The following is a 113,694-nucleotide window of genomic DNA, read 5'->3' as shown; positions in this document are numbered from 1 at the left end:
GTGCCAGGGCCGGTGAGGGTGCCGGTGAGGGGTGCCGGAGCTTGTGAGGCGGCGGTGGGCGTCCGTGGCCGGCAGAGCGCCGGCGGGATGTTCCACGTGAAACACATTCGCGGTGGAAGGGGATGTTCCACGTGAAACCGGTCGATCCGCGACTTCTGCGGTATGCGCGCACCACCCGGGTCTTCCTCGCCGGGACGGTCGTGCTGGGGCTGGTGGGCGCCGGGCTGATCGTGGCGCAGGCGACGCTGATCGCCGACCTGGTCGTGGGCGGCTTCCAGCACGGCCGGGGCGCCGGGCAACTGCGTGGTGACCTGCTGGGGCTGGTGGCGGTGTCGGTGGGCCGGGCGCTGGTGGCCTGGCTGACCGAGCTGTGCGCGCACCGCGCCGGCGCCGCCGTCACCTCACAGCTGCGCAACAAGCTGCTGGCCAAGGCGACGGAGCTGGGGCCGGCCTGGCTGACCGGGCGGCGCAGTGGTGAGCTGACCACGCTGGCGACCCGCGGTGTCGACGCGCTGGACGACTACTTCGCGCGCTACCTGCCGCAGCTGGGGCTCGCCGCGGTCGTGCCCGCGGTGGTGCTGGCCCGCATCCTGTTCGCGGACTGGATCTCGGCGGTCACCATCGTGGTGACGCTGCCGCTGATCCCGCTGTTCATGGTGCTGGTCGGCTGGGCCACCCGGGACCGGATGGACCGGCAGTGGCGGCTGCTCGGCCGGCTGTCCGGGCACTTCCTGGATGTCGTCGCCGGGCTGCCCACGCTCAAGGTCTTCGGGCGGGCCAAGGCGCAGGCCGAGAACATCCGGGCCATCACCGGCGACTACCGCCGGGCGACGCTGCGGACGCTGCGGATCGCCTTCCTGTCGTCCTTCGTGCTGGAGCTGCTGGCGACCATCTCGGTCGCGCTGGTGGCCGTCGACATCGGCATGCGGCTCGTGCACGGTGAGCTGTCGCTGCGCACCGGGCTGCTGGTGCTGATCCTGGCGCCCGAGGCGTATCTGCCGCTGCGGCAGGTCGGGGCGCAGTACCACGCGGCGGCGGAGGGGCTGGCGGCGGCGGAGCAGGTCTTCGAGGTCCTTGAGGCCCGCCCCGCCGTCGAGCCCGGCACCGCTGCGGCGCCCGACCTGCGGGGGGCGACCCTGCGGGTCGAGGGCCTGGCGGTACGTGAGGAGGGCGCGCTGGCGGCGACGTCGTTCACGCTCGCGCCGGGCGAGACGCTGGCGGTGACCGGGCCGAGCGGCGTCGGCAAGTCCACGCTGCTCAGCGCGCTGCTGGGGTTCGCCCCTGCGGCGCAGGGCCGTATCACCGTCGAGGCCGCGGACGGGCGGGTCGCGGACCTGCGTACGGTCGAGCCGGCGTCCTGGCACCGGCAGATCGCCTGGGTGCCGCAGCGCCCGCACCTGTTCGCCGGCACGGTCGCGGAGAACGTCCGGCTGGTCCGGCCCGACGCCACCGCCGCCGAGGTGGAGGCCGCGCTCGCCGCGGCGGGCGTGCTCGGCTTCGCCGCCCCGGGCGACCGCGTCGGCGAGGACGGCGCCGGCCTCTCGGCCGGCCAGCGCCAGCGCATCGCCCTGGCCCGCGCCTTCCTCGCCGACCGCCCCCTGCTCCTCCTCGACGAGCCCACCGCCAACCTGGACGGCGACACGGAGGACTCCCTCATCGCCACCCTGCGCACCCTGACCCGCGCCCGCACAACCCTCCTCATCGCCCACCGCCCGGCCCTCCTCCCCTTGGCCGACCGCGTCCTGCACCTGACCCCTCCGGCGGGTGAGCAGGCCGCTGCCGCGGGGGCGATGAGCGGAGCCGCGCCGGCAGCGAAGCCCGCGGGGCTCGCCGAAGACGCGGGCCGGCGCGGTGCCGGGGCTCTTGCGGCGGGGCGGGAGGTGCTGACCGTTTCCGTACGGGCTGCCGCCGGCGGCGATGCGGAGGCGAATACGAGCGACGGTGCCGGGGCTGTCCCGGCGGGACGGGGGGCGCCGGGTGCTCGGGGGCGGGCGGTTGCGAACGCCGTGGTGCGTGCCGGGGCCGGTGGCCGTGAGCATGGCGAGGGCCTGGTGTCCCGCGGCGGGCTGCTGCCCATGGCGCGGGCGCGGGGGTTTCGGGGGCGGTTTGCCGGGGCCTGTGGGCTCGGGGCGCTTGCGTTGCTTTCGGCTGTGGGGCTGATGGGGACCTCGGGGTGGCTGATCAGCCGGGCGGCGCAGCAGCCGCCGGTGCTGTATCTGATGGTGGCGGTCACCGCGACGCGGGCCTTCGGGATCGGCCGGGCGGCGTTCCGTTACGGGGAGCGGCTGGTGGCGCACGACGCCGTCTTCCGGGCGCTCGCCGGGGTGCGGGTCGCCGTCTTCCGGCGGCTGGAGCGGCTGGCGCCCGCGGGGCTGCGGGAGCGGCAGCGCGGGGACCTGCTGTCGCGGCTGGTCGCCGACGTCGACGCCGTCCAGGACCATTACCTGCGCTGGTTGCAGCCCGCGATCACCGCCGGGCTCGTCGTCGTGACGTCCGCGGCCTTCGCCGGCTGGCTGCTGCCCGCCGCCGGCGTCGCGCTCGCGGCCGGGCTGCTGGTCGCCGGTGTCGCGGTGCCGGCGCTCGCCGCGGCGGTGGCCGGGCGTACCGAGGCGCGGCTCGCCCCCGCCCGCGGGGAGCTGTCGGCCCGGGTGCTGGCGCTGTTCACCGGCACCGCCGAGCTGACGGTCGCCGGCGCGCTGGACCGGCGGCGGGCCCGGGCCGCGGACGCCGACCGTACGCTCACCTCGGTCGCCGCCGGGTCCGCCGCGGTCACCGCGCTCGGGGCCGGGCTGACGACGCTGGTCAGCGGGCTGACGGTGACCGCGTGCGGCTGGCTCGGGGTGCGGGCGGTGGCCGCGCACGAACTGCCCGGCGTGACGCTCGCCGTCCTGCTGCTGGCGCCGCTCGCCGCGTTCGAGGCCGTCACCGGCCTGCCGCTCGCCGCCCAGCAGCGGCAACGCAGCCGCCGTGCCGCCGAACGGGTGAGGGAGGTGCTGGACGCCCCGCTCCCGGTACGCGAGCCCGCGCACCCCGCGGCGCCGCCCGCCTCGCCCTTCCCGCTGGTGCTGGACGGCGTGACCGCGCGGCACCCGGGACGTACGACCGCCGCCCTGGACAGCGTTGGCGTGACCCTCACCGAGGGTCGCCGGGTCGCGGTGGTCGGGCCGTCGGGCGCCGGCAAGACGACGCTCGCGCACGTCCTGCTGCGGTTCCTGGACGCCGAGGCCGGCACGTACACCCTCGGCGGGGTGCCCGCCGGCAGCCTCGACGGCGACGACGTCCGGCGGCTCGTCGGGCTGTGCGCGCAGGACGCCCATGTCTTCGACAGCACCGTCCGGGAGAACCTGCGGCTGGCCAGGCCCGGCGCCGATGACGACGCGCTGCGCGCCGCGCTCGCCGCCGCCCGGCTCGACCTGGACCTGGACACCGCGGTCGGCGAGCACGGCGCCCGGCTCTCGGGCGGTATGCGCCAGCGGCTCGCGCTGGCCCGCGCGCTGCTCGCCGGCTTCCCGGTGCTGCTGCTCGACGAGCCCGCCGAGCACCTGGACACCGAGACCGCCGACGCCCTCACCGCCGACCTGCTCGCCGCGACCCGCGCCCATGCCCGTACGACGCTGCTGATCACGCACCGGCTGGCCGGGCTCGCGGGGGACGCCGTCGACGAGATCGTGGTGCTGGACGCGGGGCGGGTCGTGCAGCGCGGCACGTACCGCGAACTCGCCGCGGTGGACGGGCCCTTCTGCCGCACCCTGGAGCGCGAGCGGCTCGCCGACGCGCTCGCCGCGACCGGCGCCGCCGCCCCGCTGCCGGTCGCGGCCTGACCGCGCGGCCGGGCCGCCGGGTCGCCCCCGCCGCGGGCGGCCCGGCGGCGCCGCCCGGTACGCGGTTGCGGGCGGCACCGGCCCGGAGGACGCTGAAAAAGGAGGGCGCGACCGGGGTTTTCGGTGCGCGCAAATCGCGCAGCTCGCCGGCCGCACGCTGCCGAAAGGGTGACACCCCATGCGGATGCTGCTGACCGCGACCATGGACACCGAGGCCGCGAACCAAGCGGTCGACGACGGCACGATGTCCAAGATGATGCAGGAAATGGCGGAGACCCTGCGCCCGGAGTCCGCCTACTTCACCGCCACCGGGGGCGCCCGGTGCTGCTACATGGTCTTCGACATGCGGGACAGCGCCCAGATGCCCCCCATGCTCGAACCCTTCTTCCACGCCGGCGCCAAGGTCGATCTGCGGCCGGTGATGTCCATGGACGACCTGCAGACGGGCCTCGCGAGCCTCGGCCGCTGACCGAAAAACGCGCGAATTACGCCAGGCAGGTGGCGTTGGTCTGAATATCGGCGAACTCGACGTGCGGATCCGGCAAAACCGTGCTCGTTTCCCCATCATCGGATTAGTCAGCTCGATGGATAAGAAACGAGAGAGGCCATGGCTGCCGTCACTTCCCGCGTCAGCGCCTTCTGGGGCGCATTCCTGAACCTGCTCCTCGCGTGCATCGCCGGACTCGGCTTCACCGCCCCCGCCCGGCTCCGCGCCGCCGCCGCGACCGCGGCGTCCGCCACCGTTGCCCCCGCCGCCGTGACCCCCGCCGCCGCGCCGGCCGCCCGCACCAGGGCGCTCCCACCGCCGCACGCCGCCGTACCGGCGCAAGGCGCCGCCGCACCCGCGCGGACCGCGGCCGTACCGCAGCAGGCAGCGGCATCGGCGGCAGCGGCAGCCGTGCCGGAGCCGCGCTCGGCCCGGCCCACCGCCAGGCCCGCCGCCAGGTCCGCCGCCCGCGAGGAGAAGAAGCGGCGTCCGGCCGCGCCGCCGGCCCCCTCGTACGGCAGCGCCTTCGTGCCCTCGCCCCGGTCGTCGCGCCGTGACCGCTCGCTGCCGCCGACGATGAAGCAGCGCATCAGCGCGGAAGCGCACGGCGCCTCCCCCAGCGCCCGCAGCGTGGCCGTGCCGGCCGACGGCTGCGTCGGCGCCCTCGCCGTCCCGACCGCCGCGACCACCTCGGGCCGCGGCGAGGTCCGCATCCCCGCCGCGCGCCGCCGCGACCGCGCCCTGCTGTGCGGCTGAGCCGCCGCGCTCGCCGCATCCCCGCGGCACGCCGCTTCGCGTGACCCCGGTCCGCATCCGGCTCTGCTGAGCAGCCGTCCGCACCTTTGTGCGGGGCTCGCACGGCGGATACGGGAGGATGGGGTGTGTGACCCAAGCCATCGGTGCCCCGGGAGAGAAGTCCGCCGGTTCCCCCGAACCCTCGGACGCTCCTGAAGCGCACTCCCAGCCACACCAGCACGACGACGTCGCCACAGCCTCACCGCGGCTGATCGCCACCGACCTGGACGGAACGTTGCTGCGCAACGACCGGACCGTGTCGCCGCGTACGATCGCCGCGCTCGCCGCCGCGGAAGCGGCCGGTGTCGAGGTCTTCTTCGTCACCGGGCGGCCCGCCCGGTGGATGGGCGTCGTCGCCGAACACCTCGCAGGTCACGGGATAGCGATCCTGGCCAACGGGGCGGCGGTCTACGACCTGCGCGCCCACCGGCTGATCGAGGCCTTCCCGCTGCCCGAGGACAACGCACTCGCCGTCGTGCACGCGCTGCGTACCGCGCTGCCCGGCACCACCTTCGCGGTCGAGCGCGCCGAGATCTTCCGGCGCGAACCCGCGTACGCCGCCGTCGAGCCCGATGGTGCTCCGGCGGCCCCGGTCGAGGCGCTGCTCGCGCAGGACCGCGGCTTTCCGCTGCTCAAGCTGCTGGCCAAGCACCCCTCCATGGACCCGGACGCCTTCCTCGCGACCGCGCTGCGCGTCGCCGGCGGCTACGGCGAGATCACCCGGTCGAGCGATTACGCGCTGCTGGAGGTCAGCGGCGCGGGCGTGAGCAAGGCCAGCACGCTGGCCCGCTGCTGCGCCGAACGGGGGGTGAGCGCGGCGGAGGTCGTCGCTTTCGGCGACATGCCCAACGACCTGGCGATGCTCGGCTGGGCCGGTACGTCCTACGCGGTGGCCAACGCGCACCCCGCCGTCCTGGCCGCCACCACCCACCGCACGGCGGCGAACGAGGACGACGGCGTGGCGCGCGTCATCGAGCGGATCGTGGCGGCCCGCAGCAACTGATCCGCCCTGCCCGCCGTACCGCCGTATGCCGTGCCGCCCTACCGCCGTACGGGTGAGCGGCGTGGGCCGGCGGGCGTCACGGCCGGGGCGCGACGACGGAGAAGACCGCGCCCTGCGGGTCCTGCACCAGGGCCATCCGCCCGACCTTGTCCATGTCGAACGGCGGCACGAGCACGCTGCCGTCCTTGCGTACGAGCGCGTCGACGACGCTGTCGACGTCGTCGACGGCGAAGCTCACCACCCAGTGCGACGGCTCGTCGAGGTCCTCCAGGGCCTGGACCCCGCCGACCGTGCGGCCCTTGACCTGGATGCCGGTGAGCTCGGGCATGTCCGGCATCGGGCCCACCGTCACCCCGAGCACCGCCGAGTAGAAGCCGCCGGCCGCGGCCGGGTCGGGGGTGCGCAGCTGGTTCCAGACCAGGGCGCCGTGCTCGTTGACGATCTCCGCGCCCTTGAAGTCCTTCGGCTGCCACACGCCGAAGACCGCGCCGAACGGGTCGGCCGCGACGAACATCCGGCCCAGCGACATGACGTCGGTCGCCGGCATGATGACCGTACCGCCGTTGTTGACCACCGCGGACTCGGTCGCGTCGGCGTCGGTGACGGAGAAGTAGGTCGTCCAGGCGGTCGGCGGGGTCGGCTGGCCCTCGGTGACCATGGTCTTCATCAGGCCCGCGACCGGCTTGCCCTTCTGCCGGCAGACCGAGTAGCCGCCGTACTCCTCCGGCCCGATCTCGCCCTGCCAGCCGAACAGGTCACGGTAGAAGTCGAGCCCCGCCTGCTGGTCGGGCAGCATGATGTCGATCCAGCACGGCGTGCCGGGCTCGTAGGGGCCGGTGACTTCGGGCATCTGGCGCCTCCTTGGCTGCTCCGGGTGCCGTGCGCGGCCCCGGTGGACGTGCCGCCGCCCCGACCGGTCGGCCGGACGGCTGCCCCCTCCGCTGAACCACTCCCCTCCCACCCTCGGCGACGCCCGGCGCTCGCGCTACCGGAACGCCGCCACGTGCCGGGCGGCCCAGTCCGCGAACGTGCCGGCCGGGCGGCGGAGCAGCCGCGCGACGTCGGGGGACACCGCCTGCTCCTCGGGCCGCGGGTCGCCGAGGATGCCGAGGGTCGCGTCGGCGACCTGCTCCGGCATGAAGGCCACCATCCGCTCCCTGGCCTCGGCCCGGCTCAGCTCCATGAAGGCCACGTCCTCGCCGAGCGCCGCCCCGATCGCCCGCACCTGCTCGCGCGGCGATATCGCGGCGGGCCCGGTCAGTACGTACGTCCGCCCGGCGTGGCCGTCCCCGCGCAGCACCGCGACGGCCGCGGCGGCGATGTCCGCGGGGTCGACGACGGGCATGGCGACGTCGCCGAAGGGCGCGAAGGCGGTGCGCCGGGTGCGTACGGGCTCGGCCCAGGCGAAGGCGTTGGAGGCGAACCCGCCCGGGCGCAGCACCGTCCACTCCAGGCCCGAGCCGCGCACCGCCGCCTCGAAGCCGGCCGGGTGCGGATACGCGGCGGGGCGGGTGCCGGCGCCCTGCGACGACAGCAGCACCACCCGGCGCACGCCGGCGGACTTCGCGACGTCCAGCACGGCGTGCGGGGCGTCCCCCGCGACGAGCAGGAAGAGCGCGTCGGCCCCTTCGAAGGCCCCCCGCAGCCCGTCGGGCTCGGCGAGGTCCCCGCGCACATGACGCACGAGCGCCTGCCCGCCTGCGACGGCCTGCGCGTTGCGGGAGACGCCGACCACCTCCTCGCCGGCCGCGACCAGCCCTTCCACCACCTGGCGGCCGACGTTTCCGGTGGCTCCGGTCACCACGATCATGCTTACTCCCGGGTCGTTCGTTCGCTGACCCGGCGAAGCTAGCATCGGCTGGATAGTAGGTACCTAGGGGAAAGTATTGGGGGCCCGCGGCGGTGAGGTGCGCACGCCGGGCGCGGGGGCGGCCGGCCGCGCCCGCCCGTCACCCGCCGAGCTGCGCCAGCCCCTCCGTGGCGATGCGCTCGTAGACGCCCAGGTCGGCGGCGAAGTCGGAGTCCGGGATGGGGCGGTGGAGCACGATCTCGGTGATGCCCAGCTCCGCGTGCCGGCCGGCGAAGTCGACGAAGGCGTCCACCGATTCCAGCGGCGTGTTCCGGTCGGGCGTGAAGCCGGTGAGGAGGATCCGCTCCAGCTCGCCGGGATCGCGCCCGGCGGCCTCGCACGCCGCGCCGAGCCGCTCGACCTGCCCGCGGATCGCGGCGCGCGACTGCTCGGGCGTGCCCTCGGCGTAGAGCGAGTCGTCCCCGGTGGTCACCCACGCCTGCCCGTACCGCGCGGCGAGCGCGAGCCCGCGCGGCCCGGTCGCCGCGATCGCGAACGGCAGCCGGGGCCGCTGCACGCACCCGGGGATGTTCCGCGCCTCCTCGGCGGCGTAGTAGGTGCCCCGCTCGGTGACCGAGCCCTGCGTGAGCAGCCGGTCCAGCAGCCCCACGAACTCCCCGAACCGCGAGGCCCGCTCCCGCGGCGTCCACGCCTCCTGCCCCAGCACCGTCGCGTCGAACCCCGTCCCCCCGGCCCCGACCCCCATCACGACCCGCCCCCCGGAGACGTCGTCCAACGTCATGAGGTCCTTCGCGAGCGTGACCGGATGCCTGAAGTTCGGCGACGTCACGAGCGTCCCCAGCCTGATCCGCTCGGTGACGGCGGCAGCGGCGGTCAACGTCGGCACCGCCCCGAACCACGGCCCGTCCCGGAAAGTCCGCCACGACAGATGGTCGTACGTATAGGCCGCGTGGAATCCCAGCTCCTCCGCCCGCCGCCACACCTCCCGCCCATGCTCGTGCCAGCGGTAGATCGGCAGGATCACGGTGCTCAGTCGCATAGGGACGACCATACGGCCCAGCGCCTGGACGTCCCTCGCACCCGGGAGCCGAGGAGTAGACCAGTGCGTGCATACTGCAGTATGCTCGCCCCTATGGCTGACACGACCCGGATCACGGTCACGCTGCCGACCGAGCAGGTGGCGGAGCTGAAGAAACTCACGGACAACGTCTCCGGCTACGTGGCCGAGGCGGTCGCCCGTCAGATCAGACACCAACTGCTCGGGGCCGACCTGCGGAGCTACGAGGACGAGCACGGCTCCTTCAGCGAAGAGGAGCTGGCCGAGGCCCGGGCGCGTATCGCGGGGGCGACGGAAACCACGGGCGGCGCGAGCGCCGCGTGAGGCAGCACATCGAATCCGTGGTCCTGGACAGCGAGGGCCTGTCCGCCTGGGTCGCCCAGGACCGGAAGGTCCTCGGCCTGCTGAAGGTGTTCCACGAGATGGGCGCGGACTTGATCATCAGCGCGAACACCATCGTGGAGGTCAGCCATTCGCGCGTGAACATGCCGCGACTCCAGTGGACGCTGTCCCGGGTCAAGGTGGAGCCGGTCACCGAGCAAACCGCCAAGGACGCGGCGCGGCTGCTCAAGACGGCCGGCCTGCACGGTCACAAGTACGCCATCGACGCGACCGTCGCGGAGGTGGCGCTGCGGCAGCCCGGTCCCGTGGTCCTCCTGACGTCGGACATCGACGACATGGCCCGCCTGTGCGACAAGCGGATCGGGCTCATCGGCCTCTGAGTGGCAGAAGCGTCCGCCGCGGCCTGCAATCGGCACGGCAACCCACCTTCAGGGCCGACTATATGAAATTACGTCAGCTCTATCCGTCGTCCCGTTCGGTTCCTTAAACTGCGGCTGCTCACCGGTCGGATGGCCGGGGGAGCCGATCAAAGGCGGCGTGCGGCCTGATGTGCCGGCGTCGCAGGAGGGAGGTTCGACCATGGTCAAGCACTACCTCAAGTACGCCCTGAGCACGTTGACCGCCGCCATGTTCGTCCACGTTTCCTGACCAGGTGCGGTCCCGGCCTGGGCCGGGGGAGCATCTTCGGCCCAGGCTCCAGGAGGCCTCGTGTTCGGCACAGCCGTGAGCCAGCTCCGCTACGGTGCCGCGATCCTGCTCAACCGCAGGATCAGGCCGCAGGACCTCGAACGGATCGCGCGCGACATGGTCGCCACCCTCGCCGAGTTCGGCGAGCCGGGCGCCGACTCGTCCCTGCTCCCCGGCCAGGCCGGACAGGTCGATCCCGAGGTGCGGCGCACCATCACCCGCAGGAGCCTACGGGCCACCGCACGGGCCGCCGCCCGGCACACCGCCTACTACCGGCGGGTCTTCCGCGGCCTGGACATCGACCCCGCCGGACTCGACGTCGACACCTGGGCGCAGGTGCCCATCACTGAGAAGAAGGCCCTGCGCGGCATGCCCGCGGCTTTCGTCTCGGCAGCCGCCTCGCCCGCCCTCATGGCGCTGACCACCGGGACCAGCGGCACGCCCACCACGGTCTGGTTCTCGCGTGCCGAGTTGGAGATGACGATCGCCCTGAGCACCATCTCCGCGGCCCTGACCCTGGGCCTGCGCCCGCGGCACACCGTGGCCTACGCGGGCTGCTCGCGGGCCACTCTCCCGCTCCTGAACACCGAGGAGTCGATCACGCGGGTCGGCGCCTCGTTCGTCCAGTTCGGGACGATCGACGCCTCGCTCGCGCTGGACCGGCTGGCCGCCCCGCTGGGACTGCCCGGCAAGGCGCCGCAGATCACCCATGTCAGCTCGTCCGCGTCCTACCTCTCGGCACTGGTCGAGGCGGCCGAGCAGGGCGGATGGCGACCCGCCGACTTCGGTCTTGAGAGCATCGCCGTGGGCGGCGAGGTGCTGTCGGACCCGCTGCGCCGGCGGGCCGAGGCCGTGCTCGGCGCCCCGGTGACCACCTCCTACCTGATGACGGAGACGCTGCCGTCCGGCGGCACCCCCTGCTCGCAGGGGCATCTGCACCACACCACCGAGTTCGGGCACCTGGAGGTGCTCGACCCCCAGACCTGGGAGCCGACGCAGCCGGGAGACGTCGGCACCATGGTGCACACCCCCTACGTGCCGTATCGGGAGTGCACCCTCCTGCTGCGGTACGCCACGGGCGACCTGGTCCGGCTGCCGTCCGAGGATCCGACCTGCGAGTGGGCGCACCTGCCGGCCACCTCCCCCGTCCTGGGCCGCTGGTCGGGCCCGCTCAGCGCCATCGTGCCGACCGCGAGCGTCCTCGATCTGATCGAGGCGGAGCCGGAGGTGCCGCTGCCCGCGCGGTACACGCTGACCGAGGAACCGGACGGAACGGTCCTGCTGCACGTCCTGGTCCGCTCCTTGCCCGCGCCCGGTCTGCAGGGTGCCCTGGAACAGCGGGCCGCGGAAGCGGGACTGCCCCTGGCGGGCATCGTCCTGCACGACGACCGTTCGCTCATGCCGCCGACCGGGCCGCTGCGCGCGGACCTCCACGAACGGAGTTTCGAGTCCGTCCGCGTGCCCGCCGCCGCACGGGCGGGCAGCGGCGCATGAGCGGAATCGCGCTGGTCGCGCTGAGTTGCTGCGTGGCGCTGCTCGTGGCCGGAGCCGGGGTGTACCTGGCCCGGGTGCGTATGCCCAGGCCACCGGTGGGCGTCTACGTACCCGCCGACATCGCGGTGCTGTGCGTGGGCGTCGTGCTGGCTCCGCTGATCTACGCCCACCTGCCGGGCGCCGCCGACTCCGCCCTTTTCGGCCTGGTGCTCTGCCTGGCCGTGCAGTTCACCCTGGCGCCCGTCCTCCCGAACCTGTGGGCGTGGTGCCTGGCCCTCGCGGCGACGGGCGTCACCGTCGCCTTCACCCTCAGCGGCAGCGATGCCGGCGTACGTGCCTGCACCGATGTACTGCTCGCCGTCGCTGTGGTGGGCGTGACCAATCTCTGGGTGCAGAGCGGTATGCGTTCGGCCCATGTGGCTGCGCTCGCCGGGGTGCTGACCTGCTACGACCTGGTGGCGACCACGCTGACGCAGGTCACCGAGCACTTCGTCACCCAGGTGCGGGGGCGACCGTTCGCCCCGCTTCTCGCGCTGACCGGCGGCCACGCACCGGTGGCGGTCGGCCTCGGGGACCTGCTGCTGCTCGTCCTGTTCCCCCTCGTGGCTGCGAAGGCGTACGGGCGGACGGCCGCGATCCTGGCGGGCGTGGTCGCCGTGGTGGTGACCAGCGCGATCAGCGCGCTGTTCGCCGCCGGTGCGCTGTCGTCCGGTTTCCCGCTGCTGACCGCTCTCGGCCCGCTGATCGTGGCGCAGCACATCGTGTGGTCGCGGCGCACGGGTGGCGAGCGGACCGTCGTCGCCTGGCGCGACGGCGCCGCTCCACCGGCCTCCCGCCGCGAATCCCCGGAGCCGGAGAGCCAGGCCGGGGCGGCGCTGGCCCTCGCCGTTCCCGAAGGGCTGCCGGCGGGCACCTGGCTCGCGGTGCGCGACGGCCGCGTCGTCGGCACCGGCGACTCCCCGGGCCTCGCCCGCCGGAACGCCGGTACGCGGACCACGGCCGTTCCGTACGTGGTCCGCCAGGTGTGAGGCCCGCTGGGCCGTGTGTCCGTCCCGCGCGAGCTTCCCCCTGCGGCACCTGGACCCCCGCCTGATCCGCTCCGTGCCGGCGACGGCAGCGGTCACCGTCGGCACCGCCCTGAACCAGGGCCCGTCCCGGAAGCGTCTCGCTGCGCGCCGAGACCCTGGAGGCGATTCGCTCGCGCGCCGGCAGGCAGGGCGTTTCGTCGTACATCGAGTAAGCCGTGCGGCGTCAGCTCCAGCGTGAGGCCGTCGACGACCACATCGCGGAGTACGCGGCTGAGCACGGGCCCATCGACCAGGCCGAGGTGGCGGCCCGGGCTGAAAGAATCCGCGCACACCATGCCGCGCACCGGGGTGACGCCTCCCCGGCGGGCGCTGCGTGAGCGGCACTCTTGTGCTGGACAGCGAGGCCCTGTCCAAGTTGTCGAGGCGGCACCGCGACACGTGCACGGACCGTACATCGAACGACCGTCCGGTCGCAGCTCACATGCGCCGGCGCGGGCCAACCAGCCTGCGCGAAACAGTCCGGATCCACGGTGTCCGGGACGCCCAGGTGTCAGCCTCAAGGCTCGACATGCAAACCGCGTGGAACGGGTACGGGACGGACCGCGTGTTCCTGGGCTATCGCTGCCGTGCGGCATTCGCCATCGAGTGCCGCGACCTCGATGCCCTTGAGCCGTTTCTGGTCGCCGCGGTCGAGGCGGGGGCGAACCAGGTGGAGGGTGTCGACTTCGACGTCCGCAGCAAACCGGAACTGCGGTCGCAGGCCCGGGAGAAGGCCGTTCGCGTCGCAAGGGCGAAGGCCGAGCTCTACGCCGCGGCAGCCGGGGTCGGGCTGGGCCAGGTCGTCCACGTCGAGGATGTCGATCCCGAGAGCGTCGGGGCGGGCCGCTACCGCAGCCACAGCGACGCCGGCAGCGTCACCGAGGCGGACCTTGCTCCTGGTTCCGTGGTGGTCTCGGCCGCCGTGGTGCTGGGGTTCGCGATCGCGGCCTCGTAGGGCCTTGCCCGCCCTGCGGGGCCGCGGATGGCCGAAGCCCCGTCCCGGAACTGGCCGGGCGGGGCTTCGGCGGGTGGGACGGGGGGCGGGTCAGAAGGCGGAGGGGGTGTAGAAGCCCTCGATGTCGGCGATGAGGTCGAGGGTTCCGGCGTGGTTGTAGAGGGTGATGTAGCCGGCCTGGCTGACCCGTACCAGCGTCAGGTTCGGCACGGTCGCTCCCGGCGTCACGTTGAGGCTGGAGGCGACGGGCCGGTCCGAGCCGGGCATGTACGCCGTCACGTAGGTGTTGGCGCTCGCGCCGGTGCCGGTGAGGTTGACCAGCACGGCGGCGGCGCCGGCCGGCACCCCGCCCTGCCCGGTGACCTTGACCGTGAGCGTGCCGCCCGGACCGGCCTTCGCGGCCGGCGCGCCCGTCCCGTAGCGGGTGTCGAGCACCCGGTGGGGCGCGAGCGCGACGTACGAGGCGTCACCGGCGACGTCGGCGCCGAACACGCCCACCAGGTCCACCACCAGGTCGGTGCTGCCGGCGTGGTTGAAGAAGGTCACCCGGTGGTGGCTGTCCGGCCGGACGGCCACCAGGTTGGAGACGGTCTCACCGGCGCCGACGTTGAGGTCGGAGACGTCCGGCCGTGCGCTGCCGGTGGTGTACGTGCTGACGTACGTGTTGCCGGTCGCGCCGGTCGCCGTGACGTGCAGCAGCACGGCGGACTCGGCGCTGACGTTCTTCGACAGGTCGAGGGTGAGCGTCTTGCCCGGGCCCACCGTGGCCTTGGCCGCGCCGGAGCGGGTGTCGAGGACCCGGACCGGGGTGAGGACGTCGAGGTAGCCCGCGCCGGGCGTGGTGCCGTCGGTGGTGTAGTAGCCCTGGACGTCGGCGAGCAGGTCGGCCGAGCCCGCCGAGTCGACCAGGTTCACCGTTCCGTCCGGGCCGAGCGGGACGGTGACCAGGTTCTGGGTCGTCTGCCCGGCCTTGTAGTTGAGGTTGGAGGTGGCCGGAGCCGTGCCCGCCCCTCCGGGGTAGACGATGACGTTCCCGGCGTTCGTGGCAGCGGTCTCGGTGACGTTGAGGACCACGGCCGTGGTCCCGTCGCGGGGGACACCGCCCCTGCCGGTGACCTGCAGCGCCAGGACGTGCCCGGCGGACAGCGCGGCCTTGGGCGCGCCGGTACCGGACCGGGTGTCCAGGATCCGGGTCTTCGTGACCGGAACGAACTGCCCGCCGACGCTGACCTGCTTGCTGACCGTGGCCGTCCGGCCGCCGGCGTCGCTCAGCGTGCCGACGACGGTGTACGTACCGGGCTTGTCGTAGTCGTGCTGGAGGACGCCGGAGCCTGCGGTCGGCGCGGTTCCGTCACCGAAGTCGAGCGTCCCCGCCGTGACCGGCCAGGGGTCGGTGCGGCCGTCGAAGGTCGCCCGGACGTGCAGCGGCTCGCCCGTGATGCCGGACTCCACCCCGAGGTAGGGGGTCAACGGCCCGGGCGGGTTGACGGTGACCTGCGTCGTCGCGGAGCGGCTGACACCGGACGTCGTCGTGGCCGTCACCGTCACCGTGTACGTCCCGGTCGCCTGGTAGGCGTGCTGCGCGGTGGGGGTGGCGGCGGGCTGCGCGGCGCTGCCGTCACCGAAGTCGAAGCGGTAGGAGACGGTGTCGTTCCAGGGGTTGTTCACCTGCGCCGTGAAGGTGAACGCCGCCAGGGTGGGCGCGGCCCTGACGTCGCCGGCCAGGCTGACATTGAACGGGTCCTGGACCTCGTAGGCGCCCCGGTCGGCATAGCCGCCGTCGCCCGTGCCGCTGTTGCCGACCAACGGATCGTCGACCCGGGGGCGGCCCTGGAAGTCGGTGCTCAGCTCGCCGATCGCGCCGGCGTCCGCCGAGTCGATCGCCGGGGACTGATCGGCGGGGGGCAGCAGCCTGGTGCCGGGATCGGTGTTCAGCTCGTGCCCGCCCTGGCCCGTGCGGGCGAGCAGGCTCGCGGCGTCGGCGTACGGCGTGCCCGCCCAGGAGTACGGCTGCGCCGTCCCGCGCGGGTGGACGATGTTGTAGCCGAGGGTCGATCCGGCGGCCGACCCGGCGGAGACGGAGACTTCCGGCTGGTCCTGGTCGGTGCAGGCCGGTGCGGTCGCGCTGCCGGCTTTGAGCAGGTCGTCGCCGGCGACGATGTTGTTCTCGACGGCCGCGTGCGACGAGGACCCGTCGAGTACGAGCCCGCTCCCGCAGTTGAGGCTCACGGTGTTGCCGGTCACCGCGGTGTCCGGTGCGTCGGTGGCGACGATCCCGTGGCCGCCGTTGTCCTCGACGACGTTCGTGGTGACGATCGTTCCGGTCACGCCCGGGCCCACGGAGATGCCCGCCGCGGGGTGGAAGCGGACCAGGTTACGGGAGAGGGTGACGTCCGCCGAGGCGCCTTCGAGCGTGATGCCGCTGTCCGTCGGCGTGTACCCGCTCGTCGCCGTCGTCGTCGCGTCGAACATGTTGTTGTCGAGGGTGACCGCGCTGGAGTCGGTCAGTACCGCGCCCTGGCGGTATCCCCTGAAGGCCAGCCCTCGGACGACCACGTCGTGCACATGATCGGCCGTCAGCCCGGTCGCGGTGGTGCTCTCCACCACCGGGTAGGCACCGGTGACGGCGCGGCTGACGTTGCCTTCGAGGGTGATCGGCTGACCCGGCTCTCCCGACCGGTGCAGCACGATCGGGCCTTTGTAGCTGACGCCCGGGGCGACTTCGACGGTCTGCCCGGGCTGCGCCGCGTCCACGGCGGGCTGGATCGAGCAGAACGGGCGGGCCTGCGTGCCGCGGTTCTCGGCGGTGTCGGAGCAGGTGAGCAGCCGGTCGTTCACATACAGCGTGCCGGCGTCGGCCGACGCGTCGGTGGGCGGGGCCAGGCAGAAGGTGCCTGCGACCAGCGCCAGGGGTACGAGCGATATCGGAAGGCGCCTGGAGCGCACGTGGTCTTCCTCGGTTGTGTATGGGTGGTGCGGAGGTGCGGCGTAGTTCAGGCGATGTTAACGTCCGCCGCCGCGGGCGGCGGCTCCGGGTTCTCGGTGGTCAGGAGGTCGCGCATGGTCTGGGCGGCGTGGACGGAGGCGGTGGCGCAGCAGTTGTTGAACAGGACGTGGACCTGCGCCGCCTGGTGGGAGAGGGCGCGGATGCGCGGGGTCCACTCGGCGAGCTCCTGGCGGGTGTAGGTGTGGCGGAAGCGGTCCTTCTTGCTGCCGGTGCCCCAGTGCGCGCTGCGGCCGTGGAAGCGGACGACCGCGAGGCGCGGGGACGTGACCCGTACGGTCGGGGGGATGGACGCGGGGAGGTCCTGCGCCATGTCGACGGCGACGGCGGTGGCGTCAAGGTCCGTCAGCAGGGCGGCCGTCGTGGCGGCGTGGTCCGGGCGCCACCAGCCCGGGTGCCGGAACTCCACGGCCACCGGCCAGCCGACGGCCCGCTCACGGCTTCGGCGCAGGAACGCCTCGGCGGGCCTGCCCGGCGCGAGCCGCCGCGGGAACTGGAAAAGCACCGCGCCGAGGCGGCCGGCCTCGCGCAGCGGTGCGAGCGCGCCGCTGAACCGCGCCCACACCTCGTCGAGCAGGCCGGGATCGGTGCCGCCGTCCGGGCTCCGGCCGGCGAGGGCCGGGCGCAGGTCGGGCGGCAGCGCGGCCGGCCGCGTCGGATGGCCGGTCAGCAGCGAGAACGCCTTGACGTCAAAGCGGAAGCCGTCCGGCGTGCGGTCCCGCCACAGCTCGCTGTTGCGGGCGCTGGGCAACCCGTAGTAGGTGGAGTCCACTTCGGCGACCGGGAACCGCGTGGCGTAATACCGCAGCCTGCCCTCGGCATCCCGCCTCCCCGCCGGATACCACCCGCTGGACACCAGCGCCTTGTCCGTCCACGAGCACGTCCCGACCCGTATCTCTCCCATCCCGCCCGCTTTCCCCGCCCGGGACGCCCGACGCCGGCCGCGGATCGGCGGCCCCGCGCTCAGTCCGGCTGCCGGTCCGGCGGACGGGCGAGGGCGTCCATGCGGCGGGCGGCTATCTCGCGGTCGGTGGCCGCGGCCACGAAAGCGGCGACGTGGGCCGGGCCGACCAGGGCGCGGACGGCGGCGAGGGTGGTCGCCGGCAGGGGGAGGGGGACGGTGTCCGGGGCGGGCGGCTCGGCGGCGGGGCGCGGGGGGAGGACGGAGTCGCCGAGGTGGCGGCGGATGTGGGCGGTGGCGCGCAGCCGCATCGCCCGGGCCAGCTCCGCGTCGACGGTCTGCTGGGCGAGGGGGCGCAGCCGGCGGACGAGGGCGGCGGCCTCGGCGGCCTCCGTGTCGGTCGGCGGGTGGTGCAGGAAGCGCTGGAAGACGTACTCCGTGGTGAACTCCAGGAAGCGCTCCGAGATGTGCTCCACCTGGCCGCGCAGCTCCCGCAGATGGCCGGTGATCGCGCTCAACGGCACGCCCGCCGCGTGCAGTTCCACCGCGACGGCCAGCTCCTGCGGGCTCGGCACGGTGAACTCGTCGTCCCGGCCCGGCACCGGCTCCAGCACCCCCAGCCGCAGCGCCTCCTGCACCGCCGACGGGTCGTCGACCCCGCCGAACGCCGCCATGAGCTCGGGCAGCCCGATCCGCACCGGCTCCTCGTCCGACCACGGCCGGTCCACCTCGCCGACCAGGCCCAGCACACCGCCGAGCCCGGTGCCCGCGTCCCACGCGGCCAGCAGCTCCTTGATGCTGGCCAGCGTGTAGCCGCGCTCCAGCAGATCGGCGATCTGCCGCAGCCGCTCCAGATGCGTGTCGCCGTAGACGTTGGCCCGCCCGCGCCGCTCCGGCTTCGGCAGCAGCCCGCGGTCGGTGTACGCACGGATCGTGCGGACCGTCGTCCCGGTGAGCCGGGACAGGTCCTCGATCCGGTACGCACCCTGGCTTGCGTCGGTGTCGGTGCTCACCTGCCGGCCCTCACTCGCTCGTCGCTCTCACCCGCGCGCACGCCTCCGCCGCGCCGTCAGGAGGCCGCCGCCGCGCCGCCGGCGGCCCTGGCCGCGGGGGAGACGGCCAGATAGTCCGCCGCCTTGCGCAGCGAGCCCTCCTGCGACGGATGGTACGACCCGCGCAGATAGCGCGGCATCGCGGCGTTCAGCGACGCCCACGACGGCAGCAGCCCGCGGCGGGCCGCTGCCCGGTGGTCCCGGAAGCGGTACCGGCCCCCGGGCAGCGCCGGATCGTGCCGCAGCAGATAGCGCGCCCCGGCCGTCCACAGGTAGAACAGCGTCGGCCAGGCCAGCGCCATCCCCTCCACCCGCCGCAGGTAGCGCACCGCGCCCCGCCCGCCGGTGTGCTGGTACATGTCGAACGCGACCGCCCGGTGCTCGACCTCCTCCGCCCCGTGCCAGCGCAGCAGGTCCAGCATGACCTCGTCGGCCGCCGCGCCGTCCAGCGCGTCGGCGTCCAGGACCCAGTCGCCCAGCACCGCCGTGAAGTGCTCGATCGCCGCGATCAGCGACAGCCGGAAGCGCAGCCACTCGCGCCGCGGTATCGGTATCCCCCACGGCGGCCGTTCACCGAGCAGTACGTCGAACATCCACTCCACGTGCCGGGTGTACGCGGCCGTGTCGAGATCCTGCTCCGCCAGATGCTCCAGGACGTACGCGTGCTGCACACTGTGCGTGGCCTCCTGGCCCATGAAGCCCTTGACGTCCCTGAGCAGCTGCTCGTCGGTCACCAGCGGCAGCGCCTCCTTGAACACCTTGACGAACCACCGCTCGCCGGCCGGCAGCAGCAGATGCAGCACGTTGATGACATGCGTCGCAGTCGGCTCGCCCGGAATCCAGTGCAGCGGCGTCCGCTTCCAGTCGAACGCGACCCGCCGCGGTCTGATCGGCCGACCGGAGTGACCGGGCTGACCGGGCTGACCGGGCTGACCGGGCTGACCGGGTCGGCTGGGCCGACCGGGCTGACCCGGGTGCTGACGTGGCTGACTCACGAGACGGCCTCCTTGCCGGTGGCCGCCGGTGCTCCCGGCGGCGGGTCGTGCGGGCGGTCGGTGCCGCGCGGGCGGCACGGCGTCGGTACGCCGTCGGTACGGGGACGGCGCCGCGGGCGGTTCACAGCGGCGGGTCGATACGCGCGAGGGTCCGCGTCACGCCCGGCGCCAGCCGGGTCAGCAGCCGGACGGCACGGACCTCCGGCATGACCGGCACGACCGCGGTGTCCCGCAGCACCGCCGTGACGACCGCACGGGCGACCTTCTGCGGCGGGTAGTTGCGCATCCGGTAGAACCTCGCCGTCCTGGCGCGGCGGCGCTCCTGCTCCTGCGACGTCACGCCGAGATGCCGGGCGCTGCCGGTGATCGGGGTGTTCACCGGGCCGGGGCAGATCGCGCTCACCCCGATGCCGAGCGGGGCCAGCTCCGCCCTGAGGCATTCGCTCAGCATCAGCACCGCGGCCTTCGACGTGCTGTACGCGGGCAGGGTGCGGGACGGCAGGAACGCCGCCGCCGACGCGGTGTTGACGATGTGCCCGCCCTCGCCGCGCTCGGCCATCTGGCGCCCGAAGAGCCGGCAACCGTGGATGACCCCCCACACATTGACGTCCAGCACCTGCTTCCAGTCCTCCGGCGAGGTGTCCAGGAAGCGGCCGGCCAGGCCGATACCGGCGTTGTTGACCACGACGTCCGGCACGCCGTACCGCTCCCGGACACCGGCCGCCAGCTCCTCCATCGCCGCCGCGTCCGACACGTCGACGACCTCCGCCCAGGCACCGGCCGCCCCCGCCGCACGGGCCAGCTCTGCGGTGCGGGCCGCACCCGGCGCGTCTCGGTCCACGGCCACCACCCGCGCCCCGGCCTCGGCGAAGGCCAGCGCCGTCGCCCGGCCGATCCCGCTCGCCGCGCCCGTGACCACCACCACCTGGCCGGCGAACCGCTCCCGCGCGGCCGGCAGCCGCCTGCCCAGCGCGGACCGCGCCGGCTCCCCGGAACCCGGCCCCCGTCCGGCCTTCGCCTGCCCGCCCGCCGTCACCTCGCCCGCGCCGCCGGCCTCCACCGCGGTGACGAACTCCGTGATCCAGTCGGCCATGTGCTGCGGCCGGGAGCGCGGCACCCAGTGCTTGGCGGGCACCGTGCGCCGGGTCAGCCGGGGCGCCCAGTGCTCCAGGTCGTCGTAGAGCCGCTCGGACAGAAAAGCGTCCTCGGTCGGGGTGACGAGCTGTACGGGCACGTGCGCGTACGCGTCCTCACGCGGGTGGCCGAGGCGCTGCCGCACGTTGTCGCGGTAGAGCCAGGCGCCGTGCGCGGCGTCCCGCGGCAGCGACGGCGTCGGGTAGCCGTCGAAGGGCAGCTTCTCCGCGCGCGCGAGGAGTTTCGGCCACTGCCGGCCCAGCGGACCGCGCCAGGCCAGCTCGGGCAGCACCGGGGTGTGCAGCGCGTAGACGTACCAGGACTTCACGCCCTGGCCGAGCACCTGCGCGGCCCGGCGCGGGGTGGGGCGGCGCACCCGGCGTCTGATCCAGTGGCCGAAGTGGTCCAGGCAGGGGCCGGACACGGATGTGAAGGAGGCGATCCTGCCCTCCGTCGCGGGCACGGTGGCGAACTCCCAGCCCTGCACCGACCCCCAGTCGTGGCCGACCAGGTGCACCGGCCGGTCCGGGCTCACCGCGTCGGCGACCGCCAGGAAATCCCGGGTCAGCTTCTCCAGCGTGAAGCCGCCGCGCAGCCGCGCGGGAGCCGAGGAGCGCCCGTGCCCGCGTACGTCATAGAGGACGACATGGAAGCGGTCGGCCAGCAGCGCCGCGACCGGCCCCCACACCTCCTTGCTGTCCGGATAGCCGTGCAGCAGCACGACCGTCGGCCGCCCGGCGTCGCCGGACTCGGCCACGCACAGCCGCACCCCGTCCGCGCCCGTCACGAACCTCTCGTCCGCGCCCGTCCCGCCCGTCGCGCCCGCCCCGCCCGTACCGCTCATCGCGCTCACCCGCCCCCTCGCCGGAACCGCCCACAGCCGACCTCCGACCGCCGCTCGCGGTCGCTGACATCAATCAATGTGACATCGACGGATGGGATGGTCAAGGCCCACCTCCAGCCTGTGGATAACCGCGGTAACCCCCGGAAAATCGGGGGAAAGCCCGCTGTCCCCCACATGGCGGCAGCCCGAGGTTGGCGACCCCTACGGGAGAGTCAGCCCACAGGACTACCGGATTCCGGCCGCTGGGGGGACGCGGGGCTGTGGCGCGGGCCACTACGGTCGTTTCCGTGACTGTGATCGCCACCGAAAGCCTGAGCAAGCGGTATCCGAGCGTGACCGCTCTCGACCGGCTGTCCGTGGCCGTCGCCCCCGGTGTGACCGGGCTGGTGGGGGCCAACGGAGCCGGGAAATCGACCCTGATCAAGATCCTGCTGGGCCTGTCCCCGGCGACGGAGGGTCGTGCCGCCGTGCTCGGACTCGACGTGGCCACCGAGGGCCCGCGTATCCGCGGCCTGGTCGGCTACATGCCCGAGCACGACTGCCTGCCGCCGGACGTCTCGGCGACCGAGTTCGTCGTGCACATGGCCAGGATGTCGGGCCTGCCGCCGTCCGCCGCGCGCGAGCGCACCGCCGACACGCTCCGGCACGTCGGGCTCTACGAAGAGCGGTACCGCCCGATGGGCGGCTACTCGACGGGCATGAAACAGCGCGTCAAGCTCGCCCAGGCGCTCGTGCACGACCCGAAGCTGGTGCTGCTCGACGAGCCGACCAACGGGCTCGACCCGGCCGGCCGGGACGAGATGCTCGGCCTGATCCGCCGCGTGCACACCGACTTCGGCATCTCGGTCCTCGTCACCTCCCACCTGCTCGGCGAGCTGGAGCGCACCAGCGACCACATCGTCGTCATCGACGGCGGCAAGCTGCTGCGCGCCTCCTCCACCAGCGACTTCACGCAGACCACCGCCTCCCTCGCCGTCGAGGTCACCGACCGGGAAGGCGAGCTGCTCGCGCTGCTGACCGGCGCCGGCCTGACGGCGCAGGCCAACGGGCACCTGCTGCTGGTCGACATCGCCGGCGACGAGACGTACGACACCGTGCGCGACGCGGTGGCCGGCCTCGGCGTCGGCCTGGTGCGCATGGAGCAGCGCCGGCACCGCATAGCCGAACTGTTCATCGACGACGCGTCAGCCCCCGCGGGGGAAACCGCCCACGCAACGGAAGGAGACGGCCGTGACGCAGCCTGACACCGCCACGCCCCACGCCACGCCCGGCGCCCCGGCCGCCGCCGCGGGCACCCGCGCCGGTTCACCGCCCGACGTCATCCACAACATCGGGTACCGCAGCTACGAAGGACCCCGCCTCGGTCGCGCCTACGCCCGCAAGTCGCTGTTCGCGCAGAGCCTGCGCGGCGCCTACGGCCTCGGCCGCAGCGCCAAGTCCAAGGTGCTGCCGATGATCCTGCTCGGCGTGATGTGCCTGCCCGCGCTGATCATCGTCGCGGTCACCGTCTTCGCCGACCGCTCCGACCTCCCGGTGCAGTACACGCGGTACGCCGTGATCCTCCAGGCGGTCATCACGCTCTTCGTCGCCTCCCAGGCGCCCCAGTCGGTCAGCCGCGACCTGCGCTTCAAGACGACCCCGCTGTATTTCTCCCGCCCCATCGAGCGGGTCGACTACGTGGCCGCCAAATACGCCGCGCTCGCCAGCGCGCTGTTCCTGCTGACCGCGCTCCCCCTGCTCATCCTCTACATCGGCGCACTGCTGGCGAAGCTCAGCTTCGGCCACCAGACCGCCGGGTTTGCGAAGGGCCTGGTGTCCGTCCTGCTGCTCTCCCTGCTCTTCGCGGGGATCGGCCTGGTCATCTCCGCGGTCACCCCGCGCCGCGGCTTCGGCGTGGCGGCGGTCATCGCGCTGTTCGTCATCACCTACGCGGCGGTCTCCAGCGTCCAGGGCGTGGCCGCCGCGCAGGAGCGCTACGACGTCATCGGCTGGATCGGGCTGTTCTCCCCGATCACCTTGATCGACGGCTTCCAGACCTGGTTCCTCGGCGCGCACTCCGCCTTCCCGCACGCCTCCGGGCCGCCGAACGCGGCGGCGGGCATCGCGTATCTGCTGGTCCTGCTCGGCATCGTCGCCGGCACGTTCGCGCTGCTGATGCGCCGCTACGAGAAGGTGGGCATGGCATGACGACCCTCACCATCGACAACGTCTCGCGCTGGTTCGGCAACGTGGTGGCGGTCAACGACGTCACGATGACCATCGGCCCCGGCGTGACGGGACTGCTCGGCCCGAACGGCGCCGGCAAGTCCACCCTCATCAACATGATGGCGGGCTTCCTCGCGCCCTCCAACGGCACCGTCACCCTCGACGGAGCGGTCATCTGGCGCAACGAGCAGGCGTACCGGGAGATCGGCATCGTGCCCGAGCGCGAGTCGATGTACGACTTCCTGACCGCGCGCGAGTTCGTCGTCGCCAACGCCGAACTGCACGGCCTGCCCGACCCGGACGCCGCCGCGCAGCGGGCGCTGGCCGTCGTCGAGATGGAGTACGCGCAGGACCGCCGCATCGAGACATACAGCAAGGGCATGCGCCAGCGCGCGAAGATGGCCTCCGCGCTGGTCCACGAGCCGTCCGTGCTGCTGCTGGACGAGCCCTTCAACGGCATGGACCCGCGGCAGCGGCTGCAGCTGATGGAGCTGCTGCGGCGAATGGGAGCCGACGGCCGCACGGTGCTGTTCTCCTCGCACATCCTGGAGGAGGTCGAGCAGCTCGCCCACCACATCGAGGTCGTGGTGGCCGGCCGGCACGCCGCCTCCGGCGACTTCCGCAAGATCCGCCGGCTGATGACCGACCGCCCGCACCGCTACCTCGTACGGTCCAGCGACGACCGGCAGCTGGCGTCCGCGCTCATCGGCCACGCCTCCACCGCCGCGATCGAGCTCGACATGCGGGACGGCGCGCTGCACGTCCAGGCGGTCGACTTCGCCGGCTTCACCGAGTTCCTGCCCCGGATCGCCCGCGACCACGGCATCCGGCTCTTCACCGTCTCGCCGTCCGACGAGTCCCTGGAGAGCGTCTTCTCCTACCTGGTCACGGCGTAAGGAGCCCATCGACATGTCCGCCACCACCACCGGGCCCGGCCGCACCGCGCAGCCGCAGCCGCCGTCGACGGGGCCCGCGATCTACCATCCGACGGTCGCCCGGCTGACGTACGGCGCGCTGCTCGGCCGGCGCCGCGCCCTGCTGCTGTTCGCGCTGCCGCTGCTGCTCCTGGTCATCGTCGCCGCGGTCCGCCTGCTCGCCGGCGCCGACGACTCCACCACCGACGACCTGCTCCAGGGCTTCGCGCTCAGCGCCATGGTGCCGCTGGTCGGCGTCATCGCCGGCACCGGCGCGATCGGCCCGGAGATCGACGACGGCGCGATCGTCTACCTGCTGGCCAAGCCGATCAGACGCCGCACGATCATCCTGACCAAGCTGCTGGTCGCGATAGGCGTCACCGTCGCCTTCTCCGCCGTCCCGACGCTCATCGCCGGCTATGTCCTCAACGCCAACGGCCAGAATCTCGCCGTCGCCTACGCGATAGCCGCCGCCGTCGCGTGCATCGCCTACGCCGCGATCTTCCTGCTGCTGGGCGTCGTGACACGGCACGCGGTGGTGGTCGGCCTGGTCTACGCGCTGGTGTGGGAGGGCGTCGTCGGCAATGTGGTGCCCGGCGCCCGTACGCTCAGCGTCCAGCAGTGGTCGCTCGCGGTGGCGCAGAAGATCGCGCACGGCGACCTGGTCGACTCCGCCGTGAGCCTGAACGTGGGCGTGGTCGCGCTGGTCCTGGTGACGGTGGCGGCCACCTGGTTCGCCGCCCGCAAGCTGAGCACGCTCAAGCTCGCCGTCGACGAGTGAGTTCCCGCCCCTGACCCCCTGCACTGATCCCCTGCCCCTGACGCCCTGCCTCGCGGGCGGTCCCGCGGGGCAGGGGCAGGGTGTCGGCGGGCGGCGTGGGGTGCGGCGGTGAAGACTGGGGGGCGATGGCCCAGCAGACCACGCCGGCGGCGCCGACCGTACCCACCCGGATCCGCGTCGCGGCGCACCGGCTCCGCCGCGTCACCCCGCGCGACGCGTGCCGATGCGCCGCGGGGTGGGTCCGCTCGTCGCCCGGCACGCACGTCTGGCTGGCGATACTGGCCGTGACCAGCACGGTCGTGGCGGTCGCCGCACCGCACACCCGCGAGATGCTGCTGCACCACTACAGCACCAACCTCGTCGAGCTGCACCGTCACCCGATCCGCGTACTGATCGGCAGCGCGTTCTGGATCCAGACGCCCTCCGCCTTCGCCTTCTACACCGTGCTCTTCGAGCTGGTGCACGCCCCCGCCGAGCGCTGGCTCGGCACATGGCACTGGCTCTTCACCGCGGCGACCGCGCACATCGGCGCCACCCTGATCAGCCAGAAGGCGGTCTTCTTCGGCATTCGGGACGACCGGCTGCCGCACTCGCTCGCGCACACCGTGGACATCGGCGTCAGCTACGGGCTGGCCGGTGTGGTCGGGGTGCTGGCCTACCGGGTGCCGGTGCGCTGGCGGTGGGCCTATCTGGCGGCGGTGCTGTGCTTCTTCGGGTATCCGGTGCTGCGCGGGGGCACGTACACCGACCTCGGGCATCTGACGGCGTTCCTGCTGGGCCTGTGCTGCCACGCCGCCACCCCGCTGCCGCGGCCCGCGCCGCGCGGGGCGGGGCGGAGGTGAAGGTGGAGGCGGGGGCAGAGGTCAGAACGGGCCGAAGAGGCGGGTGAGGACGAGGGCGATGCCGTCCTCGTCGTGGGAGGCGGTGACCTCGTCGGCGACCGCCTTCAGCTCCGGGTGGCCGTTGGCCATGGCCACGCCGTAGCCGGCCCAGCCGAACATCGGGATGTCGTTGGGCATGTCGCCGAAGGCGATGGTCTTGGCGGCCGGCACCCCGAGCCGCCGGGCGGCCAGCGACAGGCCGGTCGCCTTCGTCAGCCCCAGCGGCAGCAGCTCCACGATGCCCGCGCCCGCCATGGTGGCGCTCACCAGGTCACCGGCGACATCGGTGGCCACCTGCGTCAGCTCGTCGTCGCTCAGACCCGGGTGCTGTATGTAGATCTTGTTGATCGGCTCGGCCCACAGGTCGTCGCTGCCGGTGATGTGCAGCACCGGCAGCTCGGGGTTGTAGACGTAACCCGGGCCGATCAGTACCTCGCCGCCCAGCCCGTCACGGCTCGCGGCCAGCGCCAGCGGCCCGACCTCGGCCTCGATCTTCGCCAGCGCCATGGCGGCGAGCTGCCGGTCCAGGGTGACGGAGGTCAGCAGGCGGCCCGCGCCCGCGTCGTAAACCTGCGCGCCCTGCCCGCACACGGCCAGGCCCTGGTAGCCGAGGTCGTCCAGTACATGCCGCGTCCACGGCACCGCGCGGCCGGTCACGACGATGTGCGCCGCCCCCTGCGCCGAGACCGCCGCGAGCGCGTCCCGCGAGGCCGGTGAGACGGTGCCGTCACTGCGCAGCAGCGTGCCGTCGAGGTCGGTGGCGACCAGGCGGAACGGCAGCGCGGCGGGCGGGCGGCCCGCCGCGGCCTGCGTACCGCTCACTTGGCCGCGGCCGGCGCGGTGGCGGCGGGCTCCAGCAGCTCCCGGCCGCCCAGGTACGGGCGCAGGATCTCCGGGACGCGCACCGAGCCGTCCGGCTGCTGGTGGTTCTCCAGGATCGCCACGATCGTCCGGGTGACCGCGCACAGCGTGCCGTTGAGCGTGGCCAGCGGACGCGTGGCGCCCTCCTCGCGCATGCGTACGCTCAGCCGCCGCGCCTGGAACTCGTTGGTGTTGGACGTCGACGTCAGCTCGCGGTACTTGCCCTGCGTCGGGATCCACGCCTCGCAGTCGAACTTGCGCGACGCCGACAGGCCGAGGTCGCCCGAGGCGAGCTCGACGACCTGGAAGGGCAGCTCCAGCGACGTCAGCCACTGCTTCTCCCACTCCAGCAGCCGCCGGTGCTCGGCGTGCGACTCCTCCGGGGTGGTGAAGACGAACATCTCGACCTTGTCGAACTGGTGCACCCGGAAGATGCCGCGGGTGTCCTTGCCGTACGAGCCGGCCTCGCGCCGGTAGCAGGACGAGAAGCCCGCGTAGCGCAGCGGCAGCCGGGCCGCGTCGATGATCTCGTCCATGTGGTAGGCGGCGAGCGGCACCTCGGACGTGCCGACGAGGTAGAGGTCGTCGTTGTCGAGGTGGTAGACGTCGTCCTCGGCCTGGCCGAGGTAGCCGGTGCCGGCCATGGCGGCGGGCTTGACCAGGTTCGGCGTCAGCATCGGGGTGAAGCCGGCCGCGGTGGCCTGCGCCATGGCGGCGTTGACCAGGGCCAGCTCCAGCAGGGCGCCGATGCCGGTGAGGTAGTAGAAGCGCGAGCCGGAGACCTTGGCGCCGCGCTCGGTGTCGATGGCGCCCAGCAGCTCGCCGAGCTCCAGGTGGTCGCGCGGCGTGAAGCCCTCGGCGGCGAAGTCGCGCGGGGTGCCGTGCTGCTCGACGACGACGAAATCCTCCTCGCCGCCCACGGGGGCGTCGGGGTGGACGATGTTGCCGATCTGCAGCAGCAGCCGCTGCGCCTCCTCGGCCGCCTCGTGCTGCTCGGCGTCGGCGGCCTTGACCGCGGCCGACAGCTCGCCGGCCCGGCGCAGCAGCTCGGCCTTCTCGTCGCCCTGCGCCTTGGGGATCAGCTTGCCCAGCTGCTTCTGCTCGGCGCGCAGCTCGTCGAAGCGGGTGCCGGAGGACCGGCGGCGCTCGTCGGCGGACAGCAGGGAGTCGACGAGCGCGACGTCCTCTCCACGGGCGCGCTGCGAGGCGCGCACACGGTCGGGGTCCTCACGAAGCAGGCGAAGGTCGATCACGGCTACAGGCTACCGGGGAGGGGCCGTCGCCCGCGACAACTTAGCGGCTTTATGCCCGATATGAGAGCTTCAGTGCAAAAGCGAGGAAAATCCACAGAGGGGGCGAAAAAATGGGTCGTCAACCCTATTGCGGGCGTCCCTCCGCAGGGGCATCCGGCTTGTGGAGAAGTGGAGTTGATCATCGGCGTCGGGGGCTGGTTATCCACAGGGGCGGGGAAGATCTCCACCACTTGTCCACAGGGTGTGGGGAAGATCTGTGGAAGAGGACCGAGATCATTTCGGGCGCCGGATGTTCGGCTATGGATTCCCCGTTCAAACTCGCTCCACACTCACTTTCGGGTGAGAAATACTCCCTCGGACGAGTGGGCCGGAGGAATTGGGATGACGCGGAGTGTCCTGCGTCACTCTGAGGGGTGCGGGCGGCTGTGTACCGATTTGTCGACTAGGTCGGGCTCTCTCCACAGCTCCTGTCGACTTGTCCCCACGTTACCCACAGGCGGGTGACCACCCCTGTGGATAACTCATCGGTAGCTGTGCAGAACCCAGCAGAGCAGTTCAGCCGCGGCCGTCGAGCGCCCGGTTCAGCCAGTCCGCGGCCTCGGTGAACTCCGCGTCGCCCGTTCCCCGCACGACCGTCCCCGCCACCTCGTCGGCACGCGGGTACGACCCGAGGAAGCGCACGCCCAGGCAGCGCCGCCGCAGGCCCATCAGCGCCTCGCCCACCCGCCGGTCGGTCAGGTGCCCCTCGGCGTCCACGGAGAAGCAGTACTTGCCCAGGCCCTCCCCCGTCGGCCGGGACTCGATCCGCATCAGGTTCACTCCGCGGATCGCGAATTCCTGCAGCAGCTCCAGCAGCGCACCGGGGTGGTCGTCGCGCAGCCAGAAGACCGCCGACGTCTTGTCCGCGCCGGTCGGCGCCGCGAGCCGTGCCGGGCGGCCGACCAGCACGAAGCGCGTCGTCGCGTTCGCCGCGTCGTGGATCTCAGTGGCCAGCGGCTCCAGACCGTACGTCGGCGCGGCGAATTCCCCCGCGAAAGCCCCGTCGAAACGGCCTTCCTGCACCAGCCGCGCACCGTCCGCGTTGGACGCCGCCGACTCCCACACCGCGTCGGGCAGATGCTCCGACAGCCACTGCCGCACCTGGATCTGCGCCGCCGGGTGCCCGGTGACCGTCTTCACCGACGCCAGCTCCGTGCCCGGCCGCACCAGCAGCGCGAAGGCGATCGGCAGCAGCACCTCGCGGTAGATCATCAGCGGCTCGCCGAACGCCAGCTCGTCCAGGGTGGCGGTGATACCGCCCTCCACCGAGTTCTCGATCGGCACCAGCGCGCCGCCCGCGCTGCCGGAGCGCACCGCGTCCAGCGCCGCCGGCACGGACACCATCGGCACGAGCTCCCGCGTCGCCGCCTCGGGCAGCGACCGCAGCGCGGCCTCCGTGAACGTGCCCTCGGGGCCCAGATACGTGTAGCGGCTCGCTGACAACATGCAAGCAGCCTAGCCGCCCGCGCGCCCTGCTCCGTACGGGTCACGGTCGCGCGCACCGGCTGCGGGCGACGGCCGCCCCGCCCACGTCAGCCCTCCAGCAGCCGCTGCCCCACGTACTCCCCGGGCCCCGCGCCCCCCGGCACCGCGAACAGGCCGCTCGCCTCGTGCCGCAGGAAGCGGGACAGGCCGTCCGCGCCGTCCAGCTTGCGCTGCACGGGCACGAAGCCGCGCATCGGGTCCGCCTGCCACGCCACGAACAGCAGCCCGGCGTCCGGCACCCCGTCCGCACCGATGCCGTCGTGGTACGAGAACGAGCGCCGCAGCATGGCCGCGCCGCTGTTGGAGGCGGGGGCGGCGACGCGGATGTGCGCGTCCCCGGCGATGGCGAGCGAGCCGTCCGGCCGGAATTTCGCCAGGTCGACCGGCGTCGTCTCGGTGCCGCCCGACAGCGGCGCCCCGTCGGACTTGCGCCGCCCGATCACCTGCTCCTGCCGGGCGACCGGCAGGTGGTCCCAGTCGTCGAGCAGCATCCTGATCCGCCGCACCACCGCGTACGACCCGCCCGCCATCCACGCCGGCGAGCCGTGCGCCGGCACGAACACCCGGGACTCGAAATCCGGGTCCGTGGGCTTGGGGTTGTTGGTGCCGTCGATCTGCCCCATCAGATTGCGGCCGGTCATGGGGTGCGCGGTGGCGCCGGGCGTCCGGGAGAAGCCGTTCATCTGCCAGCGCACCGCCGCGGTGTCCCGGGCCGCCTTCTGCAGCACCCGCAGCGCGTGAAAAGCCACGAGCGCGTCGTCCGCGCCGATCTGCACCCACAGGTCGCCGTCGCTGCGCGTACGGTCGAGGTGGTCGCCGGGGAAGTCCGGCAGCGGCGCCAGCGCCTCGGGCAGCGCCGAGCCGAGGCCGGTGCGCCCGAAGAAGCTGCGGCCGAAGCCGAAGGTGACGGTGAGCGAGGCGGGACCCGCGTCGTACGCCACCTGGTCGTCGTACGCGGCGGGCGCCGCCGGGCGGTCCGCCCTGGTCATCGACCGCACCGCGTCCGACCAGCGGCGCAGCAGCGCCGCCGCGGCCCTGCGGTCGGCGCCCGGCGCCAGGTCGAAGGCGACGAGGTGACCGCGGGCCTGCGCCGGCTGCACGATGCCGGCCTGCCGTGCGCCCTCGAAGGGGATGTGCGCGGAGCCGACCGTCGTGAGCGCCACCGGATCGTGGTGCCCGGCGGCTGTCGCCGCCGCTCCCGCGGCACCGCCGCCGACGAGCCCCACCGCCCCGGCGGCCCCCGCGACGCCGAACAGCCGCCGCCGGCTCACACCGCCCGCGGGGCCGGACGGGGCGGCTTTCCGGTCGCCAATTGCCGAGTCGTGCGCCACGGCTTCGCCTATTGCCGAGCCTTCCGCCGTGGCTTGGCCCATTGCCGGGCCGTCCGTCGCGGCTTTGCCTCTTGCCGAGCCTTTGCGCCCTGCGGCGGACCGCGCCGCCGGTGCCTTGCGGTTGCCTTGTGCCGAGCCGCCGGTTCCGGCGCCGCCCTGTGCGGGGGCGCCGGAGCCGGCCTTTTCCGACGTGCTCATACGTTCTCGCTCACGATGGTGCTTGCGGTACGGCCATGGCTCATGACGCGATCTGCACGTTCTGCGTCACCGTCACCTCGTCGATGTCGGAGGTGCGGATCGTCAGCGACACCTGCCAGGTGCCCGGCAGCGGCAGCTGGACGTTGTCGGCAATCCAGTGCCCGGCGCCGAAGGTGGTGACCTTCTCCTGCAGCGGCCCGAGGTGCTGCGCCGGCAGGGTGAAGGCGAGCCGCACCTCGACGGCATTGACCGGCTTGCCCGCAGGGTCGGTCAGCTCCAGGTGCACCGCCGCGGGCAGGACGGCCCGCGCCGGCGACATGGTCAGGCCCGCGGTGCCCTTGCCGCCCGCGCCGCCGGTGTCGAACGGGATGCGCAGGTTCACGTCCTTCGGAGCGGCGGTCGCCGGGGCGCTCGCGCCCGGGGCGGCCGGCGCCTTGGCGAACTGCTTCTGCTCCTCCGCGGCGCGGCCGGGCTGGCTGCCGCTGAGGATCGTGGTGACGGTCAGCAGCACCACCGCGATCCCCGCCTCGGCCAGCACCGAGCGGCGCAGCGACACCCGGGCCGGGTCGGCGTCGCGCGTCTTCCGCTCGCGGGCCGCGGTCCGCGCGGCCTGCTGCCTGCGCAGCTGCGCCGCCCGCTTCGGGTCCGCCGCGGGGGAGCCGTCCGGGCCGGCCGCCCCCGAGGCCGAGGCGCCGGCGGACTCCGCGCCCGTACCGGCCGGGGAGTCCCCGCCCGGTGCGTCCGCCTCGTCCCGCCGGGCGCCCTGCGCGGCCTCCTGATCGCCTTCCACGGTCGCGCCGGGCTCCTGTGCCCCGGCCGCCGCCCGTACGGCCTGACGGGGCGTCTGGGCAGCGGCCAGCCGCTCCTTCTGCCGGCCGACCCGCCCCACCCGCGAGGTGCCCGCGCTCGCGGCGGCCGGCTCGCCGAGGGCCTGCGTCCAGCGGCGGGAGAACCACGCGACGCCCACCAGGCAGCACACCAGGCCGATCTTGATCAGCAGCAGCCGCCCGTAGGAGGTGTCGGTGAAGGCCCGCCAGGTGCCGATCTGCCGCCACGCCTGGTACGTGCCGGTGCCGACCAGCGCGGTGACCGCGGTCAGCGCGATCGCGGAGAAGCGGCGGACCGCGGCGCGTTCCAGCGTGCCCGCGGCGGACGGCAGGAACAGCGCGGTCAGCAGCGTGATCAGGCCGCCGAGCCACACCGCCATCGACAGCAGGTGGACGACGTCGACCGGCATCGCCACCTGGTGCTGGATGCCGACCGAGGCGTGCTCGGCCATCGCCCACGTCGCGGCGATGCCCACCGCCACGACGCTGCCGCCGATGCCGAGGCCCCACGCGAGGTCGGCGCGCTCCTCGGGGTCCTCCCGCTGGGTGAAGCTGCCGAAGAGCACGGCGAGGAAGACCGCCGCCGCCGCGAGCAGCAGCAGCCGGGAGACCAGCGCGGCACCCGGCCGGGTCTCCAACTGCGTGCGGATCACGTCCAGGTCGAAGGCGTCGCCGAGCCCGCTGCCGTTGACGTACGGGCCGCGCAGCATGATCAGCGCGATGGTCGACGCGACGAGCGCGACCCAGCCGCCGGCGGCCAGCCGCCGCATGGGGCGCAGCCGGGCGCCGCGCGGCCAGCACACCGACAGGAAGACGCTGCCGCCGACCAGCAGCGCGAAGCCGCCGTAGGCGAAGTAGCGCGCCACCCCGTAGAGCGTGCCCGCCGCCCCGCCGCCGAGCGCGGCCTGCGCCGACAGGTCCACCGTCGTCTTCGACGGCGCGCCCACCGAGAAGGTGAAGGCGCCCGCCACGGGGTGGCTGTCCTGCGAGACGGCCTTCCACGCGACGGTGTACGTGCCGTTGCCCAGGCCCGGCCGCAGCGCGACCGTCGCGGTCGACCCGGAGTCCTTGCCGGCCGCGTGCCCGGGCGTGCCCACGGCGACGTTGGTGCCGGCCGGGTCCAGGACCCGCAGTGAATCGGCCGACAGCAGCACGCCTTCGGAGAAGGTCAGCACCACTTGCTGCGGCGCGGTCTGCACCACGGCGCCGTCCGCGGGATCGGTGTGCAGCAGCGCCGCGTGCGCGGACGCCGGTGTCGCGCTGCCCAGCAGCACCGCGACGAGCGCGCAGAACGTGGCCACTGCCGTGGCCAGGGCGCGCCGGGGTACGTACAACCGTCTGTTCATCCGTCGATCAGCCCCTCGGGTCGTACGTCGTCGGGCGCACGGGCACGGTGACCGTGACCGTGGCGGGCGACGCATGGGTGAAGTGGAGTAGCAGGGTGATCTGCTCGCCCACCGAGGGCTTGTGGGTGAGGTTCTCCAGCATCATGTGGTCGCCGCCGGTCCCGAGGACGAGTTTTCCGCCCGCGGGCACGGTCAGTGCGCCCACCTGGCGCATCGTGGTGCCGGTTGTCGTGTGCAGGGTGACGGACGCGGCGAGCGGGGTGCTCACCGACGTCAGTTGCGCGTCCGTGCCGCCGGTGTTGGTCACCGTCACATAGGCGGCGGCCTCGTCCGTCAGCAGCGGCTGGGGAATGTACCCGGTGCTGACCGCCAGCTTCGCCGGGCCGGAGGAGCCCGACGTGTGTCCGGTCAGTCCCGCCGCGGCGCCGCTCGCCGCGGCCACGGCCACGACTCCGCCTAGGGCACCGAGCAGTGCCCGCCGCCGCCTCACGGCGTTCCGCCGCTGATGATCTTCGGCAGGTCGTGGCTGTACTGGTCGGCGGTGGTGCCCGACATGTACAGCACGTGGGCCTTGTCGTCCTTGGGCGAGAAGGCCAGCACCTCCGCGCCATGGGTGACGGTGATGCTGCCGTCCTTCTCCTTGACCGGCGGGGAGATGCCGACGCCCACCGAGCGGGCCGCCGTCTGGATGGTGGCGAAGTCGCCGGTCAGGCCGATGAAGCTCTTGTCCATCGCGCCCAGCCACTGGCTCAGCCGCGCGGGGGTGTCGCGCTCGGGGTCGGTGCTGACGAACACCACCTTGAGCTTGGCCTGGTCGGCCGCGGACAGCTTGGACTTGGCCAGGGCGAGGTCGCTCATGGTGGTCGGGCACACGTCGGGGCAATGGGTGTAGCCGAAGAAGAGCAGCGTGGGATGACCCGCCGTCTGCTTGACCAGGTCGAACGGCTTGCCCTGGTTGTCGGTCAGATGCAGCTGCGGCTTGGCGAAGGGGGTGTCGAGCACGGTGCCGGGCTGGTTCGCGGCGGTGCTCACCACAGCTGCGGCGGCGGAGTCGGAGTCGGTGTCGCCGCCGCCGGAGGAGCCCCCGCAGCCGGTGAGCAGGAGGGCGCAGGCGGCGGCGAGGACGGCGGCGGCGGTCTTGGCGGTGGTACGCATGGAAGTGGTCCTCAAAGTGCGGTGGTGAAGGGGCCGGGCGGCTGCGGAGCCCCGGTGCGGGGACGTGGCCGCCCGGCGGTGCCGTCAGCCGGCGGCCGACGAGCCGTCCTGCGCGGGCGTACGGCGCCGGCCCGCGAAGACGCCGAAGCCGACGCCCGCAGCGCCGACGACGATGCCGGCGATGCCCAGGCCGCGGGCGGTGTCGTCGCTGCCGCTGCCCGAGGCGGCTGCCTGCGGTGTCGCCTTGCCGGCGCCGCTGTCGGCCGCGGGCGCCGGGGCGGGCGTGCCGGTGGCGGCGGACGCGGCGCCGTCGTCGGCGGCTGCCGTCAGTTTCAGGGTCGGCGCCGGGTTCTGCGGCTCGGCCTGGCCGGCCTGCGGGATCTCGATCCAGCGGACGACGTCGCCGTTGTCGTAGGTCTGCAGCGCCTTGAAGGCCAGCGAGTCGGTGTCGGAGGGCAGCGGCCCGAAGGACACCGGGAACTGCTGGAACTGCCCCGGCGCGATCTTCCCGCCGCTCCAGGTGATCTTGGTGACGGCCTGGTCGATGGTGCCGTCGTCGGTCTTGATCGGCGTGGCGAGCTTCGACTGGGTCACCTGCGCGGTCCAGCCCGGCACCGGCTGGATCGACACCGACGCGATCGGGTGGTCGGTCGGCAGGTTCACTTCGAGCTTGATCGTGGACGCGTTGTCCTGCTCGTTGGGCACCTTGAAGGCGACCGTGGTGTAGCCGCCCTTGGCGGCGGAAGTGGGCTGCACGGTGACATGGGCGAAGGCCGGCATGGCGGCCAGGACGACGAAGGCGCCGGCGGTGGCCGCGACGGCCGCGGCACGGCCGGAGATGCGGGACATGCGGGAACTGCTCATGGCAGGGGTTTCTCCACGGTGAAGGGTGCTGCTGACGGTGGACGGGGAACAGGCCGCGCCATCTGCGCACGGGGTGACGCCGGGGCAATGTGCCGAGCCGAAGGCTCTGCGCGGCGTGCGACGGGCGTACGCGGCCGGTCCGCCGTGGCAATGGGCGACGGATTTCCGGGCGTACGGGTCACGCGCCACCGGTGGCGTTCCCGTGGCGTTATGCGGCCGGGCGGTCCCGCGCGCCGCCGCCCATCCACCCACGCCGCGACCGTACGCCCATAGCGCGCGCAATAGGCGCATACGGGAGAAAACGGAACACGAGGCGATACGGGAGGCGCGGACGCCGCGTCAGGCCGCCAGGGCCACCGGTGGGCCGCGCCGGGCCAGCGAATGTCGCAGCAGCACCGTGCGCCAGGCGGCGCCCGGTGGTTCGCCGGCACGCCACAGGCCCGGCCGCAGCGGGCCCGGCGCGTCGCCCGCGAGGGCGGCGAGCAGCGCGCGGGCGCGGCGCAGGACGGCCGGGTTGAGCACGGCGAGCTCCGCCGCGCCCCGGACCGACAGCCTGACCAGGCGCCAGACCGCGGCCTCGCCCCGGCGCAGCACCCATCCCGCGACCACGGCGGCGAGCAGATGGCCGAGCAGCATCGGCAGCGAGCACAGCGGCAGCGCCGCCATCAGCGTGTGCGCGTCGGGGCCGGCCGGGCGTCCGCCGCCCGTCATGCCGGTCATCCCCGGCATCGTGGCCGCGGTGTCCGGGTCGAGGCCCGCCGCGGTGACGATCTGCCGGGCCGACTGCACGGTCAGCGGCCCGCCGTGGGTGCCGCACACCAGGCGGGCGGCCAGGGCCAGCAGCCCGCCGTCGTTTTCACCCGGACGGTACAACCCCGGCGCGGCGCACATCTGCCCGGCGCCGAAGACCACGTGCAGCGTCAGCTGGCCCGCGGCCAGGCTCACCGCGATGCCCGGCATCGCCCGCTCCCGGCCGGCGAGCGGCACCACGACCGCGAAGACCCCCACCCATCCCAGCGCCAGCGACCACACCGGCACCGGGGCGCCCGAGGCCAGCGTGTGACCGGCCGCGGCCAGCACGACGCAGACCGCGGCGAACACCGCGGCCCGCAGCAGTCGCATGCCGGCGCCTGCGCGCACAGCGGTCGCGGGGGAAGCCATGACGGCCGACATCTTCTCACCACGGGCCCCAGCAGAGAACACGGGGTGTCCGCCTCGCGGCGGTGTGTCCGGCCGCCTTTTACACCCGTACGCCGGGTGCACACATCCGCCGAACGAGCGGCATGGCGTCAACACCGCGCTTACGGCGCGGCCTTCGCGGCAATACGTAACCGTATGTCGAGCCGCAGCCAGGAGGCTGGAGCATGAGCATCTGGTGGTCACTCCATTTGCGGCGCGAGGCTGCGAGCGTTCCGATCGCCCGGAAGCTGCTGCTGGGGACGATGGAGACCGCGGGGGTCGACCCCGACATCTCCTTCGACCTGTGCGTGGCGCTGTCCGAGGCGTGCGCGAACGCCGTGGAGCACGCCGGATCGGCAAACGGCTACTGCGTCACCGCCCACATCGACGGCGACTGCTGCCGTATCGAAGTCGCCGACTCCGAGCCCGCGTCGTCCCGCGACCGCACGACCGTCTTCGACCACGCACCCGAATCCGACCGCAAACCGGACTGGGTCCTGCACCCGGCGCGCCCGCTGAGCCACCGCGGGCAGTACGCCGAGCACGGGCGCGGCCTGTTCCTCATCGAGGCGCTGGTGGACCACGTGCGCTTCCACGACCGCCCCGGGCTCGGGACGGCCGTGTCCTTCGACAAGGTCCTCAAGTGGCGCGACGACGCGCTGCTGCGGGCGTCCTGAGCCCGACCAGCCCGACCGCCCGACCAGCCAGCCCGACCCGCCGCAGGAGCCACGCAGGCGCCTTCTAGGCGCGCAGCGCCGCCATCCAGGACTCCACCTCGTCCGCGGCGCGCGGCAGCCCACCGGACAGGTTCCGGTGCCCCGAAGGCGTCACCAGGATGTCGTCCTCGATCCGGACGCCGATACCGCGGTATTCCTCCGGCACCGTCTCGTCGTCGGCCTGGAAGTACAGCCCCGGCTCGACCGTGAGCACCATGCCCGGCTCCAGGGTGCAGTCCACGTACGCCTCGGTGCGGGCGTGCGCGCAGTCGTGCACGTCGATGCCGAGCATGTGCCCGGTGCCGTGCAGCGTCCAGCGGCGCTGCAGCCCCAGTGCGAGCACCTTCTCGACCGGCCCGTCCAGCAGCCCCCACGCGACCAGGTGCTCGGCCAGGACGCGCTGCGCGGCCTCGTGGAAGTCGCGGTAGGCGGCGCCCGGCTTGACCGCGTCCATGCCCGCCTGCTGGGCGGCGTACACGGCGTCGTAGATCTGCCGCTGGATCGGCGTGAAGTGCCCGCTGACCGGGAGCGTACGGGTGACGTCGGCGGTGTACAGGTTGCGCGTCTCCACGCCGGCGTCCAGCAGCAGCAGGTCGCCGGAGCGGACCGGGCCGTCGTTGCGCACCCAGTGCAGCGTGGTGGCGTGCGGTCCCGACGCGCAGATGGAGCCGTAGCCGACGTCGTTGCCCTCGACGCGGGCGCGCAGGAAGAACGTGCCCTCGATGTAGCGCTCGGAGGTGGCCTGCGCCTTGTCCAGCACCTTGACGACGTCCTCGAAGCCGCGGGCGGTGGACGCGCACGCCTGCTCCAGCTCGGCGATCTCGAAGTCGTCCTTGACCAGCCGCAGCTCGGACAGGAAGACGGTCAGCTCCGCGTCCCGCTCGGCGGTGACCTTGTCCGCCAGCGCCGCCTCGATGCCCGCGTCGTGGCCGCGCACGACCCGCACCGGGCCGGTGGCCTCGCGCAACTGCCCGGTGACCTTGCGCACGTCACGGCAGGGGATGCCGAGCAGCTGCTCGCCCTCGGCCAGGCTGTTGCGGCGGCCCACCCACAGCTCGCCCTGCCCGTCGAGCCAGAACTCGCCGTTCTCCCGGTCCGAGCGGGGCAGCAGATACGCGGTCGCCTCGTGGCCGCCCTCGGGCAGCGGCTCCAGCACCAGGACGGCGTCCTGCGTCTGGTCGCCGGTGAGGTGGACGTACTCGGTGGCGGCGCGGAAGGGATACTCCGTGTCGTTGGAACGCCTGCGCAAATTGCCGGCGGGAACGACGATCCGCTCGCCGGGGAAGCGGGCGGACAGCGCGGCCCGGCGGACCGCCGCGTGCGCGGCCTGCGGGATCGGGGTGAGGCCGCGCCGCTCGGTGTCGGCCCAGCCGGACTTCATGACGTCGGCCAGCTCGTCGGACACCGCCGGGTAGAGGCCGTTCTTGCGCTGCTTGACCGGCTTGTCCTCGGCGGCCTGCGCCGCCTCGGTGTCCTGCGCGTCCGCTGCCGCCGCCGTCGCGGCGTCCGCGGCGGCCTCGCGCCGTTCGTCCCCGGTCGTGCCCTGCTGCTGGTGGGCCTCCGTCACGTCCTGCCTCCTCAGATGAACCGTTCGTCCATCGTAGGCGGGGGGTACGTCAGTCGAAACGGGCCACCAGAAGCACCAGGTCCTCCTCGCCGCCGGTGCGGTCCAGGCCGCCGGGCAGCACGGTGTGCAGCAGGTGGTCGGCCAGCCGCCCGGGGTCCTCCCGTACGGCCCCGGTCGCGCTGCGGGCGGCGGCGTGCACCCGGGCGAAGGCCCGGTCGGCGCAGTCGCCGGTGCGGTGCAGCAGCCCGTCGGTGAACAGCACCAGGCTCTCGCCCGGCCGCACCCGCAGCTCGACGCTCGGCGCCTCCCAGCAGCTGAGCATGTTCAGCGGCGCGGACAGCGACGTCTCGACGAACTCGCAGCGGTGGTCGCCGACCAGCAGCGGCGGGCAGTGCCCGGCACCTGCCAGGGTCACCCGCCGCCCCCCGGCGTCCTGCGGGGCGCACACATGGCCGAAGAGCGCGGTGGCGGAGCGGGCGGGCTCGGTGAGCCGCAGCAGCAGCTCCAGGTCGGAGAGCACCGCGACCGGGTCCTCGCCCTCCATGACCGCGTACGCCCGCAGCGAGGCGCGCAGCCGGTCGCGCGCGGCCACCGCGCCCGGCCCGGCGCCCGTCACGCCGCCCACGGCCAGCCCCAGGGCTCCCTCGGGCAGCGGCAGGGCGTCGTACCAGTCGCCGCCGCCGCGCGGCCCGCCGCGGTGCCGTACGGCCATCCGCACGCCGGGGACGCGCGGCAGCCGGGCGGGCAGCATCTCGGCGGCCAGGTCGGCGGCGGCCTGCCGGCTGCGGGCCAGGTCCAGGCCGCGGGCGATGTGCTCGGCGGCGAAGCGCAGGTACATACCGGTGAGCCGGCGCTGCCGGGCGGTGGGCTCGGCGGCCTCGTCGTAGAACCACACGACCTGGCCGAGCCGGTGCCTGCGGGCAGCGGGCGCCGGGCGCGGCTTTGGCTCGGTATAAGGCGCAGCCTCGGCAAAGGGCGCAGCCTCGGCAAAGGGTGCCGGCTCTGTATAGGGCGCGGTCTCGGCAAGAGGTGCGGGGGAGCCGTCGTCGGCTGTGGAGAAGTCGGCGACGCCTGTGGAGAAGTCGCGGAGGTTTTCGTCGGAGGGGTCGCTGAGCAGCGCGGCGGTGTCGCCCGGCCCGGAGGAAGCGGCGGGGCCGCTTGTGGAGGAGTTGGCCGGATCAGGTGCGGATACGGTGCGGTCGACGGCGAGCGCGAGGCCGTATCCGGCGCCGAGGCCGAGCTGTGCGGCCACTTCCCGCTGGCGCCCGAGTGAGCCCGGCCCGTGGCGCAGATCCGGGTGCAGGACCTCCTCGGCGCCCGGCGGCACGGACCCGAAGGCGACAGTCTCCAACGCGCCGAGGTCGGCGTGTCCGAGGCCGAGTCCGACCGTTGTGTCGGGCCCGAGCCCGTCGGCGGGCGACAGCGAGATCAGGCCGCGTCGCGCGCCGACCAGCGTGCCGCCGGCCTGCACCACTTCACGCAGCGTGTCGTCCAAGAGGGCGGTACGGGCGAGCCGTTCGGTCAGCTCGTGCAGTAGGGACAGGTCGCACACCCAGGCCGCGAGCCGGTCCTGGACACCGAGGCGGTGTTCGTACGAGGCGCGTTCCGGCTGCTCACGGGCCATGTCCTGGCCGCTTCCCGGCGCCGGTCCCGCGGGAGGCGCGGAGGCCGCGGCCGGCACCCCCGCGACGGCAGGGGGCGGTACGGCGGCGACGGCGGCCGGGGCCGCGGTCACTGCGGGCGCGCTGGGAGTATGCGCCGCGGCGGGCCGAAGTGGCTCGCTTCCGGCCACTTTTCTGACCCGGGGCGGGTTCACCTGCGGGGACTTCCGGCCAGGGACCAGCGGGTGGGGCATTCAGCGCTTTTCGTCCGCGGTGCGCGGAGCACTTGCATGATTAGCATCGCAAACCCCCATGTGTGCTGCGCCGCTATCAAGGACCCCACTTCTACACGCCCTATCGTGGGCATGTCCAGGATTGTCCGGGTACACGGAGTGGTGTCGGCCGCCTTGCGCTCCACACCTCCGACGCCCTACGTTGGCTGAAAACAACCACCCCCGTCGTATGCGCGCTGTCGACTGATCCCAGCCAACAGCGCGTCATTTTGCGGGCGATGGGTAGGAACCCGAAGTCTGGCTCAAGCGTCGTAAGTACGTAATCAGTTGACGGCCGACCCAACCCCGGGTGGCGGGGGCACGGTCCCGGAGTGAGCCACGAACGAGTGGGTCACGATCAGGGCACCACGAACAGCCAAGCGCTTTTCACGCGCTAACCTCCGCCACGTTCCACGCTCGGCTGGCGGCGTTCGCTGTGCTGCGCTGCCTCGTAAGCGGTGTGCTCGACAAGTTACGTTCTGTAATGGGCAGATCCCTGGGCGTTAACGGAAAGGAACGAGCGCTGATGCGCGAGATCCTCGGAAGGCGACGCAAGCTCTCACTACAGCGGAAGGAGCGGACCGCGTTGCTCAACGCGGCGCTCACCTACGCCGAGCAGTGGCAGTGGCGGGTCGTACCCGGTGTGGGTTACGACCGGCGCGGCAGCTGGCGCGGGGCGGGAGCGCAGCCGTGCGCCTGCGCGCGGCCCAACTGCCCGGTGCCCGGGGCGCATCCGCTCGACCCCGGACTGCTGGCGGCGACCCGCGACCCACGTATGGTGCGGTTCTGGTGGACGCACCGGCCCGACGCGCCGGTCGTCCTGGCCACCGGCGACCGGGTCTCCGCGGCGAGCCTGCCGGCCGTCGCGGGCGCACGGGCGCTGGAGACGATGGAGCGGCTGGGCGTCCGGCTCGGCCCCGTGGTCGCCACCCCGACGCGGCTGCAGATACTCGTCGCGCCCTACTCGCTCGCCGACCTCGGCGAGATCCTCGACGGCCACGACTGGGTGCCGACCTCGTTGCGCTACCACGGTGACGGCGGCTACGTCGGCCTGCCGCCGTCCAGCAGCAGCGGCGGCCAACTGCGCTGGCTGCGCCCGCCGCGGATCGACGACCGTACCGCCGTCGGCGCGCCCTGGCTGCCGCAGATCGGCACCCTGGTCGACGCGCTGGTGCGCGCCGGCCGCCTGGCGCCGGACGGCGACCGGCTGACGTACTGACAGCTCGGCCCGGCCGGCAGCCGGCCTGGCAGCTCGGCAATGTGCGGCCGGGTTTCCCGGCCCCGGGGGGATTGCGAAGCCCGCCGCCGCGGTGAAAAGAGGCTGCGGCGGGGTAGCCGCCCGTATGTGACAGGCGCGCGGGGCGGCGTATGGTCGAGGGACGGTTCGTACGGGTGAACGTACGTCGTACCGTCACTCGTTCGGGTTGCCGCCGGCCGTGTGCGACCGCGGTGGCGGCGCCGCGTGGGCGGAACGGCCCGTATGCGACCGCTATGTTCTTCGTTGCGGCGAGTCCGCTGCCGCGGACCGTACGGCGACGTCGAGGGCGAGGGGAGCGGCGGATGGCATCGCACCAGAATGCGCAGGAAACCGGCAATCGTTTGCGTCTGATCGCCGCGGCCAGTGTCGTCGCCCTGGCCTTGGCGCTGCCGCTTGCCGCGGCGACGGCGGACCAGCACGACGGCGGCCGGCACGGCCAGGCCCGGCACAGCGCGTCCCACCAGGACGACGACGGTGACCGGGGCGCCCGGGCCCCGGGCGCGGCGGACGGCGACTGAGCCGCGCGGCCTGCCCGTCACATGTGCGGACCGCAGCCGCAGCCAGCGGTCCGCCGGCCATGGTCCGCAGCCCGCTGACCTGCGCCCACACAGGGAAAACCCGGTCGCTGACGACGGGGGATGCATCAGCGACCGGGCTGAATAAACGGTAACAAGACTTCGTCCGATCGCAAATTCCCCGGGCCGCGCTGGTCCCGTAATCCCGGCAATTCCAGGGGAGTTGTGACCGGAATCACTGACCAACCGCTCAGTCTGCCCGCGAGCGGGGCCCAGATCCGGGCGATCCGGGCGTTCCGCCGCGCGTCGCGCGGGCGCTCAGCTGAGGGTGATCTGCCGGTTCATGAAGCCGCTCCTGGCCCGCCGCTCCTCCGCCGTCAGCGGCTCGGTACGGCTCAGGGTCTCCGCCAGGCGCTCACCGAAGGCCGCGGCCGGCTTCTCGACCTCGTCCGCCCCCATGCCCACCGGCAGGTCCCACACCGGGACCGTCAGCCCGTGCGCGCGGAAGGACCCCACCAGCCGGGTGCCCTCGCCGAGCGACGAGGCGCCGGCCACATGCAGCCGGGCCATCGCGTCGAGCAGCGTCTCCTCGGCGTGCGGCATCACCCAGCGCAGGTGGTTCTTCTCCGGCGTCTCGCACCAGTACGCCGCCTCGACGCCGGTGAGCCGCACGGTCGGGATCGCGGCCTGGTTGGCGCGCTCCAGCGACGCGGCGACCTCGCCGGTCGCGGTCCCGGCGTCCTCCAGCCAGAACTCGAAGCCGCTGTGGACCTCCGGGACGAAGGCCGCGTCCAGATCCAGCAGGTCCTGCAGCCGCGGGCCGTCAGGGGCCTTCCTGCGGCCCTCCACGGGGTTGCCCGGCTCGGCGGTGAGCGCCCGGACCAGGGTGTCCGCCAGGTCGCGGCTGATGTCGCCGGAGGCGGTGTCGCTCTGCAGGCCCAGCAGCACCGCGCCGGTGTCGCGGCGCAGCCCCGGCCACGCCATCGGCAGCACCGTGCCGAGGGTGACGGACGGCACGCCCTCGGGCAGCGGGTCCTTCAGGGCCAGCGCGGCGGTGGCGGCGGGCACCAGTTCGCGCAGCGCCACCCAGTCGCACTCGCCGGGCAGGCCCTCGAAGGGGCGCTTGACGAGCTCGGTGACCGCGTGCGCGGCCTCCCGGCCGTGGCAGGCCTTGTAGCGGCGGCCGGAGCCGCACGGGCAGGGCTCCCGCGCGCCGACCACCGGCACGGCCTCGCCGCCCCTCACGCTCCCGGCGGCCGGTGCGGCCCCCTTGGTCCTGGTGGCGGTCGCGCGCTTCTTGGCCATGGCTCGGTCTCTCCCGTCGCGGCGGTGTTCCGGCCGCGAGCCTAGCGCCCGGAGCGACCCGCACCCGACCACGACGGGCGGGCGTACGCGGGCGTACGCCGTACGCGCCCGGCGCCGCCCCCTCGGGGGCGGTCAGCGGCGGCCGGCCGCTGTCGGCCGCGGTCAGCCACGGTCGTCCAGCGACTCCGCGAGGTCCAGCGGAAGGTCGAGCGGGATACCGCGGGGCAGGCCGATGCCCGTACCGCCGAGGCCCACGTCGTCCCGCCGGGCGTGCCGGCCGCGGACCGGGAGCAGCGCCCAGACGGTGACCTCGCCCGGCGCGTGGTCGGCCACGCCCCAGCGCAGGGTGAGCCTGGCGACGATGCCGAGGCCGCGACCGCCGTGCGCCGTCAGCGACGGGCTGGACGGGCGTGGCCGGGTCGGGCCGCCGCCGTCGGTGACCTCGATCTTGAGCAGGCCGTCCGCGCCCACGGCCCACCCGGCCCGTATGCCGCCGTCCGGCTCCGTGGCGACACCCGCGGGCGCCGCGCTCTCGGCCCGCCTCGGGCCCGGTGTGCCGCGGCCTTCCACCTCCCGCGCCGGATCACCCAGCGGGCGGGCGTGCCGGCACGAATTGCTCAGCAGTTCGGAAAGGATCAGCACCGCGTCGTCGACCACCGTCTCCGGCACGTTCTGCGCGTACAGATCCCGGCGCATGCGCCGTCGTGCGTCCGCGACGCCTCCAGGACCATGGGGCAGGGCCATGGTCGTAGACGTCGGCACCTCCTGTGCGACCATCACCGACACCCCCGTGACCTCCTTCACCCCACGCCACGGGATGGATGCCCTCTGGGGCTGCACCGGAAACTGCCCGGCCGCGATCTCTTGACGCACTCCATACACCGCCTGAAAGCAACCGCTCGGGTGCGCCGGGCACGCCCATGCCCTTGGCAACGGCCGCCCGCGTACGCCCGGCGCCGGTGCGGGTGCGATCCTCCGCCGTATCGCTCGCAATTTGCCGCAACGTGAGAGAAGGCCCGACGTCTCTTGCCGCGTTTCACGCGGGATATTGCGGGGGCTTGCCGGTGAACCGGCGCGGTGGCGGGGCGCCGGCGAAAGACGTGGCAATGGGCGGCGGAATCGCCGGCAATAGGCGGAGCCGGAACGGGCGGGCGCCGCCGTCGGCCGGTCAGCGGCGCAGGCCCTCGATGCCGCTGAGCTGCTCGATCACCTGGCGGGGCCGGTTGGTGATGAGGGCGTCGACGCCCAGCCGGGCGCACAGTTCCACATCGGCGGGGTCGTCCACCGTCCATACATGGACCTGGTTTCCCGCCCGGTGCAAACGCGCCACGTAGCCGGGATTCGCGCGGATGATGCGCATGCCGGGACCGGCGATCCGGACGCCCGCGGGAAGCCGGCCGTCACGATGCCGCGGCAGCACGTACTGCATCAGATAGACGGTGGGCAGCGCGGGCGCGGAGAGGTGAACGCGGCGCAGGGAACGTGACGAGAAACTCATCACACGGACCTGGGACGGGGCATATTGCGGGGCCGGCGGCGTATCCGCGGCAATAGGCCAAGCCGTGGGGCTCCCTTCCGGCGCCGTGGCCGTAGGCGCGACGGGGGACGGGCCGGACCGGTCCCGCTGGTCTCGTTGGTCTCGTTGGTCTCGTTGGTCCGGCCGGTCGAGGCCGAAGTGGCGCAGCAGGTCGATGAGCCGCTCCTCCACCTGTCCGGCCCAGCGCGTCGGGTGCTTCGTCTCGATCGCCAGCTCCACGCGGCGGTCGGTGTCCACGACCAGCTCCAGCAGCCGCCGCAGGGTCAGGACCCGGCTGCGCTCGTCGAGGTCGTAGCGCTCCGGCGTCTCGGGGTCGGACTGCCGGCCCTTCCAGGAGCCGAAGTCCAGCGCCGCCAGGTCCGCCAGTTCCAGCGAGGAGACGGCCCCGCGGCCGTTGGACGTCCGGTTGACCCGCCAGTCGTGCACGCACACCAGCTCGCCGTCCGCCGTCAGCCGGATGTCGCACTCCAGGGCGTCGGCGCCGTCCTCGATGGCTTTCCGGTACGCGGCGAGCGTATGTTCTGGTACATCTTCGGAGGCACCCCGATGGGCGACGACCTGGACAGGGCGCCCCTGCGGGTACGTCTCCGGGACCGCGTGCGCATGTGTCATCGGTTCATGGTGCCACCGCCCCGGCGGAGCCCCCGCGAACCGGCCCCCTTGCGTACGCGTCGCTGACATGCACAGCTCCCGCTTACGGCGGTCCGACACGCCGTGGGAAATGCTGTGTTCGGCTAACCACCCTGTTTTGACCCGAGGAGAAACGCTGTGAGCACCGAGAACGAAGCCGGATCCGTCCCGGCTGCGGAGTCGGCGGCGACCGCGCCCGCAGGTGCGGCGCCCGACGGTGCCTCGGCCGCACAGGCCCCCGCTCCTCCGGCGGCACCGCCGGCGCCCGTCGACGACGTGGCGCGCACCGAGGTCCTGCCGACGCAGGCACCGCCGCCGGTGGGCCCGCCGTCGCCGTACGGCCCGCCGCCGGCCGCGCTCGCGCACCAGCACCAGGCTCCCGTGGGCCCGCCGCCCGGCCCGTACGACGCCCCGGCGCAGGCTTCCGCGCCCGCACCTTCACCCTCCCCCGTGCCCTCGCCCGCGTACGAGCCCCCCGCGGCGCCGGCCGCCGCGCCCGCGCCCGTACCGCCGCAGCCGCAGCAGTCCGCGCAGGACGCGCACCCGCCGGTCGTGCCGGCGCAGCCGCAGGCGTACGGGCAGCACGCGGCGTACGGCCCGGAGTACGGCTCGGAGCCGCACGAGAAGCCCCAGGAGCAGCAGCAGCTCCCGCAGCCGCAGAGCCAGCCCCAGCAGCCGCCGCAGGACCCGTACGCCGTGCCGGCCACCCCGTCGTACGCGACCGGCGGGCAGCCGCCGCAGACGCAGCCCGGTTACGGCGGCCCCGGCGGCCCCGAAGGCCCGGTGTGGGGCGCGCCCGTGCCCGTACCGCCGGACGGCGGGCGCAAGCGCCGCGGCATCGGCGGTCTGGTCGCCGCGGTGCTGGTGGCGGCGCTGGTCGCCGGCGGCGTCGGCGGCGGGATCGGCTACTGGGCGGCGGAGCACAACGACAACGACAACGCCTCGTCGTCCACCACGGTCTCCGACAGCGGCAGCCAGAAGGCCCTCAACCGCGCGCCCACGTCGGTCGCCGGCATCGCGAGCAAGGCGCTGCCGCGCGTGGTGACGATCAAGGCCAGCGGCAGCCAGGAGAGCGGCACCGGCACCGGCTTCGTCTACGACACCCAGGGCCACATCCTCACCAACAACCACGTCGTCGCCCCGGCGGCGGACGGCGGCAAGCTCACCGTCACGTTCTCCAACGGCAAGACGTACGACGCGGAGATCGTCGGCCGCGCCCAGGGCTACGACGTCGCGGTGATCAAGCTCAAGAACGCCTCGGGCGTCACCCTCTCGCCGCTGCCGCTCGGCAACTCCGACCAGGCGGCGGTCGGCGACGCGACGATCGCGATCGGCGCACCGTTCGGTCTGTCCGGCACGGTGACGACGGGCATCGTCAGCGCGGTGCACCGCCCGGTCGCCTCCAGCGACGGCCAGGGCTCGCAGGCGTCGTACATGAGCGCGATCCAGACCGACGCGTCCATCAACCCCGGCAACTCGGGCGGCCCCCTCCTCAACGCCAATGGCGCGGTCATCGGCATCAACTCCGCGATCCAGCCCGGCGGCACCAGCTCCCCCGGCAGCCAGGGCGGCAGCGTCGGCCTCGGCTTCGCCATCCCGATCAACCAGGCCAAGCGCGTCGCCGACGAGCTGATCAAGACCGGCCAGCCCGTCTACCCCGTCATCCAGGTCACCCTCGACGGCCAGTACCAGGGCGACGGCGCCAAGATCGGCCAGGACTCCAGCTCCGTCACCCCCGGCGGCCCCGGCGACAAGGCCGGCCTCAAGCCGGGCGACGTCATCACCCAGTTCGACCACACGATCATCGACAGCGACGAGACGCTGATCGGCGAGATCTGGCAGCACCAGCCCAAGGACACCGTCCCCGTCACCTACACCCGCGACGGCACGACCCACACCACCACCGTCACCCTCGGCGCCCGCACCGGCGACTCCACCCAGTAGGCTGACCCCCGCAGCGCCCCCACCCCCCGGCTCCCCTCACCCGGAGCCGACCCCGCGGGGCGCCCTGCGGGGAGGCTTGCCCGAGCGGCCGAAGGGAACGGTCTTGAAAACCGTCGTGGCAGCGATGTCACCGTGGGTTCAAATCCCACAGCCTCCGCACAGCTGACGCATCGAGCAGGCCAGAGCGGGTGCCCTCATCCTGGGGGCACCCGCTCTGTGCGTCCACCGTCCCAGCCGGGCCCGGACGCGGGTGGCCGTGCGTTGGCGGTGTCGGGGCCGGCCTTCTGGTCACCGCCCCCGCCGCATGCGCCGAGGGCGGCTCAAATGACTGCGACTATTCGGGTCCGCAAGCTGGTTCCCCCTTGGTGGTGATTGTGGCGGAGACGAGAGTGGCAGGTGCCCGTCCTTCTTCAGCTCGTCGGCGGCGTGACGGGCGGCGGAGGGGCCGAAGCGGTGGGGCGGCGGGTCTGCCATGCCTGGTAACCGCGCCAGGCGAGCTTGGGAAGTTCCCAGCAGAGCAGCCGCATGGGCCAGATCGCGAGGTAGAGGACCGTCCACCACATCAGCGTCCCGAGCGCGGCGATCGCGCCTCCGCCACCGCCGCCCGAGGAACGCCCCCGGCGCCGCCGTCGCCTTCGCGGCGTCAATGGCACCGACACCCGGAGCGGGCCCAAGCCGCCCGACAAGCGCACACTCACGGCAACCCCCGCATTCCGCGCCACTCAGGCGCTGTAGGGGCAGACCCTAGCGGAACGATGCGGGTCGAGTCGGCCGAACCGGGCAGTAGGGACGAGACGCCCTGAAGGTGCAAGCCGGTGGCGTGTGGAGGGCGGATCGGGGAGGGTCGGGGGGTATGGGAACGGTTGTGGAGAACGTGGCCATTGACTGCGCGGATGCGTATGGGCTTGCGCGGTTCTGGGGTGCCGTGGTGGGGCGGGACGTGGAGGGGGAGGCGGGGGACCGGGAGGTGCGGGTGGGGATGGCCGAAGGGCCAGCCTTGTATTTCAACCAGGTGCCGGAGGGCAAGGCCGGGAAGAACCGGCTGCATCTGTGCCTGCGGCCGGACACCTCGCGTGACGAGGAGGTCGAGCGGCTGCTCGCGCTCGGGGCGAGCTTCCTTGCCGACCGGCGCAATCCCGACGGTACGGGGTGGGCCGTGCTTGCCGACCCCGAGGGCAACGAATTCTGCGTGCTGCGCAGCCAGTCCGAGCGGGCCGCCGCGAACTGAGGTCACACCCAGCCGCGTTCGCGGGCCAGGAGGGCTGCTTGGAAGCGGTTGGACGCGCCGAGGCGCTGCATCACGGACGCCACGTGCTTGCGGTAGGTGCGGACCGCCACGCCCAGTTCGCGGGCCGCGGTCTCGTCCTTGTCGGCCGTGCACAGCGACTGGAGGATCTGGCGTTCCATCGTCGAGGCGAAGGCCGCGGACGTCGCGTCGGCGTCCTCGGAGACGGGGAGGTCGTGGGCGGTGTGCCACATGCGCTCGAAGAGCGAGACGAGGGCGGCGACCAGGCCCGGGTCGCGGGTGAGGATGGCGCCCTTGGATGTGTGGGTGGGGTCGATGGGGGTGAGGGCGGCGGTGCGGTCGCAGATGATGAGGCGTTCGAGGGGCTGGTAGGAGATCCGGACGTGCGCGCCCTTGGTGGTGAGCTCGCGGGCGTAGCTCATCGTCGTGGCGTCGTCGAGCGCGGGTGAGGCGAGCAGGGTGCGCATGTGGACGCCGCGGCGCAGGATGCGGGTGTCGAGGACTCGCGCGTGGTCGATGGTGTCCTGGCTCAGGACGCCGGTGGGGCTGGTCGTCAGGCTCTCGGTGCGGGTGAAGAAGGTCAGTTCGTCGATGACGGCCCGCACCGCCGCCATGCCCTCGATGTGCTGCACGGAGCTTTGGATGTCCGCGGGCCGGCTGCCGTCCGCCAGTGACTTCTCGTGCTCGGCGAGCAGCGAGTCGACGACGCCGCTGGTGATCGCCTCCTCCTCCAACTGTGCGCGTAATCGGTCCACTTGGCGCTCGACCAGGCCCTCGACGGCCTTCGCGGGGGAGACCGGGGCGAGCAGGCCGCCGGGCGTCTCGGTCGCCAGGCCCAGGGACGTGAGCCGGCGGTAGACGTCCTGCGGCTCGATGCCCTGCTGGGCCTCGTGGGCGAGGTGGCGGGAGACCTCCGCGTGGCCGAACCCGCCGCGGCGCAGCAGCAGTCGGTACAGGGCCTCGTCGTCCGGGTCCACTCCGAGGAACCTCAGGTCCGCTTGGGCCACCACATTCCCCTTGACCTGGTCCGGGCTTCGTGTCCCCGCGGAGGCAGGATATTGACCCGCGCGCATTCCGGGCAAGACTGCCTCCGGAATTCCGCCGGCCGACTTCAAGCGCAGTGGGTCTTCGCGCGTGCGCCAAGTCGCTCCTCAGGCCCCCGCCAAGTTGCTCTTCGCGCGTGCAGCAAGTTGCCCGCGGGCGTGCAGGAAGCTGAACGCGCATGCCCTCCAACGGCGGTTCGGGAACCGGCACAGTGGTTTGTGCAACGAGGTGGCCGCAACGACGAATTCCCGATGAAACGGAGCAGACATGTGTCGCGCAGCTCGTTCCTGTACCGGGCCCTCCCGGCAGAACCGGATCCTCCGCCTCGCCCTTGGTCCGATCGTCGGCGCGATGTCGCTGGCGTTCGTGGCCGCGGGCGCCGCGACGGCCGCCCCCGCCACTGCCGCGGACGGGCCCGACCAGAGCCCCGTCGTCATGACGGGGAACGTGAACGACTGGGGATGACCCCGTGGGGCTGACCCCAACCTGCCGCGGGGGCGCCGATGTTGTCCGCCCGCCGATGAGGGGAGTCCGCCCGTGCCCACCACGTACCGCGTACGTATCCGCAACGGCGACGACGCCGTACCCGAGACCGCTGCCGTACGGCTGGTGGCGCTGCTGCCCGGCGCCTGGTCGGCGCGGCTGCTGGACTGCTCCGAGGCGGTGACGCTGGCCCTGACGCCGCCGGGGAGTTCGTCCTCGGCCGAGGTCGAGCGAATCGTCGACACGGTGCTGGCCGACGCGGCGCTGCGCGGCTGGTTCCGCGACGGAATGGCCGACCACCACTCCGGTTAGCCGGTTCGGCCGGGCGCGCGGCGCCTTGGTCAAGTCGGCGGTACGGCCCACCGGTTGTTACCGGCGGCAAATTCCACGCCGCCGAAAAAGATCGTAAAGAGCGTCCCGGTGGCTCCGAGTGAAGTGGCGCGTTTCGTATCCCATGTTCTCCGGGCCCGCCATGTCCGCCATGGGCACGGCCGGATCGCCGGATGGCCGATGGCCCCATGGCCCGGCCCCATGGAATTACCCGACTGACTCTTCATGGCTTCATAACGACGCCTGCGACGGCAGGAATGGGGAGAACCGTGACTGAAACTCTGCTCGAGAGCAAGCCGGTCGAGGGCGACGACGCGCCTCCGCCGCTGCTGTGTACGTCCGTGGCGACCCCGTCCGACGCGTTGGACGGCTGGGTCGTCGTCGACTCCCTGGTCGACGGCATGGCGATGGGCGGCACGCGTATGACGGGCTCGGTCACCGAGGCCGAAGTGTGCGCGCTGGCCCGGGCGATGACCGTCAAGCTGGGCCTGGTGGGGCTGCCGATCGGCGGCGCGAAGGCCGGCATCGTGGCGGTGCCCGGGCACCGCGAGCGGGCGCTGCGCTCGTTCGGGCGGGCGGTGGCGCCGCTGCTGCACGGCGGCATCTACCTCGGCTGCGACCAGGGCACCACGCACGCCGACCGCGACCTGTTCTTCGCCGAGGCCGGCTACGACCTCGCGGCCAACCCGCGCGCGTCCGAACTGCCCACCGACTGGGCGAGTTTCTGGCACCCGCTGGTCGACATCACCGGCTTCGGCGTGAGCGCCGGCACCCTCACCGCGCTGGAGTACGGCGGCGCCAACACCCCGCGGCGGATCGCGATCCAGGGCTTCGGGACCGTCGGCCGCGCCGTCGCCAAGACGCTGGAGGCCCGCGGCCACCGGGTCGTCGCGGTCGCGGACGTCGCCGGGACCGTACACGATCCGGCGGGGCTGCCGGTACGCGACCTGCTCGCGATCACCGACACCGCCGGCACCATCGACCGCGCCAAGCTCCCGCCCTGCGTGACCGCGACCGCCGAGCCCGAGGCGTGGCTGGACGTCGACGCGGACGTGCTGGTGCTGGCCGCCGGCGGCGATGCCGTCCGCGCCGACAACGTCCACCGCGTACGGGCCTCGCTCGTCGTCGAGGGCGGCAACCTGTGCTGTACCCCGCAGGCCAAGGAGCGCATGCGCGCGACCGGCACGATCGTCCTGCCGGACGTCGTGGCGAACGTCGGCGGTGCGGCCGTCACCGGCTGCGTGCTCACCGGCGCGCTGCCGAAGATGCCGCACAAGGAGACCGTGGCCTGGCTCTTCGACTGGGTCGACCGGCGGGTGCGGCGCAACAGCCGCGACGTGCTGGAGATCGCCCGCGGCGGCACCGGCGACCCCGTGCCCGAGCTGCTGGCCGACCGCAGGCGGGCGGGCCGGTGACATGACCCGCCCCGGCGTTCAGGAGTCGGCGGTACGGCGCGGGTGGGGGGACCTCGACGTCCTCATCGCCCACACCAAGATGGCCAAGGTGCTGCACGACGAGCTCGACGGCACCCCCGGCGTGCGGCTGCACGTCGGCGAACCGGACGCGCACCGCCCGGAGTCGGGCGAGGCCGGCAGCTACGGCGACGGCACCTGCGGCGAGGGTACGGGCGGCGACCGTACGCGCGGCGACGGCAGCCACGGCCACGGCGCAGGCAGCGAGGGCGCCCCCGGCCCCGCCGACCCGTACCGTACGGCCGACGTCGTCGTCGGCTACCAGTTCCCGCCCGGCAGCCTCGCCGGCTACCCGCGGCTGCGCTGGCTGCACCTCACCGGTACCGGAACCGACCACCTGGCCGCCGCCGGGCTGCCCCCCGGCGTGCTCGTCACCACCTCCGCCCGGGTGCCGGTGGACGCGGTGGCCGAGTACGCCGTGGCCGGGCTGCTGCACCTGCTCAAGGCGCTGCCCGACCTCGGGCGCGGCTCCGGCGGCGCCTGGTACCGCTCCGACGCGCTGATGCTGGGCGGCAGCACGGTCGCGGTGGTCGGCGCCGGGCGGATCGGCCGGGCGGTGCTGCGCCGGCTGGCCGCGCTCGGCGCCCGTACCGTCGCCGTCACCCGGCCCGGACGGACGTGCCCCGTGCCCGGCGCGGACCGCACCGTGCCGTCCGACCGGCTCGCCGAGGTCGCCGCCACGGCCGACCACCTGGTGCTGTGCCTGCCCGGCGGGCCCGGCACCCGGCTGCTCGCCGGCGAGCGCGTGCTGGCCGCCCTGCCGCCGCACGGCACCGTCGTCAACGTCGGCCGCGCCGAGACCCTCGACACCCGTGCCCTTTACGCGGCCCTGCGCGCCGGGCGGCTGCGCGGCGCGTTCCTCGACGTGCACGACACCGAGCCGCTGCCCGCGGACGACCCCGCGTGGCACGTCCCCGGCCTGGTCGTCTCGCCGCACCGGGCCTTCGCCTTTCCCGACGAACCCGCCCAGGTGGCCCAGGCGTTCCTCGCCAACCTGCACGACCTGCGTGCCCTGCGCTCGCCGCGCGACATCACCCTCTGGCACCCGGAGCCCCGCGCCACCGCACCGACCGACGACACGGACAGCACCTCCAGGACCGGCGAAAGGACCGCGCAATGATGGCCGTTCAGCCCTACGACGTGTACCTCGGTTCGCCCGCCTTCGACCTCGTGCCCGGCGTCGAGGAAGGCGTCCGCCGGTTCACCGCCGCGCTCGACGCGGAGGCGCGGCTGCGCCCCGGCGACGTCGAGCCGGTGCTGCGCTCGGTCGAGCGCGGCCTGCAGATCCTCAGCGACACCGCGCAGGCCCGCCGCCACCGCCCCAAGCTCGCCCGACTCGACCTCGGGCGGCCGGTGTTCGTCATCGGCTTCCTGCGCACCGGCTCGACGCTGCTGCACAACCTGCTGGGCCGGCACGAGGAGTTGCACAGCCCCCTGCTGTGGGAGCTGGCCAACCCGGTCGACACCGGCATCCACCCGCAGGAGCACCGGGCGCTGCGCCGCTGGACCGAGGACTACGTCGCCGACTACTACGCCAAGGCGCCGGCGCTGCCCGGCATCCACTACATCGACGCGCACCTGCCCGACGAGTGCCACCGGCTGCTCGCCAACACCTTCCACAGCATGGTGCTGGAGATGCGCTACCGCGTCCCGTCGTACGGCTACTGGCTGCACCGGCAGAGCCTCGTCGAGCCCTACCGCTGGCACCGGCGGCAGCTCCAGACGCTGATGTGGGCGCACCGCCGCGCCGACGGCAGCGTGCCGACGCCGGTGCTCAAGTGCCCTTTCCACACCTGGTTCCTGCGCGACCTGGCGCAGGTATACCCGGAGGCCCGCTTCATCCACCTGCACCGCGACCCGGTCCAGGTCGTCGCCTCGACCGCGAGCCTGTGCCGTACGGTGCGCGGCGCCCGCAGCGGGGAGCAGGACCTCAAGGAGATCGGCGCGCTGTGGTCCGGCCGCATCACCGGGCTGTCCGGCGAACTCGCCGAGGGGCGGGACGACTTGCTCGGCGGGGCGCCGGTGCTGGACCTGCCGTACCGCAAGCTCGTGGCCGATCCGGTCGAGGCGATGCGCGAGGTGTGCTCCTTCCTGGAGCTGCCCTTCAGCGACAGCTTCCGCGCCGGCGTCGAGGACCACCTGCGCAACCACTCCCAGCGCGCACACGGCGGACACCGCTACGGGCCGGCCGAGTTCGGCCTCGACGAGGCCGCGATCCTGCGCGCCACCGCCTCCTACCGCGCCCGCTTCGGGGTCTGACCCCGGGCCGCGCCCGGGCCCGCGACCCCCGCCGACCACGCCCCCGACCCCGGCGGTCACGCCCCACCCACCCGCGAAGGAGCCGAACCCCCGTGCCTGCGAACCCGCACAGCGACGCCGCACCCGCCGACGACCACGCCATACGTGCCGCCGCACTCGTCGCCGCCCACAACCGCACCGCCGGCGCGGGGGCCCTTCCCGTCGGCATCCTCACCCCGCTCACCCCGCCCGGCGACCCGACCGCCGGTGAACTGGCCGTTCGCGGCGCCGTGTTGGGCGCCCGCTACGCCGCCGAGCACGGCATCGGGCCCGGTGTGCGGCTCGTGCTGGAGAACGACCAGCGCGGCGCCACCGAGGAGCACATGTCCCGTTCCGCCGTCGGCGGCCTGGCCAAGCTCGCCTTCGTCGACCGCGTCTCGGCGGTCGTCGGTCAGTGGCACCTGCGCACCACCCCCACCGTCGCCGCCGCGGCCGAGGAGATCGGCCTGCCGCTCTTCGTCGAGAACGGCCACAACACCGTGGCGGACGACCGGCGTTACGTCTTCCGCACGTATTTCTCCATCGCCGACCGGGCGCCGCTGATGGCCGGCTTCGTCAAGGAGCAGGGCTTCCGGCGGATCGCGCTGGTCGCCGCCGACACCGTCTTCGGGCAGATGCTCGCCGACACCCTCGCCGCCGAGCTGCGCACCACCGTGCCCGAGGCCGAGCAGTTCCGCGTCGACTTCGCGCAGGACGGCGTCACCGACCTCGACGAACAGCTCGGCGCCGTCGCGGACTTCGGGCCGGACCTGCTGCTCAACGCCGGCGTCGTGCGCACCAACTACCTCATCGTGCAGGCCGCGATCACCGCGGGACTGCTGCCGGGCGTGCCGATGATGGCGTGCTTCCCCTTCCCGATGCGCGCCGACGACTACTGGCGGCTGGCCGGCAAGGCGGGCGCCGGCGTCGTGTGGCCGGCGACCCGCTTCAGCGGCGGCTGGCCCGGGCTCACGGCGATCGGCCGCTGGTTCGTGGACACCTACCAGCGCGAGTTCGGCAGCTTCCCGCCCGACAACGCGCTGGGCGCCTTCACCGACGTCACGATCCTCGCGCAGGCCGCCGCGGCGGCGGGCGGCACCGGCCGGGCCGAACTCCACCAGGCCCTGGAGTCGGGCACGTTCGACACCTGGCGCGGCCCGGTGTCCTTCCCGTGGTCCGGCGCGCCCGCGCCGCACCACCAGCCGCCGGAGATCGTGCTCATGCACTACCGGCGCTTCGGCGACACCGTGGACGAGGCGGTCGTCGTCTGGCCGCCGCAGTCCGTGACCGGTCCCTACGAGCCGGCGGGTGAGTGAGCCATGGCGACCGCGACCGCACCCCGCACCCCCGACGCCGGCCCGCAGGGCACCGACTGGACCGTCACGCACGCCGTCCTGCGCTTCCTGCGTGCCGAGTTGGGCTGCGACCGGCTCTTCACCGTGCCCGGCGAGGCCTTCCTGCCGCTGCTCGGCCGGGCCGGCGAGGCGGGCCTGGAGCTGGTGACCGTACGGCACGAGGCCGGCGCCGGATTCGCCGCACTGGCCGACGCGCGGCTGACCGGCCGGCCCGGCGTGCTCGCCGTCAACCGCTCCCCTGGCGCCGCCAACGCCGCCATCGCCCTCGACGCGGCGCAGGCCGACCCCACGGCGCTGCTGCTCGTCGTCGGCGGCGCCGAGCGCGGCGCCGACCCCCGTACCGGCTTCCAGGCCACCGACATCGCGGCCTTCCTCGGCGGCCTCGCGCCCGTCGTGACCGTCACCGGCGCGGCCGGGCTGCCCGCGGCGCTGGAGCGCTGCCGGCGGGCGCTGCGGGCCGCGGTGCCCGGCCCTGTGGTGCTGGTCGTCCCCGAGGACGTGTGGGAGGAGCCCGCAGGGCCCGCGCCCGCGGCCGACCCGGAGCCCTGCACGGCCTCGGAGCGGCGCCGCAACGGGCAGCGGACCGCCGCCGCCGTACGCGAGGCACTGCTCGCGGCGGAGCGGCCGGTGCTGCTGGCCGGGCGGCTGCTGCGGGGCCCGGGCGGGCCCGCCGAAAGGCCCGGGGCGCTGCTCGCGCGGCTTGGCGAGGGCGCGGGGCTGCCGGTGCTGCTGGGCAACAAGCAGCAGGACCTGCTCGACAACGCCGCGCCCTGCTACGGCGGCCACCTGCACCTCGGCACCCCGCGCGCGACCCGCGAGCGGCTGGCCGGCGCGGACCTGCTCGTCGTCCTCGGCGACCGCGCCGACACCGTGCACCTGGCCGGACCGCCGCCGCCCGGCCTGCGCGTCCTCACCGTCCACCCCGAACCGGCCGGCCCCGGTGAGCCGTTGGCCGCGGACCCGGTCGCCGTGCTGGCCGAACTGGCGGGCCAGGACTGGCCGGAAGCCCCGGCCGCCCGCCGCGAGTGGCTGCGCGGCTGGCGGGCCCTGGAGACCGCGCTCGCCCAGGCGGCGCCGCAACCCCGTCCCGACGGCGTGGACTTCGCGGCCGTCGCCGCCGCGCTCGGCCGCCGGCTCCCGCCCGACGCGATCGTCACCCTCGACGCCGGGAACTTCAGCAGCTGGATCCACCGCCATGTCCCGCTCGGCGCCGGCCAGCGGCAACTCGCCCTCGCGGGCGGCTCCATGGGCTTCGGCGTGCCCGCCGCGGTCGCCGCGGCACTGCGCCACCCGGACCGTACGGTCGTCGCCGTCGTCGGGGACGGCGGGCTGCTCATGACCGGCAACGAGCTCGCCACCGGGTGCGCCGCCGGCCGGGCGCCCGTCGTGGTCGTCGCCGACAACGGCTCGTACGGCACCATCCGCGGCCACCAGGACCGCGCCTTCCCCGGCCGGGACTGCGGCACCGACCTCGTCAACCCCGACCTGGTGGGCTGGGCGCGGTCCTTCGGGCTGGCCGCCGAACGCGTCGAGGAGCCGCACCAGGTGGAGCCGGCGCTCCGCCGCGCGCTCGCCGCCCGCCGCGGCTACCTGCTGCACGTACGGACCAGCCTCCAGGCCGTCCACGCCAACTTCGACCTGCCCCGCCGAGCTTGAGGAGCCCACGGTGCCCGCCTCCGCCGCAACCACCACGCCTGAAGCCGCAGTTGCCGCGTCCGAAGCTGCCCCCGCCGCCGGGAACGCCCCCGCCGCAGCCGCACCCGACGCCGCCCCCGCCCGCCCCGCCGTCCTGGACCACGCCCCCGCCCTCGCCGCGATCGTCGGCGACCGGCACGTCCTGACCGGCCCGGGCCTGCCCGCCCGCTACACCCAGGACCTGTGGGGCAGCGACCGCGAGGGCGTCGCGAGCCTGGTCGTACGCCCCGGGTCGGCGCAGGAGGTCGCGCTGGTGCTGCGCTACTGCCATGAGCACCGGCAGCCGATGGTGGTGCAGGGCGGCATGACGGGCCTGGTATCCGGCGGGGTGCCGGGCGCCGAGGAGGTCATCGTCTCGACCGAACGCCTCACCGCCGTCGGCCCGGTGGACACCGCCGCCGCGACCGTCACGGCGCAGGCCGGCGTCACGCTGGCCGTGCTCCAGGCGGTCGCCGCCGGGCACGGCCTGGCCGTGCCGATCGACCTCGCCTCCAAGGACTCGGCGACGATCGGCGGTTGCGTCGCCACCAACGCCGGCGGCGTCAACGTCGTCGGCCACGGCATGACCCGGCAGCACGTGCGCTCGCTCCAAGTCGCCTGCACCGACGGCACGTTGCTGGACCTGTCGACGCCGCTGGTCAAGGACAACGCCGGCTACGACCTCAAGCAGCTCTTCATCGGCAGCGAGGGCACCCTCGGCGTCATCACCGAGGCCACGATCGCGCTGCGCCCGGCCGCCGCGGACCGCCTCGGCGCCTTCTGCGCGGTTGCCGACATTCCCGCGGCGCTGCGGCTGCTGGCCGCGGTACGGTCCGCGCTGCCGGGCGCGCTCACCGCCTTCGAGGTGATGTGGGCCGACGCCTACGCCGTACTGGACGGCACTGGGGTGCGGCTGCCGCTGCCGCAGGGGCACCCGCTCTACATCCTCCTGGAGTGCGAGTCGGCGCGCGCAAGCGCCGACCAGGCGGTGCTGCTGGACTGCCTGGACGGACTGTCGGAGGTCCTGCTGGACACCGCGGTCGCCACCGACGCCGCGGACCTGCGCACCTTCTGGCAGGCCCGCGAGCGCGTGCCGTCCGAAGTGCTGCGCATGCAGCCGCTGTTCGGCTTCGACGTGAGCCTCCCGGCGCAGGCGCTCAGCGACTGCCTGGACGCGATACGGGCCGAACTCACCCCCGTCTGGCCGCGGGTGAGGCTGCTGGTCTTCGGCCACCTCGGCGACGACAACGTCCACCTCGCCGTGGTCACCGGCGAGGCCACCCGCAAGCGCAAGGCCGAGGTCGAACACATCGTCTACCGGGCGGTGTCGGCGTACGGCGGGTCCATCTCGGCGGAACATGGCATCGGCTTCGAAAAGCGCGATTACCTCGACTACACGCGCTCGCCCCAGGAGATCGAGATCATGCGGGCACTGAAGCGGACCTTCGACCCGCGCGGCGTCCTGAACCGCGGACGCGTACTGACCTGGCCAGGAGATGATGCCGATGCCTGCTGACAACCCCGCCACCAGCGAGAACGGGCCCGCCGCAGCCCACCGCGGACTGACCCGCTGGCAGGCCGTGCCGCTCGCCATCGGCTCCATCGCCGGCTCCGGCATCCTCTTCCTGCCGTCCGCCACCTACGCCAAGGCGGGTGACAACAGCCTCCTCGTCTGGGGGCTTTCCATCCTGCTGTGTTTACCCATGCTGCTGATGTTCGACGACATGGTGCGCGCCAACCCCGACGGCCGCGGCATCGAGGCGTTCATCCGGATGGGACTCGGCCCGCTGTTCGGCCGGGCGGTGCCGGTGCTCTTCATCGCGCTGGTCATCGTCGGCCTGCCCTCGGGCGCCTTCGTCGCCGGCCGCTATGTGTCCCGCACCTTCCACGGCGGGCTCGCCGCCACCAGCGCCGTCGCCGCGGCCGTGCTGCTCGCCGCGCTCGCCACCAACCTCGCGGGCGTGCGCACCAGCAGCCGGCTGCAAACTGTCGTCACGTGGGGCCTGGTGGCGATGGCGACGATCCTGCTCGGCTCCGCGCTGCCCTCCGCCGGCGGCCACCTGGACACCGTCACACCCGACAGCGGGCACCTGTCCGTGGTGCTGCCCGGCATGCTGCTGGCCTTCTGGGCCTTCGCCGGCTTCGAGAACCTGACCTTCCTCAGCCGTGAATTCCGCCGCCCGGCAAAGGACTTCCTGCCGGTGAGCGCCATCGCGCTGAGCGTCTACGGGGTGTTCACCATCCTGCTGACGGTCGCCATCGCCGTCCGCATCCCGCGCGGCGACGTCGACGAGGTCACCGGGCTGCTGCAACTGGCCGCGACCATGCACCCGGAGAAGCTGGTGACGTGGGCGGTGACCGTCATCGCCTTCAGCGCGATGCTGCTCAACGCGGTCGCGTGGGTGTGGGGCGTCTCCGGCCTGGTCTCCGACGCCGCCCACAACGGCATGCTGCCGTCCCGCTTCGCCGCCCCCGACGGCGCCCGCGGTGTCTCCCGCGGCACCGCGGCCCTGCTGGTCGCCCTTTTCGCCGTGACCTTCACCGTGCTGGTGCTCTTCCCCGGCCTCGTCGTGGACGCGACGGCGACCGCGAGCGCCATCTTCATGATCCTCTACGTGCTCGCGATCGTCTCGTACGCGCGCGTGCGCGGCCTGACCGTCCGGTCGGCGCTGAACATGGTGCTGCTGGTCGTCATGGCCGTGAGCCTCGTCCAGGCGCGCTGGCAGTCGCTCTACGGCGTCGTGGTGCTGCTGCTGGCGCTCGGCGTGCAGTTCGGGCAGCGGCGGTTCGGCGCGCGGGCCGGGGCGGCCGGCGGCCCGGCGGGCGAGGCACCGCAGCCCGTGCCCTCCGCCGCGGAAAGGGAGTCCTCGACATGAGCACCGCCATGAGCGCCACCAGCACCGCCACGAGCGCCGCGACCACCGCCACGGGCGCCACCAGCGCCATGAGCACCGCCGCACCCGCGGCGCCGGCCGCCGAGTCCGTCTTCGTCCGCATCCCGGCCGCCGCCGCGCGGCACGGGGCGATCAACCTCGCCCAGGGCGTCTTCGACCACGGCCCCGCGCCCGCCCTCCTCGACGCGCTCGGCTCGCTCGGCGGCGGCCCCGAGCACCAGTATTCGCCCAGCTCCGGCCACCCGGCGCTGCGGGCCGCGCTCGCCGCCCACACCACGCGGTGGGCGGGCGTCGCATGCGACCCGGACACCGAGGTCACCGTGACCGCGGGCGCGACCGAGGCCCTCTACTGCACCCTCTTCGCGCTGCTCGGCCCCGGCGACGAGGCGATCCTGGTCGAGCCCGCGTACGAGAGCTACGCCCCGGTCGTCGCCGCGACCGGCGCCACCGTGCGCCGGGTGCGCCCGCCGGGGCCGCGCGCCGGCATCGAACCGGCGCTGCTCGCGGCGGCCGTGACCCCGGCGACCCGGGTCATCGTCGTCAACTCGCCCTGGAACCCGCTCGGCCGGTCCTTCGACCCGGCCGAATGGCAGGCGGTCGCCGACCTCGCCGCACGGCACGGCCTCACCGTCGTCTCCGACGAGACCTACGAGCACCTCACCCTCGACGGCACCCCGCACCCGGGCGTGCTGTCACTGGTCGAGGACCCGGAGCGGCGGGTGAAGGTCTCCTCGATCTCCAAGACGCTGGCCGCGACCGGCTGGCGGGTCGGCTGGGCGGTCGCCGGGCCCGAACTGACCCGCCGCATCAGGGCCGTTCACCAGTTCCTGACCTTCTGCCCCGCCACACCGCTGCAACTGGCCGCCGCGCACGTGCTGGACTCGCCCGGCTTCCCGGAACTGGTCGCGGCCCGGTCCGCCGAACTGGCCCGCGTCGTCGGCGACTTCTGCCGGCGCCTGACGGCCGCCGGGCTGCCCGCGCCGGTGCCCGAGAGCGGCTTCTACGTCGTCTGCGACGTCGGCGAGGACGCCGAGGCGTGGTGCGAACGGGCCATCACCGAGGGCGGCGTCGCCGCGCTGCCGCTCACCGCCTTCTACGCCGGACCCGGCGGCGACGCCCGCACACGGGTGCGCTTCGCCCTGTGCAAGCGCGAGGACACCCTGCGCGAGGCGGCGGCGCGCCTGGAGCGCCACCTGGCCCGTACGGGCCGGCGACCGGCGAACTGACCGCACCGGACGACGTGTCGAGGAGATGGAGATGCCATGAGCGCAGCCAGCAGCACCGCGGGCCCGGTCGGCCGGGTCGTCATCGTCACCGGCGGCTTCGGCAGGCTCGGCGCCGCCATCGGTGAGCGGGCCGAGCGGGACGGCATGACCGTCGTCCGCACCGGCCGCACCCCCCGCCCCGGCGGCGTCGTCCACGACGTCCGCGACCCCAAGTCCTGGACGGCGCTCGTCGACGAGGTCATACGGTGCCACGGCCGGGTCGACGCCCTCGTCAACGCCGCCGGCCACCTCGGCGGCGTACCGCAGGACGTGCTGACCGCCACGCCCGAGCAGTGGCACGACCTGCTGGACACCCACGTCGTCGGGGCCTGGCTGGGCTGCGCCGAGATCGTGCGGCGCCGGCCCGCGCACCCGGTCTCGCTGGTCAACGTCAGCTCCACGGCAGGGCAGTTGGCGACGCCCGGGATGGTCGCGTACGGGGCGATGAAGGCGGCGGTCGAGCACCTGACGCGGTCCGTCGCGCTCCACTGCGCCCGGGCCGGGCTGCCGGTGCGCTGCAACGCGGTCGCGCCCGCGCTCGTCGACGGCGGGCTGCGGGACGACGTCCTGGCCACCATCGGGCCCGACCCCGAACAGGCGCTCGCCGCCTACCTGTCGCGGGTGCCGCTCGGCCGGCTGGTCGGCCCCGGCGAGGTCGCCGACACCGCCTACCAGCTCATCGCCGCCGGCGGCCCCTCGCTCACCGGCCAGGTCGTCACCGTCGGCGGCGGCCTCGGCCTGGCGTGACCCCCAGGTCCTGGGCCCGGCACAACACCCCCCACCCGTAGGCCCGTTCGCCGCTCGGACGCTCTCCGTACCGCCGTCACCCACCCGACACGCACGAGGAGAAAGCCGTGGAATACGCCAACGACGTCTGCGAACTGATCGGCAACACCCCGCTGGTGCGGCTCGGCCCGGTCGCCGCCGGGCTGAGCCCGCTGGTGCTGGCCAAGGTCGAGTTCTTCAACCCCGGCGGCAGCTCCAAGGACCGCATCGCCCGGCGGATGATCGACGCCGCCGAGCAGGCCGGGCTGCTGATGCCCGGCGGCACGATCGTCGAGCCGACGTCCGGCAACACCGGCGTGGGCCTCGCGATCGTCGCCCAACAGCGCGGCTACCGCTGCGTGTTCGTCTGTCCGGACAAGGTGAGCGAGAGCAAGCGCGACACGCTGCGGGCGTACGGGGCCGACGTCGTGGTCTGTCCCACGGCGGTGCCGGCCGACCACCCCGACTCCTATTACAGCGTCTCCGACCGGCTGGCCCGGCAGATCCCCGGCGCGTGGAAGCCCGACCAGTACGCCAACCCCGAGAACCCGGCGAGCCATTACGCCACGACCGGGCCGGAGATCTGGCGGCAGACGCAGGGCCGGGTCACGCACTTCGTCGCCGGGATCGGCACGGGCGGGACGATCACCGGGACCGGGCGGTACCTGAAGGAGGTGTCCGGCGGGCGGGTGCGGATCGTCGGCGCCGACCCCGACGGCTCGGTCTACTCCGGCGGAACGGGCCGCCCGTACCTGGTCGAGGGCGTCGGCGAGGACCTGTGGCCGGCGGCGTACGACCCGGGGATCTGCGACGAGATCGTCAAGGTGAGCGACGCCGAGGCCTTCCATCTCACCCGCCGGCTCGCCCGCGAGGAGGGGCTGCTGGTGGGCGGCTCGTGCGGGCTTGCGGTCGCCGCGGCACTGCGGGTGGCCCGCACGTGCGGCCCGGACGACGTGGTCGTGGTGCTGCTGCCGGACGGCGGGCGCGGCTACCTGGGCAAGATCTTCAACGACACGTGGATGGCCTCGCACGGCTTCCTGACCGCCCCCGCGGACGGCACCGACCCGCTGCGCGCGGTCACCATGCGCGAGGTGCTGCGCGGCAAGGGCAGCTCGCTCCCGCAGATGGTGCACATCCACCCCGGCCAGTCGCTCGCGGAGGCGGCCGAGGTGCTGCGCCGCTACGGCGTCTCGCAGATGCCGGTCGTCAACGCCGAACCGCCGGTGACGGCGGGCGAGGTGGTCGGCTCGATCACCGAACGCGCCCTGCTGGAGGCGATGTTCTCCCCGTCGACCGACCCGGCCGACCCGGTGGCCGCGCACATGTCGCCGCCGCTCGCCTGCGTGGGCGCGGGCGCGACGCTGCCCGACGCGATCGCCGCGCTCGGCACGGCGGACGGCGTGATGGTCCTCGACGAGGGCAAGCCGGTGGGCGTCGTGACCCGCCACGACCTGCTGGGCCACCTGTGCGCCACCCGGCACGAGCCGGCACCCGAGCCGGCACCCGAGGCGGCCTCCCGCCTGGAGCGGGTGGGCTGATCGCCGCCTCCGTCTCGCAGCCCGGCACCGAGCTGGGCGACCCCGGCCCCGTCCCCCACCGGGGCTGGAACGGCCTGGCCTGACGTACGGCAGCCTGACGTACGGCAGCCGTCGGGCGCCCGGCCCCGCGGGGTTCAGGCGCCCGACGCGCCGTCCTGCGGGGTCGCGAGCCACCGGGCGATCGTGGACATCGTCGCGGGGCCGTAGTCGGCGTTGACGTCCGCGGCGAGGTCGGCGACGGATATCGCGGCCAGGGCGGCGCGCCAGGCGGCGTCCGCCGCGGACATCGCGCGGGTGATCGCGCACGGGCGGGTGCACGCCTCGGGTGGGGCGGCGAGCGGGCCGCGCTGCCGGATCTCGGTGCAGACGAAGGCGGGCGTCGCGCCGTCCACGGCCGTCACGACGTCGAGGACGGAGATGCGCGCGGGCGCCCGGGTCAGGACGTAGCCGCCCGCCTTGCCCTGCACCGACTGGACCAGGCCGGCCCGGGAGAGCGCCTGGAGCTGCTTGGCCAGATAGCTCGCGGAGACGTCGTGCAGCTCGGCCAGCCGCGCCGCCGGTACGGGCTCGGTCGCGGTGGTCAGGACGACGCAGCAGTGCAGGGCCCACTCGACCCCGCCGGACAGTTTCACGGATCCGTCCCTCCCGCCGGCCGGCCCCCATTGACTCGGACAAAGACTATCCGACTATTATCCCGGATAAGAACTGTCCGAGTATGCGCCACGAGTGGCGGGGCCCGCGCGGCCCCGGAAAGGTGTCAGCCATGAAGTTCACCGTGATCGGCGGAACCGGCCGGATCGGCTCGCAGGTGGTGGCCAAGCTGCGGGCCGCCGGGCACGAGGCCGTCCCCGCCGCGCCGTCCACCGGCGTCGACATGCTGTCCGGCGCGGGCCTGGCCGGCGCCCTCGAAGGCGCCGACACCGTGGTCAACCTCGCGAACTCGCCGACCTTCGACGCGGCCTCGCTCGACTTCTTCCGCACCTCGATGGGCAATCTGCTCGCCGCGGGCGAGCGCGCCGGTGTCGGCCACCAGGTCGTGCTGTCCATCGTCGGCGTGGACCAGGTCCCCGCGCTGGACTACTACCGGGCCAAGACCCTCCAGGAGGAGCTGCTGCAGCAGGGCCCGACGCCGTACTCGATCGTCCGCGCCACGCAGTTCTTCGAGTTCATGGGCGACGTGCTGTCGTGGACCGCGGACGACAAGGCCGTACGGCTGCCGGCCACCCGCCTGCAGCCCATCGCGGCGGCCGACGTCGTCGACGGGGTCGTCGAGGTCGCCACCGGCGCGCCGCTGCGCGGCATCCGCAACATCGCCGGGCCCGACGTCTTCGCGCTCGACGAGCTCGGCAGGATCACCCTGGAGGCCGAGGGCGACGGCCGTACCGTCGTCACCGACGACTCCGCCGGGATGTTCGCGGCGGCCGGCGGCGATGTGCTCATCGCCGGGCCCGACGCGCACCTCGCGCCGACGCACTACCGCGACTGGCTTCGCGCGCAAACCCGCTGAGCTGCGGCTTCTCCCAGGAGCGGATGTGGCGCGTACGACCCCGCGCGGAGGTTTGCGGGAAGATCGTCACGCGTGGGAGGGAAAAGGATCAGTCGCGCGCTTTGGCCCGGCCGGACCGGGCAAGTCTGGATTCGGCGACGCCGTGAGAGGAAAAGGCGGAGCGGTCGGCCGGCCGCTCCACCGCCTGGCAACAGGGCCTGGCAGCAGGTCCGACGCGCGATTCCCGTTGCGCGCATTTCCGTTTCCTGGGAGGGAACACCATGGCAAGCATCCGCAACCTCCGCGTCCTGGCCGCCGTGGCCGCACTGCCCGTCGCGGCGGTGCTGTTCGCCGGCACCGCCGCGGCGGATGACGGCGCTTTCGCGGGTGGCAACTCGGACGCGACGGTCGTCAGCAACTCCGGTGGCAACGTCCTCGGCGGCAACCTCGGGAACGTGACGACGACGCAGCAGGCCGCGACCGGCGCGGGCGCGTCCAACCAGAACAACACCGCGAGCGTGACCGGCTCGGGCTTCACGGTCATCGGCCAGAACACGGCGAACGGCAACGTCTTCCCGTTCTTCTGGTGAGCCCTCTGCTGTGAGCTTTCGGCCGTGAACCCCCGGGCTGGGCGCGCGACGGTATCCCCGTGCCGTCGCGCGCCCGTACGTTCCTGGAGGTGTGTGTCAGGGAGGCGTTGTCCACAGCCTGTGGACAACGCCTCGCGGCGTGTCTGCGTGCTCTGGAGCCGAACCCCGCGTTGACTCGCCGGATGACCGAGAGAAGTGGTTTTGTCCGTTATGTACGCCACCTGCTGGTGGGCACCCTGACGATGACCTGCCTGCTCCTCCCCGTGATGAGCGCCGCCGCCGCGCCGGCCGCCCCCGGAGCGAACCGCGGCGACACCGCTCCCCGTATTTTCCAGGGCCGCGGCTTTGACACCTGCCAGGCCCCCGACCTGGCGACGATGCGCGCCTGGCGGGCCTCGTCGGCCTACCGCGCCGCCGGGATCTACTTCGGCGGACGCGCCCGCGCCTGCAAGAGCCAGGCCCACCTCACCCCCGACTGGGTCCGGCAGACCACGGCCGCCGGCTGGAGCCTGCTGCCCATCTACGTCGGCTCGCAGAGCCCCTGCGTCAACGGCACCAACAAGAACCCCTTCCGCATCGACCCGGCCACGGCCGCGACGCAGGGCGGCACCGAGGGCGCGGACGCGGTCACCGCCGCCAGGGCCCTCGGCCTGGGCAAGGGCAGCGCCCTCTACCTCGACATGGAGGCGTACGACATCCGCGACGCGGACTGCGCCGCCGCGACGCTCACCTTCCTGCGCGGCTGGGACCGCCAGGTGCAGGCCGCCGGCTACCTCGCCGGCTTCTACAGCAGCGCCGACTCCGGCATCAAGCACATCGAGACCGCCCGCAAGGCCGGCGCCACCGACCTGCCGGACGCCGTCTGGTACGCCCGCTGGGGCGTCAGCGCCACGCTCACCGCCGAGCCGGCGCTCGCCAAGGACGCCTGGGCCTCGCACGCCCGCATCCACCAGTACACCGGCAGCGTCACCGAGTCCTACGGCGGCAAGAAGCTCACCATCGACCGCGACCTCGTCGACGCGCCGGTGGCCGTGGTGGGCTGAGCCGCACGGCGGCCCACCAGGGTCGTCAGGGGGAGCCCCTGCGGGAACCGGGCCCGCGGCTCCCCCCTCGGAAGGTGGGGAAAGCCCCCGTCCTACGACCTGAGGGTGATCCCCGGTCGGCACCTGCGGCCGATCCGCCGGGGGTGCCCCGGCGCCTAGCGTGGAGCCATGACCACGCCTGTGTGCACCCGCGCCGGCACGACGCAGTTCACGGCCTACGTCCGGACCAAGGGCCCGACGCTGCTGCGCACCGCGCGCTCCCTGACCCCGAACGCCGCCGACGCCGAGGACCTGCTCCAGACCGCGCTGACCAAGACGTATCTCGCCTGGGACCGCATCGACGACCACCGCGCCCTCGACGGCTATGTGCGCCGCACCCTGGTGAACACCAGGACGTCGCAGTGGCGCAAGCGCAAGGTGGACGAGTTCAGCACCGACGAACTGCCCGAGCCCGCCGGCGCCGCCACCCCCGACCTCACCGAGCAGCAGGCCCAGCGGGACGCGCTGCTGCGCGCGATAGCCCGGCTGCCCCCGCGCCAGCGGGCCATGGTGGTGCTGCGCTACTACGAGGACATGAGCGAGGCGCAGACCGCCGAGGCGATGGGCGTGTCGATCGGCACCGTCAAGAGCGCGGTCTCCCGCGCCCTGGGCAAGCTGCGCGACGACCCCGAGCTGGAGCTGTGCGTGGCCTGAGCGCCGAGGGGGCGAGGGGGATCGGAGGGGATCGGAGGGGGATCGGAGCGGAGACCGGAGGGGGGATCCGGCGGGGAGATCCGGGGGGAGCGGGCGGTGCCGCTCGCGCGGGGTAGTGACATACCGCCTGGTATGCCAGCACAATGCCGGGAACCGACCGCCGACCCCGTGCCGTCCACCGGAGGCCCCGCCGTGCTGAGCACCATGCAGGACGTACCGCTGACCGTGACCCGCATCCTCGCGCACGGGACGGTGGTGCACGGCAGGTCCACCGTCACCACCTGGACCGGCGAGGGGGCACCGCAGCGGCGTACGTTCCGCGAGACCGGGGAGCGCGCGGTGCAGCTCGCCAACGCCCTGCGCGACGAGCTCGGCGTGTCCGAGGGCGACCGGGTCGCGACCCTCATGTGGAACAACGCCGAGCACCTGGAGGCGTATCTCGCGATCCCCTCCATGGGCGCGATCCTGCACACCCTGAACCTGCGGCTGCCCGCCGACCAGCTGGTCTGGATCGTGGGCCACGCCGCCGACCGCGTCCTGCTCGTCAACGGCACGCTGCTGCCGCTGCTCGCCCCGCTGCTGCCCCGCATGGAACCGCTGGAGCACATCGTCGTCGTCGGGCCCGGCGACCGCGCCCTCCTGGACGGCTCCGCGCCCGCCGTGCACGACTACGAGGAGCTGCTGGCCGGCCGCCCCACCAGCTACGCCTGGCCCGAGCTGGACGAGCGCACCGCCGCGGCCATGTGCTACACTTCCGGCACCACCGGCGAGCCCAAGGGCGTGGTCTACTCCCACCGGTCGATCTACCTGCACTCGATGCAGGTCGGCAGCGCCGAGTCGATGGGCCTGACCGACCACGACACGACGCTGCCGGTCGTGCCGATGTTCCACGTCAACGCGTGGGGGCTGCCGCACGCGGCCTTCATGAGCGGGGTCAACCTGCTGATGCCCGACCGCTTCCTGCAGCCCGGCCCGCTCGCCGAGATGATCGAGAGCGAGCGCCCCACGCACGCCGCCGCCGTGCCCACCATCTGGCAGGGCCTGCTCGCCGAGCTCACCGCCAAGCCGCGCGACATCGGCTCCCTCACCCGGGTGACCATCGGCGGCTCCGCGTGCCCGCCCGCGCTGATGCAAGCCTTCGAGGAGCAGCTGGGCGTACAGGTCTGCCACGCCTGGGGCATGACGGAGACCTCGCCGCTCGGCACGGTCGCGCTGCCGCCCGGGCACGCGCGGGGCGCGGAGGAGGAGTGGGCGTACCGCGTCACGCAGGGCCGCTTCCCCGCGTCAGTCGAGGCCCGGCTCGTCGGCCCGGACGGCGCGATCATGCCCTGGGACAACGCCTCGGCCGGCGAGCTGGAGGTACGCGGCCCCTGGATCGCCGGGGCGTACTTCGGCGGCGCCGGCGCGGAGCCGCTGCGCCCCGAGGACAAGTTCAGCCCGGACGGCTGGCTGCGTACGGGTGACGTCGGCGTCATCTCGCCGGACGGCTTCCTGACCCTCACCGACCGGGCCAAGGACGTCATCAAGTCCGGCGGTGAGTGGATCTCCTCGGTCGAGCTGGAGAACGCGCTGATGGCCCACCCCGACGTCACCGAGGCCGCGGTGGTGGCGGTCCCCGACGAGCGGTGGGGCGAGCGCCCGCTGGCCGCGGTCGTCCTCGCGGACGGCACGGCGACCGGCTACGAGGAGCTGCGCGCCTTCCTCGCCGAGCGCGTCGCGCACTGGCAGCTGCCGGAGCGCTGGACGCGGATCGCGGCGGTGCCGAAGACGAGCGTGGGCAAGTTCGACAAGAAGGTGCTCCGCAGGTCGTACGCCGAAGGTGAGCTGGACGTGACCCGGTTGTAGGGCCCGGGGCGTACGGGCAGGGCGTGCGGTCGTACGGGCGGGGCGTGCGGTCGTACGGGCCCGGGCCCGGGCCCGGGCTCGCGCCGGGCAGGGACGGCAGCGTGCCCGGCCCGGGCAATCGCGCCCGGGCGCCGCGGTGGCCCCCCGCTACACCGGGTCCGGGAGGTCCGTGATGTACGGGCGCAGGAAGGCGCTGATCTCCTCCTCGATCGCCGTCAGCTCCCGCTCGTACTCGTACAGCCGGTTGCGGGTCGCGAGCTTGCCCTGCTCGTCCTGCCGGTTGCCCTCGACATTGCGCCGGACGCCGCCGATCAGCTCCTCCAGGCGGGCGGTCAGCGACGCCGAGACGCCGCGCCACACCTCGCGCAGCTCCTGCGTACGACTGCCGGCGTACTCGCGCGCCGAGGTGTCCGCCGAGCCGCGCAGCTGCTCCGCGAACGCCTCCGCCGCCCGCCCGCGCAGCTTGCCGCCCGACAGCACGACCGACACCGCCGCCATGACCGGCCCGAGCGCCGCGCCGATCGCCACCGCGACCCCGAGCGGCGGCACCGTGACGCCCAGCGCCAGCAGCCCGGCCGCGCTCGCCGCCGACAGCCCGCCGCCGGCCGCCGCGCCCGCGCCGGCCCCCGCGAGCAGCACCGATCCGGGCCGCAGCCGCATCGGCACGCCCTCCAGCACCCCGCGCGCGCCGGTCTGCACGCCGATCGCCGAGGCGAGCATCTGGAGCAGATGGCCGCGCACACCCCCACCCGGCAGCCCGGTCAGCTCGCCGTGCAGCGCGTCGAAGGCGGCCTCGTGCTCGCGCAGCAGCGGGTCCAGCCGGCTCACCAGCTTTTCCTGCCGCTCGGCGATCAGCGGCTCTATCGTCTCGGCGCAGAAGATCTGCATGCGCCGCTGGAGCACACTGCGGTAGCCGTCGAAGACCTTGCGGACCATCGTCTCGCGGCCCTCCGCCGTCAGCCGCTGGCCGAGGGCGTCCAGCCACGGGCTGTGCTCGGCGTTCCAGTCCGGGACCTGCTTGCTCAGCTCCACCAGGTGCTCGGCGAGCTTGCCCTGGATGCGGTGCTCGACGTCCACGAGCCATTCGTCGATCGAGTCGCGGATCTGCGCCATGTTGCGCTGCAACCGCTCCTGCGTGCTGCGGCTCTGCTCCAGCATCGCCCGCAGCTGCTCCGTCGACCGGTCCAGGATGATGTTCTCGCTGTGCAGCCGGCCGCGCAGCCCGACCGCGTTGTAGCGCAGGTACTCCGCGAGCCGCAGCAGCTTGACGCGGGCCGCGTCCCGTACGCAGAAGAGCTCCAGGGCCCGCTCGAACCCGCCGATCGCGGAGCTGCGTTCGAGCTCGGCGTCGGCGGTCAGCCGGGAGCGCAGTGCGTCCCGCGCGCTGACGAAGAAGACGTTGGAGGCCGAGAAGCCGCCGTAGGACGCGCCGACCTGGGCGACCGTGCTGCGGCAGCGGCTCATGACGTCGTTCTGCTCGTCCTCGGCGATGTGGTCGAACTTGTTGACGACGAAGAAGACGTCCCGGTGGCCGAGTTGGAGGACGTGCGCGAGGTATTTCTCCGTCTCGTGCGTGCTGAAGGGGTGGCCGGCGTTGGTGACGAAGACCACCGCGTCGACCTGCTCCAGCATGCCGAGCGTGACCAGTTCGCGGTCGGGGCTCTCGTTGACGCCCGCGGAGTCGACGATCTCGACGGAGTTGCGGAGGAGTTCGAGCTGCTGCGAGACGACGGCGAGCGCGAAGGAGGGGTCGCGCGGCTTGCCCATCGCGTCGAACTGGAGCGTCACCTCGTTGCGGAACTCCTCGACGCCGACGACCGTCGAGCCGCCGCGCCGGTCCGCCGTCCGGTACAGCTCGGCCTGCTCGATCTCGCCCCAGCGCAGCACGGTGGTGAAGGCGGTCGCCGGATTCGCCTTCGCGGGCAGCAGGTTCTTGCCGAGCATGGCGTTGATGAGGGTGCTCTTGCCGCTGCTGAACTCGCCGAGCACCATGATCCTGAACGTCTCGCGCTCCAGCGCGCTGCCGGTGCGGGCGAGTTGCTGCAACCGCACGTCGCCCTCGGCGCCGCCGGTGAGCCGGGCGGACTCCTCGGCGACGCGGCGGATCTTGAGGTAGATGTCGCGGAGTTCGCCGATGCGGGTGTTCCAGCCGTCGAAGCCGGCCGCTGCCGCGGGGGCGGTCGCGGGGGGTGCCGCGGAGTCCGCGGGCGCACCGCCGGGCGGGTACGGCGGCGGGGCGCCGACCGCGTCCGGGCTGCCGGCCGTTGGGCCGGGGGGTGTCGTGGTGCCGCTCGGGCCGGGGGCTGCCGGGCTGGCGCCGGCCGAGTTGGCGCCCGCCGGGCCGGGGGCTGTTGCGGTGCCGCTCGGGCCCGGGGCTGGCGGGGTGTCCCAGGGGCCCTGCGGCGTCGGGTCGTTCGCGTTGTCGTTCATCAGACCTCTTCCCGTGCCGCGAGCCGCGCCGCGACCGTGTCGCCCAGGGACGTCGCCTCCGCCAGCAGCGCGTGCCAGTGCCGGGCGGAGTCCGGGCGGGCGGCCAGGGCCGCGCTGTGGAGATGCCACCACTGCTCGTCGCGCTCCTGTGCGCGGGCGAGGAGTTGGGCGTGGAGTTGGTCGAGCCGGTCCTCGACCCTGGCCAGGTGCCCGGCGAAGGCCGCCGCGACGGTACGTTCCAGAGCGTCGGCCGTACGGTCCAGGCGCCGCTCCTGCGCGCGTTCGACCAGGTCGGCGAGCAGCGCGTCCGCCGCCGCGCCCACCGCGCGGGCCAGCACCTCGGGCGCGAGCGGCGCGAGGACGCTCTCGACGGCCTGCCCCAGCACCTCGGGCACCCAGGAGGCATCCCAACCGCCGTCGTCCGCACCGCCGTTCACGGCGTACGGTGCCGCGACGGGGACGGCCGCGGCGGCCGGATCCCCGCCCGCCGGGGCGGGCACCGGGTCCGTACCGGGGCGGGTACGGGACAGCGCCGCGCGCAGCCACCGCGTGTCGTCGGTGAAGGCCGCGGTGATCTCGCCGGCGACCCACTCCTGGAACTCCCGTACGGCGACGTCCGTCTGCGGCAGGATCCGCAGCCGTACGAAGGCCGGGGTGTCGGGCGCCTGCGCCAACTCGGCGGCCAGCGCCGCCACGCACGCGGCCCTGCGCCGCCCCGCCTCGGCGCCGACCCGGGCCAGCAGCCCGGCCCTGCGCCGGTCCAGCGCGGCGGCCAGGCCCACCCACTCGTACGCCGCGCTCTCCCGCGCCGCGTGCCACACCTCCAACGCCCGGGCCCGCAGCGGGTCGTCCGCCCGCCCGGCGTCGGCGACCGCCCGCCGGGCCGCGTCCGCGACCAGCGCGCAGGCCGCGCCGAGCAGCAGCAACCGCCGCTCGCCGCGGTGCGAGAGCCGCAGCCGCGCGCCGGTCAGCGTGACCAGCGCGCCCCGCAGTTGCGCGAGCCGCTCCCCGGACACCGGCACTCCCGGCCCGGCCAGCACCAACGCCTCGGGCGCGAGCGTGCGTACCCGCTGCCGTACCCGGCGCATGACCTCGCCGACTTCACCGCCCTCGCTGTCCTCGCCGTTCGCACCGCCTTCGTCCCCGCTGGCCACGGCCGCCGCCGGCTCGGGCCCGTCCGCCAGCCGATCCAGCGCCGTGACGACCACGAGCAGCGGAGGGCAGTGCGGTTCACCGGCGAGCGCGCGGACGGCGGCCTGCTCGGTGCTGGTGAGGGCGCGTTCCGCCTGGATGACGACGACGAGGGCGTCGCAGTCGGCGACGAGGCGGGCGGAAGTGGCGTGCGGGGCGGTGAGGTTGGTGGCGGTGGGGGGTGAACCGGCGGCGGCGGGTGGGGGGTTGTGCGGTCGGTCGGAGGTGGGCGCTACGCCCTGCGAACCGGACTCCGGGGCAAGGGCGTTCGGGCCGGTCGGGGCCGAAGTTCCGCTGGGCGGAGCTGCGTTTGCCGCCGGGGCTGCCGAAGTGCTGCTGGGCGGAGTTGCGTTCAGAGCGCTGGGGTTCGAAGTACGTTGCGCCGACGCGAGGTTCACGGACTGCGGCTCGGCGTAGGCGTGTTGGCGCCCAGGGTCCGAACCGCCGGGCGCCGCACCGGACATGGAGTCGAGCGAGTCGGCCACCCACACGTCCCAGCCCTGCGTGTCGACGAGTTCGAGCCCCGCCTCCGCCAACCACCCGTCGCCGGCGTCCGCTTGGACCGTCACCACGCGGTACCCGTCGTCCGGCGCGCCCTGGGCGGTGTACGGGCGGACGAGGGTCGGCGGGTCGTCGGAAGGGCGGACCGAGACCGGTAAGAGGGCGGCACCCGCGAGGGAGTTGACGAGCAGCGACTTGCCCGTGTTCGTACCGCCCACGAAGCAGACCCGGGCCACCGGCGAGCGGGCGCGGCGCAGCGACTGGCGGATCAGGGTGGAGAAGAGGTCCGCGCCGGCGCGGTCGGCGAGCAGGGCGACCCGCTCCGCCAACTCCCGTGCGTCCTCGCCGTCTCCCGTGTCCGCCGCGTCCACCGCGTGCCCCCGTCTGCTGTGTGCCGTGCCGGCACACCATCATGGCGACCGGCGCGCGATTTGACCGGGGTTTTCAGCAACCGACCGCAAATAAAGGCCCGTTGGCCGGGGCGCGGCCCGGTGGCGTCCGGGCCGGACAGCGCTCCCCCCGGGGGGAAGCGCCGCTCAGCCCCGGGGCAGCACCCCGCACAGCGCCTCCAGGGCGGCGCCGAACGCGTGGTCCGGCGGGGCCACGTAGCCCACGACCAGGCCGTCGCCCGGCGTGCCGGAGGAAGGGGCCTGCGGGTGGCGGTACGAGGCGAGGGCGCTGAGGGCGACGCCCCGGGAGTCCGCCGCCTGCGCCACCGCCGGCTCAGGCCCGGTCGCCGGAGCTCCACTCCGGACATGTCGGCCTGGCGCCGGCCGAGCGCCGAGCGCGGACCGTACCACAGGCTCTGGCCGCGGGGACTTTGGCGCGGACGTCGCTGGTCTTGCGTCAGCCGCAGGCTCGGGCCCCCGCGGGGTGGAGCGTCCGCCGGGTCGCCGACCAGGCAGTCGGTCGCGGGCCGTACCGCGCACTCCGGTCGCCGGGATTCCGAAGTGTACCTTGCCGGGCACGCGTCGGCCGTGCGTCGCCCACGGGCTCCGGTCGCCGGGCTTCGGTGCGGGCGTTGCCGGGCGCGCGCCGGCCGTGTGTCGGCCACGAGCTCTGGTCGCCGGGCTTCGGTGCGGGCGTTGCCGGGCGCGCGCCTGCCGAGCGTGGGCCGCGGATCCTGGTCGCCGGAATCCTCCAGTGCGGGCGTGTCGGCGGGGCGCCGGCGGGGCGTCGGCCGCGGGCAATGCCGGGGGCCGTACCGCCGGCTCGGCCCGAGCGAAGCCGAGCGTCGGCCGCGGGCCACACCGTGGGGCCGCCCCGCGCGGGGCAGACCGTACCGCGGGCTCTGGGCGGCGGAGCTCCGGTGCGGACCTTGCCGGTCGTGCGCCCGCCGTGCCGGCCCCCGGGCCCGTAGCTCCGGTGCGGGCGTTGACGAGCGGGCGCCGGGCGTGCGTCGGCCGCGGGTCCGGCTCGCGGAGCCCCCCGTGAGCGTGCCCGCAGGGCCTATGTGCCGATTTTGCCCAGCAGGTCGACGATGCGGGACTGGACGTCCGTGCTGGTGGAGCGTTCGGCGAGGAAGAGGACGGTTTCGCCGGAGGCGAGGCGGGGGAGTTCGGCGGGGTCGATGTCGGCGGAGGTGTAGACGACCAGGGGGGTGGTGTTGAGGCGGGAGTGGCTGCGGAGCCAGTCGACGATGCCCTGGCGCCGGCGGCGGATGAGCATCAGGTCCATCACCACCAGGTTGGGGTGGACCTGGGCCGCGGTGGTCATCGCCTCGGCCTCGGAGGTCGCGTGGGCGACCTGCATGCCGCGGCGTTCGAGGGTGGCCGCGAAGGCCTGGGCGATGGGCTCGTGGCTCTCGACGAGCAGCACCCGCGGCGGGTGCTGCTCGCTGTCGCGCGGGGCGAGCGCCTTGAGCAGTACGGCGGGGTCGGCTCCGTAGGCGGCCTCGCGGGTGGCCTGGCCGAGGCCGGCCGTCACGAGGACGGGTACGTCCGCCGCCGCGGCGGCCTGGCGCAGCGCTTGCAGGGCCGTACGGGTGATGGGCCCGGTCAGCGGGTCGACGAACAGCGCGGCCGGCGGTTCGGCGACCTGCGCGTCCACCTCCTCCCGCGACCGTACGATCACCGGACGATAGCCGCGGTCGGTGAGCGCCTGCCGCGTCGAGACGTCCGGCTCGGGCCACACCAGCAGCCGGCGCGGCTCGTCGAGCGGCTCCTCCAGCCGGTCGTCCGCGAGGTCCGCGCCCAGGCCGGCGTCGCCCATGTCGGTGACGTCGACCGCGCCGTTCGGACCGTCCAGCGGCTCGGGACCCTCCGCGGCACCGGCCGCGGGCGCGCCTATCGCGTAGGAACGGCCGGGCGGCTGCTGCTGGGGTTGTACGGGGCCGGGGGCCGGCGGCACCGGGCGCAGCAGGGCCGTCTCCTCCTCGGGGGACGGCGCGGGCGGCTGCGCCGCCGGGGCCGGGGCCGGGGCGGGCGGGGCGTGCGGCTCGGGGCGGGGCAGCGGCAACTGGCCGCTGTCCGGGTCGGCCTGCGGGTGCTGGCGGGCCTGCGTCTCGCCGCCGGGGCCGTGCGGCTGGCTCGGCACCTGCTGGATGAGGCTGCGGGTCGAGGGGGCGTTGTCGTCGGCGGCGCGGTCCGGGCTGAGCCGGCGGCGGCGCCCGGAGCCGCCTGCGGCGACCTGCGCGGGCAGGCCCTGCGGGCTGCTCGCCTCGACGGCCTGGGTCTGCGTCTGCGGGTCCTGCGCCGGTGCGCCCCCGGCGCCGTTCGGGCGGTGCGGGTAGACCCCTTCGCCGAGGGTGCGCACGCTTATGGCCCGCCCGTACGTGCTGTGCGTCGGGTCCTGCGGCGGTACGGCCACGGCGGGCGGCGCGGGCGGCGGTGAGGCGAGCGCGGGGCGGGTGCCTTGGGCCGGGGGCCACTGGGTGGCGGGGGGCAGGGCGTTCGGGGCGGCCGGGGGAGCTGGGGGCGTCGGCTGCTGCGGGGGGGTGGTGGAGGCGGCGGGGGCTTGCGGCTGCGGCTGCGGCTGTGACTGCGCTCCGGCGTCGGGCCAGGCGTTGGGGGACGCGGGGGTGCTGCCCGCGGCGGGCCAGGACTGCGGGGCCGGGCGGCCGGCGTCGGGCCAGGTCTGCGGGGCCGGCGGCTGGGCCGAGGGGGCCTGGGGGGCGGGCAGTTGGGGCTGCGGCGGCGGCGGTGGGGCGAGGGCCGGGGTCTGGGCCGCGGGCGCGGAGGGGGGTGCGGGGGCGGCCGGGGTCCCGGGGACCGCCGGGTGCGGTGGCTGGGGCTGGGGGTGGGCCTGCTGGGCCGGCACGGCGGGGGTCGGGGGCTCGGGGGCGCGGTGGGCGGCGCGGCGGGCGGTGCCGTTGGCTTCGGGGGTGGCGCCGGGTGCGGTGGGGAGGCCGGTGGGGACGACGCCGGGTGCGCCCGGGTGGCCGCCGGGTGCCGTGGGGAGGCCGGTCGGGACCGGGCCGGGTGCGCCCGCGTGAGGGCCGCCGGGTGCGGTGGGGAGGCCGGTCGGGACGACGCCGGGGGCCGTGGGGTGGGGGCCGCCGGGGATGCCGGGGTGGGGGCCGCCGGGTGCCGTGGGGAGACCCGTGGGGACGACGCCGGGTGCGCCCGGGTGAGGGCCGCCGGGTGCGGTGGGCAGGCCCGTGGGGACGACGCCGGGGGCCGTGGCCTGAGGTCCGCCGGGGGCGTCTTGGGCTGCGGCCGGGAGGGCGTTGGGGATGGGTGGGGCGGGGAGCTCCGCGCGGTCCGAGGGGGCGGCGGCGTTGCGGGGTTCCTCGGTACGGGCCCGGCGGCGGCCGGTCGGGGGCTGCTGCTGCGGCTCGGGTCCTGCCGGTGCGGGCTCGGGCCTGCCCTCGGGGCGGCGCAGGGCACGCCGGCGCCCGGTGGGTGCGGTGCCGTCCGGCTCCGCCGGGCCCGTTTGCGCCGGGACGTGCGGGGTCGGGGCCGCGGGCTGCGCGGGACCCAGCGCGAGGGGCCGGCCCGGGGCGCCGGGGGCCTGCCCGTGCGCCTGGCCCTGCGCCGGCCCCTGCCCTTGACCCTGGACCTGCCCTTGCGCCTGGACCTCCCGCCGGACCTGACCCTGACCCTGCGCCTGAGCCGTCCACGCCCCCGCGTCGCCGCCCGCCGCGCCCGCGCCCGTGCCGCGCATCCCGCGCGCGGGCTCGGCCGGCAGCGGCATGACGGTGGTCTCGGACGACGCGCCTGCCGCACCCCCGTCCTCCGCGCCGGACGCGCCGCCGGCACCAGCACCGGCCCCGCCACCAACCCCGCCCCCCGCCCCGCCGGCCTTCGCACCGCCGTCCGCCGCGCCCGCGCCATGAGCCGACGCCGATGCACCGGAGCGGACCTTGTCCGTACTCGTATGGACACCACGCCCACCACCACCGCCACCCGACGCACCCACCGGCACCTCCAGGACGTACGCGCTGCCCTGGCCGGGCACCTGGTGGGTCTGGAGGACGCCGCCGTGGCGTTCGACGATGCCGCGGGCGAGCGGGAGGTGGACGGGGTCGCCGCCGGGGTGGGGGCCGTGGACGTCGATGCGCACGACGTCGCCGCGCGGGGCCGCGGCCACCACGATCGTCGAGTCGCCGCTGAAGGCGAGCGCGTTGCCGGCCGCGTCGATGCCGGCGACGTCCGCGATGAGGTGGGCCAGCGCCTGCGCCATCCGGTCGCCGTCCACCGCGACCTCGACGGGCGGCGCGTGCACCGCGAACTGCGCCCGCCCCGGCCCGATCAGCTCGGTCGCGCCCTCGATGGCCGCCGCGATCACATGGTCGAGCCCGACGTCCTCGCGCCGCAGCTTGTCCTCGCCGCGGTCCAGGCGCTGGAAGGCCAGCACATTGTCGATGAGGGTCGTGATGCGGGCGTAGCCGGCCGACAGGTGGTGCAGGATCTGGTTGGCCTCGGGCCACAGCTGCCCGGCCGGGTCGGCGGCCAGGCCCGTCAGCTCGCCGCGCAGCTCCGCGAGGGGGCCGCGCAGGGAGTCGTCGAGCAGCGCCCGCAGCTGCGCGGTGCGGGCGGCGAGCGCGTCGAAGGCGGTGCGGTCGGTGAACGTCATGACCGCGCCGACCAGCTGGTCCCCGTCCCGTACCGGCGCCGTCGTGAGGTCCACCGGCACGGGCTTGCCGTCCTTGCGCCACAGCACCTGCCCGCGCACCCGGTGCTTGCGCCCACTGCGCAGGGTGTCGGCGAGCGGCGTCTCCTCGTACGCCAGCGGGCTGCCGTCCGGGCGCGAGTGGTGCACCAAGGGGTGCAGCTCCTTGCCGCCGAGGTCGGTGGCCCGGTAGCCGAGGATCTGCGCGGCCGACGGGTTGACCAGCACCACCTTGCCGGCGGTGTCCACGCCCACGACGCCCTCGGCCGCCGCCCGCAGGATCATCTCCGTCTGCCGCTGCTGGCGGGCGAGTTCGGCCTCGGTGTCCATGGTGCCGGTGAGGTCGCGCACCACCAGCATGAGCAGTTCGTCGCCGGTGTAGTGGGGGACGCCGTCGCCGTACTCCGCGTACGGGGTGCGGGCGTCCTCCAGGTTCGCGCTCGTGACCTCGACGGGGAATTCCGTGCCGTCGGTGCGCCGGGCGACCATCCGGGTCGGCTTCGTGCGCCGGTCCTCCTCGGCCTCGCGCAGGCTGCGCATGGAGCCGGGGATGCGCTTGGAGTCGAAGGACGGCAGCAGGTCCAGCAGGCCGCGCCCGACCAGGGCGGTGCCGGGGGATTCGAACGTCTCCAGCGCGATGGAGTTGGCGTTGACGACGGTGCCGTTGACGTCGACCAGCAGCAGGGCGTCCGGGAGGGCGTCGAGTATGGAGGCGAGGCGAGCAGCGCCTCGGGATGGCCTGCTGCTCACGAGACGCGTCCTCTCTGGTCACCGCTTTGCGTCTGGTCCCGGCGCGTGCACGCTGCGCCCGCCCGCCCTGCCGGTCCCTGGCACCGGCCGGCTGCGTCAGCTGACTTTACGGGCGGCCCATCTTGCCGCCACCCCCGGGACATGTCACTAGACCGAGTGTACGGGTCGGGTCCGGGGGCGGGGTCACGGATGCCCATGTGGGGCTGTGCGTATAGGGGTTCGGTCGTGTGCGGGATTTGTGTGTCGTCGGTCACCCCGCCGGGGCATTACGCGGCCTCGCGCGCGCTCAGGCGGCGAGGCCGCGGGTGCCGCCGCCGGCGGCCGTGGGGGAGGGCAGGGCGGGGACCATGCGGTTCCAGCGGGCGACCTCGCAGCCGTCCGTACGGCGGTACGTCTCGTCGACGGGCTCGCCGTGCCACAGGCCGCTGACGTGGGCGGTCTGGGGGCCGCCGTAGATCATCGAGCACATCTGCCCGGCGGGTACGGGGGCGAGGGGCCCGCCGAGCGTGTCGAGCCGCCGGCAGGCGTCCTGCTCCTGCGCGGACCGCACGACCCGCCCCCCGCACGCGAGCGTCCGGGTACTGGCGTGCCCGTCGCCGTCGTCGTACGTGACGGTGAGCCGGTCCCCCCGCCACCCGGCGGTGGACCAGGGACCCCCGACGGCCGCGGCGCTTCGGGCTGCCCCGAGCAGGGCCGCGAGCCCGAGCACGACGGCTCCGCCGGTACGGAGGGCACGGCGGCCAGCGGGCCGGGTACGGGGCCGATCGCCGGAGGTACGGGGCCGATCGCTGCCGCGGGCGTTGCGGGTGACGAACCCGGCGCCGGACGTGACGTCGCCGGAGCGGCCGAGACGCGTGAGGGAACGGTCGAGGAGGCCGCCGAGGCGGCGGGCGGCGCGAGCGCTGACGAGAGCCATGCCATTCCTCTACCGCGGGGCCCCGCCCGACCCCGGCCATTCCACCCATCCGTGGGCGCGCCGCCCCCGACCCCGAGACACGGCCGGGTCCCCTCCCGCGAGGTGCGGACGGCACCCGGCGGTTCGACCCCGGCATCCCACAGGCACCCGGCATCAGGGCATCAGGCACCCACGGTCAGGCACCCCACGCCAGACACCCACACCAGGCACCCACACCAGGCACCCGGCATCCCACCCACCGGATTTTGCCGCCCCACCGGCACAACCCCTTTGCCCTGCCCACCGGCGGCCTTGTACCGTAGTCTGCGATTGGTCGCAGCCCACACGGCTGTGCCATCATCAGCACACGCACCCCTCGCGGGGTCGCGCCTTGGAGGCGTCGCCTAGTCCGGTCTATGGCGCCGCACTGCTAATGCGGTTTGGGCTTTACCGTCCATCGAGGGTTCAAATCCCTCCGCCTCCGCCACCACACCCCGGAACCCCGCCCGTCCCCCGGACCGCGGGGTTCCGCCGTTCCCACCCCCACCCCTCCTCGGGCCCCACCACAGGCCCACCTCCCCCCTGACCTGCCCGTTCCCCTCCTCCCCCCCCCCCCCCCCTTATCGATTTCACCTCCCGCCGCACCTCATGTAATGTTGTTCCCGCAACGCCGACCGGCCCAAAAGCCACGAAGCAGCCCCGCACTCGTAGCTCAACGGATAGAGCATCTGACTACGGATCAGAAGGTTGCAGGTTCGAATCCTGCCGAGTGCACATAGTGCAGAAGCCCTCCGGGATCATCCCGGGGGGCTTCTGGCGTCACTGGCCGAGCAGTACGGCGGGGCAGCACCGGGCGGCGCCTTTCGTCCCGGGGCGGAAGAGGCGGCCGTTTGCCGGCCCGGGCGGTCAGCGGGATGCGGTGTTGTCGACGGCCACCTCGCGCACCATGGCCGTCAGGACCGGCGAGTCGGGGGAGGGCTGGCTCCGGCCTATGTCGTGGTAGCCCCAGGTCTCGTAGAGGCGGTGGACCTTTCCGTCGCCGGCCAGGGGGTTGACCATGAGGGTCACCTGGGTCTCGGGGCGCTGGGACAGCAGGCTGTCGTGGATGGCGAGCGAGGCGCCGGTCTTCCGCCAGGGCACGCGGACCATGATCTCCTTGAGTGCCAGGGTGGGAGTCCGGGTCAGGGTGTCGGGGAGCGGGCTGGTGACGCGTTTCCAGAAGCGGTCGCCGTACTCGATCCGGTTGCCGTACGCGTATCCGACGGCCTGGTCCCCGTCGTAGCCGACGACTGCTTCCCAGCCGGGCTCCGAGGCGTGGCGGGCGAGCCGCTCGGCGTAGCGCTCGACGGAGTAGTGGGGATCGTGCAGCCGGTCGGCCCGCACCTCGGCGTAGACGTCGATGAGCGTGTCCCAGACGGGTTCGATGTCCCGGAAGTGACGGAGTTCGATGCCCGAGGCAGTCACGGGAGGTCCTTTCGGTCGGCGGTCTGTTCGTCCCACGACCGGGCAGCCCGGCTGTTCGGTGCGACGGTACGCAACTTGGTTCCGAAGTCGTCCAGCATGCGCGCCACCCGCGGGTGGGCGATCCGGGCGCCCGCCGCTGTGGCGACTGCGGGTTCGAGGTCGCCTTGGCCCAACTGGGCATGGGCGAGGCGTGCAGTGGCGATGGCTCGGCTGCGCACCATGTGCGGGCGCAGAAGTGAGATGCCGCGGTGGGCATGGGCCTCGGCCTGCGCGTAGTTTCCGAGCGCGAGGTGAGCGGTCAGCGCCAGGCTCTCGATCTCGGCCTGCCCGAAGAAGGCCGTCATCCATGTAGGACGCCGCTCGCCCAAGTCCGCCCGTCCGTAAGCAGCCCGAGCCGTGCCGATGGCCCGCTCGACGGCGACCGCATCATGGGTGAGCCCCAGGATCGCGGCGTGCCGGGCATGACCCAGCGAAGCGAACAGCGGATCGCGCCGGGTGATCGGCAACCCGCGTGCGACGTCGTTTGCCGCCAAGGCATCGATCGGGCGTCCCAAGTGCCGGTACAGACTCCCCGCATGCGACCAGATGCGGAACTGGATCGCCGCGTCACCCGACATCGCCGCGAGGGTGGACGCCCGGTCGAGGTAGCGTTGCGCCTCGTTGAAGCGCCGGCCGTCGATGGCCGCCCACAGGGCGCTGGACGTGAAGGACGCGGCAGCGGCGTAGAGGCTACTGCGGACACGTTGGCTGGTCGAACCGCGCTGAAGCAGCGACAACGCCTCCCCGGCCAGGGCGGAGGCGCGTGTTTCGATGCTGATCAGGCCGCCGTACTTGTGGTCTTGGTCGATGATCGCGGCGAACTTGTCCTCCAACCGCGCCACATCGCTGCGACCGATCCGCTTGGTCGAGCCCAGGCCGGAAGCGAGAGCTGCGGCTGCCGTTCCCGTCGCCGATGTCATGAAGGTACGGCGTTGCAAAGGATCAACCTCCCGCGGTGCTGCGGAGCGTGGTGACTCGAACCCTAAGTCCTCGACCGAGCAGCCGAGAACCATCTCCAAAGCGGCGCATGTCCGCCCGATGGGCCGCCTGGTACTTCCGCTCAGCAGGTTGCGGACGGTCCGGTCGGTGACATCGCCCGGCCGTCCCGTGATCTGTGCCAGTGCATCGTTCATCCGAGCCGCGAACTCTTCCTGGGTCACCCCGAGTTCATCCATCCGGGCCTTCAGAACGAGGTTCACTCCCATGCACCGAACGTAAGGGCGCTGTCCCCAATCGCACCAGCTGTCGGGTAATGCATACGTAAAGTTTTCCGCCTTTCGGTAGGCGGACCACACACGTCTCTTCCTGTCGGCACCCGCACCGGTGCCCTTCACTGACATCACCCGCCGCGGGGCTCCAGCAGCCGACAGCTCCAGCAGTCGACAGCCCCGAGCGGCCGGCCGTCAGGGAATCGGCGAGAGGTGTTGACCATGGTTCCTGGCTTTCGCTTCGGTAGCAGGCTGGACTTGGCCTGCCTGCCGTCTGCTCCAGCTCACGCCCGACGCCATGCGTGCGAGGTGCTCCAGGGCTGGAGCCTTACGGACGAGGTCGTCCGGGACGCCCTCACGATCGTCTCCGAGCTGACGACCAACGCCGTTCGTCACACCGGTGAGCCCAACGAGCAGGAGTTCGAGCAGCAGGACCGACCCGCAGCCCGTATGTGCTCCCTGACTTTGTGGATCGCCTGGAAATGGCTGTTCGTTGCTGTCGCGGATCAGAGCGAACGGCTGCCGCAACTGCGGCCGATCTCGCTCGACGCCGAAACCGGCCGCGGGCTGCAACTCATCGCCGGGCTCACTGACGGGAACTGGGGATTCGAGAAATCCGAGCCTGCCGGAAAGGTCGTCTGGGCGGGACTGGCCATCCCAGTTCCTCCGATGCAGACGTCGTTATCCACCACGCGCTGCCCTGCCCGGCCAGGCGGCATCGTCGCCTCCCCCGGCCGCCTCTGGACGTATGTCGATGTGATCCACAACCGATCCGCACTCACCCCCAGGGATACGCCGTGACCGCCCCCGACTCCATCCCCATGAACGGCCGCGCCCCGACGCCCGACCCTCCGACCATCTGCTCGGCGATGACCGTCCTGCCCGACCCGCTCGCCCGAACCGCACTTGCCTGGACCGGCGATCACCACGGCGATCCCGCGGACATCCGCGACCTGCGCTGCACCCTCGAATCCCACACCGGGGGCTATCACTACGCTCTGGTCCACGATGTCGCCGGCAACACGGCCGTGTGGAGCCGCTGGCCCCAAGGCAGCATCCCCGACACGCTGCTCGTCCTCCCCGACTGCCTCGCCACCCACCCCGACCACGGCGGCTGCAGCGAGTACGAAGGCCACCCCGGCGGCCACACCTGGCAACTCCACGACCCCTGGAACCCCCGCCCCGCCCGGCCCGAAGGAACTGCCGATGCCTCATGACCTGATCGTCAGCCCGTCCCCCGACGGCTACTTGGCCTTACGGCCCGGCAGTACCGCAGGAGCACGTCTGTCCCCACGATTGGGCCCGTGCACCCTTCCGTACTCACGGTGGACTTGTTCGCGGACATCCTGCGGACCGCTGGTACCAGACGCTTCCTGCCGTACCGACAAGGACCTGCGCTGGTCCGGCGCCAAGGCGGAGTCAGCGCTGACAGGGGATGTCGTCCACCGGCCCGGCGGGACGCTGATCCCCACGCTCCTCGAACGTGGCACCGGCATGCTCAAGGTCTACGCCTACGGCGTCGAGCCCGACATTGGCGTCATCGCCGCAGAGTTGGCACGGAAGCTCGCCGCAACCTGCGGCGCAGGCAAGCCGCGGTCGGAGGCTGCGTCGCAGGTGCCATCGGCCCGATGGCGCCAGGCCCTACTCCAGCAGGCGTTCCGCGTCGGGCGGGACCCAGGGGAAGGGGACGTCGGGCCAGTGGGTGGCGGACCAGGTGGGGAGGTCGACGGCGAGGACGGCGGTGATGAAGGCGGGGGGCGGCTGGTAGCCGTGGGCGGCGATGTAGTGGGTGATCAGGAAGGGCGCCGCGTAGGCGGTGCCGGGTTCGCCGGGGATGCGTATCTCGCCGTTGCCTTGCGGGGCTTGCTCCGCCGGGCACAGGTCGCAGTCGTGGAAGCCGAGGCAGACGTTCATCCACTGGACCTCCTGGAGGGCCCTCAGCTTGTCCAGGAAGCCGGCCGGGACGGGCCCCGTCGGGTACGGCTTGCCCGCTTCCAGCCATCCGACGTTCAGGCGGGTGTACGCGGGGCGGTACGAGAGGCCGCGGAACGACTCCCTGTCGTCGAACGTGTCCTCGTCCCGGTAGGTGTACGCGCTGAGGTCCTCGTAGAACACCTGGACATCATGCCCGGGCGCTGGAGCCCGGCTCAGCTCAGGGGCGGGACGCCCAGGTCGGCCAGGAGGGCCAGGACGCGGGCGTGGATCGCGTCGCGGATGGGGCGGACGGCGGCGGTGTCTTGGCCCGCGGGGTCGGGGAGGGGCCAGTCGAGGTAGCGCTTGCCCGGGAAGACGGGGCAGGTGTCGCCGCAGCCCATCGTGATCACGACGTCCGAGGCTTGGACGGCCTCGGCGGTCAGGACCTTGGGGACCTCCGCCGAGATGTCGATGCCCGCCTCGCGCATCGCCTCGACCACCGCGGGGTTCACCGAGTCGGCCGGTACGGAGCCCGCCGAGCGGACCTCGACCGCGTCGCCCGCCAGGTGGGTGAGGAAGGCCGCGGCCATCTGCGACCGGCCCGCGTTGTGCACGCAGACGAAGAGCACGGAGGGGACGGTGGACGCGCTCACGGGGTTCACGGCGTTCACGGGCTTCAGGGGGTTCACGGGGTTCACGGCGTTCACGGGGTTCCTTCGATCGGAGGCCGGTGGCCGGCGGGTACGGGGGCCGGCCGCGGGGTGGGGCGGCCGAAGAGGGCGGAGGCCAGCGCGAGGCCCGCCACCGCGCCGGCGAGCTGCGCGGCGACGAACGCCGGCACCGACCCCGGCGCTATCCCGGCGAACGAGTCGGAGAAGGCGCGGCCGACCGTCACGGCGGGGTTCGCGAAGCCCGTGGACGACGTGAACCAGTACGCCGCCCCTACGTACGCGGCCACCGCGACCGGCGCCGTACGCTGCCGGCCGGTCCTGCCGAGGCCGACGACCAGCAGCACCAGGCCCGCCGTCGCCACGACCTCGCCCAGCCACAGGTGCCCGGCCGACCGGTCGTGCCCGGACCACCGCACCAGCGGCTGCCCGAACATCGCGTCCGCCAGCACCGCGCCGCCGACGGCCCCTGCGACCTGCGCGGCCACGTACGCGGCGACCTCCCGGGGCGGCAGGCCCGGCCGGCCGGTCCACCACGCGGCGAGGGTCACCACCGGGTTGAAGTGCGCGCCGGAGACCGGGCCGAGCAGGGCGACGAGCACGCCGAGGCCGAAGACGGTGGCCAGCGCATTGGCGAGCAACTGCACTCCGGCGTCCTGCGTCAGGCTCGCCGCCTGGATCCCGGAGCCGACGACCACCGCGACCAGCGCACCGGTGCCAATGCACTCCGCCGCGGCCCGGCGCATCAGCGTTACGGGCTCGGTCATGCCGGCGTACCGGGCCGCGCCGCCGGGGGGATGGCGAGCAGTGCGGACAGCCGGGCCAGGGCGCCCGGGACCGCCCGGTAGTAGACCCATGTGCCGCGCCGCTCGCTGCCGACCAGGCCCGCCTCCCGCAGCACCTTCAGGTGGTGGGAGATCGTCGGCTGGGACACGTCGAACGGCCCGGTCAGGTCGCATACGCACGCCTCGCCGCCCTCGTGGGAGGCGATGAGCGAGAGCAGGCGGAGCCGTACGGGGTCCGCGAGGGCCTTGAACATCCGCGCCAGGTCGACGGCGTCGGCCGCGTCGAGCGGTTCGCGCACCATCGGCGAGCAGCACGCCGCGGGCTCGGCGTCCTGGCCCAGGACGACCAGTTCTGACTTCGACATGCGTCTATGTTGACGCTTGTCGATCCAGATGGCAACCTCGGGGGTGTCCTGTTGTATTGACGGATGTCGATGCAACGCCCATCAGGAGGGAGACGTCAATGTCCCGCGTCCAGCTCGCCCTGCGCGTCGCCGACCTCGAAGGCTCCGTCGCCTTCTACTCCAAGCTCTTCGATACGCAGCCCGCCAAACTCCGCCCCGGCTACGCCAACTTCGCCATCGCCGAGCCACCGCTCAAGCTCGTCCTCATCGAGGGCGCGGGCGAGGGCGCGGGTGAGAGCGGCCAGGACACCCGGCTCGACCACCTCGGCGTCGAGGTCGACTCCACCGCCCAGGTCGCCGCCGCGGCCCGCCGCCTCCGGCAGGCCGGCCTCACCACCTCCGAGGAGAACGGCACCACCTGCTGCTACGCCCTCCAGGACAAGGTCTGGGTCACCGCCCCCGGCAACGAGCCCTGGGAGGTCTACGTCGTCACGTCCGACGCCGACACCTTCGCCAAGAGCGACACCTGCTGCACCGGAGCCGCACAGCCCGAGACTCCCACCGTCGGCTGCGCCTGCGGCAGTTGAGGGCACGCACGGGGTACGGGGCGCAGCGCCGGCGCCTCAGCGGCGGGCCGCGACCGTCGCCAGCGTCGTATAGCTCATGGTGAAAGCGCCGCCCAGCGCGTCGATCGCCGTGCCCACCGCGGCCAGCACGTCGGCGAGTTGTGCGGGGGCGAGGCGGGTGAGGCCGCCCGTCGTGGGCAGGAGGGCGAGCCATTCGTCGCGGGTGTACGGGCGCTGCCAGTCGTAGCGCCACTGCTCGGGCTCGGCGAATGAGCCGGTCGTACGGATCGCGTCCGCGAAGCCCGCGTAGAGGGTCCGGTACGCCTCGACGGGGCGGCGGGCGGGGCCGGTTCGGGCGAAGGGGGAGTCGGGGGCCGCGCGGCGGAAGGCAACGGCGAAGGGCTCGGCGATCTCGGCCGGCGGCTCGTAGACATGGCCGAAGACCGCCAACCGGCCCCCGGGGCGCAGGACTTGCGCCGCCTTGGCCGCGCCCGCCGCCGGGTCCACCCAGTGCCAGGACTGCGCGGCCACGACTCCCGCGAACGTACGGCCTTCCGGGCGCCACTCCTCGAACGTCGCGACCTCGACGGGCAGTCCGCGCGAGCGGGCGAACTCCGCCATGCGCGGGTCGGGTTCGACGCCGAGGACGGTACGGCCCGCGGCCTGGAACTGCCGGGCGGCGACACCGGTGCCGCAGCCCACGTCCAGGACGTCGCCGGACTCCGGGGAAGGCAGCGCGGCGACGACGCGGGCGATCAGCTCCGCCGGATACGCCGGGCGGCTCGCGTCGTAGCCGCCCGGGTCCTCGCCGAACGACTCGGCCATGTGCCGCGCCTTGTGCGGCTGCACGGAGGGGCCGGGCGCCGGGTCGCCGGGCGCGGAAGAGGAAGGTCGCATGGGCTGCTCCGCAGGTGGACGCCGCTCTCGCGGTAAAGTGGGCACGCGCCCACCTTAGTGGGCAACCGCCCACTCGGCAATGATGAGGGAGCGGGCCGACAGACGACGAGGAGCGGAAGGAGCCGCCGCCGTGCCCACCGGAGTGCACCTGCGCGACGCCCGGCAGCAGCTCTTCGACGCCGCCGAGCGGGTCCTCCTGCGGGCCGGGCCGAACGGGCTGACCAGCAGGGCCGTCACCGACGAGGCGGGCTGCGCCAAGGGCGTCCTGCATCGCCACTTCAGCGACTTCGACGACTTCCTCGCCGCCCTCGTCCTCGACCGCGCCGCGCGGCTGGCCGAACAGGCCGACGCCCTGCGGGAGTCCGCCGGCACCGGCACCGTCGCCGGCAACCTCACGCGCGCGCTCGGCACGCTCTTCGGGCCCGTCCCGCTCGCGATCATCCCGCTCATCACCTTCCGCGACGAACTGCGCGCCCGGCTGCGCCAGGCCCGGCCCGGCGGCGGCATCGCGGTCCTCGCCGAGGCGACGGAGGCGGTCTCGGCGTACCTGGCCGAGGAGCGGGCGCGCGGGCGGATCGCCGCCGACGCGGACATCGACGCGCTCACCCTCTCGCTCGTCGGCGGCGGCCATCTCCTGTTCGCCGACCGGGACTTCGCCGACCGGCACGTCGCGGAGGGCGAGGCCGGTACGGGGGCGGCGGCGGACGCGGCCGGCAAGCTCGTCGCCGCGGTCATGGCCGACGCGGTGCAGCGGCGCCCGCTGCCGAACGGGAGCCCGGCGCAAGGCTGTTGACGCCGGAGTCGGATGCGGCGCACGGAGCCCGGGCCGAGCGCGCCCGCGCACGTCAAGGAGCGGTAGCGGTCCTGCAACCTTGTGGCGTAAGCCCTCCAGGATCTGCGATCCCTTGGGTAACCTGCGCCCCGTGACTGAGCACGGGGCAGAAGCGCGCAACGCCGAACAGCACCAGGCGGATCGGGAGTTCGACCTCGCCGGCAGTGGTGCCAGCGCGCTGAAGGTCGAGGACCCAGCCCGGATAGGCGACATCCCGCTGCTCGGCCGGCTCGGCTCCGGCGGCATGGGCCGGGTCTACCTGGGGCTCGTCGGCGGGGAGTACGCGGCCGTCAAGCAGGTGCACCCGCACTTCGCCGAGGACCCGATGTTCCTGCGGCGCTTCGGGCGCGAGCTGGACAACCTCGCCCGGCTGCCCGGCGACGTCACCGCGCCGCTGCTCGACAGCGACCGCGACGCCCGCCCGCCGTGGTGCGCGACCGCGTACGTCCCCGGCCTCACCCTCGGCCAGGCGCTCGACCTGCACCGCCGCCCGCTGCCCGTACCCGCGGTGTGGCTGCTGCTGCGGCACCTGGCGGTGGGGCTGTGCGGCGTCCACGACCTCGGCATGGTGCACCGCGACCTCAAGCCGTCGAACGTGATGCTCACGCCCGAGGGCGCCACCCTCATCGACTTCGGCATCGCCCGCGCCGCCGAGCAGAGCCACCTCACCGGTACGGTCACGGTGGTCGGCACGCCCGCGTACATGTCGCCGGAGCAGGCCGCCGCGAGCAAGGACCTGACGCCCGCGACGGATGTCTTCGCCCTCGGCTCGCTGCTCACGTACGCGGCGACGGGCCGCCCGCCGTTCGGCGAGGGCGCCGGGCTCGAAGTCCTCTACCGCATCGTCCACTCCGAGCCGGACCTCGACGAACTCCGCTCCGTGGACGGGGCGTTGGCGGACGTCGTCGCCTCCTGCCTCGACAACGACCCGGCGGCCCGGCCCACGGCACGGGAGTTGGCCGAGCTGGCGCGCGAGCGGCTGGCGGGACTTGCCGGGGCCATGTCGGCGGCGGGCGCGCAGGTCGCCGGGGGCGGGCGCGCAGGGGAGGCCGGCGTCGACGCCGGGCGGGACGAGCGGGGCGCGATCACTGCGGAGGGCTCCGCAGGCTCAGCGGGAACCCCCGACCCCGACAGCCCGGGCGCCGGCGAGCCGACCGTGGCCGTCCACGCGGACGCCGCCGCGTCGGCCGCTCACGGCCCGGGCCCTGGCAAGCTCGCGGCAGCAGTCCCGGAAGCCCCCGCCGCCTCGGCCCCGAGCAGCCCCGGCGCCGGTGAGCTCGCGGCACCCCACCCCGCCCCCGACGCCCAGTCGCCGTCCGGGCGGGAACTCCCCGGGTGGCCCGTGGCCGTCATGGCCGCGTTGGCCGAGCGTGCCGGGTTCGTCGCCCGGGCGCGGCCCACCGCGTCGCAGCTCGGCGCGGGCGCCGCGTCGGCGGTGAACGCGACGCCGCCCGTGACCGTCGCCGTACCGCCCGCGCGCAAGCCGAGGCGGCGTCGGCGGGTGGCGCTGCTCATCGCCGTGCCCGTCGTGCTCGCCGCCGGAACTCCCGTGCTGCTCCAGCTCCTTCCCGACTCCGCGCCCGACCACGCCGCCGCCGAGGGCGGCCCGCGCACCGCGGCCTCGGCCCCGCGCACGCCGGGCGCCCCGCCCGCCGCCTCCACCACCGCACCGGGGCAGAGCCCGGCGCGGATACCCGCCGTCGTCGCCGCGCCGCCGTCCCCGGCGGCCCGGGGCGCGGGCCGGGCGGACGGCACGGCGGCGGCGGCCGACCCGTCGAGCAGCGGCACCCCCACCTCCCCGGGCACGGCTACCGCGCCGGCCGCGCCCTCCGCACCCGGCGACGACGACAACCCGCACGCGTACCAGAGCGGCAGCCAGGGCAGTTGCCTGCGGGCTGCCGGGCTCGGCAAAGGCGTCACCCTCGGCTCGTGCGGCGGCGACGCCGCGATGTGGACCATGACGGCCGTACCCGGCGGCTACCACCTGGTCAACAAGGCCACCGCGCAGTGCCTCCAGGCCGGCGGCTTCGCCGACTCCGCCCTCCAGGCGTCCTGTTCGGCCTCCGGCCTCCAGACCTGGTACGCGACCGCCGGCGACGGTCTCGCCGAAGCCTCCGACGCCAAGTGCCTTGCCGTCACCGGCCTCGGCGCGGTCCTCACCGGCATCGGTACGCAGGAGTGCGACGGTTCGCCCGCCCAGGTGTGGCGCCGCCGGTGACCGCCGTTGACCGCAGGTGACCGCCGGGCGCCGACGCGGCCCGCCGCACCCCGCACCCGGCCCATGACCTGATACGGATGGTCCTCATGGACGACGGCCTCCGGCAGGTACGCGCAGGGCGCACCCCGCTGCGCCCCGACGCCCCCGTCTGGTACGTGGCGTACGGCTCCAACATGTCTGCCGGGCGCCTGCGTTGCTACCTCGCCGGTGGCCGCCCGCCCGGCGCCTCCCGTACGTACCCGGGCGCGCGCGACCCCCGGATGCCGGCCGCGTCCGCCCCCGTCGAGCTGCCCGGCGCGCTGTACTTCGCCACGCACTCCCCCGTCTGGCAAGGTGGCCGCGCCTTCTACGACCCCACCGCCCCGGGTACGTGCTGGGCCCGCGCGCACCTGCTGACCGCGGCCCAACTCTCCGACATCGCCGCGCAGGAGATGTACGAGCCCCCCGGCCGCGACCTCGACCTCTCCCCCGCCCTGGCCACCGGCCACGCCCGCCTCGGCCCCGGCCGCTACGAGACCCTGGTCTGCCCCGGCGCCCTCCACGGCCACCCCCTGCTGACCTTCACCGCCCCCTGGCACCTCGGCGACGTCCCCCTGACCACGCCCTCCGCGCCCTACCTGCGCGTCATCGCCACCGGCCTGCACGAGGCAGCGCACTGGCCGGCCCCCGCCCTCGCCGGCTACCTCGCCTCCCGCCCGGGCGCCGCCGGGCACTGGACCCCGGAGCAGGTGCTCGACCTGCTGGGGGAGGGCGCGCAGCCGTGAGCGGGGCGCGCTGCGGTTCCGGCCGGGCCCGCGGACCTCACCGCCCTCGCCCGATCCGTGGCGCGGGGGCGTTGTCAGACCCTCGGGCTACCGTGATCGACATGGACAAGCAGCGCGTGACACGGGTGGAACTGGCGGCCTGGGGCGAAGGGGACTTCTGGCTGCTGGAGCGGGCCAACGCGCCCGAGATGACGGACCATCTCGGCGGCCCGGAGAGCACGGAGGCCCTGGAGCGGCGGCACCGGCGGTATCTGGAGATGGCGAAAGGCGGGATGTTCCGGGTCGTCGCGGTGGACGGCGGGGAGGGCGTGGCCGGGCGGACGGTCGGGTCGATCGGCTTCTGGGAGCGCGAGTGGCGCGGCGGCCAGGTGTGGGAGACCGGGTGGGCCGTACTGCCCGAGTTCCAGGGCCGGGGTGTGGCCGCGGCGGCGGCCGGCGCGGTGGTGGAGGCGGCGCGCGAGGCGGGCGGGCACCGCCATCTGCACGCCTTCCCGAGCGTCGACCACCCCGCGTCCAACGGGGTGTGCAAGCGCGCGGGGTTCGTATGGCTGGAGGAGGTCGCGTTCGAGTATCCGAAGGGCACGTGGATGACGTGCAACGACTGGCGGCTCGACCTGTGGGAGGCCACCGAGGCCACCGAGGCCGCCGAGGCGCCCGACGCGGCCACGGCCCCCGACGCGGCGGAGTGAGGGCGCGCCCCCGCCCGCGGACGCCCCGCGCTCAGCCGGACTGCGGGGCGGCCGTCCGCGGGTGCTGCCAGATCTCGCGGTAGGCCGTCGGGGGCAGGCCGGTGCGGCGGGTGAGGTGGTGGCGCAGGGAGTCGGGGGTGGACAGGCCGCTGAGCCGGGCGACGTGCGGGACGGGCAGGTCGGTGGTCTCCAGCAGCTCCTGCGCCCGGTTGACCCGCTGGTGGAGCAGCCACTGCAACGGGCTCAGGCCGGTCTCCGCGTGGAAGCGCCGGGTCAGCGTACGGACGCTGGTGCGGGCGTGCGCGGCGAGGTCCGCGCGGGTCAGCGGCTCGTCGAGCCGGGTGAGGGCCCAGGCCCGTGTCGCGGCGAGCGACGTGCCGTTCTCCGGCGGCAGCGGGCTGTCGATGAACTGCGCCTGCCCACCCGGCCGTACGGGCGCGGCCACCACATGCCGCGCCGCGGAGTTCGCGGTCGCGGCGCCGTGGTCGTTGCGGATCAGGTGCAGGCACAGGTCGATGCCCGCCGAGAGCCCGGCGGAGGTCAGGATCTGGCCGTCGTCGACGTAGAGGACGCCGGGGCGCAGCTCCACCTCCGGGTAACGGGCCCGGAATTCCTCGGACTTGGCCCAGTAGGTGGTGGCCGGGCGGCCGTCGAGGAGGCCGGCCTCGGCCAGGACGAAGGCGCCGGTGCAGATGGACACGATGCGCCGGCCGGCGGCATGGGCGGTACGCAGCAGGTCCAGCACGCGCGGGTCGATGCCGTCGCGGGCGGCCGTGCCGGTGACGACGAGGGTCCCGGCGTCCGCCGCCGCCTCCAGCCCGTACGGCACGCCGACCCGCAGGCTGCCGCCCGCGGTGACCGCCTGCCCCGGCTCCGCGGTGCAGACCCGCACGTCGTAGCCGGGCCGGCCGCGTACGGTCAGCTCGCCGAGGACCAGCTCCGGGATCGTCAGGTCGAAGACGGTGACCGGCGGCACGGCGACGACGGCCACCCGATGCGGCTCCCCAGCCCCAGCCCCCGCTCCCGCCCCAGCTCCAGCCCCACCCGCCCCTGCCCCGGGCCCGTACGCACGCCGGTCCGCGGCGCCGCCCGCAGCCTCGACGCCCGCCGCGCCCGACCGCGCCGCGCCCCCCGCAGCCCGCCCGGCCCCTTGCGCCGCCCGCCCCGCCCCCATGGCCCGAACCTCCGTCACCTTGGCATTCGGGCCACTACCGTACCCCGCCCCCCGCGGCGGAAGGTGGGGCGTCGGCACGTCCCGGCACCCCCGGCACGCACCCCCCGCAAGGAGCCCACCATGGCGCAGCAGCACACCCCGCCCACCTCCCCCCTCACCTCCGCCGTCGTCGTCGGCGCCGGGGCCACCGGCGTGGCCGCCGCCGTGCGGTTCGCGGCGGCCGGGGTACGGGTCCGGCTGGTGTCCCGGCGCGGGGCCGGGCCCGAGCGGGCCGGGGTCGAACCGGTCGCCGCCGACGCGACCGACCCCGTACGGCTCGCGGAGATCACCGCCGGCGCCGACGTCCTCGTCAACTGCGCGATGCCGCCCTACGACGACTGGCCCGCCGGCTTCCCGCCGCTCGCCGCCGCGCTGCTGGGCGCCGCCGAGGCGACCGGCGCCGGATACGTCATGCTCGGCAACGTCTACGGCTACGGCCCGGTCGACGGGCCCTTCACCGACGACCTGCCCATGGCGCCGACCAGCGTCAAGGGCCGGGTCAGGGCCGAGATGTGGCAGGCCGCGCTCGCCGCGCACGAGGCCGGCCGGGTCCGGGTCACCGAGGTGCGGGCCAGCGACTTCCTCGGCGCCGGCGCGTACTCGCCCCCTTCACGATCCTGGTCGGCGACGCGGTCCTCGCCGGCCGGCCCGCCGCCTACCCCGGCGACCTCGACGTGCCGCACGCCTGGTGCTACACCGGCGACGTCGCCGCGACGCTCGTGGCCGCCGCCGGGCACCCGGACTCCTGGGGCCGGGCCTGGCACGTACCGCCCGCCTCGCAGCTGCCCGTACGCGAGCTCGCCCGGCGTCTCGCCGCGAAAGCGGGGCTGCCGGCGCCGCGGCTGCGCCGGATGAGCCGGGCCGAGCTGGCCGCGGCGGCCCGCGCCGACCCGGTCGCCGCGGAGTTCCCCGAGGTGCTCTACCTGCTGGAGCGGCCCCTCCTGCTGGACGCCACGCCCACCGCCGGCACGCTCGGCGTGACGGCGACCCCGCTCGACGAGGTGCTCACCACGATGACCGCCGCCTGAGCCGTACGGCCCCGATCAACCCTCGCGGCCCGTTTTCTCAGACGATTCACAGAAACGGGCAAGGCTCCTCTCATAGCGCCCCCACAGGCTGTGGGCCATGACGACGACACCCCCCGCCTCCGCGGCCACCGGCACCGCCCACCGCCCCGTGCAGACCGCGGCCCCGCACACCGCCCAGCACACCGCCGTGACCGGCACCGCCGGCGGCACCTCCACCGCCACCGACCTGGCCCGTCCCGACGGCTCGCCCGTCCGCGTCCTCGTCGTGGACGACGAGACCCCGCTGGCCGACCTGCTGTCGATGGCCCTGCGCTACGAGGGCTGGAAGGTCCGCACCGAGGCCGACGGCGCGAGCGCGCTGCGGGCCGCCCGCGAGGACCGCCCCGACGCGGTCGTCCTGGACGTCATGCTGCCCGACATGGACGGCCTGGAGGTGCTGGCCCGGCTGCGCCGCGAGACCCCGGACGTGCCGGTGCTCTTCCTCACCGCGAAGGACGCCGTCGAGGACCGCATCGCCGGGCTCACCGCGGGCGGCGACGACTACGTGACCAAGCCGTTCAGCCTGGAGGAGGTCGTCGCCCGGCTGCGCGGCCTGCTGCGCCGCTCCGGCGCCGCCGCCGTACGCAACGAGTCGCTGCTGACCGTCGGCGACCTCGTCCTCAACGAGGACAGCCACGAGGTCAGCCGCGGCGGCGACAACATCCACCTCACCGCGACCGAGTTCGAGCTGCTGCGCTACCTGATGCGCAACCCGCGCCGGGTGCTCAGCAAGGCGCAGATCCTGGACCGCGTGTGGTCGTACGACTTCGGCGGCCAGGCGAACGTCGTGGAGCTCTACATCTCCTACCTGCGGCGCAAGATCGACGTCGGACGCCCGCCGATGATCCACACCCGGCGCGGCGCCGGCTACCTGATCAAGCCGGGGGAGCCCGCGTGACCCTGCCGCGCCCCGGCAGAACGCGGACCGACGCCCCCACCGCGCGCCGGATCACCACCGCCCGCCGGACCGTCCGCGCCCGCTGGTCGCTGCGGCGCCGGCTCGTCGCGTCGTGCGTCGCGCTTGTCGCGGTCGTGTGCGCGGTCATCGGCGCGGTGACGATCTTCGCGCTGCACGACTTCCTGTACGGCCAGCTCGACGGCAAGGTGCACGACCTGGCCGCCCGCGCCTCGGGCCCGGCGGCCGGCCCGCACGGCGGCGAGGGCAACGGCGGCGGCGACGGGAACGGCGTCGGGAACGGCGTCGGGAACGGGAACGGGACCGCCAACGGGAGCGGGAACGGCACCGGCGCCCAAGGCACCCCCGGTGGCCCCGTCACCCCGCCCCGGCAGGGCGACCGCCCCGACGGCATCCCGCTCGGCTTCCTCATCGGCGGCGGCCAGCCCCGCGAGACGGTCGGCGCGGTCGTCACCCCCGCCGGCACGATCGGCCAGGCCGCCGTCAGCGCCACCGACGCCTCCGGCGAGTCCGGCTCGCGCGGCGCCCTCGTCGCCGACCCGCTCACCAGCGCCCAGGCCGCCGCCTTCACGCACGTCCCCCGCGACGGCCGCCCGCACACCCTCACCGTGCCCGGCCTCGGCGACTACCGCGTGGAGTCCGCCCGCCCCGGCCAGGACGGCAGCACGGTCCTGGTGGGCCTGGCCACCAAGGGCACGCAGGACACCCTCTCGACGCTGATGTGGGTCGAGGTGTCGGTGTCCGCCGCGGGCCTGGTCGCCGCGGGTCTCGCCGGCGCGGCCCTGATGCGGATCGCCCTGCAACCGCTGCGCCGGGTCGCCGCGACCGCCACCCGCGTCTCCGAGCTGCCGCTGGACCGCGGCGAGGTCGCGCTGCACGAGCGCGTCCCGGACTCCGACACCGACCCGCACACCGAGGTCGGGCAGGTCGGCGCGGCCCTCAACCGCATGCTCGGCCATGTGGCGTCCGCGCTGCACGCCCGGCAGGAGAGCGAGACCCGGGTCCGGCGGTTCGTCGCCGACGCCAGCCACGAGCTGCGCACCCCGCTCGCCTCGATCCGCGGTTACGCCGAACTGACCCGGCGCGGCGGCGAGGAGACCGGCCCCGACACCCGGCACGCCCTCGGCCGTATCGAGTCCGAGGCGGCCCGGATGACGACGCTGGTCGAGGACCTGCTGCTGCTCGCCCGGCTCGACGCGGGCCGCCCGCTCAGCCCCGTGCCCACCGACCTGTCGCCGCTGGTCGTGGACGCCGTCAGCGACGCCCGCGCGGCCGGCCGCGACCATGTGTGGCGGCTCGACCTGCCCGACGCCCCCGCGACCGTCGACGGCGACCCGCAGCGGCTGCACCAGGTGCTCACCAACCTGCTGGCCAACGCCCGCACCCACACCCCGCCGGGCACCACCGTCACCGCCCGCGTCACCACCGGGGGGCCCGGCGGCCCGGTCCGCCTGGAGGTCGAGGACGACGGCCCCGGCATCCCCGCCGAGCTGCAGCCCGTCGTCTTCGAGCGCTTCGCCCGCGCCGACGCCTCCCGCACCCGCTCCGCGAGCGGCAACGGTACGGGGCTGGGCCTGGCCATCGTGCAGTCCGTGGTCGCCGCGCACGGCGGCGGCGTGAGCCTGGCCAGCGCACCCGGCCGTACCGTCTTCACGGTCACACTGCCTGCCGCGAACTCCGCGAACTCCGCGAACTCCGCGAACTCCGCGAACTCCGCGGACCCTGTGGCCCTCGCAGGCCCTGCTGCCCCTGCCGCCCCTGTGAACTCCGCCGACACTACGCACTCACAGGCTCTCCCCAGCCTCAGCACATCCTCGTGACAGGGCCGCTGCCGAGCCTCAAGGCATGCGAACCACACTCGGCAATCTGCCCGCCCGGCAGCACCTGCCGGTCGCGGACGCGGCGCCCGCGGGCGGCCGGGGCGGCGGCGCGGCCAGCACACCGGTGCTGGACGTCGTCATCCCGGTCCACAACGAGCAGGACGACCTCGGTCCCTGCGTCCGCCGGCTGCACGCGCACCTGTCCGGCACCTTCCCCTACCCCTTCCGCATCACCGTCGCGGACAACGCCAGCACCGACCTGACGTCGGCCGTCGCCGCCCGACTCGCCGACGAGCTAACGGAGGTGCGCTCCTGCCGGCTGGAGCAGAAGGGCCGCGGGCGCGCCCTGCGCACGGTGTGGACGGCCTCCGACGCGCCGGTGCTGGCGTATATGGACGTCGACCTGTCCACCGACCTCAACGCGCTGCTGCCGCTGGTCGCGCCGCTCATCTCCGGCCACTCCGACCTGGCCATAGGCACCCGGCTCGCGCGCTCCTCGCGCGTCGTGCGCGGCGCCAAACGGGAGTTCATCTCCCGCGCGTACAACCTCATCCTGCGCGGCTCGCTCGCCGCCCGCTTCTCCGACGCGCAGTGCGGCTTCAAGGCGATCCGCGGGGACGTCGCGCAGCGGCTGCTGCCGATGGTCGAGGACACGGGCTGGTTCTTCGACACCGAGATGCTGGTGCTCGCCGAAAGGGCGGGCCTGCGCATCCACGAGGTGCCCGTCGACTGGGTCGACGACCCGGACAGCAGCGTCGACATCGTGCGTACGGCCACCGACGACCTGCGGGGCGTGTGGCGGGTCGGCAGGGCGCTCGCCACCGGGCAACTCGCCCTGGACCGGCTGCGCCGCCCCTTCGGCGACGACCCGCGCGACCGCGAACTGCCCGGCGTGCCCGCCGGGTTGGCCCGGCAGCTGGTCGGCTTCTGCGTCGTCGGCGCGCTCAGCACGCTGGTCTACCTCGCGCTCTTCTCGCTCTTCCGGCTCGGCACCGGCTCCCAGGCCGCCAACGCGCTCGCCCTGCTGCTCTCCGCGCTGGGCAACACCGCCGCCAACCGCCGGCTCACCTTCGGCGTCCGCGGGCGCGACCGGGCAGTACGGCACCAGGCACAGGGCCTGGTCGTCTTCGCCATCGGGCTGGCCCTGACCAGCGGTTCGCTGGCCGCGCTGCACACGGCGACGCCCACGCCGTCGCACGGCAGCGAGTTGGCGGTCCTGGTCGCGGCGAACCTGGCGGCGACGGTGCTGAGGTTCCTGCTCTTCCGGGCCTGGGTCTTCCCGGGCGCCGCACCCGGACCCGTGCCGGGGCACGTACCCGTACCCGAACCCGATCCCGTACGCGTACCCGATTCCGTCGACACCCCCAGGAGCCCGCGATGACCGCGACGACCGGCTTCCCCCACGCGCCGACCGCCGACGCACCCCGCGGGCGGGCCGCCTCGCTCGCCCGGCGGGCATGGCGCGGCAGGACCGCCGACCCGGCGTGGGCGCGGCCCGCCCTGCTCGCGCTGCTGCTCGGCACCCTCGTGCTCTACCTGTACGACCTGGGCGCGTCCGGCTACGCCAACTCCTTCTACTCCGCGGCCGTCCAGGCCGGCAGCCAGAGCTGGAAAGCCTTCTTCTTCGGCTCCTCCGACGCCGCGAACGCCATCACCGTCGACAAGCCGCCGGCCGCGCTGTGGCCGATGGCGCTGTCGGTACGGCTGTTCGGCCTCGGCTCGTGGCAGATCCTCGTGCCCGAGGCGCTGATGGGCGTCGGGACGGTCGCGCTGCTGCACGCCGCCGTACGCCGCCGGTTCGGCGCGGGCGCCGGGCTGCTCGCCGGGGCGCTGCTCGCGGTGACGCCGGTCGCCGCGCTGATGTTCCGCTTCAACAACCCCGACGCGCTGCTGGCGTTGCTCATGGTCGCCACGATCTACTGCGTCCAGCGCGCCCTCGAACACGCCCGCACCTCCTGGCTGTTGGCCGCGGGCGCCCTGCTGGGCCTGGCCTTCCTGACCAAGACCCTCCAGGCGTGGCTCATCGTGCCCGCGCTCACCGTCGGCTACGCGGTGTGCGCCCCGGCCCGGTTGCCCCGCCGGCTGCTGCAACTGCTGTACGCGGGCGGCGCGATGGTGCTGGCCGGCGGCTGGTGGGTGGCGGTCGTGGAGCTGTGGCCCGCGTCGTCCCGCCCGTACATCGGCGGCTCGCAGGACAACAGCTTCCTGTCGCTGACCTTCGGCTACAACGGCTTCGGCCGCATCACCGGCAACGAGACCGGCAGCGTCGGCGGCGGGGGCGGTCCGGGCGGGGGCGGCGGCATGTGGGGCCAGACCGGCATCGGGCGGCTGTTCGGCTCCGACATGGGCGGGCAGATCGCCTGGCTGCTGCCGGCGGCGTTCGCGCTGCTGCTCGCCGGGCTCGTCGTGACGCGGCGGGCGGCGCGCACCGACCTGGTGCGGGCGGACCAACTGCTGTGGGGCGGGGCGCTGCTGAGCACGTTCGTGACGTTCAGCTTCATGTCCGGGATCTTCCACCAGTACTACAACATCGCCCTGGCCCCCTACATCGCGGCGGTCACCGCGATGGGCGGCGTGCTGCTGTGGCGGCGCCGGGCGTCCCTGCCCGCGGCGGCGGCACTGGCCGCGGTCACGGCCGGTACGGGCGCGGTCGCGTACGTCCTGCTCGGCCGCTCGCCGGACTGGCACCCGTGGCTGCGCCACGCCGTCCTCGCGGCGGGCATCCTCGCGGCGGCGCTGCTGCTGGCGCTGCCGTACGTCCGGGGCGCCGGGCTCGTGCGGGTGGCCGCGGTGCTGGGCCTCGCGGCGGTGCTGGGCGGGCCGGTGGCGTACACCCTGGACACGGTGACGACGCCGCACCAGGGCTCCATCGTCACCGCGGGCCCGGCGGTCTCGGCGGGCGGCTTCCCCGGCGGCGGCGGTGGCCGCGGCTTCCCGGGCGGCGGCGGTCGCGGCGGCGCGATGCCGCAGGGCCAGGGCGGTACGTTCCCCGGCGGCGGCTTCCCCGGCGCCGGTACGCAGGGCCAAGGTGCGCAGGGGCAGGGTACGGCGGGCCAATCCCCGCAGGGCCAGGGGCAGTTCCCCGGCTTCCCCGGCGCGCAGGGCGGCACGGCGGGCGAGTCCGCCTCCGGCGGCGGTCGCGGCGGCTTCCCCGGCGGTGGGGGCGGCGGTGGCGGCGGCATGGGCGGCCTGCTCAACGGCACGCAGGTCAGCGCCCAGATGAAGGCACTCCTCACGGCGAACGCCGGCACGTACACCTGGGCCGCGGCGACGGTGGGCTCGCAGAACCAGGCGAGCTACCAACTCGCCACGGGCAAGCCGGTGATGGCCATCGGCGGCTTCAACGGCAGCGACCCGTCACCGACGTTGGCGCAGTTCAAGAAGTACGTCTCCCAGGGGCGCATCCACTACTTCATCGCCTCCGGCGCGGGCGGCGGCGGAGGCGGCATGGGCGCCAGCATGGGCGGCTCCAACGCGCCCTCGCAGATCACCTCCTGGGTCGAGGCCCACTACACCGCGAAGACGGTCGGCAACGCGACGGTCTACGACCTGAGTTGAGCCACCCACGCACCGACCTCTGGCACCGGGCGGGAGGGTGGTTGTAGAGTTTTCCAGTGAATGGAGCACTGTCCAGCGAACGGGGCCGCCGATGAGCGCGACGCACAACTCGGGCCCGGCGGCCCCGCATTGGCGCGGCGTGCACAAGGCGCTCGCCGACCCGCTGCGGATCCGGCTCCTGGAAGCGCTCTGGGAGACGCCGCAGTCCGCCCGCGAGCTCGGCGAGCGGCAGGCGCTGCCGGCCGACCGGCTCTACTACCACCTCAAGCAGCTCGAAGCGGCCGGCCTCGTCGAGATCGCGGAGTACCGCCCGCTGGCCCGCGGCAAGGTCGAACGGGTCTACGCGCCCGTCGTCGGCGAACCGCCCGGCGACGCGGCGACCCCCGCCGAACTGGCCGAATTCCTCGGCGCGATGCTCGACGCGACCCGCGCGGACGTCAACGCGGCCTGCCGGGCGCGGCAGGACGGGGCCCGCCGGGAGATCGACCTGCACCGCGGCGCGGTACGGCTCACCGACGAGGCCCTCGCCGAGCTGCGCGGCCACATCGAACGGCTCACCGCCGCATCCGGCGACCGGGACGCCCCCGGGACCTGGACCCGCGTGCTCGTCGCCGTCGTCGACCTGCAGGACCGCCCACCCTCCTGAGGAGCACACACCGTGCACGACAGCCAAGAGCCCGGCAGCCACCCGGCGTTACGTGCCTCGGACGCCGAACGCGACCGCGTGGAAGAGACGTTGAAGCACCACTACGCCGCCGGCCGACTCGACCTCGCCGAGCTCGAAACACGCGTGACCGCGACGCACACCGCCCGCACCCGCGACCAACTCGCCGCCCTCGTACGGGACCTGCCGCCGGAGCCCGAGCCCGTGCCCGAATCGCCGGCCCCCGGCCCCGGCCCCGCTCACGCGATCGACTCGCGGCTGCTGGTCGTCCTGCTGTGCGTCTCGCCGCCCGCCGCGCTCGTCTACTGGCTGCTCTCGCGCCGCTCGGCGGCCCGCCGCCCGGCGGCGGACGACGGGGCCGTGCCCTACTGAGCGCTACGCCAGGCGCGCCGGGAAGCCGCCGGTGGCGAGCGGGCCCCAGCGGTCGGGGGTGATGCGGATGAGGGACTTGCCCTGGCGGATCATCGCCTCGCGGTATTCCGCCCAGTCGGGGTGCTCGCCGCTGATGTTGCGGAAGTACTCGACGAGGGGTTCGACCGCCTCCGGGACGTCCAGCACCTCGGCGGTGCCGTCGATCTGGACCCAGGGGCCGTTCCACTCGTCGGACAGGATGATGACGCTGACCCGCGGGTCGCGGCGGGCGTTGCGGGTCTTGGCCCGCTCGGGGTAGGTCGAGACGACGATACGGCCGGAGTCGTCGACGCCCGCGGTGAGCGGCGAGCCCTGGGGGCGGCCGTCGGCCCGGGTGGTGAGCAGGATCGCCCGGTGCCGGGGGCGTACGAAGTCGAGGAGCTCTTCCCGCGTGACCGCGGTGTTCGTGGCGATGTTGGGAGCCATGCGGCCACCTTATGCCGCCCTCCCCCCGCCCCGGCCGAGCCCGCGCCCGCCCGGACCCGGCCCACCCTGACCCGGCCGACCCGCGCCCGCGCGGACCTTGCCGACCCGCGCGGACCCGCCCCGTACACAGAGCACCCGCGCGGTGATCGGGTCCCGGCGGGCGGCCTCGGCCGTCCCCTGCTCCGGCCGTCGCCGGGACCCGGGCCCGGCGGCGTGCCGGGCCCCACCCGTACCTCCGTTGCCTGGAGACCTCTCCGCAGGGACCTCAGGCCGGGTGGACGGGAGCCTTGTGCGTTGCGCGCGGGGGCGTCAGTCGCGCCCCGCCGCGCCCTCCAGGCCGCTCCTGGTCTTGAGGGCGACCTCCTTGACGAAGACGACCAGCACGAACGCCAGCAGCGCGAACGGCGCCGCGTAGAGGAAGACGTCCCCGATGCCGTGCCCGTACGCGCTCTCCACGACCCCGCGCACCGGCTGCTTGAGCGTCGCGACGTCCGGGATGCCGCCGCCCGCGCCGCCGCCCTGCACCCCGAGCGCGCTCAGGCCGTCGGTGACGAAGTGCGTGACGCGGTTGCCGAGCACCGCGCCCAGCGCGGTCACGCCGACCGCGCCGCCCAGCGAGCGGAAGAAGGTCACCAGGGAGCTCGCGGCGCCGAGGTCGGCCACGGAGACCTGGTTCTGCACGGCGAGCACGAGGTTCTGCATCATCATGCCGACGCCCAGGCCGAGCAGCGCCATGTAGACGGCGACCTGCCAGTACGGGGTGTCGTAGCGGATCAGGCCGAGCGTCGCGGAGCCCGCGGTGAGCAGCAGGCCGCCGGAGACCAGGAACGCCTTCCAGCGCCCGGTGCGGGTGATGACCTGGCCGGTCACGGTCGAGGCGATGAACAGCCCGCCGATCAGCGGGATCGTCATGATCCCGGACATCGTCGGGGTGCGCCCGCGCGCCAGCTGGAAGTACTGGCTCAGGAACACCGTGCCGGCGAACATCGCGACGCCCACGAACAGGCTGGCGAGCGAGGTGAGGGTGATCGTCTTGTTGCGGAACAGCCGCAGCGGCACGATCGGCTGCGCGGCGCGCGACTCGACGTACACGAAGACCGCGCCGAGCAGCAGCGCGGCCGGCACCATCACATACGTCTGCCACGACATCCACGGGTAGTTCTGGCCGGCCAGCGACACCCAGATCATCAGCAGCGACACCGCCGCGGTGATGAAGAACGCGCCGGCCCAGTCGATGGTGACCTTCCGCTTGACCACCGGCAGGTGCAGCGTCTTCTGCAGCACGATCAGCGCGATGACGGCGAAGGGCACGCCGACGTAGAAGCACCAGCGCCAGCCGAGCGCGGAGTCGACGATCACGCCGCCGACCAGCGGGCCGCCGACGGTGGCGACGGCGAAGGTCGCGCCGAGGTAGCCGCTGTAGCGGCCCCGCTCGCGCGGCGAGATCATCGCGGCCATGATCACCTGGGTGAGCGCGGACAGCCCGCCCGCGCCGACGCCCTGGATGAGCCGGCAGCCGATGAGCATGCCGGGGCTGGTGGAGAAGCCGGCCACGACCGAGCCCGCCACGTAGATCACCAGCGCCAGCTGGATCAGCAGCTTCTTGCTGAACAGGTCGGAGAGCTTGCCCCAGATCGGGGTGGTCGCGGTGACCGCGAGCAGCGAGGCGGTGACGACCCAGGTGTACGCGCTCTGGCCGCCGCCGATGTCGGCGAGGATGCGCGGCAGGGCGTTGGAGACGATGGTCGACGACAGGATCGCGACGAACAGCCCGAGCAGCAGCCCGGACAGGGCCTCCATGATCTGCCGGTGCGACATCGGCGTCCCCGCCGCGGGGTGGGGCGGGGCGGTGTGCGCGGGCTGCGGGGTGTGCGCGGATTGCGCGGCGGGTGCGGGTTGCGTCGCGGACGTACGGGGTGTGTCGGACGTAGGGGACGTCGCCATCAGGCCTCCACTTAATTGCCTGAAGCAACCATACGGCGAATTGGTTGTATACGGCAAGCGCTGTGGGGCGGCTGTGGCGAAGGCCACGCGGGAGAGTCGGCTGGTCCCGGGGGGAAGATGCGGGGAACAGTCGCAGATGGGGGGCCTGCGGGGGGTGCGGGGGCCGGAGCCGACACGCTAGGGTCAGGCGGCATGTCGAGCAACCAGCAGAGCCCTGAGAACAACTACGACCCGGCCGGCTCCACGCAGATGTTCCGCGCCTTCGTCGACGAGGAGCCGCGGCAGGCCGCCCAGGTGCAGCGGGCGCAGGCCCGGCCGCGTACCGGTCTGATCATCGGCATCGTCGTCGCGGTCGTCGTCATTGTCGGAGTGGTCGCACTCGCCCTGAAGTAACCAGGGACACCATCCGCCCGGCCGCCGCGTCACCGGCGGCCCGGAGCAGAAGCCCGACCACTCCGTCCCGTCCTCATCCCTCGCCTTTTCCGGTCGGTCTTCCTGCTCACTCCCTCCGCGGCCGGCCTCGTCCCTCGGCCGACCACTCCGGGAGCTCGGGCGTCAGCCCTCAGCGGTCAGACCCTCACGCAATTGCGCCAGCGTGCGCGTCAGCAGGCGGGAGACGTGCATCTGCGAGATGCCGACCTCCTCGCCGATCTGCGACTGCGTCATGTTCGCGAAGAACCGCAGCATGATGATCTGGCGCTCGCGCGGCGGCAGTTGGGCCAGCAGCGGCTTGAGCGACTCGCGGTACTCGACGCCTTCGAGCGCCGCGTCCTCGTAGCCGAGCCGGTCCGCCAGCGAGCCCTCGCTGCCGTCGTCCTCGGGCGGCGGGGAGTCCAGCGAGCTCGCGGTGTAGGCGTTGCCGACCGCGAGGCCGTCGACGACGTCCTCCTCGGAGACGCCCAGGCACGCCGCCAGCTCACCCACGGTGGGGGAGCGGTCGAGCCGCTGGGACAGCTCGTCGCTGGCCTTGGTGAGCGCCAGCCGCAGCTCCTGGAGCCGGCGCGGCACCCGCACCGACCAGGACGTGTCACGGAAGAACCGCTTGACCTCGCCGACGATCGTCGGCATCGCGAACGTCGGGAACTCGACCCCGCGCTCGCAGTCGAAGCGGTCGATCGCCTTGATCAAGCCGATCGTGCCGACCTGGACGATGTCCTCCATCGGCTCGTTGCGGCTGCGGAAGCGCGCCGCCGCGTACCGCACGAGCGGCAGGTTCAGCTCGATCAAGGTGTCGCGTACGTAGGTGCGTTCGGGGCTGTCGGGCGGCACTTCCGCAAGGCGCAGGAAGAGCGTGCGGGACAGCGTGCGGGTGTCGATGGCCTCGCCGTGAAGAGCATCGTGCGGTGCGTCGTCGGTAAGCACCTTGGGACTGCCCACCTGTACGGACATGCCACCCCCTCTGAGGTCGCGGACGGGTTGTCGCGAGCGACGTCGTTCCTTCGGTCGTTCCTCCACTGGAATACCGGAGGCGCGCTCGCGACAAACGCGGTATCCGCAGAATGTCACATGTCGGCAACACGCTGTAGCGCCAAGTCGACATATCTGCGCAGGTGACTTAATCCGTTTCGGTTACGCTTCGAGCTGGTTTGCGGACCTCAGCCGGGCGAAGCTCCGGGACAGCAGCCGGGACACGTGCATCTGGGAAACGCCCAGCTCAGCGCTGATCTGCGACTGCGTCAGATTGCCGAAGTAGCGCAGCAGCAGGATCCGCCGCTCGCGCTCGGGGAGTTGGACCAGCAGATGCCGGACCAGATCACGGTGCTCGACGCCCGACAGGGCCGGGTCCTCGTAGCCGAGCCGGTCCAGCAGCCCGGGGGCCCCGTCGCCCTCCTGGGCGGCCTCCAGGGATGTCGCGTGGTAGGCCCGGCCGGCCTCCAGGCACGCCAGCACCTCCTCCTCCGACAGCCCCAGCCGGGCGGCGATCTCGGCGGTCGTGGGCGAGCGGCCGTGCAGCACGGTCAGGTCCTCGATCGCGCCGCTCACCTGCACCCACAGCTCGTGCAGCCGGCGCGGGACGTGCACGGTCCTGACGTTGTCCCGGAAGTAACGTTTGATCTCGCCCACCACGGTGGGCATCGCGAAGGTCGGGAACTGCACCCCGCGGTCCGGGTCGAACCGGTCGATCGCGTTGATCAGCCCGATCGTGCCGACCTGGACGACGTCCTCCATCGGCTCGTTGCGGCTGCGGAAGCGCGCGGCGGCGTACCGCACGAGCGGCAGGTTGACCTCGATGAGCGCGGCCCGCACCCGGGCGTGCTCGGGTGTGCCGGGTTCGAGTGTGCGGATCTGTTCGAACAGCACCTGGGTGAGTGCCCGGGCGTCCGCCGCGTTGGTGCTCGGGGTACGCGTCCTGCCGCGGGGATACGTGGACGGCGGCGTTGACGCCGTTGACGCCGTACGGGCCGGCACCGGCACGTCACACCCCTCTTCGGTTCGACTCTTCCGGCAAAAGCGGTCATAGCATCACAATTCCGGTGTGGGGGCGCAAGCACCGCATATTGCCGTGTTGTACAACCGGCGCACACCCGGGCACGGCAAAGCCCCCTGCCGCGGCGGCAGGGGGCTCGGTGCGACCCGTCGCACACCCCGCGCGGGGGCGTGCGGCCGGCTCAGATCTCGTAGTCCGCAATCACCCAGGTGGCGAACTCCGCCCAGGGGGCGACGGCCGCCTGGTGCGCCGGGTGTTCGAGGTAGCGCTGCAGCGCGGCGGTGTCCGCGACCGAGGAGTTGATCGCGAAGTCGTACGCCACGGGCCGGTCCGTCACGTTCCAGCCGCACTCCCAGGACACCACCTCGGGCACGAGCGCCCCGAGCTCGGCGAACCCCTTCGCGCCCGCGACGACCCGCGGCTCGTCGCGCGCGACGCCGTCGTTGAGCTTGAACAGCACCAGATGCCGGATCATGCGGCCCCCTCGGCCTTCGTCAGTTGGCCAGGTCGTGCATGAACTGCCCGATGCTCTTGGCCGCGTTCGATATCCCCACGAAGCCTACTTGCACCAGGTCGGCGGCCCGCGCGGGCTGGTTGATGATCGTGTACAGCACGAAGATCACCAGCACGTACGTGGCGATCTTCCTCGCCTGCGCCATGCTCCTTGCCCACCCCCAGTCGCGGCCCGGCACGTGCAATCGCCTGAGTCTATCCACCAGATACGCCAATCCGACGTCCCGCCAAGCCTTTCATACGACGAACGCCAGTGGGTGCGGGCAGCGCGGAGCCCCGTGCGGGCAACACAAAACCCCACCTGCTCGCCTGGGCAGATGGGGTGTTCGTGTGCATCCGGTGTGCATCTGGCGGTAGCGGTGGGATTTGAACCCACGGAGGAGTTGCCCCCTCACACGCTTTCGAGGCGTGCTCCTTAGGCCGCTCGGACACGCTACCGGGAGAGAGCTTAGCCCACGCCGGGACGTGGTCGGTAATCCTTAGCGGTCCAGCGGGCGGGTGGTGCGGAAGAAGGCGGTGAGGAGGCCGGCGGCCGGGGTGGCGAGGACGCCGGGGACGACCTCGGGGCGGTGGTTGAGGCGGCGGTCGCGCAGCAGGTCCCACAGGGAGCCGGCGGCGCCCGCCTTGCGGTCGACGGCGCCGTAGACGACGCGGTCGACGCGGGACTGGACGAGGGCGCCCGCGCACATGGCGCAGGGTTCGAGGGTGACGACCAGTGTGCAGCCGGTCAGCCGCCATTCGCCGACCGCCTCGGCCGCCCGGCGCAGGGCGAGGACCTCGGCGTGGGCGGTCGGGTCGCCGGTGGCCTCGCGCTCGTTGCGGGCACGGGCGAGCACGGTCCTGCCGTCCGGGGACAGCACGACCGCGCCCACCGGGACGTCGCCGGTGAGCGGAGCCAGTTCCGCCTCCGCCAGGGCCAGCCGCATGGCGGTCGCCCACGGGTCGCGGACCGGGTCGGGCGGGTCGCCCGCGTCCCCTGGCGGAGGTGGCGATGCCGGTGGGTGAGGTGTCAGCGGACCGCCTCCAGCACGTCGGCACAACCCAGGGCCTCGGCGATCTCGCCGAGCGCCTCACCGGTGAGCGCCCCGTCGCCGCTGAGGGCCAGCAGCTCCTTGGTGCTCATCCCCAGGTCGGCGAGCAGATCGGTCTCGCCGAGCGGGCCGACGGGCACGTGGTCCTCCGAGAGGCCGGCGACGGCCCCCTCGTCGTCCTCCGTGTCGCCGTCCTCGGTGCCGTCGAGGTCGACCAGGTCGTCGAGGTCCTGCGGGTCGCGCCCCAGTACCTCGTCGGTGAGCAGGATCTCCCCGTACGAGCTGCGGGCGGCGGCTGCCGCGTCGGACACGTAGATCCTGGGGTCGTCCTCACCGTCGACACGGACGACGCCGAACCAGGCGTCCTCCTGCTCGATGAAGACCAGAACCGTTTCGTCCTCGTCGCCGGCCGCACGGGCCAGTTCACTCAGATCGGCGAGGGTTTCCACATTGTCGAGATCGGGTTCGCTCGCTTGCCAACCGTCCTCGGTGCGCGCGAGCAGTGCGGCGAAGTACACCGTGACTCTCCCACAGGTCTCAGGCCGTCCGGACCGGGTGAGGGCCTGGCGTCGGCTTCCACCGGCTCCGGTCGGCCCCACCCATCGGCATCGTGGCAGAAACCGGGGCGTTGCGAAGGGTCTTCGGCACTGCGACGTGCCAGGTCTTCGTCACTTTCGTGGGATTACGCGCCCCCGTACCGCCATTGCGGGGGTCCTTCGGTCACCCGCCCGCCATGAAACGGTCACGCAGCGCTCATGTGGCGCCCGTCCCGGGCCAGGTGATTTTCACCACCGGAAGGTGCGCATCCGCATCTGCCGGCGCATGCGTGCCGCGCGGGCCCGGCGCGGCTGCACGCGCTCGCGCAGCTCGCGGGCCTCGTTGAGCTCGCGCAGGAAGGTCGCGCGGCGCCTGCGGCGCTCCGAGTCCTGCTGGCCGGCGCTGTCGTCGTGGTCCGCCATGGGCGTCACCGTCCCTGGGAGGTGCCCGGTCGTGTGCACCCGGCTGACACGGCCGGGCGTACAGACCCACTTTCCCTCTTACGGGCGGTTTACCCCACCGGCGGCGCAGGAGCCGAGGGTGAGGCGGGGCTGGCAGCGGCACCCGGAGGGGCCGTTACAGTCATCGGTATGCGTCTCCACGTCGTCGACCACCCGCTGGTCGCGCACAAGCTCACCACGCTGCGCGACGAGCGCACCGACTCCCCGACCTTCCGCCGGCTGGCGGACGAGCTGGTCACCCTGCTCGCCTACGAGGCCACGCGCGACGTCAGGACCGAGCAGGTCGACATCCGCACGCCCGTCGCGCCCACCACCGGGGTGCGGCTGTCCTACCCGCGGCCCATGGTCGTGCCGATCCTGCGCGCCGGCCTCGGCATGCTCGACGGCATGATGCGCCTGCTGCCCACCGCCGAGGTCGGCTTCCTCGGCATGGTCCGCGACGAGCACACCCTGGAGGCGACGACGTACGCCACCCGGATGCCGGAGGACCTGTCCGGCCGCCAGGTCTACGTCGTCGACCCCATGCTGGCCACCGGCGGCACCCTGGTCGCCGCGATCGACCTGCTCATCGACATGGGCGCCGACGACGTCACCGCGCTGTGCCTGCTGGCCGCGCCGGAGGGCGTCGAGACGATGGAGCGCAAGCTCGCCGGCAAGCCCGTCACCGTCGTGACCGCCGCGGTCGACGACCACCTCAACGACCAGGGCTTCATCGTCCCCGGCCTCGGCGACGCGGGCGACCGGCTGTACGGGGCCGTGAGCTAGCGGCTGGATCGTGGGGGCGGGCCCGGCCGGTCTCGGCCGGGCCCGCCCCGCAGGCCGGTGCTCTCTCCCGCGGCTCAGGGCTTCGCCGGAGCCTTCGCGGGCGTGGTGGCCGGGGCGCCGGTCGCGCACACCGCCTTCGGCGGCGGGGGGTTCGCCGCGACGACACGGGCCTTGGCCGCGTCCGCCGGGGAGGCGAGCGCCGTGAACGCGTTGCCGATCATCACATCGACGTTCTTGTCCTTGCGGGTCGGATCGATCTTCACCATCGACCCGGCAACTTGCGTACCCGCCTCGCGGGCGGCGGCCTCGGCGGCCGGTCCCGCCACGATCAGCGCCGACTGCGTGACCTTCTTGTCGTACGGCGGCGAGGCGTTGCCGAACGCCTTCACCTTGAAGCCGCGGCTGGCGAAGGCGTCCGCCGTGGTCTTGGCCAGGCCGCCGCGGGTGGTGGCGTTGTAGACGTTCACCGTCACACCGGCGGGCTGCGGCAGCGCCATCGGCTTGAGCGCGGGCGCGGTGGTGGTGGGCGTGCACGGGCGGTTCTGCGGGGCGGCGTTCGCCTTGGTGTCCCCGTCGTCGCCCTTGAAGACATCGAAGAGCTGGAGCGCGCCGTAGCCGAAGAGGCCCAGCACGACGACCGAGGCGATCACGGCGGCCACGATCCGGCCGCGCTTCTTCGGCCGTCGCATCCGCGGATACTGGTCCCCGGTGACTCGGTACTTACCGCCCATCCCAGAGGGCGTCAGCATGCTCATGAGCGCAGCGTAAGCGGATTGTCAGTCCATCTCCAGGACCCGGGCGTGCAGCACTTGACGCTGCTGGAGGGCGGCGCGGACGGCTCGGTGCAGGCCGTCTTCGAGGTAGAGGTCACCCTGCCATTTGACGACATGCGCGAACAGGTCGCCATAGAAGGTGGAGTCCTCGGCGAGCAGCGTCTCCAGGTCGAGCTGGCCCTTGGTGGTCACCAACTGGTCCAGCCGCACAGGTCGGGGGGCCACGTCGGCCCACTCACGCGTACTCACCCGGCCGTGGTCCGGGTACGGCCGAGTGCTTCCGATGCGCTTGAAGATCACACGGAAAGCCTACCGGTCCCGCCTCTTGAGGCGCAGCACCCTCCCGGGGCTCACCTGACATGGACCCGGCGGCCGTGCCCCGGATCTCAGGCCGAGGTGGCGTAGAGCAGGGCGCGCGTGGCGGGGTGGGCGGCGGCCGACGGGGGCCAGGTGAGGCGCAGGTGGAGCGTCGGGGCCTGCGTGAGGTCGAGGCCGACCAGGGTGCCGGCGTCGAGGTCGGCGGTGACGGCGAACGCCGGGAGGAGGGCCAGGCCGACGCCCTGCCGGGCCCAGGCGCGCATCACGGCGACGCTGCCGGCCTGGACGCGCTCGACCGCGGGGCCGAACAGCCGCGCGGCGGCGAGCGCGAAGGAGCAGCTGGACGCCGCGTTGACCAGCAGCCGCTCGCCGTCCAGGTCGCGGGGCCGCAGATCGCGCGCTGCGGCCCGCGGATGGCCCGGCGCGGCCACCAGCCGCAGCGGCACCGGATCGAGGTCGAGGAAGTCCAGCGGGGCGCCCGGCGGCACCGCGAAGCCGAGGTCGCCGAGGGCGTCCCCGGTGTCGAGCAGCAGCGCCGCGTCCAGCTCACCGCCGCGCACCGCGGCCAGCAGCGCGTCCCGCGAGGCGACCGCCCGCACCTCCACCCGCAGCCCCGGCCTGCGCTCGGCGAGCCGGGCCAGGATCGGCGGCACCAACTCCGCCGCGATCGACTCCAGCGCCCCGAGCCGCACGGTCATGAGCTCACGCGCCGCCGCGTCCACCGCCCGCACCTCCCGCCGGGCCTCCTCCACCTCCCCGAGCAGCCGCCGCGCCCACACCAGCAGCTCCCTGCCCGCCGCGGTCGCCCGCATCCCCCGCGGATCCCGCTCGAACAGCCGCACCCCAAGGTCCCGCTCCAACGTCCGCACCGCCTGCGACACGGACGACGGCGCCATCCCGAGGACGTTCGCGGCATCCGTGACGCTGCCTCCGCGGACGACGGCTTCGAAGGTGCGCAACTGGCGCAGTTCCATTGCTTGCTCCCCGTGGGTGCGGCGACGCCGCCCGGCCGGGCGGCCGGCTCGGGTGGGGCGGGCGTGGTTGGTCGAGGCGGATTCGGCCGGCTGAGGCGGGCCCGGCTTGGTCGAGGCGGCCCCGGCTCGGAGGATGCGGCTTGGCCCGGCCGAGGGGCTTGGCGTGGCGTGGCTTGGACGGCGCTGGACCCGGCCGCGGGCGGGCCGGTAGCGGCTGCTTCGCCGCCTTACGCCGTCCGTGTCCCCCGCCATCCTCCCCGACCCGCGCCCCTGCGTTCGGCCCGGCCGAATGCAGCGTGCGGCTCCGCCGGTGGAGCCACCGCCCGGGCCGGGCGGACGCTGACGGGCGTCCCGTCCCCTGCACCGCCGGACCACCCCGGCCACCCGGAGAGCCGATGCCCACCCCGCCCCTGCGCCCCACCCCGGCGCCCGCACCAAGGCCCGACGAAGCCATGACCCCGCCCGGGTCCGGACCCGTACGCCCGCCGGGCGAGGCCGCAGCCGCACCTGGGGCCGGCACGGCCCCTGCGGCCCCTCCGCTCGGGCCCGGCGCTTC

Annotated in this window: 102 protein-coding genes and 4 tRNA genes; 55 read left to right on the top strand and 51 right to left on the bottom strand. The window is 74.0% G+C overall.

Annotated elements, in window-relative coordinates:
- The first annotated feature begins 122 nt into the window (after positions 1-122).
- The 4 genes from cydD (at position 123) to HCN08_RS05920 (ending at position 6,106) form a co-directional block, all read left to right on the top strand.
- The gene (cydD, locus tag HCN08_RS05935; RefSeq protein ID WP_206318411.1) at positions 123-3,821 is read left to right on the top strand and encodes a thiol reductant ABC exporter subunit CydD; all 3,699 of its coding nucleotides are present in this window, start codon (positions 123-125) and stop codon (positions 3,819-3,821) included.
- Positions 3,822-3,999: 178 nt separating this feature from the next.
- Entirely contained in the window at positions 4,000-4,290 is a 291-nt protein-coding gene (locus HCN08_RS05930) for a DUF3303 family protein (RefSeq protein WP_167981812.1), read from the top strand.
- 138 nt (positions 4,291-4,428) lie between these two features.
- A complete protein-coding gene (locus HCN08_RS34715; RefSeq protein WP_206318504.1) occupies positions 4,429-5,064 on the top strand; it encodes a DUF6344 domain-containing protein in 636 nt (211 codons plus the stop codon).
- Between the two features lie 118 nt (positions 5,065-5,182).
- Positions 5,183-6,106 carry an HAD-IIB family hydrolase gene (locus tag HCN08_RS05920; RefSeq protein ID WP_167981811.1) on the top strand — a complete coding sequence of 308 codons (924 nt, stop codon included), beginning with the start codon at positions 5,183-5,185 and terminating at the stop codon, positions 6,104-6,106.
- A 76-nt stretch (positions 6,107-6,182) separates the two neighbouring features.
- Here HCN08_RS05920 and HCN08_RS05915 read toward each other — a convergent pair whose 3' ends face one another.
- From HCN08_RS05915 to HCN08_RS05905, 3 genes are all read right to left on the bottom strand, one after another.
- Positions 6,183-6,956, bottom strand: coding sequence for a VOC family protein (locus HCN08_RS05915; protein WP_167981810.1), 774 nt, complete (start codon positions 6,954-6,956; stop codon positions 6,183-6,185).
- Between the two features lie 135 nt (positions 6,957-7,091).
- Positions 7,092-7,916 (bottom strand): SDR family oxidoreductase, encoded by an 825-nt coding sequence (locus HCN08_RS05910; protein WP_167981809.1) that lies wholly within the window; start codon positions 7,914-7,916, stop codon positions 7,092-7,094.
- Positions 7,917-8,055: 139 nt separating this feature from the next.
- Positions 8,056-8,955: an LLM class flavin-dependent oxidoreductase gene (locus tag HCN08_RS05905; RefSeq protein ID WP_167981808.1), complete on the bottom strand. Its 900-nt coding sequence runs from the start codon at positions 8,953-8,955 to the stop codon at positions 8,056-8,058.
- A gap of 93 nt (positions 8,956-9,048) precedes the next feature.
- On the opposite strand from HCN08_RS05905, the gene HCN08_RS05900 reads away from it, so the two are divergent.
- The 5 genes from HCN08_RS05900 (at position 9,049) to HCN08_RS05880 (ending at position 13,518) form a co-directional block, all read left to right on the top strand.
- On the top strand, positions 9,049-9,297 hold the full coding sequence (locus tag HCN08_RS05900; RefSeq protein ID WP_167981807.1) for a type II toxin-antitoxin system CcdA family antitoxin: 249 nt from the start codon (positions 9,049-9,051) through the stop codon (positions 9,295-9,297).
- Positions 9,294-9,695 carry a PIN domain-containing protein gene (locus tag HCN08_RS05895; RefSeq protein WP_167981806.1) on the top strand — a complete coding sequence of 134 codons (402 nt, stop codon included), beginning with the start codon at positions 9,294-9,296 and terminating at the stop codon, positions 9,693-9,695. Before HCN08_RS05900 ends, HCN08_RS05895 begins: the two co-directional genes overlap by 4 nt.
- A gap of 328 nt (positions 9,696-10,023) precedes the next feature.
- Positions 10,024-11,496, top strand: a complete 1,473-nt coding sequence (locus HCN08_RS05890; RefSeq protein WP_167981805.1) for a phenylacetate--CoA ligase family protein — start codon at positions 10,024-10,026, stop codon at positions 11,494-11,496.
- The gene (locus HCN08_RS05885; RefSeq protein ID WP_167981804.1) at positions 11,493-12,524 is read left to right on the top strand and encodes a hypothetical protein; all 1,032 of its coding nucleotides are present in this window, start codon (positions 11,493-11,495) and stop codon (positions 12,522-12,524) included. Before HCN08_RS05890 ends, HCN08_RS05885 begins: the two co-directional genes overlap by 4 nt.
- 481 nt (positions 12,525-13,005) lie before the next feature.
- A complete protein-coding gene (locus tag HCN08_RS05880) occupies positions 13,006-13,518 on the top strand; it encodes an SIMPL domain-containing protein (RefSeq protein WP_240969839.1) in 513 nt (170 codons plus the stop codon).
- A 90-nt stretch (positions 13,519-13,608) separates the two neighbouring features.
- Here the strand turns inward: HCN08_RS05880 and HCN08_RS05875 are convergent, their stop codons facing one another.
- The 5 genes from HCN08_RS05875 to HCN08_RS05855 form a co-directional block, all read right to left on the bottom strand.
- Entirely contained in the window at positions 13,609-16,464 is a 2,856-nt protein-coding gene (locus HCN08_RS05875) for a PKD domain-containing protein (RefSeq protein ID WP_167981802.1), read from the bottom strand.
- 47 nt (positions 16,465-16,511) lie between these two features.
- Positions 16,512-17,426 carry a DUF72 domain-containing protein gene (locus tag HCN08_RS05870; protein ID WP_167981801.1) on the bottom strand — a complete coding sequence of 305 codons (915 nt, stop codon included), beginning with the start codon at positions 17,424-17,426 and terminating at the stop codon, positions 16,512-16,514.
- Between the two features lie 59 nt (positions 17,427-17,485).
- Positions 17,486-18,436 carry a MerR family transcriptional regulator gene (locus HCN08_RS05865; protein WP_167981800.1) on the bottom strand — a complete coding sequence of 317 codons (951 nt, stop codon included), beginning with the start codon at positions 18,434-18,436 and terminating at the stop codon, positions 17,486-17,488.
- Between the two features lie 56 nt (positions 18,437-18,492).
- Complete coding sequence (locus HCN08_RS05860; protein ID WP_167982042.1) at positions 18,493-19,365, bottom strand: metal-dependent hydrolase; 873 nt, start codon at positions 19,363-19,365, stop codon at positions 18,493-18,495.
- A gap of 226 nt (positions 19,366-19,591) precedes the next feature.
- A complete protein-coding gene (locus HCN08_RS05855; protein ID WP_167982041.1) occupies positions 19,592-21,448 on the bottom strand; it encodes an SDR family oxidoreductase in 1,857 nt (618 codons plus the stop codon).
- Positions 21,449-21,708: 260 nt separating this feature from the next.
- Between HCN08_RS05855 and HCN08_RS05850 the strand changes: the two genes are divergently transcribed.
- The 5 genes from HCN08_RS05850 to HCN08_RS05830 all read left to right on the top strand — a co-directional run bounded on the left by HCN08_RS05850 (position 21,709) and on the right by HCN08_RS05830 (position 26,190).
- Positions 21,709-22,692, top strand: coding sequence for an ABC transporter ATP-binding protein (locus HCN08_RS05850; RefSeq protein ID WP_167981799.1), 984 nt, complete (start codon positions 21,709-21,711; stop codon positions 22,690-22,692).
- 76 nt (positions 22,693-22,768) lie between these two features.
- The gene (locus HCN08_RS05845) at positions 22,769-23,635 is read left to right on the top strand and encodes an ABC transporter permease subunit (protein WP_322974278.1); all 867 of its coding nucleotides are present in this window, start codon (positions 22,769-22,771) and stop codon (positions 23,633-23,635) included.
- Complete coding sequence (locus HCN08_RS05840) at positions 23,632-24,549, top strand: ABC transporter ATP-binding protein (protein ID WP_167981797.1); 918 nt, start codon at positions 23,632-23,634, stop codon at positions 24,547-24,549. The genes HCN08_RS05845 and HCN08_RS05840 overlap by 4 nt, the downstream gene beginning before the upstream one ends.
- 79 nt (positions 24,550-24,628) lie before the next feature.
- Positions 24,629-25,348 (top strand): ABC transporter permease subunit, encoded by a 720-nt coding sequence (locus HCN08_RS05835; RefSeq protein ID WP_167982040.1) that lies wholly within the window; start codon positions 24,629-24,631, stop codon positions 25,346-25,348.
- A 125-nt stretch (positions 25,349-25,473) separates the two neighbouring features.
- Complete coding sequence (locus tag HCN08_RS05830) at positions 25,474-26,190, top strand: rhomboid-like protein (RefSeq protein ID WP_206318408.1); 717 nt, start codon at positions 25,474-25,476, stop codon at positions 26,188-26,190.
- A 21-nt stretch (positions 26,191-26,211) separates the two neighbouring features.
- Here HCN08_RS05830 and HCN08_RS05825 read toward each other — a convergent pair whose 3' ends face one another.
- The 9 genes from HCN08_RS05825 to HCN08_RS05785 form a co-directional block, all read right to left on the bottom strand.
- A complete protein-coding gene (locus tag HCN08_RS05825) occupies positions 26,212-27,051 on the bottom strand; it encodes an HAD family hydrolase (RefSeq protein WP_167981796.1) in 840 nt (279 codons plus the stop codon).
- Positions 27,048-28,343, bottom strand: coding sequence for a serine--tRNA ligase (gene serS, locus HCN08_RS05820; protein WP_167981795.1), 1,296 nt, complete (start codon positions 28,341-28,343; stop codon positions 27,048-27,050). Before serS ends, HCN08_RS05825 begins: the two co-directional genes overlap by 4 nt.
- A gap of 555 nt (positions 28,344-28,898) precedes the next feature.
- The gene (pheA, locus tag HCN08_RS05815; protein ID WP_167982039.1) at positions 28,899-29,825 is read right to left on the bottom strand and encodes a prephenate dehydratase; all 927 of its coding nucleotides are present in this window, start codon (positions 29,823-29,825) and stop codon (positions 28,899-28,901) included.
- Between the two features lie 89 nt (positions 29,826-29,914).
- On the bottom strand, positions 29,915-31,240 hold the full coding sequence (gene efeB, locus HCN08_RS05810; RefSeq protein WP_240969802.1) for an iron uptake transporter deferrochelatase/peroxidase subunit: 1,326 nt from the start codon (positions 31,238-31,240) through the stop codon (positions 29,915-29,917).
- A gap of 196 nt (positions 31,241-31,436) precedes the next feature.
- A complete protein-coding gene (locus HCN08_RS05805; protein ID WP_167981793.1) occupies positions 31,437-33,569 on the bottom strand; it encodes a copper resistance protein CopC in 2,133 nt (710 codons plus the stop codon).
- 7 nt (positions 33,570-33,576) lie between these two features.
- The gene (locus tag HCN08_RS05800; RefSeq protein ID WP_322974253.1) at positions 33,577-34,011 is read right to left on the bottom strand and encodes a copper chaperone PCu(A)C; all 435 of its coding nucleotides are present in this window, start codon (positions 34,009-34,011) and stop codon (positions 33,577-33,579) included.
- A gap of 44 nt (positions 34,012-34,055) precedes the next feature.
- Positions 34,056-34,724 carry an SCO family protein gene (locus HCN08_RS05795; protein ID WP_167981791.1) on the bottom strand — a complete coding sequence of 223 codons (669 nt, stop codon included), beginning with the start codon at positions 34,722-34,724 and terminating at the stop codon, positions 34,056-34,058.
- 84 nt (positions 34,725-34,808) lie between these two features.
- On the bottom strand, positions 34,809-35,588 hold the full coding sequence (locus tag HCN08_RS05790) for a YcnI family protein (protein ID WP_167981790.1): 780 nt from the start codon (positions 35,586-35,588) through the stop codon (positions 34,809-34,811).
- A 339-nt stretch (positions 35,589-35,927) separates the two neighbouring features.
- Positions 35,928-36,710 carry a hypothetical protein gene (locus tag HCN08_RS05785; RefSeq protein ID WP_240969801.1) on the bottom strand — a complete coding sequence of 261 codons (783 nt, stop codon included), beginning with the start codon at positions 36,708-36,710 and terminating at the stop codon, positions 35,928-35,930.
- 242 nt (positions 36,711-36,952) lie between these two features.
- On the opposite strand from HCN08_RS05785, the gene HCN08_RS05780 reads away from it, so the two are divergent.
- Positions 36,953-37,444, top strand: coding sequence for an ATP-binding protein (locus HCN08_RS05780; RefSeq protein WP_167981788.1), 492 nt, complete (start codon positions 36,953-36,955; stop codon positions 37,442-37,444).
- 64 nt (positions 37,445-37,508) lie between these two features.
- On the opposite strand, the gene HCN08_RS05775 is transcribed toward HCN08_RS05780, so the two are convergent.
- Positions 37,509-39,050, bottom strand: a complete 1,542-nt coding sequence (locus HCN08_RS05775) for an aminopeptidase P family protein (protein WP_167981787.1) — start codon at positions 39,048-39,050, stop codon at positions 37,509-37,511.
- A gap of 49 nt (positions 39,051-39,099) precedes the next feature.
- Entirely contained in the window at positions 39,100-40,674 is a 1,575-nt protein-coding gene (locus tag HCN08_RS05770; RefSeq protein WP_240969800.1) for a PP2C family protein-serine/threonine phosphatase, read from the bottom strand.
- Between the two features lie 775 nt (positions 40,675-41,449).
- Between HCN08_RS05770 and HCN08_RS05765 the strand changes: the two genes are divergently transcribed.
- Both HCN08_RS05765 and HCN08_RS05760 read left to right on the top strand, forming a co-directional pair.
- Positions 41,450-42,142 (top strand): bifunctional DNA primase/polymerase, encoded by a 693-nt coding sequence (locus HCN08_RS05765; RefSeq protein ID WP_167981785.1) that lies wholly within the window; start codon positions 41,450-41,452, stop codon positions 42,140-42,142.
- Positions 42,143-42,483: 341 nt separating this feature from the next.
- A complete protein-coding gene (locus tag HCN08_RS05760; protein WP_167981685.1) occupies positions 42,484-42,699 on the top strand; it encodes a hypothetical protein in 216 nt (71 codons plus the stop codon).
- A 315-nt stretch (positions 42,700-43,014) separates the two neighbouring features.
- On the opposite strand, the gene HCN08_RS05755 is transcribed toward HCN08_RS05760, so the two are convergent.
- The 3 genes from HCN08_RS05755 to HCN08_RS05745 form a co-directional block, all read right to left on the bottom strand.
- The gene (locus HCN08_RS05755; RefSeq protein WP_167981784.1) at positions 43,015-44,001 is read right to left on the bottom strand and encodes a DUF5926 family protein; all 987 of its coding nucleotides are present in this window, start codon (positions 43,999-44,001) and stop codon (positions 43,015-43,017) included.
- Positions 44,002-44,163: 162 nt separating this feature from the next.
- Positions 44,164-44,787: an ATP-binding protein gene (locus HCN08_RS05750; protein ID WP_322974252.1), complete on the bottom strand. Its 624-nt coding sequence runs from the start codon at positions 44,785-44,787 to the stop codon at positions 44,164-44,166.
- Positions 44,788-45,169: 382 nt separating this feature from the next.
- A complete protein-coding gene (locus HCN08_RS05745) occupies positions 45,170-46,150 on the bottom strand; it encodes a glycerophosphodiester phosphodiesterase family protein (RefSeq protein ID WP_167981783.1) in 981 nt (326 codons plus the stop codon).
- A 156-nt stretch (positions 46,151-46,306) separates the two neighbouring features.
- Here HCN08_RS05745 and HCN08_RS05740 point away from each other — a divergent pair, with 156 nt between their 5' ends.
- Positions 46,307-48,112, top strand: a complete 1,806-nt coding sequence (locus HCN08_RS05740; RefSeq protein WP_167981782.1) for a S1C family serine protease — start codon at positions 46,307-46,309, stop codon at positions 48,110-48,112.
- Between the two features lie 70 nt (positions 48,113-48,182).
- Positions 48,183-48,269, top strand: a tRNA-Ser gene (locus tag HCN08_RS05735).
- A 253-nt stretch (positions 48,270-48,522) separates the two neighbouring features.
- On the opposite strand, the gene HCN08_RS05730 is transcribed toward HCN08_RS05735, so the two are convergent.
- Positions 48,523-48,675, bottom strand: a complete 153-nt coding sequence (locus tag HCN08_RS05730; protein ID WP_167981781.1) for a hypothetical protein — start codon at positions 48,673-48,675, stop codon at positions 48,523-48,525.
- A 290-nt stretch (positions 48,676-48,965) separates the two neighbouring features.
- Here HCN08_RS05730 and HCN08_RS05725 point away from each other — a divergent pair, with 290 nt between their 5' ends.
- Positions 48,966-49,340: a VOC family protein gene (locus HCN08_RS05725; RefSeq protein ID WP_167981780.1), complete on the top strand. Its 375-nt coding sequence runs from the start codon at positions 48,966-48,968 to the stop codon at positions 49,338-49,340.
- A gap of 2 nt (positions 49,341-49,342) precedes the next feature.
- Here HCN08_RS05725 and HCN08_RS36420 read toward each other — a convergent pair whose 3' ends face one another.
- A complete protein-coding gene (locus HCN08_RS36420) occupies positions 49,343-50,365 on the bottom strand; it encodes a helix-turn-helix transcriptional regulator (protein WP_167981779.1) in 1,023 nt (340 codons plus the stop codon).
- A 574-nt stretch (positions 50,366-50,939) separates the two neighbouring features.
- Here HCN08_RS36420 and HCN08_RS05715 point away from each other — a divergent pair.
- The 11 genes from HCN08_RS05715 to HCN08_RS05665 all read left to right on the top strand — a co-directional run bounded on the left by HCN08_RS05715 (position 50,940) and on the right by HCN08_RS05665 (position 64,455).
- Complete coding sequence (locus HCN08_RS05715) at positions 50,940-51,197, top strand: hypothetical protein (protein WP_167981778.1); 258 nt, start codon at positions 50,940-50,942, stop codon at positions 51,195-51,197.
- 287 nt (positions 51,198-51,484) lie between these two features.
- Positions 51,485-52,630, top strand: a complete 1,146-nt coding sequence (locus tag HCN08_RS05710) for a Glu/Leu/Phe/Val dehydrogenase dimerization domain-containing protein (protein ID WP_322974251.1) — start codon at positions 51,485-51,487, stop codon at positions 52,628-52,630.
- 1 nt (position 52,631) lies between these two features.
- Positions 52,632-53,807 carry an NAD(P)-dependent oxidoreductase gene (locus HCN08_RS05705; protein WP_167981776.1) on the top strand — a complete coding sequence of 392 codons (1,176 nt, stop codon included), beginning with the start codon at positions 52,632-52,634 and terminating at the stop codon, positions 53,805-53,807.
- On the top strand, positions 53,804-54,946 hold the full coding sequence (locus tag HCN08_RS05700; RefSeq protein ID WP_167981775.1) for a sulfotransferase family protein: 1,143 nt from the start codon (positions 53,804-53,806) through the stop codon (positions 54,944-54,946). Before HCN08_RS05705 ends, HCN08_RS05700 begins: the two co-directional genes overlap by 4 nt.
- Positions 54,947-55,038: 92 nt before the next feature.
- The gene (locus HCN08_RS05695; protein ID WP_167981774.1) at positions 55,039-56,280 is read left to right on the top strand and encodes an ABC transporter substrate-binding protein; all 1,242 of its coding nucleotides are present in this window, start codon (positions 55,039-55,041) and stop codon (positions 56,278-56,280) included.
- 3 nt (positions 56,281-56,283) lie between these two features.
- Complete coding sequence (locus tag HCN08_RS05690; RefSeq protein WP_167981773.1) at positions 56,284-57,975, top strand: thiamine pyrophosphate-dependent enzyme; 1,692 nt, start codon at positions 56,284-56,286, stop codon at positions 57,973-57,975.
- Between the two features lie 10 nt (positions 57,976-57,985).
- Positions 57,986-59,509 carry an FAD-binding oxidoreductase gene (locus HCN08_RS05685; protein ID WP_167981772.1) on the top strand — a complete coding sequence of 508 codons (1,524 nt, stop codon included), beginning with the start codon at positions 57,986-57,988 and terminating at the stop codon, positions 59,507-59,509.
- The gene (locus HCN08_RS05680; RefSeq protein WP_167981771.1) at positions 59,499-60,869 is read left to right on the top strand and encodes an APC family permease; all 1,371 of its coding nucleotides are present in this window, start codon (positions 59,499-59,501) and stop codon (positions 60,867-60,869) included. The genes HCN08_RS05685 and HCN08_RS05680 overlap by 11 nt, the downstream gene beginning before the upstream one ends.
- Positions 60,866-62,113, top strand: coding sequence for a pyridoxal phosphate-dependent aminotransferase (locus HCN08_RS05675; protein ID WP_167981770.1), 1,248 nt, complete (start codon positions 60,866-60,868; stop codon positions 62,111-62,113). The genes HCN08_RS05680 and HCN08_RS05675 overlap by 4 nt, the downstream gene beginning before the upstream one ends.
- A gap of 36 nt (positions 62,114-62,149) precedes the next feature.
- Positions 62,150-62,899, top strand: coding sequence for an SDR family NAD(P)-dependent oxidoreductase (locus HCN08_RS05670; RefSeq protein ID WP_167981769.1), 750 nt, complete (start codon positions 62,150-62,152; stop codon positions 62,897-62,899).
- 107 nt (positions 62,900-63,006) lie between these two features.
- Positions 63,007-64,455 carry a cystathionine beta-synthase gene (locus HCN08_RS05665; protein ID WP_167981768.1) on the top strand — a complete coding sequence of 483 codons (1,449 nt, stop codon included), beginning with the start codon at positions 63,007-63,009 and terminating at the stop codon, positions 64,453-64,455.
- 134 nt (positions 64,456-64,589) lie between these two features.
- Here the strand turns inward: HCN08_RS05665 and HCN08_RS05660 are convergent, their stop codons facing one another.
- Positions 64,590-65,087, bottom strand: coding sequence for an RrF2 family transcriptional regulator (locus tag HCN08_RS05660; protein WP_322974250.1), 498 nt, complete (start codon positions 65,085-65,087; stop codon positions 64,590-64,592).
- Between the two features lie 131 nt (positions 65,088-65,218).
- Between HCN08_RS05660 and HCN08_RS05655 the strand changes: the two genes are divergently transcribed.
- The 5 genes from HCN08_RS05655 (at position 65,219) to HCN08_RS05635 (ending at position 70,112) form a co-directional block, all read left to right on the top strand.
- Positions 65,219-65,962, top strand: coding sequence for an SDR family oxidoreductase (locus HCN08_RS05655; protein ID WP_167981767.1), 744 nt, complete (start codon positions 65,219-65,221; stop codon positions 65,960-65,962).
- Positions 65,963-66,222: 260 nt separating this feature from the next.
- Complete coding sequence (locus tag HCN08_RS05650) at positions 66,223-66,531, top strand: hypothetical protein (RefSeq protein ID WP_167981766.1); 309 nt, start codon at positions 66,223-66,225, stop codon at positions 66,529-66,531.
- 182 nt (positions 66,532-66,713) lie between these two features.
- Entirely contained in the window at positions 66,714-67,574 is an 861-nt protein-coding gene (locus HCN08_RS05645; RefSeq protein ID WP_167981765.1) for a DUF1906 domain-containing protein, read from the top strand.
- A gap of 168 nt (positions 67,575-67,742) precedes the next feature.
- On the top strand, positions 67,743-68,267 hold the full coding sequence (locus HCN08_RS05640) for a SigE family RNA polymerase sigma factor (RefSeq protein WP_167981764.1): 525 nt from the start codon (positions 67,743-67,745) through the stop codon (positions 68,265-68,267).
- Positions 68,268-68,459: 192 nt separating this feature from the next.
- Positions 68,460-70,112, top strand: coding sequence for a long-chain fatty acid--CoA ligase (locus HCN08_RS05635; protein ID WP_167981763.1), 1,653 nt, complete (start codon positions 68,460-68,462; stop codon positions 70,110-70,112).
- Between the two features lie 147 nt (positions 70,113-70,259).
- On the opposite strand, the gene HCN08_RS05630 is transcribed toward HCN08_RS05635, so the two are convergent.
- The 5 genes from HCN08_RS05630 to HCN08_RS05610 all read right to left on the bottom strand — a co-directional run bounded on the left by HCN08_RS05630 (position 70,260) and on the right by HCN08_RS05610 (position 80,952).
- Positions 70,260-72,542 carry a dynamin family protein gene (locus tag HCN08_RS05630; protein WP_167981762.1) on the bottom strand — a complete coding sequence of 761 codons (2,283 nt, stop codon included), beginning with the start codon at positions 72,540-72,542 and terminating at the stop codon, positions 70,260-70,262.
- Complete coding sequence (locus HCN08_RS05625; protein ID WP_167981761.1) at positions 72,542-74,605, bottom strand: hypothetical protein; 2,064 nt, start codon at positions 74,603-74,605, stop codon at positions 72,542-72,544. The genes HCN08_RS05630 and HCN08_RS05625 overlap by 1 nt, the downstream gene beginning before the upstream one ends.
- 165 nt (positions 74,606-74,770) lie before the next feature.
- Positions 74,771-74,950 carry a hypothetical protein gene (locus HCN08_RS05620; protein ID WP_167981760.1) on the bottom strand — a complete coding sequence of 60 codons (180 nt, stop codon included), beginning with the start codon at positions 74,948-74,950 and terminating at the stop codon, positions 74,771-74,773.
- A 733-nt stretch (positions 74,951-75,683) separates the two neighbouring features.
- Entirely contained in the window at positions 75,684-80,036 is a 4,353-nt protein-coding gene (locus tag HCN08_RS05615) for a hybrid sensor histidine kinase/response regulator (protein WP_167981759.1), read from the bottom strand.
- Between the two features lie 286 nt (positions 80,037-80,322).
- Complete coding sequence (locus HCN08_RS05610) at positions 80,323-80,952, bottom strand: SSI family serine proteinase inhibitor (RefSeq protein ID WP_167981758.1); 630 nt, start codon at positions 80,950-80,952, stop codon at positions 80,323-80,325.
- Positions 80,953-81,324: 372 nt separating this feature from the next.
- On the opposite strand from HCN08_RS05610, the gene HCN08_RS05605 reads away from it, so the two are divergent.
- Positions 81,325-81,418: transfer RNA gene (locus HCN08_RS05605), tRNA-Ser, on the top strand.
- A gap of 214 nt (positions 81,419-81,632) precedes the next feature.
- Positions 81,633-81,705 (top strand) — tRNA-Arg (locus HCN08_RS05600).
- Positions 81,706-81,837: 132 nt separating this feature from the next.
- Here HCN08_RS05600 and HCN08_RS05595 read toward each other — a convergent pair.
- Entirely contained in the window at positions 81,838-82,395 is a 558-nt protein-coding gene (locus HCN08_RS05595) for a GNAT family N-acetyltransferase (RefSeq protein ID WP_322974249.1), read from the bottom strand.
- Positions 82,392-83,639: a helix-turn-helix domain-containing protein gene (locus HCN08_RS05590; protein WP_167981756.1), complete on the bottom strand. Its 1,248-nt coding sequence runs from the start codon at positions 83,637-83,639 to the stop codon at positions 82,392-82,394. The genes HCN08_RS05595 and HCN08_RS05590 overlap by 4 nt, the downstream gene beginning before the upstream one ends.
- Positions 83,640-83,864: 225 nt before the next feature.
- On the opposite strand from HCN08_RS05590, the gene HCN08_RS05585 reads away from it, so the two are divergent.
- Positions 83,865-84,443, top strand: a complete 579-nt coding sequence (locus HCN08_RS05585) for an ATP-binding protein (protein ID WP_240969831.1) — start codon at positions 83,865-83,867, stop codon at positions 84,441-84,443.
- The gene (locus HCN08_RS05580; RefSeq protein ID WP_167981754.1) at positions 84,440-84,859 is read left to right on the top strand and encodes a hypothetical protein; all 420 of its coding nucleotides are present in this window, start codon (positions 84,440-84,442) and stop codon (positions 84,857-84,859) included. The genes HCN08_RS05585 and HCN08_RS05580 overlap by 4 nt, the downstream gene beginning before the upstream one ends.
- 424 nt (positions 84,860-85,283) lie before the next feature.
- Here HCN08_RS05580 and HCN08_RS05575 read toward each other — a convergent pair whose 3' ends face one another.
- From HCN08_RS05575 to HCN08_RS05560, 4 genes are read right to left on the bottom strand one after another with little or no spacing between them, the layout of a single operon-like run.
- On the bottom strand, positions 85,284-85,757 hold the full coding sequence (locus HCN08_RS05575; RefSeq protein WP_167981753.1) for a DUF7919 family protein: 474 nt from the start codon (positions 85,755-85,757) through the stop codon (positions 85,284-85,286).
- A gap of 32 nt (positions 85,758-85,789) precedes the next feature.
- Positions 85,790-86,209 (bottom strand): arsenate reductase ArsC, encoded by a 420-nt coding sequence (locus tag HCN08_RS05570; RefSeq protein WP_322974248.1) that lies wholly within the window; start codon positions 86,207-86,209, stop codon positions 85,790-85,792.
- A 50-nt stretch (positions 86,210-86,259) separates the two neighbouring features.
- Entirely contained in the window at positions 86,260-86,991 is a 732-nt protein-coding gene (locus HCN08_RS05565) for an aquaporin (RefSeq protein WP_167981752.1), read from the bottom strand.
- Positions 86,988-87,374 (bottom strand): ArsR/SmtB family transcription factor, encoded by a 387-nt coding sequence (locus HCN08_RS05560; protein WP_167981751.1) that lies wholly within the window; start codon positions 87,372-87,374, stop codon positions 86,988-86,990. The genes HCN08_RS05565 and HCN08_RS05560 overlap by 4 nt, the downstream gene beginning before the upstream one ends.
- 98 nt (positions 87,375-87,472) lie before the next feature.
- Here HCN08_RS05560 and HCN08_RS05555 point away from each other — a divergent pair, with 98 nt between their 5' ends.
- The gene (locus HCN08_RS05555; protein WP_167981750.1) at positions 87,473-87,940 is read left to right on the top strand and encodes an ArsI/CadI family heavy metal resistance metalloenzyme; all 468 of its coding nucleotides are present in this window, start codon (positions 87,473-87,475) and stop codon (positions 87,938-87,940) included.
- 36 nt (positions 87,941-87,976) lie between these two features.
- On the opposite strand, the gene HCN08_RS05550 is transcribed toward HCN08_RS05555, so the two are convergent.
- A complete protein-coding gene (locus HCN08_RS05550; RefSeq protein ID WP_407648683.1) occupies positions 87,977-88,816 on the bottom strand; it encodes a class I SAM-dependent DNA methyltransferase in 840 nt (279 codons plus the stop codon).
- Between the two features lie 130 nt (positions 88,817-88,946).
- Between HCN08_RS05550 and HCN08_RS05545 the strand changes: the two genes are divergently transcribed.
- From HCN08_RS05545 to HCN08_RS05530, 4 genes are all read left to right on the top strand, one after another.
- On the top strand, positions 88,947-89,609 hold the full coding sequence (locus HCN08_RS05545; protein ID WP_167981749.1) for a TetR/AcrR family transcriptional regulator: 663 nt from the start codon (positions 88,947-88,949) through the stop codon (positions 89,607-89,609).
- Positions 89,610-89,739: 130 nt separating this feature from the next.
- The gene (locus HCN08_RS05540) at positions 89,740-91,866 is read left to right on the top strand and encodes a protein kinase domain-containing protein (protein ID WP_167981748.1); all 2,127 of its coding nucleotides are present in this window, start codon (positions 89,740-89,742) and stop codon (positions 91,864-91,866) included.
- A gap of 86 nt (positions 91,867-91,952) precedes the next feature.
- Complete coding sequence (locus HCN08_RS05535; RefSeq protein WP_167981747.1) at positions 91,953-92,630, top strand: histone deacetylase; 678 nt, start codon at positions 91,953-91,955, stop codon at positions 92,628-92,630.
- Positions 92,631-92,731: 101 nt separating this feature from the next.
- The gene (locus HCN08_RS05530) at positions 92,732-93,319 is read left to right on the top strand and encodes a GNAT family N-acetyltransferase (RefSeq protein WP_167981746.1); all 588 of its coding nucleotides are present in this window, start codon (positions 92,732-92,734) and stop codon (positions 93,317-93,319) included.
- Between the two features lie 31 nt (positions 93,320-93,350).
- On the opposite strand, the gene HCN08_RS05525 is transcribed toward HCN08_RS05530, so the two are convergent.
- The gene (locus tag HCN08_RS05525; protein ID WP_167981745.1) at positions 93,351-94,310 is read right to left on the bottom strand and encodes a GlxA family transcriptional regulator; all 960 of its coding nucleotides are present in this window, start codon (positions 94,308-94,310) and stop codon (positions 93,351-93,353) included.
- Positions 94,311-94,613: 303 nt separating this feature from the next.
- Here HCN08_RS05525 and HCN08_RS05520 point away from each other — a divergent pair, with 303 nt between their 5' ends.
- The 8 genes from HCN08_RS05520 (at position 94,614) to HCN08_RS05490 (ending at position 102,929) form a co-directional block, all read left to right on the top strand.
- Positions 94,614-95,387 (top strand): NAD-dependent epimerase/dehydratase family protein, encoded by a 774-nt coding sequence (locus HCN08_RS05520; protein ID WP_240969799.1) that lies wholly within the window; start codon positions 94,614-94,616, stop codon positions 95,385-95,387.
- Complete coding sequence (locus tag HCN08_RS35055) at positions 95,384-95,560, top strand: hypothetical protein (RefSeq protein WP_240969798.1); 177 nt, start codon at positions 95,384-95,386, stop codon at positions 95,558-95,560. The genes HCN08_RS05520 and HCN08_RS35055 overlap by 4 nt, the downstream gene beginning before the upstream one ends.
- A 97-nt stretch (positions 95,561-95,657) precedes the next feature.
- Positions 95,658-96,497, top strand: a complete 840-nt coding sequence (locus HCN08_RS05515; protein ID WP_167981744.1) for a response regulator transcription factor — start codon at positions 95,658-95,660, stop codon at positions 96,495-96,497.
- Between the two features lie 2 nt (positions 96,498-96,499).
- On the top strand, positions 96,500-98,335 hold the full coding sequence (locus HCN08_RS05510; protein WP_240969827.1) for a sensor histidine kinase: 1,836 nt from the start codon (positions 96,500-96,502) through the stop codon (positions 98,333-98,335).
- Between the two features lie 25 nt (positions 98,336-98,360).
- The gene (locus HCN08_RS05505; RefSeq protein ID WP_167981743.1) at positions 98,361-99,716 is read left to right on the top strand and encodes a bifunctional glycosyltransferase family 2/GtrA family protein; all 1,356 of its coding nucleotides are present in this window, start codon (positions 98,361-98,363) and stop codon (positions 99,714-99,716) included.
- The gene (locus tag HCN08_RS05500) at positions 99,713-101,893 is read left to right on the top strand and encodes a mannosyltransferase YkcB-related protein (protein WP_167981742.1); all 2,181 of its coding nucleotides are present in this window, start codon (positions 99,713-99,715) and stop codon (positions 101,891-101,893) included. Before HCN08_RS05505 ends, HCN08_RS05500 begins: the two co-directional genes overlap by 4 nt.
- Before the next feature lie 91 nt (positions 101,894-101,984).
- Positions 101,985-102,539, top strand: a complete 555-nt coding sequence (locus HCN08_RS05495; RefSeq protein ID WP_167981741.1) for an ArsR/SmtB family transcription factor — start codon at positions 101,985-101,987, stop codon at positions 102,537-102,539.
- Between the two features lie 12 nt (positions 102,540-102,551).
- Positions 102,552-102,929 carry a DUF1707 SHOCT-like domain-containing protein gene (locus HCN08_RS05490; protein WP_167981740.1) on the top strand — a complete coding sequence of 126 codons (378 nt, stop codon included), beginning with the start codon at positions 102,552-102,554 and terminating at the stop codon, positions 102,927-102,929.
- 3 nt (positions 102,930-102,932) lie between these two features.
- Here the strand turns inward: HCN08_RS05490 and HCN08_RS05485 are convergent, their stop codons facing one another.
- Both HCN08_RS05485 and HCN08_RS05480 read right to left on the bottom strand, forming a co-directional pair.
- Positions 102,933-103,394, bottom strand: coding sequence for a PPOX class F420-dependent oxidoreductase (locus HCN08_RS05485; protein ID WP_167981739.1), 462 nt, complete (start codon positions 103,392-103,394; stop codon positions 102,933-102,935).
- 309 nt (positions 103,395-103,703) lie between these two features.
- Positions 103,704-105,212: an MDR family MFS transporter gene (locus HCN08_RS05480; RefSeq protein ID WP_206318447.1), complete on the bottom strand. Its 1,509-nt coding sequence runs from the start codon at positions 105,210-105,212 to the stop codon at positions 103,704-103,706.
- A gap of 318 nt (positions 105,213-105,530) precedes the next feature.
- Here HCN08_RS05480 and HCN08_RS05475 point away from each other — a divergent pair, with 318 nt between their 5' ends.
- Positions 105,531-105,731 carry a hypothetical protein gene (locus tag HCN08_RS05475; protein WP_167981737.1) on the top strand — a complete coding sequence of 67 codons (201 nt, stop codon included), beginning with the start codon at positions 105,531-105,533 and terminating at the stop codon, positions 105,729-105,731.
- A gap of 162 nt (positions 105,732-105,893) precedes the next feature.
- Here HCN08_RS05475 and HCN08_RS05470 read toward each other — a convergent pair whose 3' ends face one another.
- The 8 genes from HCN08_RS05470 to HCN08_RS05435 form a co-directional block, all read right to left on the bottom strand.
- On the bottom strand, positions 105,894-106,727 hold the full coding sequence (locus HCN08_RS05470; RefSeq protein WP_167981736.1) for an RNA polymerase sigma factor SigF: 834 nt from the start codon (positions 106,725-106,727) through the stop codon (positions 105,894-105,896).
- A gap of 180 nt (positions 106,728-106,907) precedes the next feature.
- Positions 106,908-107,753 (bottom strand): RNA polymerase sigma factor SigF, encoded by an 846-nt coding sequence (locus tag HCN08_RS05465; protein WP_407648682.1) that lies wholly within the window; start codon positions 107,751-107,753, stop codon positions 106,908-106,910.
- 194 nt (positions 107,754-107,947) lie between these two features.
- Positions 107,948-108,241 carry a Dabb family protein gene (locus HCN08_RS05460; protein ID WP_167981735.1) on the bottom strand — a complete coding sequence of 98 codons (294 nt, stop codon included), beginning with the start codon at positions 108,239-108,241 and terminating at the stop codon, positions 107,948-107,950.
- 19 nt (positions 108,242-108,260) lie between these two features.
- Entirely contained in the window at positions 108,261-108,425 is a 165-nt protein-coding gene (locus tag HCN08_RS05455; RefSeq protein ID WP_167981734.1) for a hypothetical protein, read from the bottom strand.
- Between the two features lie 202 nt (positions 108,426-108,627).
- Positions 108,628-108,717 (bottom strand) — tRNA-Ser (locus HCN08_RS05450).
- Between the two features lie 41 nt (positions 108,718-108,758).
- A complete protein-coding gene (locus tag HCN08_RS05445) occupies positions 108,759-109,205 on the bottom strand; it encodes a nucleoside deaminase (RefSeq protein ID WP_167981733.1) in 447 nt (148 codons plus the stop codon).
- 83 nt (positions 109,206-109,288) lie between these two features.
- Positions 109,289-109,828 carry a tRNA adenosine deaminase-associated protein gene (locus HCN08_RS05440; protein WP_167981732.1) on the bottom strand — a complete coding sequence of 180 codons (540 nt, stop codon included), beginning with the start codon at positions 109,826-109,828 and terminating at the stop codon, positions 109,289-109,291.
- Between the two features lie 267 nt (positions 109,829-110,095).
- The gene (locus HCN08_RS05435; protein ID WP_167981731.1) at positions 110,096-110,269 is read right to left on the bottom strand and encodes a hypothetical protein; all 174 of its coding nucleotides are present in this window, start codon (positions 110,267-110,269) and stop codon (positions 110,096-110,098) included.
- A 168-nt stretch (positions 110,270-110,437) separates the two neighbouring features.
- Here HCN08_RS05435 and upp point away from each other — a divergent pair, with 168 nt between their 5' ends.
- Complete coding sequence (gene upp / locus HCN08_RS05430) at positions 110,438-111,073, top strand: uracil phosphoribosyltransferase (protein WP_167981730.1); 636 nt, start codon at positions 110,438-110,440, stop codon at positions 111,071-111,073.
- Between the two features lie 74 nt (positions 111,074-111,147).
- Here upp and HCN08_RS05425 read toward each other — a convergent pair whose 3' ends face one another.
- From HCN08_RS05425 to HCN08_RS05415, 3 genes are all read right to left on the bottom strand, one after another.
- Entirely contained in the window at positions 111,148-111,762 is a 615-nt protein-coding gene (locus HCN08_RS05425; RefSeq protein ID WP_240969797.1) for a LytR C-terminal domain-containing protein, read from the bottom strand.
- 87 nt (positions 111,763-111,849) lie between these two features.
- A complete protein-coding gene (locus tag HCN08_RS05420; protein WP_033173270.1) occupies positions 111,850-112,146 on the bottom strand; it encodes a type II toxin-antitoxin system VapB family antitoxin in 297 nt (98 codons plus the stop codon).
- Between the two features lie 86 nt (positions 112,147-112,232).
- The gene (locus HCN08_RS05415; RefSeq protein WP_167981729.1) at positions 112,233-113,138 is read right to left on the bottom strand and encodes a LysR family transcriptional regulator; all 906 of its coding nucleotides are present in this window, start codon (positions 113,136-113,138) and stop codon (positions 112,233-112,235) included.
- Between the last annotated feature and the right edge of the window lie 556 nt (positions 113,139-113,694).

This window comes from Actinacidiphila epipremni (genome assembly GCF_012034175.1).
Classification (GTDB): domain Bacteria; phylum Actinomycetota; class Actinomycetes; order Streptomycetales; family Streptomycetaceae; genus Actinacidiphila; species Actinacidiphila epipremni.
Note: the sequence above shows the minus strand (reverse complement) of the source record. Positions and strands in the feature narration are given on the sequence as shown.

What these genes read in the sequence shown, in the direction of transcription:
- cydD (WP_206318411.1), top strand. Translation starts at nt 123, where the DNA reads ATGTTCCACGTGAAACCGGTCGATCCGCGACTTCTGCGGTATGCGCGC.
- HCN08_RS05930 (WP_167981812.1), top strand. Translation starts at nt 4,000, where the DNA reads ATGCGGATGCTGCTGACCGCGACCATGGACACCGAGGCCGCGAACCAA.
- HCN08_RS34715 (WP_206318504.1), top strand. Translation starts at nt 4,429, where the DNA reads ATGGCTGCCGTCACTTCCCGCGTCAGCGCCTTCTGGGGCGCATTCCTG.
- HCN08_RS05920 (WP_167981811.1), top strand. Translation starts at nt 5,183, where the DNA reads ATGGGGTGTGTGACCCAAGCCATCGGTGCCCCGGGAGAGAAGTCCGCC.
- HCN08_RS05915 (WP_167981810.1), bottom strand. Translation starts at nt 6,956, where the DNA reads ATGCCCGAAGTCACCGGCCCCTACGAGCCCGGCACGCCGTGCTGGATC.
- HCN08_RS05910 (WP_167981809.1), bottom strand. Translation starts at nt 7,916, where the DNA reads ATGATCGTGGTGACCGGAGCCACCGGAAACGTCGGCCGCCAGGTGGTG.
- HCN08_RS05905 (WP_167981808.1), bottom strand. Translation starts at nt 8,955, where the DNA reads ATGCGACTGAGCACCGTGATCCTGCCGATCTACCGCTGGCACGAGCAT.
- HCN08_RS05900 (WP_167981807.1), top strand. Translation starts at nt 9,049, where the DNA reads ATGGCTGACACGACCCGGATCACGGTCACGCTGCCGACCGAGCAGGTG.
- HCN08_RS05885 (WP_167981804.1), top strand. Translation starts at nt 11,493, where the DNA reads ATGAGCGGAATCGCGCTGGTCGCGCTGAGTTGCTGCGTGGCGCTGCTC.
- HCN08_RS05880 (WP_240969839.1), top strand. Translation starts at nt 13,006, where the DNA reads ATGCGCCGGCGCGGGCCAACCAGCCTGCGCGAAACAGTCCGGATCCAC.
- HCN08_RS05870 (WP_167981801.1), bottom strand. Translation starts at nt 17,426, where the DNA reads ATGGGAGAGATACGGGTCGGGACGTGCTCGTGGACGGACAAGGCGCTG.
- HCN08_RS05855 (WP_167982041.1), bottom strand. Translation starts at nt 21,448, where the DNA reads ATGAGCGGTACGGGCGGGGCGGGCGCGACGGGCGGGACGGGCGCGGAC.
- HCN08_RS05840 (WP_167981797.1), top strand. Translation starts at nt 23,632, where the DNA reads ATGACGACCCTCACCATCGACAACGTCTCGCGCTGGTTCGGCAACGTG.
- HCN08_RS05830 (WP_206318408.1), top strand. Translation starts at nt 25,474, where the DNA reads ATGGCCCAGCAGACCACGCCGGCGGCGCCGACCGTACCCACCCGGATC.
- efeB (WP_240969802.1), bottom strand. Translation starts at nt 31,240, where the DNA reads ATGGGCCAAGCCACGGCGGAAGGCTCGGCAATAGGCGAAGCCGTGGCG.
- HCN08_RS05805 (WP_167981793.1), bottom strand. Translation starts at nt 33,569, where the DNA reads ATGAACAGACGGTTGTACGTACCCCGGCGCGCCCTGGCCACGGCAGTG.
- HCN08_RS05795 (WP_167981791.1), bottom strand. Translation starts at nt 34,724, where the DNA reads ATGCGTACCACCGCCAAGACCGCCGCCGCCGTCCTCGCCGCCGCCTGC.
- HCN08_RS05790 (WP_167981790.1), bottom strand. Translation starts at nt 35,588, where the DNA reads ATGAGCAGTTCCCGCATGTCCCGCATCTCCGGCCGTGCCGCGGCCGTC.
- HCN08_RS05785 (WP_240969801.1), bottom strand. Translation starts at nt 36,710, where the DNA reads ATGCGACTGCTGCGGGCCGCGGTGTTCGCCGCGGTCTGCGTCGTGCTG.
- HCN08_RS05780 (WP_167981788.1), top strand. Translation starts at nt 36,953, where the DNA reads ATGAGCATCTGGTGGTCACTCCATTTGCGGCGCGAGGCTGCGAGCGTT.
- HCN08_RS05770 (WP_240969800.1), bottom strand. Translation starts at nt 40,674, where the DNA reads ATGGCCCGTGAGCAGCCGGAACGCGCCTCGTACGAACACCGCCTCGGT.
- HCN08_RS05765 (WP_167981785.1), top strand. Translation starts at nt 41,450, where the DNA reads ATGCGCGAGATCCTCGGAAGGCGACGCAAGCTCTCACTACAGCGGAAG.
- HCN08_RS05760 (WP_167981685.1), top strand. Translation starts at nt 42,484, where the DNA reads ATGGCATCGCACCAGAATGCGCAGGAAACCGGCAATCGTTTGCGTCTG.
- HCN08_RS05755 (WP_167981784.1), bottom strand. Translation starts at nt 44,001, where the DNA reads ATGGCCAAGAAGCGCGCGACCGCCACCAGGACCAAGGGGGCCGCACCG.
- HCN08_RS05745 (WP_167981783.1), bottom strand. Translation starts at nt 46,150, where the DNA reads ATGACACATGCGCACGCGGTCCCGGAGACGTACCCGCAGGGGCGCCCT.
- HCN08_RS05730 (WP_167981781.1), bottom strand. Translation starts at nt 48,675, where the DNA reads ATGTGGTGGACGGTCCTCTACCTCGCGATCTGGCCCATGCGGCTGCTC.
- HCN08_RS05725 (WP_167981780.1), top strand. Translation starts at nt 48,966, where the DNA reads ATGGGAACGGTTGTGGAGAACGTGGCCATTGACTGCGCGGATGCGTAT.
- HCN08_RS05705 (WP_167981776.1), top strand. Translation starts at nt 52,632, where the DNA reads ATGACCCGCCCCGGCGTTCAGGAGTCGGCGGTACGGCGCGGGTGGGGG.
- HCN08_RS05700 (WP_167981775.1), top strand. Translation starts at nt 53,804, where the DNA reads ATGATGGCCGTTCAGCCCTACGACGTGTACCTCGGTTCGCCCGCCTTC.
- HCN08_RS05690 (WP_167981773.1), top strand. Translation starts at nt 56,284, where the DNA reads ATGGCGACCGCGACCGCACCCCGCACCCCCGACGCCGGCCCGCAGGGC.
- HCN08_RS05680 (WP_167981771.1), top strand. Translation starts at nt 59,499, where the DNA reads ATGCCTGCTGACAACCCCGCCACCAGCGAGAACGGGCCCGCCGCAGCC.
- HCN08_RS05675 (WP_167981770.1), top strand. Translation starts at nt 60,866, where the DNA reads ATGAGCACCGCCATGAGCGCCACCAGCACCGCCACGAGCGCCGCGACC.
- HCN08_RS05670 (WP_167981769.1), top strand. Translation starts at nt 62,150, where the DNA reads ATGAGCGCAGCCAGCAGCACCGCGGGCCCGGTCGGCCGGGTCGTCATC.
- HCN08_RS05655 (WP_167981767.1), top strand. Translation starts at nt 65,219, where the DNA reads ATGAAGTTCACCGTGATCGGCGGAACCGGCCGGATCGGCTCGCAGGTG.
- HCN08_RS05650 (WP_167981766.1), top strand. Translation starts at nt 66,223, where the DNA reads ATGGCAAGCATCCGCAACCTCCGCGTCCTGGCCGCCGTGGCCGCACTG.
- HCN08_RS05645 (WP_167981765.1), top strand. Translation starts at nt 66,714, where the DNA reads ATGACCGAGAGAAGTGGTTTTGTCCGTTATGTACGCCACCTGCTGGTG.
- HCN08_RS05640 (WP_167981764.1), top strand. Translation starts at nt 67,743, where the DNA reads ATGACCACGCCTGTGTGCACCCGCGCCGGCACGACGCAGTTCACGGCC.
- HCN08_RS05630 (WP_167981762.1), bottom strand. Translation starts at nt 72,542, where the DNA reads ATGAACGACAACGCGAACGACCCGACGCCGCAGGGCCCCTGGGACACC.
- HCN08_RS05610 (WP_167981758.1), bottom strand. Translation starts at nt 80,952, where the DNA reads ATGGCTCTCGTCAGCGCTCGCGCCGCCCGCCGCCTCGGCGGCCTCCTC.
- HCN08_RS05590 (WP_167981756.1), bottom strand. Translation starts at nt 83,639, where the DNA reads ATGGGAGTGAACCTCGTTCTGAAGGCCCGGATGGATGAACTCGGGGTG.
- HCN08_RS05585 (WP_240969831.1), top strand. Translation starts at nt 83,865, where the DNA reads ATGGTTCCTGGCTTTCGCTTCGGTAGCAGGCTGGACTTGGCCTGCCTG.
- HCN08_RS05565 (WP_167981752.1), bottom strand. Translation starts at nt 86,991, where the DNA reads ATGACCGAGCCCGTAACGCTGATGCGCCGGGCCGCGGCGGAGTGCATT.
- HCN08_RS05560 (WP_167981751.1), bottom strand. Translation starts at nt 87,374, where the DNA reads ATGTCGAAGTCAGAACTGGTCGTCCTGGGCCAGGACGCCGAGCCCGCG.
- HCN08_RS05555 (WP_167981750.1), top strand. Translation starts at nt 87,473, where the DNA reads ATGTCCCGCGTCCAGCTCGCCCTGCGCGTCGCCGACCTCGAAGGCTCC.
- HCN08_RS05550 (WP_407648683.1), bottom strand. Translation starts at nt 88,816, where the DNA reads ATGCGACCTTCCTCTTCCGCGCCCGGCGACCCGGCGCCCGGCCCCTCC.
- HCN08_RS05535 (WP_167981747.1), top strand. Translation starts at nt 91,953, where the DNA reads ATGGACGACGGCCTCCGGCAGGTACGCGCAGGGCGCACCCCGCTGCGC.
- HCN08_RS05530 (WP_167981746.1), top strand. Translation starts at nt 92,732, where the DNA reads ATGGACAAGCAGCGCGTGACACGGGTGGAACTGGCGGCCTGGGGCGAA.
- HCN08_RS05520 (WP_240969799.1), top strand. Translation starts at nt 94,614, where the DNA reads ATGGCGCAGCAGCACACCCCGCCCACCTCCCCCCTCACCTCCGCCGTC.
- HCN08_RS35055 (WP_240969798.1), top strand. Translation starts at nt 95,384, where the DNA reads ATGAGCCGGGCCGAGCTGGCCGCGGCGGCCCGCGCCGACCCGGTCGCC.
- HCN08_RS05515 (WP_167981744.1), top strand. Translation starts at nt 95,658, where the DNA reads ATGACGACGACACCCCCCGCCTCCGCGGCCACCGGCACCGCCCACCGC.
- HCN08_RS05505 (WP_167981743.1), top strand. Translation starts at nt 98,361, where the DNA reads ATGCGAACCACACTCGGCAATCTGCCCGCCCGGCAGCACCTGCCGGTC.
- HCN08_RS05500 (WP_167981742.1), top strand. Translation starts at nt 99,713, where the DNA reads ATGACCGCGACGACCGGCTTCCCCCACGCGCCGACCGCCGACGCACCC.
- HCN08_RS05495 (WP_167981741.1), top strand. Translation starts at nt 101,985, where the DNA reads ATGAGCGCGACGCACAACTCGGGCCCGGCGGCCCCGCATTGGCGCGGC.
- HCN08_RS05485 (WP_167981739.1), bottom strand. Translation starts at nt 103,394, where the DNA reads ATGGCTCCCAACATCGCCACGAACACCGCGGTCACGCGGGAAGAGCTC.
- HCN08_RS05480 (WP_206318447.1), bottom strand. Translation starts at nt 105,212, where the DNA reads ATGTCGCACCGGCAGATCATGGAGGCCCTGTCCGGGCTGCTGCTCGGG.
- HCN08_RS05475 (WP_167981737.1), top strand. Translation starts at nt 105,531, where the DNA reads ATGTCGAGCAACCAGCAGAGCCCTGAGAACAACTACGACCCGGCCGGC.
- HCN08_RS05470 (WP_167981736.1), bottom strand. Translation starts at nt 106,727, where the DNA reads ATGTCCGTACAGGTGGGCAGTCCCAAGGTGCTTACCGACGACGCACCG.
- HCN08_RS05460 (WP_167981735.1), bottom strand. Translation starts at nt 108,241, where the DNA reads ATGATCCGGCATCTGGTGCTGTTCAAGCTCAACGACGGCGTCGCGCGC.
- HCN08_RS05455 (WP_167981734.1), bottom strand. Translation starts at nt 108,425, where the DNA reads ATGGCGCAGGCGAGGAAGATCGCCACGTACGTGCTGGTGATCTTCGTG.
- HCN08_RS05445 (WP_167981733.1), bottom strand. Translation starts at nt 109,205, where the DNA reads ATGCGGCTGGCCCTGGCGGAGGCGGAACTGGCTCCGCTCACCGGCGAC.
- HCN08_RS05435 (WP_167981731.1), bottom strand. Translation starts at nt 110,269, where the DNA reads ATGGCGGACCACGACGACAGCGCCGGCCAGCAGGACTCGGAGCGCCGC.
- upp (WP_167981730.1), top strand. Translation starts at nt 110,438, where the DNA reads ATGCGTCTCCACGTCGTCGACCACCCGCTGGTCGCGCACAAGCTCACC.
- HCN08_RS05425 (WP_240969797.1), bottom strand. Translation starts at nt 111,762, where the DNA reads ATGCGACGGCCGAAGAAGCGCGGCCGGATCGTGGCCGCCGTGATCGCC.
- HCN08_RS05415 (WP_167981729.1), bottom strand. Translation starts at nt 113,138, where the DNA reads ATGGAACTGCGCCAGTTGCGCACCTTCGAAGCCGTCGTCCGCGGAGGC.